The following is a 111,441-nucleotide window of genomic DNA, read 5'->3' as shown; positions in this document are numbered from 1 at the left end:
GAAGATCATCGTTGCCTATGGGCTGTTCGGCTTCGGCTATATCGTGACGGCGACATTTCTGGTCGCCATCGTCCGGCAGGGCGGCGGTGGCCGCGTCTTCGAAGCCATGGTCTGGATGGTCACCGGCCTTGCCGGGATTCCTTCGGTCTGGCTTTGGCAGAAGATCGCCGGAAAGATCGGGCTCTACCAGGCTAATGCCTTCGGGTGCCTCGTCGAGGTCGTCGGCGTCACTGTGAGCGTCGCCGTCGGCGGGCACATTGGGCCGCTGCTCGGCGGGTTTCTGCTTGGCGGGACTTTCATCGCCATCACCGCGCTCGGCCTGCAGACCGGAAGGCAGCTTGCTCCGCAAGCGCCACGCCGGATTTTGGCGTTGATGACGGCTTCCTTCGGCCTCGGTCAGGTCATTGGTCCGATCGTTGCCGGGCTGCTTGCGCAAGCCTCGGGCGACTTCTTCCTCGCATCGATCGTGGCCGCCGCCGTGCTGCTGGTCTCAGGCGCGATCACCTGGTCGGCTGCGCCAAAATCGCCATGATTGTGGTCTTGCTCGGGGCCGGGCACCGCGCACCGGCCATTTTCATTCCGATCGATGTGTGACCTTATGCCCGCTGAACAGCAACGCCGCTGATTTGCGCATCGACCGAGGATTTCCCCACCGTGTTCGTATCCTTCTTCCCGCAGCCGAAGTTGTTCTTCACTTCGGCGGTCGTATGGAGCCTTCTGCTCGTCATCCTGTGGTTTTTCGGCGGCGAACATCTTGGCACGATGCTCGGCATGCCGCCGGTCGACCCGCAGGCCGCCCCTGTCATCAGCCCAGTAAGATTCCTGACGCCAGCTTTCCTCTGGTTTTACGGATATTTCTTCGCCGGTGTGGGCGTATTCTATCTTTTTTGGGCGCTGTATTCCCCCCATCCCTGGCAGAACTGGTCGATCCTTGGCTCTGGTTTGATTATTTTCGTCACCAACTTCATCGTGCAGATCAGCGTGGCGCTCAATGACTGGCGCGGCATGTTTTACACCATGGTGCAAAAGGCGCTGACCACGCCGGGCTCCGTTTCTCCTGCCGAGCTCTACTATGGAGTATGGCAGTTTCTGTCGTTGGCGCTGGTCTATATGAGCATTGCCGTTCTGAACGTCTTTTTTGTCAGGCACTATGTGTTTCGCTGGCGCACGGCGATGAACGATTATTTTACCGCTTACTGGCCGAGGCTGCGCCATATCGAAGGGGCGTCGCAGCGCGTTCAGGACGACACGATGCGCTTCTCCGGCACAATGCAGGGGCTCGGCGTGAACTTCATCGACTCCATCATGACCCTGATTGCATTCCTGCCCTTGCTGGCCTCCCTTTCTCTCCATGTCTCAACGCTTCCAATCGTCGGCGCAATCCCTTATCCGCTGGTCATCGCGGCGATCGCCTGGTCGTTGTTCGGCACTGGCCTGCTGGCAGTCGTCGGCATCAAGCTTCCCGGCCTGGAATTTCGCAACCAGCGTGTCGAAGCCGCTCTGCGCAAGGAACTTGTCCTCGGCGAGGACGATACGGCACGCGCGCAGCCACCAACGCTGGCCGAGCTTTTCAGAAATGTTCGAAAGAACTATTTCACGCTCTATGCGCACTATGTCTATTTCGACATGGTCCGTTATCTCTATCTCCAGGTCGATAACGTTTTCGCCACGCTTATTCTCGTTCCTACCTTGGCTGTCGGCAAGATAACCCTTGGCGTTTTCCAGCAAATCGTTTCGGCTTTCTCCCAAGTCGCCAGTTCGTTCCAATATCTCGTCAATTCCTGGCCGACGATCGTCGAGCTGATATCCATCTACAAGCGCCTGCGCGCCTTCGAAGCGACGCTGGAAGGCGCGCCGCTACCGGAAATCGACCAGGCCTATTTGGAGCGAGAGCGAGCCGGCTTGCGCCCTGAGGATCAGCCGGTAAGGTAGGAGTGGCGGGCGGCGAGCGTTTCTAGTCAGCCGTCCACAGACGCCCGCTTTCGGCCGCGTTGGCGCGAAACATAGTCGCGATAGCTGATGCACTCGACATCGGGCCTGGTGCAGACCTCGCCGGCAAAGCGCTCCAGCGCATTCCAGTAGGCGCCGTCATTCATCAGTGTGAAATGGAAGCCGAGTTCCAGCGGAACGCGTTTGCCCTGGTATTGGGCGTCGAAGGCGGCGCGAAAGGCGTCGTAGGTCCGGTTGGCGAATTCGTCTGCCTTGCTTGGCCGCTCGAAGCCGCCGGAATGCCTGACATAGAGATTGTAGTCCATCGCGATCACCCGTCTTGTGTCAGGGCCTTCCGGAATCTGCGGGAGCGAAAAGCGTGTGATGCCGTTGCTGGTCGGTGGCCGGGCAGGGCCGCGCGACACACCGCTCGCGTCGAACAAATAGCCCGCCTTTGGCAGCGCCTCGTAGAGCGCCTTGTTTGCCGACAGATAGGGCGCGCGAAAGCCGACCGCCTTACGTGCGATTTCGCGCCAGCCTGCGGGTTCGGCGGTAATGGCGTTGATCGAATAGGCGTTTTCGAGAACGCGCTTGAACGAACCGAACTCGCTCAGCCAGTCGGCCTTGCTCCAGTCCTTGCCGTCGAAATGGCCGCAAGCATGGCTGCCGATGTCATGGCCTTCCGAGGCGGCAAGGTTTATCTGCTCGAGCCGGTCAGCGACCTCCTGTTTCGAGGCGGCGAAGCCGATATTGGATTTGCCTGATGTCTTGCCGGGCGCCGTATATTGCTTGCGCGTCTCCGGCGAGAGCAGGAAGACGCAGGACACGAAATAGGTGAAATGGGCGCCGGTGTGCTGGGCCAGCGCCCGGCTGCGCTTCCATTGCGAAATATCGCGGGCGCTGTCGAACGAGATGATGACGGCCTGCTTCGCCTTTACCGGCGCTGGCGCCGCGGGCGGATCGGCAACAGCAGTGCCCGCTGCAGCAAGCGACGCGATGGAAAACGCAACAACGCGGGAGAAACGAGGCATCGACATCTGATCAGGATTTGAGGAGGGTTCGAGCATCGGCTATCGGCGAAATGTGGCGTGGGTGCGGTCGCCTCTTGCGGTCACGTGTCCGGCGATTAGCCGATTTTCCTGTCGAACCCCTTCCATGCCGGCAAAATTTCGCTAAAACGCGGGCTCACGAACCGCCCTGGGGCGGGCAGGATGGTTTTGAGATGTCGGACGACAGTTTTATCCGCGAAGTCAACGAAGAGATGCGTCGCGATCAGGCGCATGCGCTATGGGACCGTTTTGGTCCGGCCTTGCTTGCGCTCGCGGTGTTGGTGGTGGTCGGCACCGCCGCCTTCGTCGGCTATCGCTATTGGGACGAGACCCGCGCCAATCGCTCGGGTGACGCCTTCTCGCAGGCGCTGAAGCTTGCCAATGAGGGCAAGAGCGACGAAGCGCTGACTGCCCTCGCTGCGTTGGAAAAGGATGGCTACGGCGCCTATCCGCTGCTCGCCCGCATGCGCGCGGCAACCGTCAAGGCGGATAAGAGCGATTTCGCCGCCGCCGTCAAGGACTTCGACGAGGTCGCCGCCGACACGGACATTCCATCAGGCCTTCGCGACATGGCGCGCCTCAGGGCAGCACTGCTGCTCGTCGACCACGGTTCCTTCGCCGATGTCTCCAGCCGCGTCGAGGCTCTCACCGCCGATACCAACCCGCTGCGCCACACGGCGCGCGAAGCGCTTGGCCTTGCCGCCTGGAAGGAAGGCAAGGCGACGGACGCACTGAAACTGTTCGACCAGATCGCCTCGGATGACAGCGCCCCGCGCAATGCGCGCGAGCGGGCGACGTTGATGTCCGAGCTGATCCGAGGGTCGGGCGGCGTGTCGTGACGGATGACGTTCAAAGTCGCCATCATCGGCCGGCCTAACGTCGGCAAATCGACCCTTTTCAATCGTCTGGTGGGAAGGAAGCTGGCGCTTGTCGATGACACGCCGGGCGTCACCCGTGACCGTCGCGTCCATGCCGCCAAGCTGTACGATCTGCATTTCGACGTCATCGACACCGCTGGCTTCGAGGATGCTGCAGCTTCGACGCTGCCGGGCCGCATGCGCGCCCAGACCGAGATCGCCATCCGCGAAGCCGACCTGATCTTTTTCACGATAGACGCCAAGTCCGGGCTGATGCCTGACGACAAGACCTTCGCCGAGATCGTGCGCAAATCCGGCAAGCCGGTTGTCGTCGTCGCCAACAAGGCCGAAGCGCGCGGCGCCCAGGGCGGCATGCTGGAGGCCTGGGAACTCGGCCTTGGCGAGCCGGTCCCGGTCTCGGCCGAACACGGCCAGGGCCTGCCCGATTTGCGCGATGCGGTGATCGCCGCACTGGGCGAGGCGCGCGCCTTCGGCGAAGAAGACGAAGATGCGGACGAGGAGACTGCCGCCAGCGAGGTGCTGATCGGCGAGGACATCACTGATCCGGATGCCGAGCCGAGCTATGACGATACCAAACCGATGCGCATCGCCGTCGTCGGTCGCCCAAATGCCGGGAAATCGACACTGATCAATGCGCTGATCGGTGAGGAGCGGCTCTTGACCGGACCGGAAGCCGGCATCACCCGTGACTCCATCTCCGTCGACTGGGACTGGCATGGCCGCCGGCTGAAACTGTTCGACACGGCCGGCATGCGCCGCAAGGCCAGGATTCACGAGAAGCTGGAAGTCATGTCGGTGCAGGACGGCTTGCGCGCCATCCGCTTTGCCGAGATCGTCATCATCGTGCTCGACGCCACCATTCCCTTCGAGAAGCAGGATCTGCAAATCGCCGACCTGATCATCCGCGAGGGCCGCGCGCCGGTGATCGCCTTCAACAAGTGGGACATGATCGACCATCCCCAGGAACTTCTGGCGGAACTGCGCGAGAAGACCGAGCGGCTGTTGCCGCAGGCGCGTGGCATGCAGGCGGTGCCGGTCTCGGCCGAGACCGGGCGCGGGCTCGACAAGCTGATGGATGCCGTCATCAGGACGCACAAGGTGTGGAACAGCCGCGTCTCGACCGGCAAGCTCAACCGCTGGCTGGAAGGCATCCTGGCGCATCATCCGCCGCCTGCCGTCGCCGGTCGCCGGCTGAAGATTAAATATGTCACCCAGGCCAAGACGCGCCCGCCTGGCTTCGTCGTGTCTTGCTCACGGCCGGACGCGATGCCGCAATCCTATGTCCGCTATCTCTCGAACAGTCTGCGTGAGGCCTTCGACATGCCAGGCGTGCCGATCCGCATCGCCTTGCGCACCTCGGAAAATCCATTCGCCAGCAAGGCGAAAAAACGCCGCTGAGCGCCGCGTCTTCTGGGCGCCCGCATCAGGCTACGCTCCGCTAGCCGCTCGCGGGCAGCGCCTGCACACTTTCGGGCAGACGATTCCACCGCCACCTGCAGCAGGATGTCGGCAAGTCGCGCCGCCACCGGGTCTGGCTCGGCCTCCCTTGCGACGCGGGAACAGCGCCATCTCAGGCAGTGCGGGCAGCCCGGCGATCTGCGGCGTCATCACCTTTACAGCAGCCAGCACGAGTGGGGCCAGCCACCGCACCTAATGGGCGGTGTAAGCTCCGTCCACCAGATGATAGCTCCCAGTGATAAAGCTGGCCTGATCGGACAACAGGAAGCATACAAGAGCCGCTACCTCTTCCGGTTTGCCGCGTCTGCCCATCGGCTGAAGGGCTGCCATGCGCCGGGTGGCTAATACCTCCATTTGCTCCGACAAAAGAGGCGTTTCGATCCAGCCGGGGCCGACGACATTGATCCGGATGCCCATCCTCGCATATTCGATCGCCGCGACCTTGGTTAGTCCAACGACCCCGTGTTTCGCTGCCGTGTATGCGGACGCAGTCGGCAAGCCGACGGAACCGAGAATCGAGGACATGTTCACGATAGCGCCTCCGCCTCGATCCAGCATGGCGGCGATTTCGTACTTCATGCTGTAGAAAACGCCATTTAGATTGACGTTTATCAGCTTGTGCCAGTTGTCGAGCGGATAGTCTGCCGTTGCTTTTCGAACGCCGTCGACACCCGCATTGTTTACCGCCATATCCAGTCCGCCGCATTTCTGGACAGTGAACTCGATCAGCTTTTCGACGGCTGCCGCATCCGTGACATCGACCGCAACGTCGTAGGCCCTGCCTCCTTGCGCGTTTATTTCGGCGGCCATGCAGCGCGCGGCCTCGGCATCAAGATCGGCGACAACAACCTCGGCTCCTTCCTGCGCGAGTTGCCGTGAAACAGCCGCTCCTATTCCGGAGCCTCCGCCGGTCACAATCGCGACCTTACCCTGGAAGTCAGGCTTCATCGTCTCTATCCTATGCCATCGTGACATAACCGAACAGAGGCAGACGGTTATCGCAAGAAGTTTCGCTCCAATTCGCTTATCAATCCTGTGAATTCATTTTGCTACCAGTCAGCGAGACTTGGCCCGCCGGCCTTGCAATGGTAGAGACGAGGGTGGGCGGTAGATTGACCAGTTTCCTAGCAGGTAGAAATGGATGAACACCACATTGCGCGCCGGGGGCTCGTGCTGGGTAGTCTGGCTCTGATGCTTTCCGGATGTACGTCGACGTTAGGACAGGTGACGGAGCCGATTTCATCCGCGTTCGGACCAAGGAATGGCCTCAATCCTCGTTTCCGACGGCGGCATGTGCGGTACGACGGCAACGAGCCGCCTGGAACGATCGTCGTCGATACTTCGCAACGTTTTCTCTATGCCGTCGAGACCGACGGGTGGGCGACGCGCTACGGCGTCGGCGTCGGCGAGCAGGGACTTTCGTTCAAGGGTACAGCGACCGTCGCCCGCAAGGCGGACTGGCCGTCGTGGACACCCACCGCCAACATGATGAGGCGCAAGCCGCGCCTGGTGAAGTATGCAGGGGGGGTCCCTGGCGGACCAAATAACCCGCTTGGTGCACGTGCCCTTTATCTCTATCGCAACGGGCGCGACACCCACTTCCGGATACATGGTACAAACGAGCCATGGACGATAGGCACAGCGGTATCGAACGGGTGCATCCGTTTGATCAATGACGACATCATCGACCTCTACGACCGTACTCCTTTGGGCACGACGGTGGTGGTTATTTGATGGTGGGCAGGGCTGATTTCCGTTGGATGGTGAACCCTGCCAGCACGTCACTGCAAAGGTGCCGCCTGCAACCGGGTGCCGACTGTGGCATTTCTGCACTAGGCTTTGGTGCAGATCGCAGCTAACTTGGCGGGGCTGCATATCTTTTTATTTGTGGCGATTCTATAGGCTGTTCCGCCCCTGGGGAAAGGATTGCTTGATGAGCAGGATGTTGATTGTAATGGTTGCTACCCTCGCCGTTACCAGCCTGAGCGGCTGCGCGAACGGGATCGGTAAAGGGAAGGGGAAGGCTCCTCCGCCGGAACCCGTTGCCGTAGAAGAGCCCGTGATTAAATAAGCACCGGCTTTCGGAGATTTGGGGAAGGGCCGCCAGGCCCTTCCCCATCAATATACAGCGGCCAAGGCTGATTCGCAGCCTACCTGCGGTTAGCGGGCATGGCTGGCCCTAGGTCTGCGGTCCTCGGAGTTCTGGATGAGATGACGCTTGTAAGTGGCCGTTCAACAATTGTGGCCCTGCTCGCGCTTGTCGCGGCGTCATGTCAGTCGCAGGACAACAAGCCCCAGCCGACTTTTGTGTCCAATGATCGCGCATTGAAAACCGCGGCGATGCCGGCGCGCGCGGCCCAACGGCACTTCATCGAGTTCCGCTCCCGATACGCCCTTACCTACGGCCATTCCTACGTGATTTTTGGACGATTGAACCAGGCGGAACGGATGGTCAACCCCGAAGTCGCGGGGCTCGCTCCGAAGTCCGATGATCCCAATGTCTATGTTCTCGGCCATGTGGCGCCCGTGCCAGCCTCGACCGGGTGGACGGACGGCGACCTGGAAGATGCCTACCGGTCGGCAAGCTGGCGAGTTTTACTCACCGAAGCCGAATATAGGAAAGTCGTCGCGAGCATACGAAAGCTGCAGGCCAGTTCTCCGCTTTGGCACGCCTCGCTCTACAACTGCAACGCATTCGTAGCGGACATCGCCAGATCGATGGGGTATAAGACCCCCGGTACCTGGCTGCGGCCGCAACAATTCATAACCAAGCTTCGGGAGATGAACGGGGGTTGAAATGCGATCGGCAAAACCCGCTTTCGCTGCATTCGCCCGGTTAAGTCCGAAAGAAACGCGCTCTGAATGTCGATCGGTCGACAACTTCGGATGCTGACATCGTTGCGACGGCTTATCGTGGTCCCAGATCGAGAAAAGGCTCCGGTGACCTGAAGTGACCATTTCTGTAGCTTCACTTGGCGAGATCATATGGGTGATCGGCCTCGTTGCTTGGTACGTGATCCGGTATCCGTTCGAGCGCCGGGCAAGGCGCGTGCGAATTGTAGCTGGCGGCCGCTCAAGTTCCGACACCGTCGGGCTTGCATCGGCTCTCCTTGGCCTCGCGATCTTGCCTGGCTTTTATGTCGTCACCGGCATCCCCGGAGCGGCTGACCATCCGGCCAGCGCGTGGTCGGTGGCGCTCGGAACCATCATCTTCTGCTCCGCGCTGTGGATTTTTCGTCTATCCCACAAGGAACTTGGCCGTAACTGGTCGATTACGCTCGAGATTCGCGAACGGCATGAACTGGTCAGCGCCGGGCCATATGCCTTGGTCCGTCACCCGATGTACACCTCGTTCCTGCTTATGGGGCTCGGCCAGCTCTTTCTGCTGCCGAACTGGGTTGCGGGCATATCCGGTTTGATTGGTTTCGCAGTCCTTTTCCTGCTGAGAGTGGATAAGGAAGAGCGTATGATGCTGGAGAATTTAGGCTCGCAATACCGTGCCTATATGGAAAGGACCAAGCGAATATTCCCTTATCTTTATTAGAGGTCGTTTGATGCGAGGCCGAGCCCTCAAGCTTTCGGCGCCCCGGCGCCTTGTTGGCGATCTGATGAGGTTTTCGATCGGCGTGCCACGGGTCGCGGTGCAGCGTCAGATGAACATCGGCCCACTCGTAAGGGCCAGAATGGCGCAGCAGACCAGGCCCTCGTGGACCGCGATCTTCCTGAAAGGATATGCGCTTCTCGCCCTAGAGATGCCGGAGCTGCGGCGCGCCTATGTCAAGTTGCCCTGGCCGCAGCTTTACGAGTATCCGGCAAGCGTAGCCTCGATTGCCCACGAGCGCGAATATGAGGGCGAGCCGGCCGTTCTGCTGAGCCGTATCAAGTGCCCGGAGCGCTACTCTATCACGGAACTTGAGGGATCGATCCACGCGGCTCGATCACGGCCGATCCTGGAGGTCCCGGAGTTCCGGCGTGCCTTGCGGGTGGCAGGTGCGCCCGCGCCAGTCAGGTGGCTGCTTATGTGGCTAGGATTGAACATCGCCCGGCAAAGGGCAAATTACTTCGGTACCTTCCAATTGTCCGTCTATTCTGGTCTCGGTGCGGAATCACTCAACCCGCTGACCCCATTGACCACGCTTCTAAACTACGGTCCGATCGAAAAAGACGGATCGGTCAATGTCCGCATCCACTACGATCACCGGGTAATGGATGGAGCGAACGTCGCACGAGCACTGGAGAGATTCGAAAAGATTCTGAACGGCACTGTCGCCAATGAAGTGGTGCTGCTCGGTCAAAGTGTTGCCGCTCCTGCAAGACAGAGGAACGCGACATGATTTCGCACCGTGAATTCCGGCCAGCCGTCGTCGTGATTGGCGGCTCGGGCGGAATTGGCCGGGCAATTGCGAGCGTCGCTGCACGGGAGCGCGGTGCGGTTGTGCTGGTTGCCCGCTCGCCCGAGGGATTGGCCGCCGCAGCGTCCGAAGTTCGGGAGGCGGGTGGCGAGGCATTCACGCTTGAGTTGGATCTCGTGGCAGGCGATGCGCCAACGCGCCTGGAGGGCTTTCTGTCCACACACGGCCTGGTCTGTGATGTCCTGGTCAACAGCGCCGGCTATGGCCTACGGGGCGCGACGACGGCGCTGCCTATTGATGGTCAACTCGGCATCATCAATCTCAACATACATTCCCTCACAGAACTGACCCTTCATTTTCTGCCCGGAATGGTGGCGCGCCGACGGGGCGGGGTGCTCAATCTCAGTTCCGTGGCCGGGTTCCTTCCCGGGCCTTACATGGCCCTGTACTTCGCTAGTAAAGGTTTCGTGCGCGTCTTCTCAGAGGCGCTTCACCAGGAATTGCGCCGAACCGGTGTGACGGTCACATGCGTGGCACCAGGCCCGGTGTCGACGGAGTTTCTCGCAAGGTCAGGCGCCAATCAGACGGTGCTCTTCAACATCTTGCCCAAAGTGGATCCGGAGTATGTGGCCGAACGGGCGTGGCGAGGGTTCAAATCCGGACGTCGCCTCGTCGTGCCGGGAATCTCGGCCAAGTTGGCTGCCCTTGCGGCATCGCTCCTGCCTTCCGCAGCGCTGCTGCCCCTGGTTGGCCGGCTGCAACGCGGTGGCAATGATCAATGTCCTTGCGGTTCAGGTATGAAGTTCAAGAAATGCTGCGGTACCCGCCAGTTTCAGCTGCGCCGGGGCCCTCGGGGAATTATCCCCTGACCGGACCAGCACGCCACCGAAAAACCTCATTGAAGCAAGAGACCGCTCACCGATGACGGGCCGTTAAGCATGTTCATGGCATAGAGGAGAATCCCTCCATCTCTGAACAGCGCTCTGCGGAGCGGTCATTGGACCGTTGGAGCCGTTTCCAACAAAGCCTTTGAAATGATTGGCGCTGTCGAACTCCGTTAACGCCCCATCAAGGTTAATGCATCATCGTGCCTCTCCAGTGGGGTCCGTTGCGTTTCTGGAGAGTTCCGTGCATCGACGTGTTTTGAAGCGGCTTGTCGCTTTCGCCGGTGAGAAAAGACGTTCCTTTCTGTCTCCTCTGGTCATTGGACTTGGCATTTGGGTCGGCTTTCCCAATGTCATTGCCTACCAGGACATGACGAGCCTGATTTCGGGCCTCAAGGCGCCGAACGCCCGCTGGAACGCCTATGTCGAGAAATCCGTCGCCGGCTCGGTCCATGCCGCCGAAATGCCTTTCCTCGATTCCGACACCACCGGCTCGATCTCGGGTTCGGGCGTCCGGTTGCCAGGCATCGGCGCGGTGTCATTTCGCGGCAAGGGCAGCGTGGCCAGCACCACGCCCGACGAGGACCGCATCATGCGCGCCGACAAGAAGGGCCGTATCATCATCGTCTCGCCGGTCGCGCCGCCGAAGAACTTCAACGCCGGCTCGGTTTTCGAGCGCACCTCCTCGCTGCTTCGCCCGAGCATGGACAGCGGGCTGAAAATGGCATTCGCCAGGCCCGAGATCAAAGGCAAGGAGATCCAGATTGCCGCCGCGTTTCATAGGCGCGTCGACAAGAAGGCGGATCCTGGCGTGCCGGCCATGCTGGCCGCGCTGGTCAACAACGATCGTCCCGACGTCCTAGCGACCGCCTACGCGGCGGCCGCGCCCGACTATGCCCAGGCTTCGCCCTTCGAGGCCCTGCTTCAGGACGAGAAGCCGAACGATGGCCGTTTCATTCCGCCGGTGGCCAAGGGCGATCATCCGTGGATGCAAACTCCGCTGCCGGCGAGCGTCTTCTCCAAGGCGGAACAGACTTGCCTCGCCAACGGCATCTATTTCGAGGCGCGCGGTGAATCCGTGCGCGGCCAGGCCGCCGTCGCCCAGGTCATCCTCAACCGCGTTCGCAATCCGGCCTATCCGAACTCGATCTGCGGCGTCGTCTACCAGAACGACAAGTGGTTCAACCGTTGCCAGTTTTCCTTCGCTTGCGACGGCAGAAAAAAACGCATCCAAAGCCCAGCCCACTACAAGACCGCGCAGGATATCGCCATGGCAGTCACTGCCGGCAAGATCTTTATCCCGGAAGTCGGATCGTCGACCCATTATTACGCCAACTACGTCAACCCGGGTTGGGCGCGGACGATGAAAAAAATGACGAAGATCGGCCTGCACATCTTCTATCGCACCTATGGCGGCGGCTGGAGCTGAGCGCTCCGGCAAGGCCCGGGCGCGGTCGATCGAAGACCCGTCGCCGCAGGGATTCGGTCACGGTACGCCAGCGGCGGCAGCGGGCACGATGTCGCACCCTAGCAAGCCATTGATTTAATTAGAGAAAATACTTGAGGCTGAAGTCCCGCCCGTGGCTTGACGGGCGCGGACCCTCTAACTATGTTGCCGGCGACTTAAGAGCGGACGGACGGTGACGATCTGATCGGGCAAGGGGGTTGCGATGGCCGACAAGAATGGGCCAGACGGAACCGGAGAAACCGGCCGCGGCAAACAGCGTCAAGCCGACATCCGCGACGACGATCTTGAGCGCCGCCGGCGCGACCTTGAAGCATCGCTTGCGACAAGGCGGCCGGACCGGCTCGAGGGGAAAGACGACGCGAAGGCGGGCAGTGCGGCCGGATATGGCCAGGCGCTCAAGCTGTCCAGCGAGTTCATCGCCGGGATAGTGGTTGGTGCTGGTCTCGGCTGGATCATCGACCGTGTGGCGGGGACATCGCCATGGGGTCTGATCGTTTTTTTGCTGCTGGGGTTTGGCGCCGGCGTGCTCAATGTCCTGCGCTCCGCAGGGCTTATGGCGGAATTCGGACAGGGCGACAAAACCCACGATCCGAAAGAATGAACTTGAGGCGCCGTTTGCCGGCGCAGTGAACAGGACACTAAAGCCGCGTTCGGCTTTGATGGGGATTTAAAGTGGCTGCTGACAAGGTCGATCCGATTCACCAGTTCCATATCAGCAAGCTGATTCCGATCGAGATCGGCGGCTACGACCTGTCGTTCACCAATTCGGCGCTCTTCATGGTCGCGACCGTCGCCGTTGCGTCGGCGTTCCTCTATCTCAGCACCTCGAGCCGCAGTCTCGTCCCCACCCGTCTTCAGTCGGTCTCGGAGATGGCCTACGAATTCGTCGGCAACATGCTGAGGGACGCAGCCGGAACGCAAGGCATGAAGTTCTTCCCCTTGGTATTTTCGCTGTTCATGTTCGTGCTCGTTGCCAATCTGCTCGGCCTTTTCCCGTATTTTTTCACCGTCACCAGCCACATCATCGTCACGTTCGGCCTTGCCGCGCTGGTGATCGGAACCGTCGTCGTCTATGGCTTCATGAAGCACGGCCTCGGTTTCCTGAAACTGTTCGTCCCGCATGGCGTGCCGATTTATCTGCTGCCGCTGGTGGTGCTGATCGAGGTGATTTCCTTCGTCTCGCGCCCGGTCAGCCTCTCGGTTCGTCTGTTTGCCAATATGCTGGCCGGCCACATCACGCTGAAGGTGTTCTCGGGCTTCGTGGTGAGCTTGAGCGCGCTTGGCACGCTCGGCATTGCGGGATCGGTCCTGCCGCTGGCGATGGCCGTGGCGCTGACGGCGCTAGAATTGCTGGTCGCCTTCCTGCAGGCGTACGTCTTTGCCGTGCTGACCTGCATGTATCTGAACGACGCCCTGCATCCCGGGCACTGACGCCCAGGCTGGCCAAGAGTTTCGGCATTGCTGCCGGATGGAATTGCAACGGAATTTTAGATCCAAAGGAGTTGAACACATGGAAGCAGAAGCAGCAAAGTTCATCGGCGCCGGCATCGCATGCCTCGGCATGGGTGGCGCCGGTATTGGCCTCGGCAACATCTTCGGCAGCTATCTGGCGGGCGCGCTGCGCAACCCGTCGGCCGCGGATGGCCAGTTCGGCCGCCTGATCTTCGGCTTCGCCGTGACCGAAGCGCTGGGCATCTTCTCCCTTCTCATCGCGCTTCTGGCCCTGTTCGGCTGAGCCCCTGTTCGGCTAACATTGGGAATTGGACGGGCCGGCCGCAATCAGCGGCAGGCCTGATATCAGGGGATAGTCCATGTTCGTGACATCTGCCTTTGCGCAAGAGTCCGCGCCCGCCGTCGAAGGCGGCCATACCGGCACGGAAGGCGATACGCATTCCGGCACCGGCGTGCCTGCCGAGGCGCACGGCGTGTTCCCGCCATTCGATCCCGCGACATTCCCGTCGCAGCTTCTGTGGCTGGCGATCACCTTCGGGCTGTTCTACCTGTTCCTGAAGAAGGTGGTGATGCCGCGTGTCGGCGGCATCATCGATGTCCGCAACGACCGCATCACGCAGGATCTCGACCATGCCGCCAGGCTGAAGGGCGAGGCCGATGCCGCCGTTGCCGCCTATGAGCAGGAACTGGCGGAGGCCAAGACCAAGGCCAATGCGATCGGCCAGCAGGCCAACGATGCCGCCAAGGCGGAAGCCGAGGCCGCCCGCAAGAAGGTCGAGGCTGCTCTCGACCAGAAGCTTGGCGAAGCCGAGGCTCGCATTTCATCCATCAAGGCCAATGCCATGAAGGAAGTCGGCACGATCGCCGAGGACACCGCTTCGGCCATCGTCGAGGCGCTTGTCGGCGGCAAGGCCAGCAGGGCCGAGATCGCGGCAGCCGTCAAATCCGTGGCCCGGTGAGGAGCGCATCATGGACGCCACATCACTCGCGACACTTTGGGCCACCGTTGCCCTCGTCATTTTCCTGGCCATTGCCGTCTACATCAAGGTGCCTAAGCTGATCGCCAAGGCGCTCGACGCCCGCGCCGACAAGATCAGCAATGAGCTTGAGGAAGCGCGCCGGCTGCGCGAGGAGGCCCAGCAATTGCTCGGCCAATACCAGCGCAAGCGCAAGGAAGCCGAGCAGGAGGCCGCCGACATCGTCGCCGCCGCCAAGCGCGAGGCCGACATGCTGGCTGCCGAGGCGCACAAGAAGACTGAGGACTATGTCGCCCGGCGCACCGCACTTGCCGAACAAAAGATCGGTCAGGCCGAGCGCGAGGCGATCAGCGAGGTGCGCGCCAGCGCCGTCGATATTGCCGTCGAAGCCGCACGCACGTTGCTCGCCGGCAAGATCGACGCAAAGGCCGGAGCCGACCTGTTCAAGGCATCGCTTCAGGACGTGAAGTCAAAGCTGAATTAAGCGATTTTATCGAGAAATTCATCGAAAGCCGCCTGGGAAACCTGGCGGCTTTTTTGCGTGCGATAGTGGAGCTCGCCGAAGCGGCGAAGAAGCTAATCTCCCTCCTTGAGGGGGAGATGGCCGGCAGGCCAGAGGGGGTAGCCGCGCGTGAGGCGTCACCTTCTCTTTCGTCCCAAATCGCCGTCGCCAGCCGAGGCGACCCCCTCTGTCGCCTTCGGCGATATCTCCCCCTCAAGGGGGAAGATTGGCGCTCGCCTCAATCAGGCCCGAAAGGCCCTCTTCATCGAGCACCTCGGTTCCGCCAAGCCGGAACGGTGCGAAGGACGCGCGGTGCAGCCGCGCCACCGGTCCATGCATCTCGATCGCGGTGCGGTGACGGACCGTGGCATACCCCATATGGAGTTCGAACCCGTAATGCGCGTGATGGCTCCCGCAGCCGCACATCATCCGGTCTCGCATCACCTTGGCGATGATCGAGGCGGCGGCGATCGACTGCGAGCGCTGGTCGCCCTTGACCAGCGCTCGGCCTTGGCATGGCAGTCCGGGTGGCACGTCGCGCCCGTCGGCCAGGGCCAGCTTTGGCTGCACCGAGAGCCCGACCAATGCGCGACGCATCGCCTCCAGGCTGGCCTTGAGAATATTGCTGCCATCGATACCTTCCGCGCTGACCGAAGCCATCGACACGCCAAGAGCGGAGCCGAGGATTTTCAGGAACAGCGCCTCGCGCTGCAGGTGGCTGAGGCGCTTGGAATCGTCGAGGCCGTCGGGAATGTTGGCGGGATCGAGCACCACCGCTGCCGCAACGACCGGCCCGGCGAGCGGACCGCGGCCGGCCTCGTCCATTCCCGCCACCGGCCACAGGCCTTCAGCCATCGCCTTCGTCTCGAAGGAGAAATCGGGTCTCTCAACGATTTCGAAGAGAAGCGGAGAATCAGAACGCGCGCGAGCCATGTTGCGGCGAGGTTCGCATCGGCTCCGATTCTCCGCAAGCCCCTCCGGGTCGGGTGAGGCACCGGACCCGGAGGGCACCGTCTGCAAGCCCGGGGACAGGACAGGCCGGACGGGATTTTTCACGTGCCGCCGGCAGCGGCGGCACACGATGTCTTCAAAGCAGCATCAGTTGCTCGGTTGCCTTGGCGGCGACGACGAACTGGTCGGTCCTGAGCGACCGCCGCTCGGCATTGAGGCCAAGCCGTTTGGCGGCGATCTCGAAGCGCCGGCCGATCTGCCAGGCATAGGGGCCAGAGCCTTTCATGCGCTTGCCCCATTCCGAATCGTAATCCTTGCCGTCGCGCATCGAGCGGATCAGCGACATCACGTGACGGTAGCGGTCGGGATAATGGCGCAGCAGCCAATCCTTGAAGATCGGCGCGACCTCCAGCGGCAGGCGCAGCAGGACGTAGCCCGCCTCACGCGCGCCCGCCGCGTAGGCCGAATCGAGGATGCGTTCCATCTCCTGATCAGTCAGGCCGGGGATGATCGGAGCGACCATGACCGAGGCTGGAATGCCGGCATCCGAAAGCTGCCTGATCGCCTCCAGCCGCTTGGCCGGCGTCGACGCGCGCGGTTCCATCGTTCTGGCCAGCATGCGATCGAGCGTCGTCACCGACAGCGCCACCTTGGCCAGCCCTCGTTCGGCCATGCGCGACAGAATGTCGATGTCGCGCGTCACCAGCGCGGATTTGGTGACGATGCCGACCGGATGGCCGCGCGCCTCCAGCACTTCGAGGATCTCGCGCATGATCCGGTACTGCTTCTCGATCGGCTGGTAGGGATCGGTGTTGGTGCCGATGGCAATGGTGCGCGGCTGATAGCCGTCCTTCGACAGTTCCTTGTCGAGCAGCCGCGCCGCATCCGGCTTGGCGAAAAGCTTCGATTCGAAATCCAGCCCCGGCGACAGGCCCATGAAGCTGTGCGTCGGCCGCGCGAAGCAATAGACGCAGCCATGCTCGCAACCGCGATAGGGATTGATCGAACGGTCGAAAGAAATGTCGGGCGATTCGTTGCGGGTGATGATGGTGCGCGGCTTCTCGACCTGCACCTCGGTCTTGAACGACGGCAGCTCCTCCAGCGAATTCCAGCCATCGTCGAACACATGCCGGCTGACCGGTTCAAACCGGCCGGACGGATTGATGCCGGCTGACCGGCCGCGATTGCGCTCCGGACGGATACGGACGCCACTCTGCTCGATCATTGCATTGGCCATCTCGGCTCTTCCAGCCCCGAAGGCAGCAATGTCGGCACGTACGATCTGTTCCATTTTCGCCCTCTCCCAGGGACTGTCGGCTGGCTGTCGAATCGCTCTGGTCATGAAAATAATCCTATTTTATCGACGGGAACAAATCAAGAACATTTTTATGATGCGTCGCAAAAACTGGCGCTGCGCCCGGCTTTCAGCTATTCGGCTAACGATGCTCAGCGTTCTCATCCAGACCCTGAACGACGAAGAGAGACTTGCCCGCACACTCGCCTCGCTGATCGGCGGCGCGGTCGAGGGCGTGGTGCGCGATGTCATCGTCTGCGACACCGGCTCGACGGACCAGACGCACCGCGTTGCCGAACATGCCGGCTGCCTTTATTTGGCGAGCGGCGGCATTGCTGCCGGCATCAGGCAGGCCAAGGGCGACTGGCTGCTGCTGCTGGAGCCGGGCGCGCGATTGGCGGAGGGCTGGATCGACGAGGTCGTCGCCCACACCGCCAGGCAAACCATGCCGGCGCGGTTCTCACGGGCGCACGGCAGCCGCGTGCCGTTCCTGTCGCGGGTCTTTTCGGGAAACCGGGCACTGGCCGAAGGGCTGGTGATCAGCAAGCGTCAGGCCGCGGCCTTAGCGAAAAACGCCCGTAGCGCCGAAGCCATCGCCCGCGGCCTCGCGACCAAGAGGCTCGACGCCGAGATCTGGGTGGCGCCTGTGAAGTGAGGGGCTTCCCTCTACGGTAAGCGGGCGAGGGAAGAGCGCGTCCTCCGCTGGGATGAGGCGGCGCGCAAGTCGCGGGCGGAAAGCGGCTTGGTGGAAGCCGTATTGGCGCGACACTCCTGCGAGGAATGCATATGCTTGTCGTCCTGCGGGAAACTCGCGATACTCGGCGACATTTCGGGGAGATCGCAGATGAATGTATCCAAATTCGTTCGTATCGTCTTGCTCGGAGCCGGTTGGTCAGTGCCGGCGATCGCTTTGGCGCAGGAATCGTCGCTTTGGTCGGTTTATGAGAATACGCTTAAATCGGCCAAGTACATCGATCTGACCCATGCCTTCGAGCCGGTGCAGCCCGTATGGCCGGGCTTCGCCAATGCCAAGTTCAAACCGACGGTCGCTGGGAAGGACATTGAGGGCTACGTCAAGGCCGGCGAAGAGTTCACCTACGACAAGCATGGCTTCGTTGCGAGCGGCTACGAGTTGTCGACGGACCAATATGGCACGCAGCTCGACCCACCCTCCCATTGGAACCCACTCGGTGCAACGATCAGCGACCTGCCGGCCACTTATGCCGTGCGGCCGCTCGTCGTGATTGACGTCAGCGGCAAGGTGCAGACTGACGAAGGCTATCACCTCCAGGTCGCCGACATCGAAGAATGGGAAAAGGAGCACGGCCGCATACCGGAGGGGTCGGTCGTCTTCGTGCGTTCGGATTGGTACAAGAAATGGTCCGATGCCGCCCGCTTCAACCAGAAGCCGTTTCCAGGCGTCAGTTTGGACGCGCTGAAGTTCCTGCATCTGGAGCGGAAGATTCTGTTCCATGGTCATGAGCCGCTCGACACCGACACCACGCCCAATCTCGAGGGCGAACATTGGCTGCTTCACAACGATTTCACGCAGGCAGAAGGGGTTGCAAATCTCGACAAGGTGCCAGAGGCCGGGGCGTTGGTTACAATCGGCTTTGCCAAGCCGCTTGGCGGGTCAGGCGGATATGCACGTTATATCGCTATTGCACCCGCCGATTGGACGGAGGGCGTTTCGGTCACCGAAGCGCCTGGTGTGCCGCTTTCCCGGCAGAAGGCGCCGCTCAAGCGCGACGACAACGGCGTCTTCCGCCCGACGCCCTGATCACTGGCGATGTCGGTCGGGAGGCCAGCATGGCGTGTCCCATCCCACGCAATTTGTTGCGAAAGCCGTGACAGAAGGTCCAGACGATCAGTTTTTCCGCGCTCGCGAAAACGTGACTGTTCCGACGATAGCCATCACGGTTGCTAGCGCTATCGTGCATGAGCGCGCCGATCCTGCCACGGGAGGCAGTCATGCTCCGCCTATCTGCCGCCGTTCTGCTGACCCTGGCTTTCTGGTCATTCGCCGCGTCGGCCCAGGAAGAGCCGCCGCCGTCGAGATGCATTGCGATCGCCCAAGCGCTGCCGTCGGCCACCTATGCCAGCTTCACGGCGCCAAAGGGGCAGACGCCTTTGCTGGCCCAGGCCTTCGTCGACGGCGACGTTACGATCACCTATGCCGGCCATTCGACCTACGTCATAGAGACGCCCGCCGGCGTCAGGATCGCCACCGACTTTTCCGGCGTCTACGGCGCTGACCCGCTGCCGCGCGTGGTGACCATGAACAAGGCCCACCGCACCCATTATTCGAACCATCCGGATCCCGCCATCGAATATGTGCTGCGCGGTTGGAACCCGGATGGCGGTCCGGCGCGCCACGCCCTTGTCGTCGACGATGTCTACATCCGCAACGTGCCCACGGACATCCGAAATGGCGGCGATCTCGGCAAGGACGGCAATTCCATCTTCATCTTCGAAGTGGCGGGGCTCTGCATCGGCCATCTCGGCCATCTGCACCACCGGCTGGAGGACGCGCATTACGGCGCCATCGGCAGGCTCGACATCCTTATGGTGCCTATCGACGGCGGCATGACGCTGTCGCTCGACCGGATGACCGAAATCACCGCGCGGCTCTATTCCTCGATGATCCTGCCGATGCATCGCCATGCCACCGCGATCAGCGAATTCACCGGCAGGATGGGCGACGATTTCGCGGTGGAATTCCTCTCCGGCCGGTCGCTGACGGTTTCGCTGAAGACCCTGCCCGACCGGCCGACGATCATCATTCTCGACGGGGTTTGATCGCTTCGTCGCGATCTTCTCCGCCGCGCGCGGCCTCTTCGTTCCACCTCGCTCGAAACACTCGCTGTCGCGAAATCAACGAGCGTTAATGCTCCGTCAAGCTTGCCAAAAAGTTTGCGACAGCTCCTTTCATTGTGCATTGCACAAAATCTGACCGGGGGTTACCATTCCTTTGATGCGGGCGGGTCGGTTATGGGTAACGCCTGAGCGGTGAGCGGCCGACGCTTCGTCGACGCTGCCCTCATAGCTGAGGATCCTGATGGCCCTTTCAAGCCCTGACAAATCCGGTGCTGCAAGCCTCGAGTCGATCGCTCGAAACGGCAGCCTGCTGCGCCGCATTGCCGTGCGGATTCCAACCTATCTGTCGGATGTTCGCGAGAATCCGGCATGGCTGCCGATGTTCATGCTGGCGCGCACCATGCCGGGGCGGCGGTTGCATTGGCGTGGCGCAAAACCGGTTCGACCGGCACAAAATGCTGAGGAGACGATGTTCACCGGCGTCGATCGTGATGCCGTGGTCGGCGCGCTCCGCTCGGACGGCCTCTTTTCCGGGCTTGCCCTGCCGTCGTCGGTCCACCAGGAGATCGCCAGCTTTGCGCAGCGCACGCCTTGCTTCGGCAATTTCGACCGACGGCTGGAGTTCCTGCCGGCCGAGCACGCAGGAGCCGAGAAGCACTTCGGCCGTCCCTTGCTCAGCGGCCACTTTTTCGAGCGGGTTCTCGACTGCAATGCTGCGCTTACCGTGCAGCGCGATCCGCTGCTTCTCGACATCGCCGCCCATTACCTCGGCAGCCAGGCGAAGCTGATCACCACACGCGTCTGGTGGAGCTTTCCGACGAGCTCCGTCTCCGACGCCGAGAAGAACCTGGCGTCGCTTGGCAAATACCACTTCGATCTCGACGATTGGCGGATGCTGAAATTCTTCTTCTATCTCAATCCGGTCGATGCCGAGACTGGTCCGCATGTCTATGTCCGCGGCAGCCACAACCGCCGCGCCCTCAAGCACCAGTTGACGCTCCTCGTCGGACATCCCGCGGAAGAGGTTCTGAACGTCTACGGCGCGCAGAGCCCGATTACGCTGACTGGTGAGGCAGGTTTGGGCTTTGTCGAGGATCCCTTCGGCTTCCACATGGGCACCGTGCCGACGCGCAAACCGCGGCTGATGATGGAAGTCGGCTTCGGGGTCTCGCTGCCCTCGCGCCGGCGCTTCCACGGCGAGCCGGTTATTCGCTGATTTTTGGCGCTGATTTTTGGCCCGAAACAGCCTTTTGGAACCTGGCCTAACTTGTCTTGGTGCCGCCGCGTCGCAGATGCTCGTCCAGGCGCGGCATGATCTCGACGAAGTTGCAGGGCATGTGCCGATAGTCGAGCTGCGGCTTCAGAATGCCGTCCCAGGCGTCCTTGCAGGCGCCGGGCGAACCCGGCAGCACAAAAACGAAAGTCGCGTTGACGATGCCGCCGGTCGCCCGGCTCTGGATCGTCGAAGTGCCGATCTTGTCGTAGGAAATGCGGTGGAACACTTCGGAAAAGCCATCCATGCGCTTTTCGAAGATCGGCTCCAGCGCCTCCGGCGTCACATCGCGACCGGTAAAGCCGGTGCCGCCGGTGGTGATGACGACATCGATCGCTTCGTCCCTCGACCAGCCCAGAACCTTATCTCGAATTTTCTCGCGGTCGTCGGTGACGATGTCGCGGGCGGCCAGGATATGGCCGGCCTCCACGATGCGGTTGGCCAGCGTCTCGCCGGATTTGTCGTCGGCGAGGCTGCGTGTATCGGAAACGGTCAGCACCGCGATGCGCACGGGAATAAAGGAACGGCTCTCGTCAATCCTGGCCATGCGTGTCAGCCTCCGATGTCATGCTACGCGTTGCGGCGACGAACCAGTCGGGATGGCGGCTGCGGATGTCGACGGCCGCGCGCTTGGCGACATTGCCGGTCTCGAACAGCCCGAAGCAGGTCGCACCGGAACCCGACATCCGCGCGAACCCCGCTCCGGCCTTGTTGAGCACCGAAAGCGCCTTGCCGATAGCGGGTTCGATCGCCCGCGCCGCGGGCTCGAGATCGTTGCGCGTGATCTCCAGCCAGTTGCGGATGCTGTGGAAGTCGAGCGTGCGCGGCAGCGGCGGCAGCCCCTCATTGTCGCGATCAGAAAGCGCATTGAACACCTCGGCCGTGGAGATGGCAGTGCCGGGATTGACGAGAACCAGCCCGAGTGCGGGAAAGCCCGGCACGGCCGACAATTCGTCGCCAACGCCGCGCGCGACCAACGGCTTTGCCGTAAGGCACATGGGAACGTCGGCGCCCAGCGAGAGGCCGATCCGCGCCAGTTCGGCGTCGTCGAGGTCCAGTCTCCATGTCTCAGCCAACCCGCGCAGCACCGTTGCGGCGTCGCTCGACCCGCCGCCGACGCCGGAGGCGACCGGCAGGTTCTTTTCGAGCCTGATGGCGACCGGCGGTGTGTGCCGCTGACCAGCCTGCTTTCGCAACGCGTCGCGTGCTTTCGCGACCAGGTTGCTTTCGTCGAGCGGGACCGCGGAGGCGTATCGGCCCGACACAGAAAACCCGTCGCTGTCCGCAAGCTCGATCTCGACCTTGTCGCCGAAGCGCGTGAACACTGCCAGGCTCTCGATCATGTGATAGCCGTCGGCGCGCCTGGTGGTGACGTGCAGCGCGAGATTTATCTTGGCATGCGCATGCAATGCCCGGACGGGGATGCCGGAATCCACTGTTTCAGTCGCGAGCGGGATGATGTCAGTCCTTGGCCAGACGGTATTCGCCGGTCTTCGGGTCCTTGACCAGCGTGCCCATTGTGCCGTTGGTCGCCTGCTTTTCGGTGCGCCGTATCTTGGCCGTCACGCGCTCGGCTTCCCTGACAAAGGAGCGATAGCCGAAATAGGCGAGCAGGCCGACTGCGATGAAGAAAATGGTCTGTGGCATGTCAAACTCCCTCGCAAGGTCGGCTACGGCGGCCGGTCGGGTCGGTCAAGCTTTTAAGCTAAACGCTTTTACCGGTTTTTCAAAGCCCGAAGCGCGCCCATAGCGCGCGCTCTTCCGCCGCATCGATCACGCCGCTTGCGGCAGCCGCAGCGATCTCAGTCGCCGAAAAACCCCCTCTGCTCGAGCCGAACCAGCCGAACCGGCCGAACAGGCCGCGCGGCGCCGTGATCAGTTTGAGCTGGGTTTTTGGCCCGAAGCGGGTCTTCAGCACGCTGCGCATATCGCCGAGCGCATCGACAAGGCCGAGTTCCAGCCCCTTCTTACCGGTCCAGAACAGGCCGGTGAACAGGTCCGGGTCGTCCTTGAGCTTGGGGCCGCGCCGGTCCTTGACGAGATCGATGAAGGTCTCGTGGACATCGAGCTGCAGCGCCTTCAGCCGCTCGATATCTTCCTTCCTCTCGGGCTTGAACGGATCGAGCACCGCCTTGTTCTGGCCGGCAGTATGGACGCGGCGCTCGACGCCGATCTTCTTCAACAGCTCGGGAAAGCCGAACGAGGCCGACACCACGCCGATCGAACCGACGATGGAGGACGGATCGGCAAAGATCTCGTCGCCGGCGATCGCGATCATGTAGCCGCCCGAAGCCGCCACGTCCTCGACAAAGACCAGAACCTTTTTGTTCTTCTCGGTCGCCAGGTCGCGGATGCGTCTGAAGATCAGCCGCGACTGCACTGGCGAGCCGCCTGGCGAATTGATCGAAATGGCGACCACGGGCGCATCGAAGGAAAACGCCTTCTCGATAGGGCCGGCAGTGGACGCGAGCGACAGGCTCGGCCGGAACTGGCCGCCGCCGGGCATGATCGTGCCGTGCAGCCGGATGACGGGAATGACGACGATGTCGGAGCGCCAGGATTTCGGTAGCAGGCGGTTGAGGAAGCGTTTCACGGGGTCTCCGGTCAAATTGGCTTGAAGGCATGTAGGGATTCGCCGGCCAACGGCAATGCCGCGCCGCCGGCCGATAGAAAAAGGCTCAGTCGCCGAACAGCGAAGCCAGCCCGTTGTTGATCATCTCGGTCCGCTCGGTCGGGGCGTCGCCCGATCGTGCATGCAGCATCAGCGGCGGGCGGATCGACAGCTTTCCGCGTGCGCCGAGTATTGCCCTGACGACAATGCGGATCGCCGCTGCCTCGGGGCGAGGGTGGACGGCCAGCATCTCGGCGTCGCCGAAGCGGCCCGATATCGCATCGAGGATGGCGCCGAGTTGATCGGGCCTGGCAATCACGGCAAGACCGCCGCGCGGCCTGACCACGGCAGCCGCACTTCGGATCCAGCTGTCGAACAGCCCATCTTCCATAACATGCGCCGCCTTCCTGAGCGGGTCGGGCGTGGCGCGATCCTCGGCGGCGTTGAAGGGCGGGTTCATGATGACGAAATCGAAGGAGTTGTCGGCAAGCCCACTGGCTGTTCGCGCTTGACCCGACAGCGCGACGTCGGCCGCGAGCACCGAGGCGCGGTCGTTGAGATGCGCATTGCCGGGGTGGGCAAGCGTCGTCGCGGCGAAGGCAGCCATCTCCGGAGACCGTTCGATGAGCACGGCCTCGGCATCAGGACAGCGCGACAGCACGGCCAGGCCTGCGGCGCCAGCACCCGCGCCGAAATCGGCAAGGCGCCCCGCGAAGGCGGACGGCACGGCAGCGGCCAGCATCATGGCGTCCATGCCGGCGCGATGGCCGGCCTGTTTCGGCTGCACCAGCCAGAACCGCCCGCGATGGAAGGCATCGACCGTATGGGCCGGCGTGTCCTGGACAAAGGTGGCGCGCGCCGCGGACATTATGTCTGGCGCATCTCGTTGGCGATGCCGGCATCCGTCAGGATGCGCCGCGCCGCATCGGCTTGGTCGGCGTCGACCATGATGCGCCGAGGCAGGATGCCGATCGAACCGTCGAGCACGCTCATGTTCTGGTCGGCGACGAAACAGCCGATGCCGGCATCGCGCATCAGCGATTCGACAAAGGAGATGATTACGGCATCGTTGGTGCGGATAAGCTCTATCATCGGACGAAACTCGCAGGTTGCAGCGTCTATGTAAACGTGGGTGGCTTCCGTCGCCACCTCGACCGCGCCAAATCGCCTCTTGCCGTGCCTGTGGGTACCGCCCTAGAGTCTGCAGCGGTATCGGGGTGCCGTCGTGCGCGTGACTTAAGACGGGAGTTTGTCGTGGGTGTCGTTCTCAACATCGAAAACGGGAAGCGGGAAGCCGCATCCATCAAGGATCTCATCGATCTGACTTCGGCCGATATGGGGCGCGTCAACAAATTGATCCTGTCGAAGGCCGGTTCCGACGTCGAGATGATCCCGGAGATTGCCAACCATCTGATCTCTTCGGGTGGCAAGCGGCTGAGGCCGATGCTGACGCTCGCCTCAGCCCAGATGTTCGGCTATTCCGGCGAAGGCCATGTCAAGCTCGCCACATCAGTCGAGTTCATGCATACCGCCACGCTGCTCCACGACGATGTCGTCGACGAGAGCGGCATGCGGCGCGGCAAGAAGACCGCCCGCATGATCTGGGGCAACCAGGCGAGCGTGCTGGTCGGCGATTTCCTGCTCGGCCAGGCTTTCCGCATGATGGTCGATGTCGGTTCGCTGGAAGCGCTCGATATCCTGTCCAGCGCCGCCTCGATCATTGCCGAGGGCGAGGTGATGCAGCTCGCCGCCGCCAAAAACCTCGAAACCACCGAGGATGAACATTTCGCGGTGATCAAGGCCAAGACCGCGGCTCTGTTCTCGGCCGCCGCCGAGGTCGGTCCGGTCATCGCCCAGGCGACGCGAAACGATCGCGCGGCGCTGCGCTCCTATGGCATGAATCTCGGGCTTGCCTTCCAGCTGATCGACGATGCGCTGGATTATGGCGGCACCAGCAAGGATCTGGGCAAGAATGTCGGCGACGACTTCCGCGAAGGCAAGGTGACGCTGCCGGTGATCCTCGCCTACCGGCGCGGCACCAAGGCCGAGCGCACCTTCTGGAAGCGCGCCATCGAGGACAATGTCACCGACGACGCCGCGCTGGAAAAGGCGCTCGGGTTGATGACCCGCCACGGCGCGATCGCCGACACTATCGGGCGCGCCGGCCATTTCGGCGAGATCGCCCGCGACGCGCTGGCGCCGCTCGAAGCGACGCCGCAGAAATCGGCGCTGATCGACGTCATCGATTTCTGCATCAGCCGGGTGAACTGAGCGGCAGCGCCGGCATTCGGCCGGCACGGCGCTCCGATTGGAGTTCCGACTCGTGATTTGAAGCTACCTAAAACGACCTCAAACACCGAACTTCTTGGTTTCTGGCAGCGTTATGGATGATGCCAAGACGAACCACGGTACTCGGTCTTCAAGCGCAAGAGCACTCCACAAGCGTGGCCAGGAAGCTCTTTCGAGGGTGCCAAAAATTTGTCTGCTAGCCCACCGCGCCACTCTCGGCGAAAATCTGCGCGGCATCGGGGCGCCGGTTCTGCAGCAGGACAACGGCAGCGCGCCAGGCCGGCAAAGCGCGGTCGACGGTCGCAGTTGGGCCCTCCTAGCGTGGTTTTTAATCGCGTGACCCGATTGTGAATTCGGGCCGGGTTGAAGCATGACCCCAAAAAGGCCATGCTTTGCCTGGAAAGATCGAGTCTACGGCGATCCCGCTGACGCGGGCATGGCTTTGACTGAAAGGGATACGATGCGGCAAGGATGTGCGCGCTGGCTGACAGGGCTGGCAATTGTGACGGGCATGGCGATCTCCGGTCTGCCTGCCTACGCCAAAGAGACCACCGAGCCAGTCAATATCACATCGTTCTCGGGGGCCTATCTTGCCGCGCGGGTCGCCGAAGGCGACAATGATCTCGACAGCGCCATCGCCTATTACAAGCAGGCGCTCGCCTTCGCTCCCGGTGATACCTCATTGCAGCAGAGCCTGATGCTGTCGCTGATCGCGCAAGGGCGCTTCGAAGAATCCTTGGTCTATGCCGACAAGCTCAAGACGGTTCCCGACGTCGAGCGGTTCTCGCGCCTGGCGCTGGCCGTCGGCTCCTTTCAAAAAAAGGATTTCACCAAGGCCGAATACTGGCTCAAGCTTTCGCTCGAATCCGATCTCGACCGGCTGATCTCCGGCGTTATGACCGGCTGGGCCAAGCAGGGCGCCGGCGACCCCAGCGAGGCCATGGCCTCCATCGACAGGCTGCAGGGTCCGGACTGGTTCGGCCTCTTCAAATCCTTCCATCGCGCGCTGATTGCCGACGCGTCGGGCCTGCCCGAAAAGGCGGACGCGATCTACGCCGCCACCTTGCAGGACACCGCGACCGGCGCCGCCGCGCCCGAAACCTGGATGCGCAATGCGCAGGCCTATGCCTCCTTTCTTGCCCGCAAGGGCGACAAGGACAAGGCGCTGTCCGTGCTCGATCAGGCCGAGGCATTTGCACCCGGCAAGGTCGAGATATCAGCGCTTCGCGACAGGATCACCAAGGGCGAGAAGGTCGAACCCTTCGTTGCCGGCCCGTCCGACGGCGCCTCGGAAATTCTGCTCGATCTCGCCACTGCGCTCAATCGCGGTGGCGGCGAGCCGTTCGTCCGCCTCTATCTGCAATATGCCCTGGCACTGCGGCCCGACAGCGACGCGGCCCTTGTCCAACTCGCCGCCGTTTCCGAGCAGTTGAAGGACGGCGAGGGCGCCATCGCCTTCTATCGCCGTATCCCGGCCAGTTCGCCGCTGAAGCCGCTTTCGGAACTGCAGCTCGGCCTCAACCTTGCCGATCTCGACCGCTATGACGAGGCCATCTCTCATCTGAAGGCCCTCGTCGAAGCGCATCCCGACGATATGCGCGCCTATCAGGCGCTCGGTGGCGTCTATGCCTCGAAGGAGGCTTTCCGCTCCGCGGCCGGCCTCTATGACCAGGCGGTAGCGATGCTGAAGACCCCGACCCGCGCCGACTGGAATATTTTCTACCAGCGCGGCATCGCCTATGAGCGGCTGAAGGAGTGGCCAAAGGCCGAGCCGAATTTCCGCAAGGCGCTGGAATTGTTCCCCGACCAGCCGCAGGTTCTGAACTATCTCGGCTATTCCTGGGTGGACATGAACATCAACCTCGAGGAAGGCCTTCAGATGATCCAGAAGGCCGTCGACCTCAGGCCGAGCGACGGCTACATCGTCGATTCGCTGGGCTGGGCCTATTTCCGCCTGGGCAGGTTTGAAGACGCTGTGCGCGAAATGGAGCGTGCCGTGTCGCTGAAGCCGGAAGATCCGGTGCTGAACGATCACCTCGGCGATGCCTATTGGCGTGTCGGCCGCAGGCTGGAAGCGACCTTCCAGTGGAACCAGGCCCGCGACCTGAAGCCGGACCCCGACGTGCTCGCCGCCTTGCAGCAGAAACTGCTGAAGGGCCTACCGCCGATCGAATCCAACACGGCGCAGGAAACCCCGAAGGTCAAGCCCGAGCCGGCGCCCGCGCCAAAGGGCTGACCCTTCGCCTTGACGCTTGGCGGGCTGCGCTCTAGAGCCTGATCCCGAACCGAAGGTCAGCGCAGCAAAAAGTTGCAGACTTTTCGGGACAAGACCATGCGGCCTGATCCAACAGGTGCCGCATCCCGCCGCTCCGTCGAGGCCGCCGTGACCGTTGATATCCCAGCCCATATGCATCCCAGCCGCTCGTTCCAGGGGCTGATCCTGACCTTGCATAACTACTGGGCGGACTATGGCTGCGTCGTTCTCCAGCCCTATGACATGGAAGTCGGCGCCGGCACATTTCATCCGGCCACGACACTGCGCGCGCTCGGCCCAAAACGCTGGAACGCGGCTTATGTGCAGCCTTCGCGCCGGCCCAAGGACGGGCGCTACGGCGAGAACCCGAACCGGCTGCAGCACTATTACCAGTACCAGGTGATCCTAAAGCCGAACCCGCCCAATCTACAGGAGCTTTACCTCGGCTCGCTGGCGGCGATCGGCATCGACCCGCTTCTGCATGACATCCGCTTCGTCGAGGACGACTGGGAAAGCCCGACGCTCGGCGCGTGGGGGCTGGGCTGGGAGTGCTGGTGCGACGGCATGGAAGTGTCGCAGTTCACTTATTTCCAGCAGGTCTGCGGCATCGAATGCGCGCCGGTGGCGGGCGAGCTCACCTACGGGCTGGAGCGGCTGGCCATGTATGTGCAGGGCGTCGACAATGTCTACGACCTCAACTTCAACGGCCGCGAGGGCGCCGACAAGGTGACCTATGGCGACGTCTTCCTGCAGGCCGAGCAGGAATATTCGCGCCACAATTTCGAATTCGCCAATACGGCGATGCTGCTTCGGCATTTCGAGGACGCCGAAGCCGAGTGCAAGGCGCTGCTCAATGCCGGGCAAAATCACGCGCCCGACGCTTACAAAGACAATCCACTTTATGGCACGTTTGGCTCCCCACAACCGCACAGGATGGTCTTTCCAGCCTACGACCAGTGCATCAAGGCCAGCCATGTCTTCAACCTGCTCGACGCGCGCGGCGTGATCTCGGTAACCGAGCGGCAGAGCTACATCTTGCGGGTGCGCAACCTGGCGAAGGCCTGCGGCGAGGCGTTTTTGCTGACTCAGGCTGGCGGGCTGGCGGCTTAGCTCCAGAGGCCGTTCGCGATTTGGACCGAAGCGCTGATTGGCAATAACCCTTGGCTGCTGGAGCCAGCCATTGTCCGCAGCGCTTGTCTAACGCCAGGCATCGTGAACGTGCCATGAGCCTGCGCCGCGAAACAGGCGCTGAGCGCGAGGATCTGCAGGAATGTCGATGCCGTCTTCATGGTCGTTCAGCCAATAGTTCTCTGCCTGAGCGTGGGTCGCTTCAGCGCTGCGTTCGGTTCAAGGAAATGTTTGACTCAAGGACGGATGACCCCGCTTCGACCCGACAGGCAGCGGAATGTTTTTGGAAATCGTCGGTAGATGCGCCGATTGCATGGGGAAGGGTGACAGCGGCCAGCCGAGTTGCTATGCCCCGCCCGGACCATTATGCCGCGTGAGCACAATCAATGCCCGACCTGCTTTTAGAACTCCGTTCGGAAGAGATTCCCGCGCGCATGCAGCGCAAGGCGGCGGGCGACCTGAAGAAGATGATGACGGACGGTCTGGTCGAGGCCGGGCTGACGTATGAGGCGGCGCGCGAATATTGGACGCCGCGCCGGTTGGCGCTCGACATTCGCGGCGTGACCGCGCGCTCGAAGGACATCAGCGAGGAGATCAAGGGACCCTCGACCAAGGCGCCCGAACAGGCGGTCCAGGGTTTTCTGCGCAAGGCCGGTCTGTCCTCGATCGCCGAGGCGCATGTCCACGCCGATCCGAAGAAGGGCGATTTCTATGTCGCCCATATTGCGAAGCCGGGCAGGGCGGCTGAAGAAATCATCGCCGAGCTGGTGCCGGGCATCATCCGTGGCTTTCCATGGCCGAAATCGATGCGCTGGGGGCCGGCCTCGGCGAAACCCGGATCGTTGCGCTGGGTGCGGCCGCTGCAATCCATCCTCTGCACCTTCGGCCCGGAGACCGAAGAGCCGGTGGTGGTCGATCTCGAGATCGACGGCATCCGCTCGGGCAACGTCACCTACGGCCACCGTTTTCATGCGCCGGGCGCGATCACCGTGCGGCGCTTCGACGACTATGCCGCCAAGCTGGAGGCGGCTAAGGTCGTGCTCGACGCCGACCGGCGCAAGGAGATCATTCTTTCCGACGCAAGGAATCTCGCTTTCGCCAACGGGCTCGATCTGGTCGAGGACGAGGGCCTGCTCGAGGAAGTGTCTGGCCTTGTCGAATGGCCTGTCGTGCTGATGGGCGAATTCGAGCAGGACTTTCTCGCCATTCCGGCCGAGGTGATCCGGCTGACCATCCGCGCCAACCAGAAGTGCTTTGTGACGCGACCGCAGGACGTCGATGAAGCGCTTTCCAACCGCTTCATCCTGACCGCCAACATCGAGGCCAGGGATGGCGGCAAGGAGATCGCCCACGGCAACGGCAAGGTGGTGCGCGCCCGCCTCTCCGACGCGCTCTATTTCTGGAAGACCGACCAGGGCGATCTGCCTGATCTCGACCAGTTGCAGGCATCGGCCGAAAAGTTCAGGCTCGATCTCAAGAAGCCGCTCGACCAGCGCATGGCCCGCCTCGACCATCTCGGCGTCACCTTCCACGCGAAGCTCGGCACGCAGGGTGAGCGGATTGGGCGGATCAAGAGGCTGGCTGGCGAGATCGCTGACACGTTGTCGAAGCAGCCGAATTTCTTCGATGGCAAGCTTCTGTCCGCCGACGATCTGAACGTCGAGCAGAAATATCTCCGCGAGTGCGCCGAGCGTGCCGCCGTCCTGGCCAAGGCCGACCTCACCACCGAGGTGGTCGGCGAGTTCCCGGAATTGCAGGGCGCCATGGGTCGCAAATACGCGCTGCTGCAGGGCGAACATCCTTCGGTCGCCGCGGCGATCGAGGAACACTACAAGCCGCAGGGCCCGTCTGATCGCGTGCCGAGCGATGCGGTATCGGTGGCCATAGCGCTGGCCGACAAACTGGACACGCTGGTAGGGTTCTGGGCGATTGACGAAAAGCCGACTGGGTCAAAGGACCCCTATGCACTGCGCCGGGCAGCGCTGGGAGTGATTAGGATTTTGGTTGAGAATCGTGTCCGGCTTGCGCTGACATCTCTCTTCGACCGCGCTTACCAGATGGCGAATTATCTCGCGTCCGGACGGCCCTTTAGCGTCGATCTCCTCGTCTTCTTCCACGACCGCCTGAAGGTCTATCTCCGCGACCAAGGCGCGCGGCATGATCTGATTGACGCGGTGTTGTCGGCGGGCTCGCGCCCAATCTCCCCCCTAGAGGGGGAGATGTCGGCGAAGCCGACAGACGGGGGCGCTGTCCCGCCGGCGTCTCAAAATTCTGTCGGGGAAGGGCGCTCTACGATGCCCCCCTCTGCCCTGCCGGGCATCTCCTCCTCAAGGGGGGAGATTGGCCAATCGCCGAACGACGATCTCCTGCAAATCGTTCGCCGTGTCCAAGCACTCGGCTCCTTCCTCGACACCGAGGACGGCAAGAACCTGCTTGCCGGCACCAAGCGTGCGGCCAACATCCTGGCCGCCGAAGAGAAGAAGAAAACGACGATCGCCGAACGTGTTGAGCCGGCTCTATTCCGGGAAGAGGCCGAGAAATCACTGTTTGCCGCGGTGAATCAGGCCGAGAAGGAAGCCGGCCAAGCGATTCACAACGAAGACTTTTCCGCCGCCATGCTGGCGCTTAGCGCTTTGCGTGAACCGGTTGATTCATTCTTCGAACGCGTTCTTGTGAATGATGAGGACCAGGCCGTGCGCGCCAACCGCCTGGCGTTGCTGGCGCGCATCCGGGCAGCGACCGACCAGGTTGCGGATTTCTCGAAAATCGCCGGCTGAGGCTTGGCAAATTAGGCGAGCGCCCTCCTGACCTTGAACGGCTATCTGGCCTGTTCGATCTCGGGAATGGGCGTTGGCTGCGGCGTTGCGGGCTCAGGCGGGCTGTTCGTTGCCGTTATCTTTTTGTCGGATTTGGCGGCCGGCCCAGGTGCTGCCGCAGCGGCTGTCGCGGCAGGTGCGGTGCTGGGGGCCGGCTTTGCGAACGCGTCGCCGACGATGCCGCCGCGAATGATCGTCGGACTTTGCATGAAATCATGCTTAGGCTTGGGCTGGCTCGGGATCGCAGAAACTTTTTCATAGGTAACGTCAGGCGCTGGTTCGCCGAGCGCCATGATCGATGGCGTCGAGGAATTCCCAGCCACCTTCACCGGTTCAGGCGCGCCGAGCCTGACGATGGACGGCGTCGAGGATGATGCACCGAGCACAACGAAGGACGAAGCCTGTGCTGTGCCCGCCGCCAGAGTGAGACCAAGCGCTCCCAGGATACGCACCCAGACCATGATAGTTCCCCTTGCCCAACAAGCCGGCACCATAGCGTGCGGGAATTGATGCGGGCTTGCGCGGAAAGCTGGCATTTTAGCGATCTGATGATTCGCCAACGCCCGGACTTGCCCCGTGAACGTCACCGTATTACGCACCCACATCTGTGAGGTCCCGCATCTGTCAGGTGATGAGAGTGGCTGAGATAGTTGCCGCCGGCGAGGCGATGGAGCGGGCGCTGGCGCTGCTCGAAGGCGGCGATGTCGTCGCGATTCCGACGGAAACCGTCTACGGGTTGGCCGCCGACGCCACCAATGGCGTGGGCGTGGCGCGCATCTTCGAGGCCAAGGGCCGGCCGCGCTTCAACCCTCTGATCGCCCATGTCGCTGATCTGGCGATGGCCGCGCGCCTCGCGCTGTTCGATCCGCTGTCGAAAAGACTGGCGCAGACATTCTGGCCGGGGCCACTGACCCTGGTGCTGCCGCAGCGGCCCGGCAACGGCATTCATCCGCTGGTCACCGCCGGGCTGGATACGATCGCGCTGCGCATGCCGAAAGGCTTTGGCGGCGAACTGATCGCCAGGCTCGGACGCCCGCTCGCAGCGCCCAGCGCCAATTCCTCAGGCAAGATCAGTGCAACGACGGCCGAGGCAGTGGCGGCGGATCTCGGTCCAAAAATCAATCTGGTGGTCGATGGCGGCGCAACGTCGGTCGGGCTCGAATCGACAATCGTCAAGATCGAGGGCGGAAAGCTGCGGCTGCTGCGGCCAGGCGGCATTGCCGCCGAGGAGATCGAAGCGGCCGCCGGCATGACGCTGCTGCGCGGTGTGGCGGGCATTGAGGCGCCGGGCATGCTCGCCTCGCATTACGCGCCCGGTGCTGCGGTGCGGGTCAACGCCGCAAAAGTCGCAAAGGGCGAAGCCTTGCTGGCGTTTGGCCCCCGCCGCGCCGAAGGCTGGCAAGGCGCCGCCGCCTTGCGCAACCTGTCCGAGGCCGGCGACCTGCGCGAGGCCGCGGCCAACCTCTTTGCCCACATGCAGGATCTCGATCGCAGCGGCGCCAAGACAATCGCCGTCGAGCCGATCCCTTTCGACGGGCTGGGCGAGGCGATCAACGACCGACTTTCGCGCGCCGCTGCCCCGCGTGACAAGATCGACGCGGGGCCATAGTTTCCAGCTATGAACGACGTATCCCGGGATATCGACCCCGCCCTCATCGACCGCTTTGCGGCCATCGTCGGTGACAAATATGCGCTTCGCGACCAGCAGGACATCGCGCCCTACCTCATAGAAAGGCGCGGCCTTTGGCATGGCCGAACAGCGCTGGTGCTGCGGCCGGGCAGCGTCGACGAGGTTAGCCGCATCATGCGGCTGGCGACAGAGACGGGAACGCCGGTCGTGCCGCAAAGCGGCAACACCGGGCTGGTCGGCGCGCAGGTGCCTGACATGTCCGGTCGCGAGATCGTGCTGTCGCTGTCGCGGCTGAACCGCATCCGCGAGATCGATGTCCTGTCCAACACGGTCACTGTCGAGGCCGGCGTCATCCTGCAGACGCTGCAGGAAGCGGCCGATGCCGCCGATCGGCTGTTTCCGCTGTCGCTTGCCGCGCAAGGCTCCTGCCAGATCGGCGGCAACCTCTCTTCCAATGCCGGTGGCACCGGCGTTCTTGCCTACGGCAATGCGCGTGAGCTCTGCCTCGGCGTCGAAGTGGTGCTGCCGACCGGCGAGGTATTCGACGACCTGCGCAAGCTGAAGAAGGACAACACCGGCTACGATCTGAAGAACCTGTTCATCGGCGCGGAAGGCACGCTCGGCGTCATCACCGCCGCCGTGCTCAAGCTTTTCCCCAAGCCCAAAGGGCGCGAGGTCGCCTTTGCCGGCCTGTCGTCACCTGAGGCGGCACTCTCTCTGTTCAGCCTGGCGATGGATCGCGCCGGTGCCGCGCTCACTGCGTTCGAACTGATCGGCCAGAGGCCCTACGACTTTACGCTTCTGCACGCGCCAGGCGTTGTTCGGCCGCTGTCCGGGGATCGGCCGTGGTATGTGCTGATGCAGATCTCTTCGGGCCGCTCGGCGGAGGATGCGAGGGCCCTGATCGAAGAGGTGCTCTCAGCCGGCCTCGAACAGGAGATCGTCGGCGATGCGGTGATTGCGGCGAGCATCGCGCAGGGCGATGCCTTCTGGAATTTCCGCGAGGTGCTGCCCGAGGCGCAGAAGCCCGAAGGCGCCTCGATCAAGCACGACATCTCGGTGCCGGTGGCGGCCATCCCGCAATTCATCGATAAAGCGGCCGGCGCCGTGCAATCGGTCAGCCCGGGCGCCCGCGAGGTCTGTTTCGGCCATATGGGCGATGGCAATCTCCACTACAATATCTCCCGGCCGGTCGATGGCGATGACGAAGCGTTTCTCGGGCTCTACCACGCCATGAACAAGGCCGTGCACGATGTCGTGCGCAGCTTTCACGGCTCGATCTCGGCCGAGCACGGCATTGGCCAGCTGAAGCGGGATGAATTGATCGCGACAGCGCCGCCGATGGCGATCGATTTGATGCGCAGGGTGAAGACGGCCATCGACCCGGCCGGCATCATGAATCCCGGTAAGGTTATCTGATCCTTTCGATGTCTTGTGAATGGTCGCATTCCGATAACCATCCCCTTGAGATCAGCAAAATTTAACCGACTTTCTTAAGCGCTGCGACAAGAAGCCCGCGCTAATCTTTCCCCACAACGAGGCTGGAAAAACCGGCCCGGAGAACCGGAAGACCGGCTCTCAGGAGAGACAGGAAAGGCGCAATATGAACACTGGACTGAAGCCAGTCTGGGCCGGGCGCAACATGCGCCTCGACCCATTCCGCTTGCCGCAGGTGGTGAGCTACGCCACGCGCGACGATTATGGCGACGTTACCTTCACCATCGATCACCGTGGCGCCGTCATTCGCCGCATGCTGGAGATGAGTGGCGTGCCGGCGTTCATCGCTCTGCCCGCCAACGCGTTTCGTGGCGTGGCCGCCCGCGCGATGGAGGATCCGGATGGCAATGTCACGGTGACGCTGGAGCTTCTGCACAATGATCCGATGCTGTCGGTGCCGCTGCTGGTGGCCGACGATCTCGAGGATGTCGCCGCCGACTGGCGCGCCTGGGCCGATGCCTACCGTCTGCCGATGCTTCTGATCGAATCGGACGGCGTCGCCCGCACGCTGGAGGAATCGCTTGGCGCTGCCATCAAGACATTGCCGGCGCAGAACCGCCGCAAGGGTAGGGTTTCGACGACGCGCCGCCCGCGCTTCCTCGCCCGTCGCAGGGCCGGCGATCTCGGCCTGAGGCTGGTGATTGGCGGCCAGGAAATTATTTCGCGGGACGAAATAGAGTAAGCGCTTTCCCTTCTCCCTTGTGGGAGAAGGTGGCCGAGCGAAGCTCGGTCGGATGAGGGGTGTTCCAGGGAACGCGAACGCCTCATTTCTTCCAACACCCCTCAACCGTCTTGGCGCTGCGCGCCAATCCACCTCTCCCACAACAAGGGGAGAAGGAAAAAAGCCGCTACACCAGCGGCTTGAGCGCCACCCACAGCGCACCGCCGATCAGGCCAAGGAAGATCAGCCAGCCGACCTGGTTGTTCGATCTGAACAAGAGCATGCACTGGTCCGGATCGTCGATGTCCAGCAATGCGATTTGCCGCGCCATATGGGCGCCGGCGGCGATCAGCCCAGCCAGCGCCGGTACCGGCGCTTGCGCCGACGCGAAGGCGATGGCGAAGCAGACCAGCGCCCCGCCATAAAGCCCGACGAGCCAAATCTTGGTGTTGTCGCCGAACAGGCGTGCGGTCGAGCGCACGCCGACGATGGCGTCGTCCTCCTTGTCCTGATGCGCATAAATCGTATCATAGCCGATCACCCACAGGATCGAGCCGATATAGAGCATGACTGGCGGGCCATCCAGATCGCCGAACTCGACCGCCCATCCCATCAGCGCACCCCAGGAAAAAGCAAGGCCGAGAACCAGTTGCGGCCAGTTGGTGTACCGCTTCATGAATGGGTAGATGGCAACGACGGCGAGCGAGCAGATCCCGAGCAGGATGGCAAAGCCGTTGAACTGCAGAAGCACAGCGAGTCCAATCAGTGCCTGGATAACGAGAAACGCCCAGGCCTGCCGGCGCGTGATCTTTCCCGCCGGCAGCGGCCGCGAGCGCGTACGTTCCACCCGGTTGTCGATGTCCTGGTCGACCAGATCGTTATAGGTGCAGCCGGCGCCGCGCATCGCGATGGCGCCAATCAGGAACAGCAGCAGATACAAAGGCGTCGGCAGCAGCGTGAGCAGCGGATCAGTCGGGCGTGGATAGGCACACGCGGCAAGGGCTGCCGACCACCAGCACGGCCACAACAACAACTGCCAGCCGATCGGCCGGTCCCACCGGGCAAGCTGCGCATAGGGCCACAGCCAGCGCGGCAGAATGCGGTAGACCCAGTGGCCGCTCGGCGCATCGGCGACGCGGCCCTGGGCAGCTTTCGATTGGATGGGTTCCATTGTGCTGGAGTGGCAGCAGAGGCGCAAAGCGTCAAGCCTCGTCCGCGACCTAGATCTTTTCGATGAGGGTCACGACTGGCAGGCTCTCGAAATGCTTGTCACAAGTCAGGAGTGTCGCGTCATGCGCCCGAGCGGTCGCGAAAATGATCGCATCTGCGGTCGCCAATTTGTGCTTCCGGCAGGCTTCGGCGGCTGCTAGGGCGATCTCCGTGTCAAGCGGGACCACCCAACAGACCTGCGTAAAGGCTATGGTCTGATCGGCTTTGTTTTCGCCTACTTCGCGAGTGAGCCATTTTGCGAGTTCCAACTGCACCATGGTCGGAACGAGCCAGTCGGCTCGCTCGGGCAGATGCTCGGCCACCTGCTCTCCAGTCGTGGAGCCTATCAGCCATTCGATCCAAGCCGAGGTATCGACGAGCACCATCAGACACGGTCCGACCGGTCGCGATATTCCGTCGCCGAAGCGCCCTTCGCCAGTCCCTTCAGCGCTTCCCGCTTCGGCACAGGGACGAGTAGCACGCCCGTTCCCTTCGGGATGAAGGCAAAGGTCAAACCCGCTTCCCAATGCTGGGCGGTCCGGATCGCCTTGGGAATCGATATCTGAAACTTCGAGGACAGGGTTGCAGTCTCCGACATTATCATACCCTCACTTTATCGATACACAAAACGTAAGACGCAATTGGGGCCAATGCAAGGTGCAGTTGGAGCCCACGTTCCCGTGCGCAATTGCCGTCGAAGCACCCAAATGTCTTGACCCATCGTCCGGGGCGCAATAGCGCAGTCCTGATCGTGGAATGGCAAGGGATCTGGGCATGCGTGTTTTGTTGATCGGCTCCGGCGGCCGCGAACATGCCCTGGCCTGGAAGATCGCGGCCTCGCCGCTACTGACGAAGCTTTACGCAGCCCCCGGCAATCCGGGCATCGGCCGCGAAGCCGAACTGGTGACGCTCGACATTGCCGATCATGCGGCGGTGGCCCGGTTCTGCACGGAGAAAAAGATCGACCTCGTCGTCGTCGGGCCGGAAGGGCCCTTGGTCGCCGGCATTGCAGACGACCTCCGCGCTGAAAACATTCGCGTCTTTGGCCCGTCCGGGGCGGCGGCGCGGCTCGAAGGCTCGAAGGGTTTCACCAAGGATCTTTGCGCGAAATACAACATTCCAACCGCCGCCTATGGCCGTTTCGGCGACCTGGCGTCGGCCAGGGCCTATGTCGAAAAGACGGGCGCGCCGATCGTCATCAAGGCCGACGGCCTCGCCGCCGGCAAGGGCGTTACCGTCGCTATGACATTGGCCGAGGCGCTGGCAGCACTCGATGCCTGTTTCGACGGGTCCTTCGGGCAGGCCGGTGCGGAGGTGGTAGTCGAGGAGTTTCTGGTAGGCGAGGAGGCGAGCTTCTTTTGCCTGTGCGACGGCGTCACCGCACTGCCATTCGGCACCGCACAGGACCACAAGCGCCTCAGTGATGGCGACGTCGGCCCGAACACCGGCGGCATGGGCGCTTATTCGCCGGCCCCGGTGATGACGCCGGAGATGATCGACCGCACCATGCGCGAGATCGTCGAGCCGACCATGCGCGGCATGGCCGAGCTTGGCGCGCCGTTTTCGGGCGTGCTGTTTGCCGGGCTGATGATATCAGACAACGGGCCGAAGCTGATCGAATACAACACCCGTTTCGGCGACCCGGAATGCCAGGTGCTGATGATGCGGCTGAAGGATGATCTCCTGGTCCTGCTCAACGCTTCCGCCGACGGCCAGCTTGCGCATACCTCAGTGCGCTGGCGCGACGAGGCGGCGCTCACCGTGGTGATGGCGGCCAAGGGTTACCCCGGCACGCCGGAAAAGGGCTCGGTCATCCGCGGCGTCGAAGAGGCCGCGGGCGATGGCGTCGAGATCTTTCATGCCGGCACCGCCATCAGTAGCGGCGCGCTGGTCGCCAATGGCGGCCGTGTGCTCGACGTCACGGCCGTCGGCGGCACGGTCGGCGAGGCGCAGAGACGAGCCTATGCGGCGCTCGACCGGATCGATTGGCCGCAAGGTTTTTGCCGTCGCGACATCGGCTGGCAGGCCGTGGCCCGCGAGCAGGCGCGCTGACCTACAACTGTTAGCGCGGGCTACGGTCTAACTCGGTCGACGCGGTGCTGACCGGATCGGTGGGCGCGACTTCAACGGCCGATGCGGAGGGCTTATCCTTTCGCAGCCACGCCACATAGTCCGCGATCCGGCGCGGAAGACGCAGCGCTGTCCCTACGGCAGGCATTTGCAAGCTGCCGCGGAACTTGGACCAGCCCGCGCTGAACGCGGCGACCAGCTCGGCGAAGCTCGGCGGCGGCGCAACGGTGGCGTAGGTAAGGGCGCCGTTGCCGGCCAGCCCGGCTTCACGCGAGAGAGGCACCGGTATCGAGGCGAGGTAATCCGGCTGCGCGTCGATCAGGCCGCCGAAGGGCCAATGCGCGCGCAATGTGGCGGCATCCATCGGTGCGACATTAACGTCGATGTCGTTGGGTGTGCCAGCCACCCGGTAGGGGCAGCGGAATCGGCCGCAATTGGCTTTTGCCGAAAACTGCCAGAGTGCGTAGCCTTGCCAGTTGCCCATCGGAAAATGCACGCCGATGTCCGGCTTGTAGCGCGCATACCAGAGCGGCAGCCGCGACAGCAGCCGGTATTTGTACTTGTTGTCGGCGATGTGCCTGGCGGTCTTGCCGTTGGTGTAGAGCACCGGAAAACGGCCAATCCGCCGATGCACATGGCGGACGAATTCCTCTGCATCCTCGAGCGACATCCATTTCGTCGGGTCGTCATCCTCGATGTCGAGGGCAAGCAGGTCATCCGGACCAGGTTTCGCGAAATTGATGAAGTTATTGGCCTGTCCGACGGGGTTGCCGGGGCGGGCGAGATGGTAAGCACCCCATTTCAGGCCGAGCGCCTTGGCCACCACCTTGCGCGTCTGGAATAGTTCCTGTGCCACCGCATGGCGCTTCCACAGCGCCTTGCAGAGCCGCGTCGCGGTCTCGTCGCCGAAACAGAAATAGGCTGGCGGCATCCCGTCGGACGCCTTGTTGATGAAGCCGACGATGCGCTTGTCGGTCGCAAGTTCAGCCCAATCAATGGAATTGTATTCGTAGGCGTCGATCACCAGCGCCCGGTCGGCAGCCTTCCACGGCGCGGAGAAATCCGAGGCTTGTGTGGGCTCCAACGCCATTGTCATCGCGGTCGCGACGACGAGGAGTCCTAGGCGGCGAAGAGGGTGCGCCGGCGGCTTCAAACAGCAGATCCTTGCTGGCCAAAGCCTGATCCTGAACCGCCATGGTTAAGGAAATCCTTTCGGCGGTCCGTGGCGAATGCCGCAATTCGGCCGGTTATGGTTTTGCTGGCCATCAACGAGGCGAGAGCGGCTGGATCTGGAACAGGTCGGGCGCCGGCGCCTGCGGCAGCGTTCCCTCAGCCTCGCGTTTGCGATGATGGGCCAGCGAGCATGTCGGCGAACACAGAACGCCGCGATCCGACCAATAGGCGGAGCCGTCCTCGATCTTGTCCCGATGGTGCCAAAAACCTGCCGCTTGATAGGGCAGGCCGCATTCGATGCAGTGATCGGCGTCAGGTCTGGCGAGCACGGGCGGTCCCAGTATTTTGATCTGTCGCCGGTCGACTTGTCCGGCTTTCTGATTTTAGCGTGAACAGCTCCAATTGCAAAATCCGCGTGACAAAATTTGACGTTTACGTAAAAAGAAGGTGGGAGGGGCGACCCAAAAGCGAATGGTTTTGTGTCAGCACGGATATTAAGTTGCCCTGCCGGACAGAGGAGGAGCGAGCGGCATGTATCGGGCACCGGTCGAGGAAATCGCCTTCACGCTGAAGCATGTGGCCGGCCTGAAGCCAGCGCTTGACGCCGGCACCTTTGGCGATCTTGGCGAAGACATCGTCGACGCCATTCTGGCGGAAGCCGGCCGCTTCGCCACAGAGGAGGTCGCGCCGCTCTACAAGATCGGCGATGAACAAGGCGCGATCCTGAACGGCGCCGCCGTTACCATGCCGCCTGGCTGGAAGGCGCTTTATCGCCGCTGGATTGACGGCGGCTGGAATGCACTGTCCGCACCGGAGGAATTCGGCGGCCAGGCGCTGCCGACCATGCTGGGCGTCGCCGCGCTCGAAATGTGGAACTCCGCCGCCATGGCCTTCGGCATCGGCCCGACGCTGACCATGGGAGCGGTCGAAGCACTCGACAAGCACGCCTCACCGGCGCTGAAGGTCAAATACCTGGAAAAACTCGTCTCCGGCGAATGGATGGGCACGATGAACCTGACTGAGCCGCAGGCGGGCTCGGATCTGAATGCATTGCGCGCCCGCGCCGAGCCGGCCGGCGACGGCACCTACCGCATCTTCGGCCAGAAGATTTTCATCACCTATGGCGAGCACGATTTCACCGACAACATCATCCATCTGGTGCTGGCGCGGCTGCCGGACGCGCCGGCCGGCACGCGTGGCCTTTCGCTGTTCCTGGTGCCGAAATTCCTTGTCGGCGACGATGGCGCGCTGGGCGCACGCAACGACGTCTTCTGCTCCGGGCTGGAGCACAAATTGGGTATCCACGCCTCGCCGACCTGCACCATGATCTATGGCGATGGTTTCGAAGGGATCACTGCTGGCGCGATCGGCTGGCTGATCGGCGAGGAAAACAAGGGCCTCGCCTGCATGTTCACCATGATGAATAATGCGCGGCTCGCCGTCGGCATGCAGGGCGTGGCGGTCGCCGAAACGGCCACGCAGAAGGCGCTCGCCTATGCCAATGACCGCCGGCAAGGCAAGGCTGCAAGCTATGGTGGCAACGGCATGGCGCCGATCGTCCATCACCCAGACGTGCAGCGCAATCTCCTGACCATGGAGGCGCTGACCCAGATTGCGCGCGCCATCAGCTATTCCTGTGCGCATGCCATTGACCACGCGCGGGTATCCGTCGGCGATGAAGCCACCCATTGGCAGGAACGTGCCAATCTCTTGACCCCGCTGGCCAAGGCCTTTTCCACCGATGTCGGTGTTGAGGTCGCCTCGCTCGGGCTGCAGGTTCATGGTGGCATGGGTTTCATCGAGGAGACGGGTGCGGCAGCACTTTATCGCGACGCGCGCATCGCGCCGATCTACGAAGGCACCAACGGCATCCAGGCGATCGACCTGGTGGCGCGCAAGCTGCCGCTTGGCGGTGGCGAGCATGTGCATGGTTACATCACCGAATTGAAAGCAGTCGCCAATCAGGTGCGGACCTCAAATCCCGGGGGTTTTGGCCGCACTGCCGATGGTCTCGACCAGGCGCTCGACGACCTCGGCCAGGCGACGCGTTTTCTGCAAGGGCTGCTTGCCGACGGGCGCTCGGACGAGGCGCTGGCCGGTGCGACGCCGTATCTGCGGCTGATTTCGCTTGCGGCGGGCGGCACCTATCTGGCACGCGGCGCGCTTGCCGACCAAAGCCGCATCGCCCTTTGCCGTTTCTTCGCCGAAAACCTGCTTGGCGAGGCGGGCGCGCTGAAGGAGCGCGTCATCGGCGGCGCCGAAAGCCTTGCCGCCGCCGGCAAGACACTGATTTCTGCCTGACAGCCACAAGCTTGCCGTTTCACAAAAGCCTGACGTTTCACAAAGGATCACCCGTGACAGATCATATCCTCGTCGAGCGCCAGGGCGCGATCCAGATCATCCGCATGAACCGTCCGGACAAGAGGAACGCCTTGACGCGCGCCATGTATGCGAAAATGTCCAAAACCCTTGCCGAGGGCGACGCCGATCCGGCGATCCGCGTCCATGTCTTTTTCGGTGTTTCAGGCGCCTTCTCGTCCGGTAACGACCTTGCCGATTTCATGGTCGTCGCCACAGGCGGCGAGGGCGGCACAGAGGTCTGGGATTTCCTGATGGCGCTGGCCAGGACGGAAAAACCCATGATCTCCGGCGTCGACGGCATCGCGGTCGGCATCGGCACCACGCTCAACCTGCATTGCGACCTGACTTTCGCCACGCCGCGCACAATGTTCCGCACGCCCTTCGTCGATCTCGGCTTGGTCCCCGAGGCGGGATCGAGCCTGCTTGCGCCGCAGATCCTGGGCCGCCAAGGCGCTTTCGCGCTGCTTGGCCTCGGCGAAGGTTTTTCGGCCGAGCGGGCGAAAGCCGCCGGGCTGATCTACGCGGTGGTCGAGGAAAACGAGCTCGAAGCCTCCGTCCTGGCAGCGGCCAGCCAAATCGCGGCCAAGCCGCCGCAAGCGCTGAAGATCGCGCGTGACCTAATGCGCGGCTCTCGTGAAGATCTTGTTGCCCGCATCGGCCAGGAAAGCTCGCATTTCCGCGAGCGGCTCAAATCCGACGAGGCCCGCGCTGCCTTGATGGCCTTCATGGCCAGGCCAGGAAGAAGGTAGGCTGAAGGCGGTGTGTTCTGATAACGCAGGCCGTGAGGTTGGGCGATTTTAGAGGGCCTGCGGTCATCGTTGGGCAGCATGCATGACGGTGAGGATTTCAACAGTGTCGCCGTGGACGCGATAGGGCACGATATACGGATTATCGACCAAAACGAGCTCTCGCGTCGCCTTGATGCGCCCGACGCGCCCCATAGCCGGTTGCTCGGCGAGATGTTCTGCCGCCGTCACGATGCGCGCAATGACTCGGGCGGCCGCCTCGGGGTTGTCCCTCTCGATGTATGCGCCGATTTCGTCAAGCCGATTCAGCGCCCGCTTGGTCCAGCGGATTGTTTTGCGGCTCATCCTTGGCGGGCGGACTTGACGTATTTTCCGACAACAGCAGCTACATCACGGTCACTGGCAAAATCGCCGCGCTCGGCTTCGGCCAACCCGGCCTCTATCTCGGCGAGTTGCCATTCCTCACGGGCTACAAAGTCCTCAATGGCCTGCGCAGCCATATAGGAACGCGAGCGGTCGAGCTTTTCGGCAAGCTGATCAAGCCTGTTTGCGGTTTCGTCCGGGACACGCACGGTAAAAGCTGTCATGCTCATAACTTTCCTTGGTTCACTATGAATATTGGTGAACCAAGGTGGTTCGTCAAGGATTGCCCAGGAGTATTCCTGGGGCATCCCCTGACCTCAGTTACTCAAACGCCCGCGTGTCCAGTTCTCCCCTTGGCTAGCTGCTTAAGGGACCATCCCATCAGGGGTAAAGCCTCGTCTTGTCCCAACTGCCCTTTGCGTTGCGGGAAAAGACGACGCGGTCGTGCAGCCGGAAAGGCCGGTCGTGCCAGAACTCGATCGTCTGCGGCACGATACGGAAGCCCGACCAGTGTTTCGGCCGTGGGATCTCGCCGATCGCGTAGCGCGCTGTGTATTCGGCAACGGCTTTTTCCAGGGCGAAGCGGCTCTCCAGCGGCCGCGATTGCTTCGACGCCCAGGCGCCGATGCGGCTGCCGCGCGGGCGCGTCGCATAATAGGCGTCCGCTTCCGCCTCGGTGACGATCTCCACCCGCCCGCGCACGCGAACCTGCCGGCGCAGCGATTTCCAGTGGAAGCACATCGCCGCCTTCATGCTGCCAAGAATCTCACGGCTCTTGGCGCTCTCAAAATTCGTGTAGAAGACAAATCCGCATTCATCGAACCCCTTGAGTAGCACCATCCGCACATTCGGCATGCCCTCGGCATCGACGGTCGCCAGCGCCACGCTGTTGGGATCGTTGATCTCACTCTTCGTCGCGTCGTCAAGCCATGCGGCAAAGAGGCGGAATGGCTCAGCAGCCTCGGTAAAGTCACCGCTTGTTAACTCAGTTTCGCTCATAGTTTTCCCAAATTCTATTGCCACCCGGGGGAGATTGCCGATTGTCGCGCAGCGCGCAACCTTTTCACAGCAGGCAATGGAGCCTTATTGCTTCGGCCAGCGCCCAGGCTACGGTGAAGGCCGCCGCGATCGTGCTGGTGGCCTTGCCGCTTGCCGGCTGCGGTGCTGGCGGCTTCAGTTTGGAGCAGGCGGAGGTCGACCGTACGATCCTGACCAGCAGCATGCCTGTCGCTGCCTCGCCGATCGATCAGGATCGCGCCTCGGACCAGGCGACGATCCGCAACGCGGTGTCTTCCGCCGATATCCAGGAACTTGGCGGGCAGGCCGTTCCCTGGGCGAATTCCGATACCGGGTCGCGCGGCTCGATCACCGAACTGGCGGAGTCCAGGGACAACGGCCAGCTTTGCCGCCACTTCACCGCGTCGCGCGAAAGCTTCGACGGCGTAGCCCTGTTCAAGGGCGAGGTGTGCCTGGCCGGCGCCGGCGCCTGGCGGATGCAGGACTTCAAAGCGCTCTGATTTTCCGCCATCATATAACCGCGCGCCTCTGGAATTTCTTCCTATGCGAGCGCATATAGGTGGCAATCGTGGACTCACTCCTTCTCCAGGGCAGGAAGCATGCGCGACCCCTATGAGGTGCTGGGCGTTGCCAAGAACGCATCGGCCAAGGACATAAAATCGGCATACCGCAAACTCGCCAAGGAGTATCATCCGGACCAGAATCCGGATCCCAAGGCGAAGGAGCGGTTTGCCGCAGCCAACCAGGCATACGAGATCGTCGGCGACGAGAAGAACCGTGCGGCTTTCGATCGCGGCGAGATTGACGCCGAGGGCAAGCCGCGCTTTCAAGGCTTCGAGGGTGCCGCCGGCGGCGCCGATCCGTTCGCCGGTTTTCGCCGGCAGCAGGGGCCGGGCGGCTCACGCTTCGAGTTTCGCTCAAGCCGTCCGAGCGGCGATCCGTTCGACGGCAGCAGCGACATCTTCAGCCAGATTTTCGGCGAGACCTTCTCTAGCGGTGCCGGCATGGGCGCCGGCCGGCAGGCGCCGTCCGGCGCCGACCTGAACGTGACGCTTGACATCACCATCGAGGAAGCGGCGACCGCGGAGAAGGTGACGGCGATGTTCCCCGACGGACGCAAGGTCGCCGTCAAGCTGCCAGCCTATGTCGAGGACGGCCAGACGATCCGGCTGAAAGGCCAGGGCGAGCAAGGGCCGGGGCAGCCGGGCGACGCGCTGGTCAAGATCCGCTTCCGGCGGCACCCGCGCTATCGTGTCGAAGGCCGCGACCTCCACGCCGACCTGCCGGTTGCGCTGGCGGATGCCGTGCTGGGTGCCAAGGTGGCGGTCGAAACGCCGACCGGCAAGCTTGCGGTCAATGTTCCCGCCTGGTCGAGCTCGGACAAGGTCCTGCGGCTGAAGGGCAGGGGCCTGCCGGAAAAAGTTGGCGGACACGGTGATCTCTACGCGCATGTGCGGCTGATGCTTCCCGAAGGGGGCGACAGCGATCTCGAAGCGCTGATGCGCAACCGGAAACGCTAGCGGATCCCCTAAATCGAAGGTCGGCGTCGCAAAAATCGGATTCGATTTTCGCTGGGGGTCAGGCGCAAGATTAGGTGTTTCAGTGCCGTTTGCGCGTCCAAAAGGACGCGCGGCGCTGTGGGACGATGCTTTTGTCCCCTGGACTGTCCGTGTTGAGCGCTTGAAGGGGCTCTGTGGCTGTGCGATAGCCACTCCACAAAGCAGAAGATCTTGCGGAGAGCGCTCACATGGCGGGTGGACAAGGCATTATGGCCGGCAAGCGCGGGCTTGTCCTTGGCGTCGCGAACAATCGGTCGATCGCCTATGGCATAGCCAAAGCTTGCGTCGACCACGGCGCCGAGATTGCGCTGACCTATCAGGGTGAGGCGTTCAAGAAGCGCGTCGAGCCGCTGGCGGCGGAACTCAACGCCCATGTCGCCGGCCATTGCGATGTGACCGATCCGGCAACGCTCGATGCGGTGTTCGACGACATCGCCAAGCATTGGGGCAAGCTCGATTTCCTCGTCCACGCCATCGCCTTTTCCGACAAGGACGAGCTGACAGGCCGCTATGTCGAGACGACGCGCGACAATTTCTTGCGCACGATGGACATTTCGGTGTTTTCCTTCACCACTATCGCCAAGCGCGCCGAGGCGCTGATGACCGATGGCGGCTCGCTGCTGACGCTGACCTATTACGGTGCCGAAAAAGTGATGCCGCACTACAACGTCATGGGTGTCGCCAAGGCGGCGCTCGAAGCCAGCGTGCGCTATCTGGCCGTCGACCTTGGCGCCAAGAAAATCCGCGTCAACGCCATCTCCGCCGGTCCAATCAAGACGCTGGCAGCCTCGGGCATTGGCGATTTTCGCTACATCTTGAAGTGGAACGAATACAATTCGCCGCTGAAGCAGACGGTGACGCAAGAGGAAGTCGGCGATTCAGCTGTCTATTTCCTGTCCAACCTTTCACGCGGCGTCACCGGCGAGATCCACCATGTCGATTCCGGCTACCATGTCGTCGGCATGAAGGCGGTCGACGCGCCTGATATTTCGACCGTCAAGGAATAACCCCTCGAACTCTCCCCGCCTCCAGCCTGCTCTCGACCGCTCTCCGGATGACCTGATGTATCCGCTCGTCTACATCGCCCGCCATGGCCAGACGGTGTGGAACGCCGAGTCCCGGCTGCAGGGACAGGCCGACACCGATCTCAACCCGCTTGGCTGCGAGCAGGCGACCCGCAACGGCCATCGGCTTGCCGAATTCGTTGATAACCCCGAGGATTTCGACTTTGTCGCCAGTCCGATGCGGCGGACGCGCCAGACCATGGAGCGCATTCGCATGGCGATGGGGCTTGATCCCCAAGCTTACCGCACCGATCCGCGCCTTGTCGAAATGAGTTTCGGCGACTGGCAGGGTTTCACCTTTCCCGAACTCGAGGCCCGGCATCTGGGCTCGGGCAGGGAGAGGCGCCTCGACAAATGGAATTTCCTGCCGCCCGGCGAGGGCGCCGAAAGCTATCAAATGCTGTTCGAGCGGGTAAAGCCGTGGTTCGACGCGCTGGTCCGCCCGACGGTCTGCGTGACCCATGGCGGCGTCGTGCGCGCCCTGTTCCGCATGGTGCTGGGAATGCCCGAGAAAGAAGCCGCAAACCTGAATGTGCCGCAGGATCGCTTGCTAAGGCTAGAAGGGCGACGCCTGGAGTGGCTCTAAGTGGCGAAAATCCAATCACTCGAAACGACCTTGTTCAGCCCTTCTCGCCGTCGCTTCACACCGGCCGGCAAAGCCGTCTGACGTGCCGACATTGAAGACACCTGCCGATCTTGACGCCGTGGCGACGATCGTCGCGGCCCGATCCGGTCGAGGGCTGCGAACAAGCTCCGGCTCTGGAGCTCCGGGCATGAGTCAGGCCGAGATCTAGCCGGAACTCTTCACCGGCCATTTCGAAATGGAGCCGGCCATCTGCCGAGCAGGCGTGGTGCACTGCCCGACGGAGTGTGTCGTAAACGAAGGCCTGAAGTTGGCTGAATGAGTTTTGACCAAGACCGTGATCCCGAACCGGCAGTTCGGACAAGATTGTAGGTCACACGACCTTTATCCCGGCTTTCGGGCAGGTCAGCCGGAAGCCTCTATTCGCTTGAATCCGGCAATTGCATGTCGGTGATGACGTTCTCGCCGTTTGTCTCGTCATAGGCGATCACGATATCCATGCCGGGTTTTAGCGCTTCAAGGTCGGTTTCGGCATTCAGCTTGTAGGATTTGCCGTCGTCGAGTGTCAGCGTTAACGTGTCCTTATCGACCTCTTTGATCAGGCCCTCGGTTTGGCCGGCGAAGGCGGCAGTGGAAATCAGCAACATGGCGGCAACGGCGCCGATCAGGATACGCATCATCGTCCTCTTATCATTGCGCCGGCACAGTGGCGGCGGGTGTTCAACAGACGGATCGAGGAAGCAGAAACCAACCGAATGTGTCAAAACTAAATCCGCCGGATCACAGTTTGACCACTGCCGAAAACGCCAATAGAACGCAGGCTAGGGCGCCGCGCGTCCTGTTGGACGCGCACAGGACGCTGTAGCACTTTGATTTTGCGCATGACCCCGAAAATCGCTCCGGTTTTCGGGGTCATGCGCTAAGCCGGCTCCGATGCCGGCAGGGCTGGTTTTCATGTCTCACAATACGTTTGGCCATCTTTTCCGCGTCACCACCTGGGGCGAAAGCCACGGTGCAGCGCTCGGCTGCGTGGTTGACGGCTGTCCGCCCGGCATCCGCTTCACGCGCGCGGAGGTTCAGGCCGAACTCGACAAGCGCCGCCCGGGTCAATCGCGTTTTGTGACGCAGCGTCGTGAACCCGACGAGGTCAAGATCCTGTCCGGCTTCATTCTGGATGAGGACGGCGAGACCATGATCACCACCGGCACGCCGGTGTCGATGCTGATCGAGAATGTCGATCAGCGCTCCAAGGACTATGGCGAGATCGCCCGTCAGTACCGGCCAGGTCATGCCGACTATACCTACGACGCTAAGTACGGCCTGCGCGATTATCGCGGTGGCGGCCGCTCTTCGGCCCGCGAGACGGCGGCGCGGGTGGCGGCCGGAGCCTTGGCCCGCAAGGTCGTGCCCGGCATGATCGTGCGCGGCGCGCTGGTGTCGATGGGGGAAAAATCGATCGATCGCGCCAACTGGAACTGGAATTTCGTTGGTGACGCCGAGAATCCATTCTTCACGCCCGATCCGGCATCGGTGGCCGTCTTCACCGCCTATCTTGACGGCATCCGCAAGTCGGGTTCGTCGGTCGGCGCGGTAATCGAGATCGTCGCCGACGGCGTTCCGGCAGGCCTGGGCGCGCCGATCTACGCCAAGCTCGACCAGGACATTGCCTCGGGCTTGATGTCGATCAATGCCGTCAAGGGTGTCGAGATCGGTAACGGCTTCGAGGCCGCCCGCATCACCGGCGAAGAAAATGCCGATGAGATGCGTATGGGCAATGACGGCAAACCGGTCTTCCTGTCCAACAATGCGGGCGGCATCCTCGGCGGCATCTCGACCGGCCAGGCGATTGTCGCCCGCTTCGCCGTCAAGCCGACCTCGTCGATCCTGACCCCGAGAAAGTCGATCGACAAGGACGGTAACGACGTTGAGATCATGACCAAGGGCCGGCACGATCCGTGCGTCGGGATCCGCGCCGTGCCGATCGGCGAGGCGATGGTTGCCTGCGCGATCGCCGATCACTATCTGCGTCATCGGGGACAAACGGGGAAGGGAGTAGGGGAGTAAGGCACTAGAGGAGTACGTTACGCAGCTCCCGCGACAGCATTTTCCTTTTCCCTACTCCCTTACTGCCCTACTCCCCTATTCCCGCGAGCAAAGCGAGCACTCATGCCTTACGACCAGAAGAAAATCGTCGAAGCCTTGCGCGCCTTCGAACGCGGCGAGATCGTCGTCGTCATGGACGATGACGGGCGCGAGAACGAGGGTGACCTGATCGTCGCCGCCGTCCATTGCACGCCGGAAAAGATGGCATTCATCGTCCGCAACACATCCGGCATCGTCTGCACGCCGATGCCGCGCGAGGAAGCCAAGCGCCTGAATCTTTCGCCGATGGTCGCCGACAATGATTCGGCCCACACCACCGCCTTCACCGTCAGCGTCGATTTCAAGCACGGCACCACAACAGGCATTTCGGCCGACGATCGCACGTTGACCGTGCGCAATCTTGCCAACGGCAATGTCGGCGCCTCCGATTTCGTCCGCCCCGGCCACATCTTTCCGCTGATTGCGCGCGAAGGCGGCGTGCTGATGCGTTCGGGCCATACCGAAGCCGCGGTCGATTTGTGCAAGCTTGCCGGCCTGCCGCCGGTCGGCGTCATTTCCGAGCTGGTCAATGATGATGGCACCGTGATGCGCGGCCCGCAGGTACAGGCCTTCGCCGAAAAGAACGGTTTGAAGCAGATTTCGGTCGCTGACCTCATCGCCTATCGCCAGCGCAAGGAAACGCTGGTCGAGCGTGTCGCGTGTTCGGACATCGATACGCCTGGCGGCAAGGCGCAGGTCTTCACCTACACGCTGCCCTGGGACTCGATGCACCATGTGGCGATCGTCTTCGGCGACATCCGTGACGGCGAGGAAGTGCCGGTGCGGCTGCATTCCGAGGACGTGGTGAGCGATGTGTTCGGTACCACCCACAGGCTGGACGGCATCATGAAATCGATGGGCGAGCGCCGGCGCGGCGTCATCGTCTATCTGCGCGAAGGCTCCGTCGGCGTCGCCCATCAGGAGCGCAACCGGCCAGCTGCCGGCGACCGCGAGGACCATGAAGAGGCGCGCCGCCGCGAGAACGAATGGCGCGAGATCGGCCTCGGCGCGCAAATCCTCAAAGACCTAGGCATTTCGTCGATCAACCTGATCGCCTCGCGCGAACGCCACTATGTCGGCCTTGAAGGCTTCGGCATCCACATCGCCAAGACCGAGATTCTTTAGACCACTGAGGCAATCGGGATGAGCTTCAAGGCATATCTCAGTTGTTTTGGAAACGGCGAGCGGAGCCATTTCCCCACGTCGACGGTGAGCGAAGCCTTCGCGTCGTTCATCACCAGCCGCGATCCTGAATTCTCGCGCTGGACCGTTCAGGACTCTTCGTCGGCATTGGACCAAACCGGTGTTCTGGGTTCACGGTGGCGCGCCCGACTTCCGATGGTCGCCTGTTCGATTCGCTCCTGAGAATTCTCCAGACAACCAACTCGACCATCTATTGTTCCGGCGAGTGTCCGCCAATGGTCGGACAGGCCGAAGCAATTGCCCATTTGAACTCTGAATTGGTCGAGGCACTGGGAACCCCGGTCGTCGTCCTGAACGGAAACGAGATTAGGGATCGGTTGGAAAGATCGTAAATTCCAGCTCCGGCATTCGATGCCCATTTATCTTTCGAACCTGATTGCTTGAAATGCGGTGTCAAGGCGCATGCCGAGGACGCCTTGAGCCGCCTTGGCTAGTTGTGATTGTGACGCCGCGAGCTTGGCTGCAGCGCGCGTAAGACCGTGCCTCCGAATGGGCTGCGCATCGGCATTCATGAAGCTCACGCATAAGAGCATGCGGAATTGAGCCTCTAATCGCAAGCGCTGCTCAAACTATCTTCCCCTTGGGACACCTCTGTCCCGATCGCGACGACCAACGGGACGTTGCCGTAAATCGGCACGCCTTCAGCAGCCATTGATGTGCTCGCTCTGACAGAGAAGAGGATCAAAAGCGACATGACGACCTCCGCAGACTTTAGTATCACCAGACGGGATCTGTTGATGGCAGGAGCCGCTTCCGCGGCAATGACCGCAGCGCCACCGGTAGCGAACGCTCAAGCTCGCGATGTGCGTTCCGCCGTCGGCGAGCCTGCCATGTCCAAAGTGGCCATCACTGTGAACGGCCAGGCCCGCGAACTGGACCTCGATACGCGCACCACGCTGCTCGATGCGTTGCGCGAGCACCTGCATCTCACCGGCACCAAGAAGGGCTGCGATCATGGCCAGTGCGGCGCCTGCACGGTGATGGTCGACGGCCAACGGATCAATTCATGCCTGACGCTCGCGGTGATGCACGAAGGCGACATCATCACCACCATCGAAGGGCTCGGCACGCCGGAGAACCTGCACGCGATGCAGGCCGCCTTCGTCAAGCATGACGGTTATCAGTGCGGCTATTGCACGCCCGGGCAGATCTGCTCCGCCGTGGCGGTGCTCGCCGAGATAGAGGCCGGCATTCCGAGCCATTTGAGCGAAGATCTGACCGCGGCACCGCAGGCAACTGCCAGCGAACTGCGCGAGCGGATGAGCGGCAACATCTGCCGTTGCGGCGCCTATTCCAACATAGTTGAGGCGATAACCGAAGTCGCCGGGAGGCCGGCATGAGATCCTTCACCTATGAGCGCGCGAGTTCTCCTGCGGAAGCAGCTGCTGCGGCGCGTGCCGAAGGCGCCAAGTTCATCGCCGGCGGCACCAACCTGCTCGATCTGATGAAGCTCGAAATCGAAACGCCGACCCACCTGATTGATGTGAACGGCCTGGCGCTCGACAAGATCGAAACGACGACTGAGGGTGGGCTGCGCATCGGCGCCCTGGTGCGCAACACCGATCTCGCCGCGGAGGAGCGCGTGCGACGCGACTACGGCCTGCTCTCTCGCGCGCTGCTCGCCGGCGCCTCGGGCCAGCTGCGCAATAAGGCGACCACCGCGGGCAACCTGCTGCAGCGCACGCGCTGCCCCTATTTCTACGACACCAACCAGCCATGCAACAAACGCCAGCCCGGCAGCGGATGCGCGGCGATTGGCGGATCCAGCCGTCAGCATGCCGTGGTCGGCGCAAGCGAGGGGTGCATCGCAACCCATCCGAGCGATATGGCCGTGGCGATGCGGGCGCTCGACGCGACCGTGGAGACGCTGCGCCCCGACGGCGCGGCGCGGAGCATCCCCATCGCCGAATTCCACCGGCTGCCCGGCGACACGCCGCATGTCGAGAACGTACTCGTACCCGGCGAGCTGATCACCGCGGTCACGCTGCCCAGACCGGTGGGCGGAACGCATATCTATCACAAGGTGCGCGACCGGGCTTCCTACGCCTTCGCCCTGGTCTCGATCGGCGCAATCGTGCAGCGCGACGGCACCGGACGCATCGCTGTCGGCGGCGTGGCGCACAAGCCGTGGCGTGTCGAGGCAGCTGAGACCGAGATGCCGCGCGGCGCCAGGGCCGTGACTGCGCACCTGCTCGCCGATGCCAGGCCGACGAATGAGAATGCATTCAAGCTGCCGCTGATCGAGCGCACGCTCGCTGCGGTTCTGGCGGAAGCAAGGAGCTGACTCATGAAATTCGATACCCCCGCTACGATCAACCCGATCGACCGCCTCAAGGTCGTCGGCAAGCCTACCGACCGGATCGACGGTCCGCTCAAGACCACAGGCACTGCGCCCTATGCCTATGAGTGGCACGATGTCGTACCCAACCAGGCCTATGGCTATGTGGTCGGCTCGGCCATCGCCAAGGGCCGGATCGCCTCGATCGATCTGACCGATGCCAAGACCGCGCCAGGCGTGCTGGCCATCGTCACAGCTGAAAACGCCGGCAAACTCGGCAAGGGTGACTGGAACACAGCCAAGCTGCTCGGCGGTCCCGACGTCCAGCATTATCATCAGGCGATTGCGCTCGTCGTCGCCGAGACGTTCGAACAGGCGCGCGCCGCGGCGCAGTCGCTCCGCGTCGACTATATCCGGGCTCAGGGCGCGTTCGATCTCGCGAGCGCCAAGGGTTTCGCGGTCGTGCCGGAGGCAACGCCTGATACCGCGGTCGGCGACTTCGCCGGTGCCTTTGCCAGTGCGCCGGTCCAGCTTGATGCGACCTACACCACACCCGATCAAGGGCACGCGATGATGGAGCCGCATGCATCGATGGCCGCCTGGGACGGGGACAAGCTCACGCTTTGGACGTCGAACCAGATGATCGCCTGGAGTACGGGGGACATGGCCAAGACCCTCGGCATCCCCAAGGAGAATATCCGGCTTATCTCGCCGTTCATCGGCGGCGGCTTTGGCGGCAAGCTGTTCGTGCGATCCGATGCGGCGCTTGCAGCCCTTGGCGCACGCGCCGCCCGCCGGCCGGTGAAGGTGGCGCTTGCGCGACCTTTCATGTTCAACAACACCACGCATCGACCAGCAACGATCCAGCGTATCCGCATTGGCGCGACCCCGGACGGCAAGATCACCGCGATCGGCCACGAAAGCTGGTCTGGCGACCTGCCCGGCGGCGGGCCAGAGAATGCGGTTCAGCAGACCAGCTTGCTCTATGCCGGCGCCAACCGCATGACCGCCACGCGGCTTGCCGTGCTCGATCTGCCTGAAGGCAATGCGATGCGGGCGCCGGGCGAAGCGCCGGGCTTGATGGCGCTGGAGATCGCGATGGACGAGATGGCGGAAAAGCTCGACATCGATCCGATCGAATTCCGCATTCTCAACGACACCCAGGTCGATCCTTCGAACCCGGATCGCCGGTTCTCGCGACGCCAGCTGGTCGAGTGCCTGCGCGTCGGCGCCGAACGCTTCGGCTGGAAGACGCGCGACGTCCAGACCGGCAGGGTCCGCGTGGGGCGCTGGCTGATTGGGGTGGGTGTCGCCGCGGGTTTTCGCAACAACCTTCTGACGACGTCTGCGGCGCGCGTTCGTCTCGACAACAGCGGCATCGTGACGGTCGAGACCGACATGACTGACATCGGCACCGGCAGCTACACGATCATCGCCCAGACGGCGGCGGAGATGATGGGCGTGCCGCTCGACAAGGTGGTGGTGCGGCTTGGCGACTCGAGCTTCCCGGTTTCGGCCGGCTCGGGTGGGCAATGGGGCGCCAACAACTCGACATCAGGCGTTTACGCAGCGTGTGTCAAGCTACGCGAGGCGGTGACGCAAAAGCTTGGATTTAGCTCCGCCGACGCCGTTTTTGAGGATGGCAATGTCCGCTTCGGCAATCGCAGCGTTTCGCTCGCCGAGGCTGCAGGCGAAGCAGGCCTCGTCGCCGAGGACGCGATAGAATATGGCGACCTCGCCAAACAGTACCAGCAATCGACCTTTGCTGGTCACTTCGTTGAAGTAGGTGTCGACGCTGCAACCGGGGAGATCCGCGTGAGGCGGATGCTCGCTGTTTGCGCGGCCGGTCGCATCCTCAATCCCAAATCGGCGCGCAGCCAAGTCATCGGCGCCATGACCATGGGCGTCGGCGCGGCGCTGATGGAGGAGCTTGCAGTCGACAAGCGTCGCGGCTTCTTCGTTAACCATGATCTCGCCGGCTATGAGGTGCCGGTCCATGGGGACATCCCGCACCAGGAGGTGATCTTTCTCGACGAGACCGATCCGATTTCGTCGCCAATGAAGGCCAAAGGCGTCGGCGAGCTCGGCCTCTGCGGGGTCGGCGCGGCGATCGCCAATGCGATCTACAACGCCACGGGCGTGCGCGTGCGCGACTATCCGATCACACTCGACAAGCTGCTTCCGGGTTTGCCCGAGATATGAGCGTGGCTGTCGTTCTCGGGGAGCGATCGTCCCCTTCGCTGCCGCGCCTCGCAGGCATTCTGTTCCTTGCGATGCCTCTCTTGCGCTGTGCGCTACTGTCCCCCACTGGTATAGCGCCTCGAAGGGGCCCTCCATGACCCACGTGGCCGTGGCGGAGTCCCTCAATGGTAGTGCCGTCACCTGGATGGAGCAGGTGACGGACGACCAGTATGCCCGCGGCCCCGAAGCCGCCGATCAGTGCCGCGGCTGATTTGCTGGGCCGTGTCGGCCTTCAGGGCGTCGCGCCAGAGGCGGGCAGCCGTATACGCCTTCGAAAGAAGGGCGTCCGGCCCTGCTCAGGACCGGACGCGTAGGAGCCTATTCGGCAGGAACCGCGGCTGTGTCGCATGCGGAGGTGTCGCAATCCGCCGTGGCAAGGCTGCGCTGGCCGGTGAGCACGATGACCAGCGCGATTGCGCCCGCCACCACTGACACCAGGAACCCGCTCTGTGCGCCGAAGGCGTCCACCACCCATCCGGCGGCGAAGGAGCCGAGCGCCATGCCGATGCCTATGCCGGTCATGACCCAGGTGACGCCCTCGGTCAGCATCGCCTCCGGCACGCGCCGCTCGATCAGGCCGAATGCCGTGATGAAGGTCGGCGAGATCGCCACGCCGCTGACGAAGACGGCCAGTGCCAGAAGAGGCACCGTGTCGGCGACGAGCAACGGCAGCGTGGTGAGCGCGATGATGGCGATCGCGATGGCAAGCTGAATTTGCAGCGGTGTTTTCAGGTTCAGGGCGCCGATGATGATGCCGACGACGAACGATCCGAGGGCGTAGACGCCGATAACGAGGCTGGCAGCGCCCGGCTGGCCGAGCTCCTTGGTGATTGCCACGGTGCTCACCTCCGTGGTTGCGAAGGTCGCGCCAATGAAGATCAGGGCCAAGGTGATGATTTGGACCGGCCGCAGTCGGATTGCCGAACCGCCCGAGCCCTGGTCGACCGGTCGCACTCGCGGCTCGGTCGAGCGCTGCAGGATGAAGGCTGTCGAGCCGAGGGCGAGGAACAACGTGCTCGCCAACATTCCCGCTTCCGGGAAAAGGGCGACGCTCAGGCCCACCGATAGCGATGCCCCGGCGATGTAGACCAGCTCGTCGGCCGCCGACTCGAAGGCGAACGCGGTGTTCATCTCGGGGCGATCCCGGAACAGCTCTGTCCAGCGCGCGCGCACCATTGCGGGGATACTGGGCATTGCGGCGGCCAGCAGCGCCGACACGAACAGTGTCCATATCGGCCAGTCCTGATTGGCCGCCGCAATCAGCACTACGAAAGCGAGCACGGAAATGACGGTGGTAGGCACCACAATCCGCGCCTGGCCGAGGCGGTCCACCAGCCGCGATATCTGCGGCGCGACAAAAGCGTTGGCCAGCGCATATGTCGCGGAGACGGCGCCGGCCAGCCAGTACTCGCCGTGCGTCTGCGACAGCATCGCGACGATCCCGATCGGAGCCATGGCCATCGGCATCCGGGCAACGAAGCCGGCTGCGGCGAAGCCCTTGGCTCCCCTTGCCTTGAAGATTTCGCGATAGGGATTGGGCATGAGAACACTCCTGGATTTTTGAGGCCGAGCCACTTATATACGTGGCGTATGCAATCAGATAATGACATACGACACGTATGTCAATTTAATATACGAGACGTATGTGAAGGGACGAGCGAATGGGGCACAAACCACGCAAGGAGATGATCGCGGAGACCCGCGCCAAACTAGTCGCTGCGGCGCGCCATGCTTTTGGCACTGTTGGCTATGCCGAGGCGTCGATGGACGACTTCACCGCATCGGCCGGGCTGACGCGCGGCGCGCTCTATCATCACTTCGGCGACAAGAAGGGCCTTCTCCAGGCGGTCATCACCGAGATCGACGCGGAAATGTTGGCCCGGCTGAAGATCGTTTCGGCCAGGGCGGACAATCTCTGGCAGGGCTTTGTCGACGAATGCACCGCTTATATCGAGATGGCGCTGGAGCCGGAGATCCAGCGCATTGTTCTTCGCGATGGACCGGCGGTGCTCGGCGATCCTTCGCAATGGCCGAGCCAGAATGAGTGCATCCGCTCGATGAGCGAGAACCTTCAAAAGCTGAGGGACGAGGCAACCATCGTTGCCGTTGATCCCGAAGCCGCAGCAAGGTTGATCAGCGGCGCCTCGCTACATGCCGCGCAGTGGATCGCAAATTCGGAGAATCCCGAAGCGACGTCGAAAAAGGCGGTGAAAGCCTTCAACGTGCTTCTCGAGGGATTGCTCAAGCAAGGCCGCAGGATTGGCAGTCCGCACGCACCGGCTGAGATTGACAAATCGCTGGCCTGAGTTTGTTCAAGACCATCGAAGGCCAGGTGCCCGACCCCGACTGGGACTGGCGGCTGGTCGAGCCTCGGTCGGTGGCTCGCGCCGGACCCAACCAGCGCCCAACACCCAAACCCTGTTGAACGTCTGCCTTTGGCCATGCCAAAACATGGTCAAAGCCGCCGGGCGCGCCTATATCGGGGGCATGGTCACAAGGCTTTATACCCACCCGGTCTTTCTCGAGCACATAACGCCGCCCGGTCATCCGGAGCGGCCGGACCGCCTGCGCGCCATCGAACGGGTGCTCGACGACGAGGCCTTTGCGGCCCTTGATCGTGCCGAGGCGCCGGAAGGCGACGAGGCCACCATCCTCTACGCACATCCGCAGGAATTCGTCGAACGGGTCCGCGCTACAATACCGGACACCGGTATCGCTCGCGTCGACGCCGACACCACCGCCAGCCCGAAAAGCTGGCAGGCGGCCGTGACGGCGATCGGCGCTGCCAACGCCGCCGTCGACGATGTCTTTCGGGGCAACGTCGCCAATGTCTTTGTCGCCGCCCGGCCGCCCGGCCACCACGCGGAAAAGACGACGTCCATGGGCTTCTGCCTGTTCAACACCGCGGCGATCGCGGCGCGCTACGCGCAAAGGCAGCACCAGGCGGAGCGCGTTGCCATCGTCGACTGGGACGTGCATCACGGCAATGGCACGCAGGATATTTTCTGGGACGATCCGTCGGTGCTCTATTGCTCGACGCACCAGATGCCGCTTTATCCCGGAACTGGAGCCGTGAGCGAAACGGGCGCCGGCAACATCGTAAACGCGCCGCTGGCGCCGCAGACCGGCAGCGAGGTTTTCCGCGACGCTTTCCTGTCGCGTATCCTGCCGGCGCTCGACAATTTCGCGCCCGACCTCATCATAATTTCCGCCGGCTTCGACGCGCACCACCGCGATCCGCTGGCCGAGATCAACTTGACCGAGGACGATTTCGACTGGGCAACCGGCCAGCTGATGCAGCGCGCCAGTCGCCACAGCGACAACCGGCTCGTCAGCCTGCTTGAGGGCGGCTACGATCTGCAGGGATTGGCATTTTCAGTCGCCGCCCATGTCGGGCGACTGATGAAAGGATAGATGATGGCTGGTGAGACCAACGAAGACGTCAAGGCAATGAGCTTCGAGCAGGCGCTCGACGCGCTGGAGAAAATCGTCGATGATCTGGAGCGCGGCGACGTGCCGCTCGACCAGTCGATCCGCATCTATGAGCGCGGCGAGGCGCTGAAGGTGCATTGCGATCGGCTGCTCAAAGCGGCCGAGGACAAGGTCGAGAAGATCAGACTTTCGCGCGACGGCAAGCCGGTGGGTACAGAGCCGCTGGACGCGGAGTAAGGCACGGTCTCGAACGACAATTTCGCCTTGCGGCTTTTGGACATGATCGTGATTGCGGATCAAATTCATCCCGTTTGAAAACGGCTCCAGGACGAGAGGAGATTGCGAACGATGTGCAGAAACATCAAGACCCTGTTCAATTTCGATCCGCCGGCAACCAATGACGAGGTCCGCGACGCCGCACTCCAGTTTGTCCGCAAGCTGAGCGGAACGACGCGGCCGTCGAAACAGAACCAGCATGCGTTCGACCACGCCGTCGAGGCCATAGCCGCGTCAGCGCGCGAATTGCTAGACAGCCTCGAGACGACACAGCATCCGCGCAATCGCGAAGAGGTGGCGGCTAAGGCGAAAGCCAAGTCTGCACTCCGCTTCGCCTGAGAAAGACCGCATGAGCTTCTTTCCCGGAAACGACCCCCTGCCCGGTGACGCCTTCGCCAGCGGCCAGATCGAACTGATGGTTATTCCGAACGCCAAGGACATTGGCGGCTTCCAGGTTCGCCGGGCCTTGCCGACCGCCAGGCGTCGGCTGGTCGGTCCCTTCATCTTCTTCGATCGCATGGGCCCGGCGATTTTGCGGGCCGGCCAGGCGCTCGACGTCCGTCCGCATCCCCATATCGGCCTGTCGACGGTCACATATCTGTTCGACGGCAAGATCAGGCATCGCGATTCGCTCGGCACCGAAATGGTCATCCAGCCCGGTGACGTGAACTTGATGACCGCCGGCCGCGGTATCGTCCATTCCGAGCGTACGCCACAGGAGCTGCGCGGCGCGCCGATGTCGGTTTCCGGCCTGCAGACATGGCTGGCGTTGCCCGACGATAAGGAGGAGGTCGCCCCGATTTTCGAGAATACGGCGGCCATGCGTCTGCCCGAGATCGACGCCGAAGGCGTCAGCGGACGCGTGGTCATCGGCGCCTTTTCCGGGCTGCGGTCTCCCGTCATGACCGCTTCCGACACGCTCTATGCAGACCTCAGCCTGGCGCCCGGCGCCAGCGTGAAAATCCCTGCCGATGCCGAGGAGCGCGCCATCTATACATTAGAAGGCGAGGTATCGATCACCGGCGATCGCTTTCCGGCAGAGCGACTGCTGGTGTTCCGGCCCGGCGACGACATCGTCGTGTCGTCTGAGGGAGGCGCCCATTTCATGCTGTTCGGGGGCGCCTCACTCGGCTCCAAGCGCTACATCTGGTGGAACTTCGTGTCGTCGTCGAAGGAACGCATCGAACAGGCGAAAGAAGAGTGGAAGACAGGCCGCTTCGATATCGTTCCCGGAGATGAAGAAGAGTTCATTCCTCTGCCGGACAATTAGAGCGCGGCGCGCGGTTTTGGACACGCAAAGGAAACCTTAACACTTTGAATCTGGCCCGCGTCACTCACACGCATTTACATTCGCCGGCCAGCGGCCTATTTCGCACGTGAATAAAAAGCAGGCCCTACCACCAGTGAACGCAAAGCTCCATACGCCCCTTCTCGACAAGGTCCGCATACCGGCCGACCTCAGGACGCTTGACGAACGTGATCTGCCGCAGTTGGCATTGGAGCTTCGCACCGAGTTAATCGACGCCGTGTCCCACACCGGCGGACATCTCGGTGCTGGCCTTGGCGTGGTCGAACTGACGGTCGCATTGCACTATGTCTTCAACACGCCAGACGACCGGCTGATCTGGGATGTCGGTCACCAGGCCTATCCGCACAAAATCCTGACCGGCCGCCGCGACCGTATCCGCACCCTGCGGCAAGAGGGCGGCCTGTCCGGTTTCACCCAGCGCGCCGAGAGCGAATACGATCCATTCGGCGCCGCCCACTCCTCGACCTCCATTTCCGCCGGCCTCGGCATGGCAATGGCACGCGATCTCTCCGGGGGCCGCAACAATGTCATCGCCGTTATCGGCGACGGTGCTATGTCGGCCGGCATGGCCTATGAGGCGATGAACAATGCCGGCGCGCTCGATGCCCGTCTGATCGTCATCCTCAACGACAACGACATGTCGATCGCTCCGCCGACCGGGGCGATGAGCGCCTATCTGGCCCGCCTGGCATCGGGCAAGGCCTATCTGGGCTTGCGCGATTTCGGCAAGAAGCTGACTTCTTATCTGGGCGAGCGCGCCGATCGCGCCATCAAGCGGGCGGTCGAACATGCGCGCGGCTACGTCACTGGTGGTACGCTGTTCGAGGAAATGGGTTTCTATCACATCGGCCCGATCGACGGTCACAATCTCGAGCACCTGATCCCGGTGCTGAAGAACGTCCGCGACAATGCCGACGGCCCGGTGCTGATCCACGTCGTGACCCAGAAGGGCAAGGGCTATGGACCGGCCGAGGCGGCCGCCGACAAATATCACGGCGTCAACAAGTTCGACGTCATCACCGGCGCCCAGGCCAAGGCGCCGGCCAACGCGCCGAGCTACACGAAGGTCTTTGCCGAAAGCCTGGTCCAGGAGGCCAGAGAGGACGACCGCATCGTCGCCATCACCGCCGCCATGCCGAACGGCACCGGCCTCGACCTCTTCGGCGAGGCGTTCCCGTCGAGGACCTTCGACGTCGGTATCGCCGAGCAACATGCGGTGACCTTTGCCGCGGGCCTTGCCACGGAAGGCTTCAAACCTTTCGCTGCGATCTATTCGACCTTCCTGCAGCGCGCCTACGACCAGGTCGTCCATGACGTCGCCATCCAAAAACTGCCGGTCCGCTTTCCGATCGATCGCGCCGGCTTCGTCGGTGCCGACGGGGCGACCCATTGCGGCGCCTTTGACACGACTTTTTTGGCGACGCTGCCCGGTTTCGTCGTGATGGCCGCCGCGGACGAGGCGGAACTGCGCCACATGGTGCGCACGGCGGCAAGCTATGATGAAGGCCCCATTGCCTTCCGCTACCCGCGGGGCAACGGTGTCGGCGTCGACCTGCCGGAGCGTGGCTCGATTCTCGAAATCGGCAAGGGCCGTATCGTCAGGGAGGGCACCAAGGTCGCGCTGCTTTCCTTCGGCACGCGGCTGCAGGATTGCCTGACTGCGGCCGAGGAGCTCGGCGCGGCAGGGCTTTCCACCACGGTCGCCGATGCTCGTTTCGCCAAGCCGCTCGACGAGGACCTAATCCGGCGGCTGGCGCGCTCGCACGAGGTGCTGGTAACCGTGGAAGAGGGCGCAGTCGGCGGCTTCGCCAGCCACGTGCTGCAATTCCTGGCCCATGAAGGGCTGCTGGAAAACGGCCTCAAGCTACGCCCGCTTGTGTTGCCCGACACCTTCGTCGATCACGCCAAGCCCGAAAAGATGTATGCCGACGCCGGGCTGGATGCCGCCGGTATCGTGCGCACCGTCTTCGTGGCGCTGGGACGCACCGCCAGCGCGCAAAGCGCCTGAATCAAAATCTCAACGGCTTGCATCAGCTTGTCGACAGGCGGTCGTAACTGACTGTTTTGCTGTCTGTTTTGCTTTCGCCTATGGTGTATCATGAGGCCGCGATGACACCGTTGATGCAAGCGCTTCATCGTTTCCGCTATCACCTCCGTGACATGCCTCGTCCGCACCTCAGTTCAAGGTCAATGCCTTCTCCTACCGATACTACGAGGACCTGATTTAGTGTGATGTCGCTGCTATGAGAACCTGCTACCCTGACTCGTCATAAAACGGGCCAGTCGCGCATGGAACGGAGACTTAGCGCAATACTTGCTGCCGATGTGGTTGGTTACAGCCGGCTCATGGGTCTCGACGAGGGGGGTACGCTTTCGGCGCTCAAGACGCATCGGAGCGAGCTGGTCGATAGCAAGATTGCCGAGCACCAGGGCCGGATCGTGAAACTCACCGGCGATGGCATGCTGGTGGAGTTCCAGAGCGTAGTGAACGCGGTCGCCTGCGCGACTGACATCCAGCGCAGGATGCGCGAGCGCAACGCCGACGTGCAAGAGGAGCGCCGCATCGAATTTCGCATCGGCATCAATCTTGGCGACATTATCTTCGATGACAACGACATCTATGGCGACGGCGTCAACGTGGCGGCGCGAATTGAAACTATTGCTCGGCCCGGCGGCGTCGCAATCTCGGGCACGGTTCGCGATCATCTCGGCAAGAATCTTGACCTCGACTTCGAGGACACGGGGGAACATGAACTCAAGAACATCGACCGGCCGGTCAGAGTCTACCATGTCGCACTCGCCGCGCCTTTTCGCTTCGAGGATAGCGCCGTGACAGCAGCGCCTGAAACGCGCGTGAAGGAAAAACCTTCAATCGCCGTCTTGCCGTTCACAAATATGAGCGGCGACCCCGAGCAGGAGTATTTCTCCGACGGAATTACCGAAGACATCATCACCGACCTGTCGAAAATCTCTGGCCTGCACGTCCTCGCCCGCAACACGGTATTCACCTACAAGGGCAAGCCGGTGAAGGTGCAGCAAGTTGCGCGGGAACTCGGCGTCAAATTCGTGCTCGAGGGGAGTGTACGCAAGGCCGGTCAGCGCGTCCGCATCACGGGACAGCTTATCGACGGGGCGGATGGTGGCCACGTGTGGGCCGATCGCTATGACCGTGAACTCACAGACATCTTCGCTATCCAGGACGAGATCACTCAAACCATTGTCGATCAGCTCAAGGTCAAGCTGCTGCCGGCCGAAAAAAAGGCGATCAAGGCGGCTCCCACTGATAACGTCGAGGCTTATACGTACTATCTAAGGGGAAGAGAGTTTTTCCACCGGACGTCCAAAACCTACTATGTGCTGGCGAAGCGGATGTTCGGCAAGGCAATCGAGCTCGATCCGCTTTATGCGCGCGCCTATGCGGGCATCGCTGACTGCGACTCCTTTCTATTCCTCTATTACGACGAGAAGGTCTCCCTCGAGAGCATTCTCGCCAACAGCGGCAAGGCGCTCGATATCGAAAGTGGGCTGGCCGAAGCACACGCGTCGCGTGGTCTCGCTTTCTCGGTTAGCCAAAAATATGAGGAGGCGGAAAATGAGTTCGAACAGGCTATCGCAAGTGATCCCAATTTGTTCGAAGCGCACTATTTCTACGCGCGCGCCTGCTATGCGCAAGGCGAGTTCAAGCGGGCTGCCCACCATTACGAACGGGCCGCCGAGATCAAGCCTGATGACTACCAGTCAGTTCTCCTGCTTATGCAGGTTTATCATTCTCTGGGGCGGCAGGAAGACGAAAGGGATGCAGCCCGCAAAGGCCTCGAACGCGCCGAGCGCGAATTGGCAAAGTATCCTGAGAACCCCCGGCCAGCCTATCTTGGCGCATCTGCCCTCGCCTTCCTTGGAGAAATCGAGCGTGCGAAGGAATGGTCCGCACGTGCTCTGGCCATCGATCCAGACGATATCCTGACCCAATACAACGTCGCCTGCTTCTACTGCATTTTAGGCGAATTTGATCGTGCGCTCGATCTGCTGGAACGCCTGCTACCTGATGCCAACCACGAAACCAAGGCGTGGGTGAAGCAGGATTCTGACTTCACGCCGCTGCACGGGCATCCGCGCTGGCAGCGCGTATTGGGGTTGGCAGCTTAGCCATTGAACCCTGCCTCATAGCGATGAGCGGCCACTGCACTTTGCGGCACAATCGTGTCTCTCAGGGAGGATGAAATAGCCACTAAGCATACCTTTGGCGACGTTTGTGCCAGTGGCGGTCAGGGACCGCTCAGGGTCATGGGCGTGAATTCGGCCGGTCGCGAAACGAACCACCGCCAAGGGGTCATCTTCCGCCCTTCCGCACCGGTACTGAGTGTCAGATTTTTCCACTAGAACCACATATCGCGCACGCAGCGACCATCGCGCGGCAGGTCCTCGAACTTATGGAGACCATCGAAATGGTCGATTGGAAGGTCGGCGACAGTGTCTGGCGGCGCAAGCCTCACATTGACGGCGATCCGAATGCGACCGGCGGCACTGGCGCGCAAGCCACGCCAGGCCAGCACACAGGCGCATGTCGGACAGAACAGAATCTCGAGCGACGGGGCATCCTTTCCGAAGCGCGTATAAGCACTTGTCGGTCCCGCAAGACGGATGCGTTCGTCAACATAATCGTAAGCCCATAACGCGCCATAGCGGCGGCAAAGCGTGCAATTGCAGGCTGTGATCGAGCCGGGATCGCCCTCCAACGTCCAGTGGGCCGCGCCACAATGGCAGCTTCCGGTCAGCATCCGTCCTCCTTCACGTTCTGGCAGCAGAACGACATATCCTTCCCAACATTGTGCCGGACCTAGTGCGATATTCAACAAAGTTGTGGCGCGGCCTGATGCACTCGCCGCTTTCCAAGATGTTCGTTGTCTTCCCAATATCCTTGCCTTCGTGACGGGCATTCGCCATGAAGGCCAATGAACTCCCCGTTGCCAGCCAGCACACGCCAGCGGCTCGACGAACTTCTCGTCGCGCGCGGCTTGTTCCCCAGCCGCTCTCGCGCCCGCGACGCGATCGAGCGCGGTACCGTGACGGTCGATGGCGTCATTGCCCGCAAACCCGGCCAGACCGTCCTGGCTGATTGCCTCATAGCCGTTGATGATCCAGCGCAGGGTTACGTATCACGTGCTGCGCTGAAGCTGATCGCCGGGCTCGATCATTTCGGTCTCGATCCAGCTGGCAGCGAAGCGCTCGACGTCGGCGCCTCGACCGGAGGCTTCACTCAGGTCTTGCTCGAACGAGGCGTGGACCATGTCACGGCGATCGATGTCGGGCATGGCCAGATACATCCGGATATCGCTGCCGATCCGCGTGTGACGGTGATCGAGGGATTGAACGCCCGTCATCTTTCCGCCGCCGATCTTGCCGATCGCATTCCGGATTTTATCGTCTCCGATGTCAGCTTCATCTCGTTGAAACTGGCGCTGCCGCCGGCGCTCTCCATTGCCGGGAGCGGCGCAAGAGCAATATTCCTGGTCAAGCCGCAATTCGAGGCTGGCCGCGAGGCGATCGGCAAGGGCGGCTTGCTGAAAGACCCATACGATGCCGCGCGGGTTGCCGGCCTGCTGCAGGATTGGCTCGATGGCGTCCCCGGCTGGCGCTCGCTCGGACTGCATCTATCGCCGATCGAAGGTGGCGATGGCAACCGCGAGTTCCTGCTCGCCGGGATCAAGGATGCCGGAGTGAAGAAGGGCGGGATTGGAAGCCGATGAACGCGCGCTTCACGATCACGAGACTGGGATCCCAGGGCGACGGTGTCGCCGAGAGCGAAACCGGCGAGGTTTTCATACCGTTCACGCTGCCCGGTGAAACCGTGACCGCCGCGCGCGAAAAGGACCGCGCCACGCTGATGTCGGTGCTGGAGGCTTCGCCGCTTCGTATCGACCCTGCGTGTCGGCATTTCACCGAATGCGGCGGCTGCGCCATCCAGCATCTCGAGGCTGAAGCTTACCATCGGTGGAAGCGCGACAAGGTTGTACATGCGCTCAACAGCAAGGGCATCACTTGCGACATTGACGCGCTGGTGCCGTGCGCGCCGCAGACGCGCCGGCGCGTCGTGTTCACCGCCCGACGGAGCGAGGCCGGCATGCTGCTCGGATTCGTTCGGGCGCTGTCGTCCGAAATCATTTCCATCGAGGAATGCCCGATCTCGCTGCCCGAGATCGTCGCAAAGCTCGACAGTCTGAGAGCACTCGCCGAATTGATTTGCGCAACGACGAAATCGTTCCACATGACGGTCACGGCGACCGGTTCCGGCCTCGATGTCGCGGTTAACGAGTCCGGCAAGCTCGGCGAGAACCAGCGACGCGTCGCCTCCAACTTTGTCATCGCTCAGGGATTGGCCAGGCTTTCGATCGATGGCGAGATCATCATCGAGCCCAAGAAGCCGGTTGTCACGTTCGGCAGCGTCGCTGTCGCGGTGCCGCCGGGTGCCTTCCTGCAGGCCACCGAGGCCGCCGAGCAGGCGATGGCGGACATCGTCGGCCGGCACCTCGAGCGCGCCAAAAAGGTTGCCGATCTCTTCGCCGGCTGCGGCAGCTTTGCGCTACGCCTCGCAGCGAAGTCGGAAATCCATGCGGTGGAGGGCGACGCGGCAGCGCTTTCGGCGCTCGACCGGGCGTTCCGTTTCGCCAGCGGTCTCAAGCGGGTGACCAGCGAGCGCCGCGACCTGTTCCGGCGGCCGCTCACTTTCAAGGAGCTGAATGCCTTCGATGGCGTCGTCTTCGATCCGCCCCGCGCCGGCGCCGAGGACCAGTCGAAGCAGATCGCCCGCTCCGACGTGCCGTTTGTCGCTGCGGTTTCCTGCAATCCGGTGACGCTCGCGCGCGACCTGCGCATCCTCATCGATGGTGGCTATGCGCTGAAAAGCGTGACGCCGATCGACCAGTTCCTGTGGTCGTCGCACGTCGAGGCCGTCGCGCTTCTGGAGAAGCCGAAGCGAAGGCGGTGACCGGCTTTACATCTGTTGCGCTTGAATTGTGCGCAAAATGACCATATTTTGATTGCGGGCAGTCAAAATGCGCTAGGAAATTGTCATGAACACCGCAGCCCTCGAAATTCGAGCATCGCGCTTTGGCGAGGAACGGACGCCATTTCTTTCGGCAAGACGGGTGGCTGAACTGCTGGGCGTTACTCTGACCGAACTGGCGGGCCTGATCGGCGTCGCGCGCAACACGCTTGCCGCCAAGACCGGCGCGCGCAAGGTCGACGCCGCATTGAGTCCGATTGTCCGCATCCTGGCAATGGCAGGCGAGATGGCCGGCGATGAACAGCGTGCGGCGATCTGGTTCAAGCATCAGCCGATCCCCGGCTGGGCGGGAAAGACCGCCTACGATCTCGTTCGAGAGGGCAAGACGGACAAGGTGCTTGCCTATCTGGAGGCAGTCCGCTCCGGCGTCTATGCCTGAAAACAGACTGAGCCTATGGCGTGCCTTCGTGCCGCGTTGGGCGCATCTGCCGCTTTCCGGCGAAGGAGCGGCCCGCTTTGGCGGTCGCTGGAATCCGCTGGGCACCCCGGCGATCTATGCCGCGCGGGAATTGTCCACTGCCTGGGCGGAGTACAATCAGGGCTTTGTCCAGCATCCGGCGCTGATTGCGCAGCTCGAACTTTCAGGCGCGCGGCTGGCCGACCTGACGGACGAGGATGTACTGATCATGTTCGGCGTCACGGCAGATATTCACCGATGTGAATGGCGCGACATCATGGATCAAGGTCTGGTGCCTGAGACGCATACGCTGAGAGATCGCATGATTGCCGATGGGCAGCACGGTGTAATCTACCCGTCCTTCATGTCGCCGGGAGGCACATGTGTTGCGCTGTGGCGATGGAACGAGAGCAACGCACCCCGTCTGAAGGTCATCGATCCCGACCATCGCTTGCCGAAAACCCCGGCTTCGTGGCTGTAGGGCAGTTCGAACCTGGCCGGGAGACGGCTATGCTTCTTGCACGTCCTCATATCCGGCCGCCTTCGCGGCCTTGACGAACTTAGGGTCAAAAGTCGCGAAGCCGGCGCAGTGAACGGACTTGCCCAGATGCAGAGCATCAGCGAAGTCGAATCCCTTTTCCAAGAGGTCGAGCGCGGACGACACGACCGCTCCGTCCTCCATCTCCACCGTGGGGAGCCCACTAAATGCCCGTAACGTGCGGGCGATTTCGAGCGGCGCAAAACCATAGGTGCTGCGCAACACCCACTCGACCTCCAAGATCACCGTGACGCCGACAAAGACCGGTTGGCCATCAATCAGCGCCCGGGCGCGGGGAGACTGCTTGGGATGATCGCCCGTCAGATAACGGACGATGAGGTTGGTATCAATCGCGAGCATGCCGTCGCCGCGCTTCGGCGAGCACACCCGCGTCCATTTCCTCCAACGTCTTCGGCCTGCCGCTATGGGACAGGGATCCAAACACGTCTTCTGGCCGTGTCTCGGCGAAGACTGGCGCAGGCTTGAGTAGCACGCCCTCCGGAGTATCTTCGACCAGAAGACGTGTCCCAGCGTCCCATTCCCTCCGTTTCCGGATTGCGCTGGGCAAAATGACCTGTCCCTTGGTCGAGACAGTGGTTATGAGCTTTTCCGTAGCAGCCACCTCGGCACGCCCCTTAGATGTAAGACAAACGTAAGATAACCGGAGGTCACGCCAAATTCAAGGCGCAAGCTACCCCATTTGACACTATGGAGCAGCAGTGGCGGCCGAGATGGGTATTCGGGACAACAATGGCGCTGCCTGTCTCCATCAAACCCTTGTGCCGCCGACCGTCATCTGGTTCATCCTGAGATGCGGCTGGCCCACTCCGACTGGCACGCCCTGGCCGGCCTTGCCGCACATGCCGATGCCCGTGTCGAGCTTCATGTCGTTGCCGATCATCGAAACTCGATGCATGGCATCGGGCCCATTGCCGATTAGCATGGCGCCTTTGATCGGCTGTGTCACCTTGCCGTTCTCGATCATGTAGGCCTCCGTGCAGCCGAACACGAATTTGCCCGAGGTGATGTCGACCTGGCCGCCGCCGAAGGAGACGGCATAGATGCCGTTCTTGACCGAGGCGATGATTTCGTCCGGCTCCATGTCGCCTGATGTCATGTAGGTGTTGGTCATACGCGGCATCGGCTGGTGCGCATAGCCTTCGCGCCGTCCGTTGCCGGTGGCGTTCATGCCCATCAGCCGGGCGTTCTGGCGATCCTGCATGTAGCCGACAAGCTTGCCGTCGTCGATCAGCACGTTGCGGGCCGACGGCGTGCCTTCGTCATCCACGGTCAGCGAGCCGCGCCGTTCGGCGATTGTGCCGTCGTCAACGACGGTGACACCCTTCGCTGCCACCTGCTGGCCCATCAGCCCGGCGAAGGCTGATGTCTTCTTGCGGTTGAAGTCGCCTTCCAGCCCATGGCCAACGGCCTCGTGCAGCATCACGCCCGGCCAGCCGCTGAACAGTACGATGTCGAACGTGCCGGCCGGCGCCGGAATGGCCTCCAAATTGACCAGCGCTTGCCGCAGCGCTTCCTTAGCGGCGTGCTTCCAGCTCTCCTCGACCAGGAATTCGCCAAAGCCTTTGCGTCCGCCCAGGCCGTAGGAGCCGCTCTCCTGGCGGTCGCCGGTACCGACCACCACCGACACGTTGATCCTGACTAGCGGGCGAATGTCGCCCACCATCTGGCCGTCGGCCCGCACGATCTCGACATGCTGCCAGGAGGCGGCGAGCGATGCCGTCACCTGTCGCACACGCGGATCCTCGGCTCGCAGCCACGCATCGATTTCCTGAAGGAGCTTGGCCTTGGCCTCGAAGGAGGGCGAGGGGATCGGGTTCTCGTCGCCATAGAGATGGCGGTTTGTGCGGGCGGGAGCCGCAGCAAGCGTGCCGGAATAGCCGCTCTTGACCGTCGAGACGGCGTCGGCCGCCCGCAGCAGCGATGCTTCTGAAAGATCGCTGGAATGCGCGTAGCCGGTCGCTTCGCCGGCGACGGCGCGCAGGCCAAAGCCTTGGTCCGTGTTGAAATTGGCGGTCTTCAGCCGGCCATTGTCGAACATCAGCGCTTCGCTTTCGCTGTATTCGAGGAACAGCTCGCCGTCGTCGGCGCCGTTGATGGTCTCGGCGACGATCTGCTTGATGCGATCGTCGGAAATGTCGAATTGGCCGATGAGGCTGTCCATGGCAGGTCCGTCCGTGGAAAGAGATTGTCCTCACGATGTAGGCGCGAAGGTGCGCCCAGACAATCGGCAATGACCATTGTCATCGCTAAGGCCGGTCACAATCTCTTTTCGTTGGTAGGATTTTAGATTCTGACCGGATCAAGGCAGGGCGGCGAAACCGTCGGCGAAACCCTTGAGCTCGACCGGAATGCCGATGCCTTCCTCCGGCGTCTGGAAGACGATGAAGGTGGCTGACGTTCCGGTCTTCAGCGTGTCGAGCAGCGGCTTTTCGAGAATGACCTCGGCATAGCAGCCGTCCTGGAAGCAGCGCACGAAATAGGCGCGGCCGATGTCCTTGCCATCGACATTGAGGCCGAGCCCGTTGGGCAGCAGCACGCCGAGCGGCGCCAGCACGCGCAGGATTTCGGCCTTGTTGTCGGCGGTGCGCAGCACGACGACGGAAAGCCCCATCTCGGGACGGTCCTCGGCGACGACGTTCTGCATCATCACGCATTGTTCTGATGTGGCGCCGGCCGGCGTGTCGCAGATGATCGACCATGCGCCATGCGTCGACCGCACCTTGCCGCTTGGCTGCGCGGCATTGGCCTCGCCGATGCCAGGCAGGCCAGCGCCAGACAGGCCAACGCCAGACACGGCAGCGAGAAGGACGACCTTCGCCAAGCTTCTCGAAAGCGCGAGTCTCAAAAGCCCAAGTTTCGAAAGCCCAAGTCCCCAAACCCAAGAGTTCATGACGGCTCCATTGCGAATCACGGCACTTTAAGCCGCGCCAAGGGCAAGTAAAGGATGAGACCACTGCCGGCCTGCCTCGACCAAGGCAATTGTGCGCTTTTCCGTGCCAAATTCGCCCGAATTGCGACCGGCCGGCGCATTTTGCCAGGGCAGTCCGCCGCTCGGGCGTCCGGGATCCGCCACCGTCGCGGCCGCCGCCAAAATGCGCAGCCGCGCTTGCGCGCAAAAATGCCGCACGGTTTCCTCCGCTCCTTTCTTGCAGAGGCAAATAGAGTATGGTTTGAACCAGCCTCGGGACTATCCGGGATTCCCGTCCCGGCGTTGTTCGATATTCTTGCGGTCCGATCGCGAGGAACTGGGAGATAATGACGGCAATGAGAAAATTCCTAGCAGGCGCCAACTTCCTAGCAAGCGCTTGGGCCGCCACACTGTTCACTGGTGCATCCGCCCATGCGGCCCAGCCTGCGCCATGGGAAATGACCTTCCAGCCCGCCGCCACCGACATGATGCGGCAGATCGCCTGGTTCGAGCACTACACGCTGTGGTTCATCGTGCCGATCACCCTCTTCGTGCTCGCCCTTATCGCCTATTGCATCTTGAAATTCCGTGCCAGCGTCAACTCGATCCCGTCGCGTACCAGCCATAATACGCTGATCGAGGTGATCTGGACGGTTGGGCCGGTCGTCGTCCTGCTCTGTCTCGCCATCCCTTCGTTCCAGCTCCTGACCGCGCAATACACACCGCCGGAAGAAGCCAAGCTGACCATTAAAGCGACCGGCAACCAGTGGAACTGGGACTACGAATACCAGACCGAAAACACGCTTTCCTTCAACTCCGCGATCCTGGTGGATTCTGACCGCGCGGCGGCCGGCAAGGAGGATCGCGGCGTTTATCCGCGCCTGCTCGCCGTCGACAACGAGATGGTGGTGCCGGTCAACACCATGACCCGGGTGCTGGTGACGGCGGCGGACGTGATCCACGCCTTTGCCATGCCGTCCTTCGGCATCAAGACCGACGCGGTTCCGGGCCGTATCAACGAGGTCTGGTTCAAGGCGGAAAAGGAAGGCCTCTATTACGGCCAGTGTTCGGAACTCTGCGGCAAGGACCACGCCTTCATGCCGATCGCGATCCGCGTCGTCTCCGACGCCCAGTACAAGACCTGGCTGGCGGCAGCCAGCACCGACCTTCCTGGCGCCAACAAGGCGCTGATGGCCGAGGTCGACGGCAAAGACAAGGTAGCGGCCGCCGGCAACTGATGCCGCGACCAGAAAAGATCAGGGAACGGAGCCGAACATGGCAGACGCTGCAGCTCACGACCACGACCACAAGCCGTATCATGGCTGGGTCCGGTGGGTGTATTCGACCAACCACAAGGACATCGGTACACTCTATCTGATCTTCGCGATCATGGCGGGCTGCGTCGGCGGTGCCCTTTCGGTCGTCATGCGCATGGAACTGCAGGAGCCGGGGATCCAGATTTTCACCGGCCTGGCGCAGATGGTCTACGGCTTGAACGCCGACGCCGCGCTCGACGGCGGCAAGAGCATGTACAACGCCTTCACCACCGCGCATGCGCTGATCATGATCTTCTTCATGGTCATGCCGGCGCTGATCGGCGGCTTTGCCAACTGGATGGTGCCGATCATGATCGGCGCGCCCGACATGGCTTTCCCGCGCATGAACAACGTATCGTTCTGGTTGCTGCCACCGGCCTTCATCCTGCTGATCATCTCGGCTTTCGTGCCGAGCGCGCCTGGCGCCTACGGGGTCGGCGGCGGCTGGACGATCTATCCGCCGCTATCGACATCGGGCCAGCCGGGACCGGCGATGGATCTTGCGATCCTGTCACTGCACATCGCCGGCGCTTCATCGATCCTCGGCGCGATCAATTTCATCACCACCATCTTCAACATGCGCGCACCCGGGATGACGCTGCACAAGATGCCCCTGTTCGCCTGGTCGGTGCTGATTACCGCTTTCCTGCTGCTGTTGTCGCTTCCGGTTCTGGCCGGCGGCATCACCATGCTTTTGACCGATCGCAACTTCGGCACGACCTTCTTCGCGCCGGACGGCGGCGGCGACCCGATCCTGTTCCAGCACCTGTTCTGGTTCTTCGGGCACCCGGAAGTCTACATCCTGATCCTGCCGGGCTTCGGCATCGTCAGCCACATCGTCTCGACTTTCTCGAAGAAGCCCATCTTCGGCTATCTCGGCATGGCCTATGCGATGGTCGCGATCGGTGCGGTCGGCTTCATCGTCTGGGCGCATCACATGTACACGACCGGCCTGTCGCTCGACACGCAGCGCTATTTCGTCTTCGCCACTATGGTTATCGCGGTGCCGACGGGCGTGAAGATATTCTCTTGGATCGCCACCATGTGGGGCGGGTCGATTTCGCTCAAGACCCCGATGCTGTGGGCGATTGGCTTCATCTTCCTGTTTACCGTCGGCGGCGTTACCGGCGTCCAGCTTGCCAATGCCGGTCTCGACCGCCCGCTGCACGACACCTATTACGTGGTCGCGCATTTCCACTATGTGCTGTCGCTGGGCGCGGTCTTTGCCATCTTCGCCGGCTGGTACTACTGGTTCCCGAAGATGACCGGCTACATGTATTCGCCTGTCATCGCCAACACCCACTTCTGGGTCACCTTCGTCGGCGTCAACCTCGTCTTCTTCCCGCAGCATTTCCTCGGCCTCTCCGGCATGCCGCGCCGCTACATCGACTATCCGGATGCGTTTGCCGGCTGGAACATGGTTTCGTCCTACGGCTCGTATATTTCCGCCGTCGGCGTGGTCATCTTCCTCTACGGCGTGTTCGAGGCGTTCCAGAAGAAGCGGGTGGCCGGCGCCAACCCATGGGGCGAGGGTGCAACGACGCTCGAATGGCAGCTCCCTTCGCCGCCGCCCTTCCACCAGTGGGAACAGCTGCCGAAGATCAAATAGGCGGCTGCTGGGCGAATACCGAACCGCCGGTCCGCCCGGCGGTTTTGGCCAACGGAATGATGGACTTTAAGTACGCATGGCCCTTGTCGACGACACATTGACTGACGAACCGGGCTTTCGCATGTCGGAAGCGACGGCGGGCGATTTCTTCGCCCTGTTGAAGCCGCGAGTCATGTCGCTGGTGGTGTTCACCGCCTTTATCGGCTTGGTCGCGGCACCCGTGACCATCAATCCGCTGCTGGCGGCGATCGCTATCCTGACTATCGCCATTGGTGCTGGCGCGTCCGGCGCGCTCAACATGTGGTATGACGCCGATATCGATGCGGTGATGACCAGGACCGCTGGCCGTCCGGTGCCGGCCGGCCGCATCCGGCCCGGCGAGGCGCTGAGTTTCGGCCTGGTGCTGTCGGTGCTGTCGGTGATGACGCTCGGCGTGCTGGTCAACTGGCTGTCGGCGACGCTGCTGGCCTTCACCATCTTCTTCTATGCGGTCGTCTACACGATGTGGCTGAAGCGCTGGACGCCGCAGAACATTGTCATCGGCGGTGCTGCCGGTGCCATTCCGCCGGTGATCGGCTGGGCCGCAGTGACCGGAACGGTCAGCCTGGAAAGCGTCGTCCTGTTCCTGATCATCTTCCTTTGGACGCCGCCGCACTTCTGGGCGCTCGCCCTCTTCAAGTCGCAGGACTATGCCAGGGCCGGCATCCCGATGATGCCGAATGTCGCCGGCCAGGCTTCGACCCGACGCCAGATCTTTGCCTACGCGCTGATCCTCGCGCCGGTTGGCGTGCTGCCATGGCTGCTCGGTTTCACCACGCCCGCCTATGGCCTCCTTGCAGTGCTGCTTGGCGCCGGTTTCGTCTGGTATGCGTGGAAGGTGCTGCAGATGGCCGACGACGACCATGTGATGAAGCCGGCCAAGGCACTGTTCGGCTACTCGCTGCTCTACCTCTTCGCCATCTTCGCCGTCTACCTTGCCGACTGCGTCGTCGGGCGGATGCTGGCCATGGCGGGAGCATGACCATGGCCAACAAGAAGCTTGAACTCGTCACGCTGACCGAGCGTCAACAGAAGGCCCGGCGCAACCGCTCGGTAGCCATCGGCTTGGCGCTGGCGGTGCTTGTCGTCATCTTCTATATCGCGACCGTCGTGAAATTCGGTCACAACCTCACCGGAACGATGTGAGGCTTAAGATGAACCGCCAAACAGTGACCCATCCTCAAAAGAAGAACACCAACCGCATCGTCGCCGGCGTCTGCATCGCCTTTTTCGGCGGCATGATCGGCATGGCTTACGCCGCGGTGCCGCTCTACGCGATGTTCTGTCAGGCGACCGGTTACGGCGGCACCGTGAAACGCGCAACGCAGCAATATGCCGACCGCGTGCTCGACCGCGACATCACCATCCGTTTCGATGCCAACACTGCCGGCGTGCCCTGGCAGTTCGAGCCTGTCGCCCGCTCGATCACCATCAAGATCGGCGAGACGGCGCAGGCGCATTATAGCGCGACCAACAAATTCGTCCGTGCCACCACCGCCCGCGCGACTTTCAACGTGCAGCCGGAACTGGCGGGATCTTATTTCAACAAGGTCGAGTGCTTCTGCTTCACCGACACGACGCTGAAGCCTGGCGAGACGCTGGACATGCCGGTCGTGTTCTATGTAGATCCCGACATCGTCAATGCGCCGGAGCTGAAGGACCTGAAGACGATTACCCTGTCCTACACGATGTTCCCGGTCGAGAAGAACGAGAACAACAAGCCGGTGGCGTCGTCGGCGCCGGCCGAAGGCACAAGCAACAAAGTTTCACATACCGAACGAAGCCTCGGGGGTTGATATGGCAGACGCGCACGCAAAACCACAACATGACTACCATCTCGTCGACCCGAGCCCGTGGCCGTTCCTAGGATCGGTCGGCGCGCTGGTCACCGCGATCGGCGGCGTCTGTTACATGCAGTATCTCAAGGGCGGCGATTTCCCGATTTTCGGCTTCAATATCGCCAATCCATGGCTGTTCTACATCGGCCTCTTGATCGTCATCTACACCATGTACGCCTGGTGGTCGGACACCATCAAGGAAGGGCATGAAGGCCACCACACGCGTGTCGTGTCGCTGCATCTGCGCTACGGCATGATCATGTTCATCGCTTCCGAGGTGATGTTTTTCGTCGCCTGGTTCTGGGCTTTCTTCGACGCCAGCCTGTTTCCCGGCGAGGCACAGCAATACGCCCGCGCCGCCTTCACCGGCGGTGTCTGGCCGCCCAAGGGCCTCGAGGTCCTCGATCCCTTCCACCTGCCGCTCTACAACACCGTCATCCTGCTTCTGTCGGGCACTACGGTGACCTGGGCGCACCACGCGCTCATTCATGGCGACCGCAAGGGGCTGATCAACGGCCTGGTGCTGACCGTTGGCCTCGGCATGCTGTTCACCATGGTGCAGGCTTACGAGTACATGCACGCGCCGTTCGGCTTCAGGGATTCGATCTACGGCGCCACCTTCTTCATGGCGACCGGCTTCCATGGCTTCCACGTCATCATCGGCACCATCTTCCTATTGGTCTGTCTGGTCCGCGCGATGAAGGGCGATTTCACGCCCAAGCAGCATTTCGGCTTCGAGGCTGCCGCCTGGTACTGGCACTTCGTCGACGTGGTCTGGCTGTTCCTGTTCGCGTCGATCTATGTCTGGGCCTCGAGCGGTGCGGTGATCGAAGGTCACTGAAATCTTCTTGAGGAAATCGATGAGGCGGCTGCGGCGACGTGGCCGCCTTATCTTTTGGGGTGAAGAGCATTAAAGTATCGGAATGAGTGACGACAAGGCGATCTGGCCAGCAATCGATCCGATTTCGGCTGGCCTGCACGGCCGCTGCCCGCGCTGCGGCGCGGGACGGCTGTTTTCCGGCTTCCTCACCGTCGGCAAACGCTGCGCCAATTGCGGCCTCGACTATTCCTACGCCGATGCCGGCGACGGTCCGGCGGTGTTCGTCATCCTGATCATCGGCTTCATCGTCGTCGGACTAGCGCTGTGGATGGAGGTGACGCTGAATCCGCCGCTCTGGCTGCATTTCCTGCTGTGGATACCGCTGACGCTGGTGCTTTGCCTGGGCGCGCTCAGGCTGATCAAGGGTGTGCTCCTCACGCTGCAATACCGCAATAAGGCGGCAGAGGGCAGGCTGGACCTCGGCGAATGAGCACGACATCCGCTTCGATTGCAGGCCGTTCGCGGCCGAAGACGGCATTGCTGCTTGGCCTCGGCCTCATGCTGTTCTTCATCCTGCTGGCGCTCGGCACCTGGCAGGTCCAGCGCCTGTACTGGAAAGACGGTCTTCTCCAGACAATCGATCGGCGCACGCATTCAGCGCCCGTGCCGTTGGCCGAGGTCGAAAAGCGGTTTGCCGCCAGCGGCGATGTGGATTACACGCCGGTGACGGCGTCAGGCACGTTCCTGCATCAAGGCGAGCGACATTTCTTCGCGACCTGGGAAGGCCAGTCCGGTTTCGATGTCTTCACGCCCTTGCATCTGGAGGACGGCCGCTTCGTTCTGATCAATCGCGGCTTCGTGCCGTACGATCTCAAAGACGCTGCCAAGCGCCCGCAAAGCCAGGGTGCGGGCCAAGTGACGGTGACGGGGCTCGCCCGCAATCCGCTGCCGGCAAAGCCCTCGATGATGCTTCCCGACAATGATCCGCAGAAAAACATCTTCTACTGGAAGGATCGCGACGCCATGGCGGCGAGCGCCGGTCTGCCGGCCGGCGCGGGGCTGGTGCCATTCTTTATCGACGCGGACGCCACGCCGAACCCGGGCGGGTTGCCGATCGGCGGCGTGACACTCATCGACCTGCCTAACAGCCATTTGCAATATGCCGTAACCTGGTACGGCCTTGCGGTTGCCCTTGCCGGCGTCCTCATCTTCAGGCTTCGCCGCCCGGCGAAAGACGCATCGGCCCGAAAATCGGAATCGATTTTCGGAAAGCACGATGCGTAGATTGAAAGTGTCAGAGCAATTCCAGGAAAAGTGTGAAACGGTTTTCCGTCCGGAATTGCGTTAAAACAAAGAGGTAGAGCCGTTCTACGAACGGCTCTACAGCGTACTTTGTGCGTCCAAATGGACGCACGTCCCTCTAATGATCGCAACCGGCACCCTTGACAGGGCAGGGGTGCGCACCTCATTTCGCGCCTTGAGTTCAAGACTTGAGTTCACGCTGCGACCAACCGGCCGGGAATCATGCTTCACACGACCACAAAGCCACCGCTGACGATAAGGCTCTGCCAGCCGCGCGGCTTCTGCGCCGGCGTCGACCGCGCCATCCAGATCGTCGTGCTGGCGCTGAAGAAATATGGCGCGCCGGTGTATGTTCGCCACGAGATCGTGCACAATCGCTACGTCGTCGAGGGGCTGCAAAGCCTCGGTGCGGTGTTCATCGAGGAGCTCTCCGAGATACCGGCTGAGCATCGTGAGAGCCCGGTCGTCTTTTCGGCGCATGGCGTGCCGAAGTCGGTGCCGGCGGACGCCCAGGCGCGCAATCTCTTCTATCTCGACGCGACCTGCCCGCTGGTGTCGAAGGTCCACAAGCAGGCGATGCGCCATCAGCGACTCGGCCGCCATGTGCTTCTGATCGGCCATGCCGGCCATCCGGAAGTGATCGGCACGATGGGGCAGTTGCCGGACGGCGCCGTCACCTTGATCGAGACCGAAGCCGACGCCGCGAATTTGGTGCCCGCCGACCCGCAGGCGCTCGGGTTCGTCACCCAGACGACTCTGTCGGTCGAGGACACCGCCGGCATCATTCGGGTGCTTAAGGATCGTTTTCCCGATTTGCATGCGGCGGCAGCGGAATCGATCTGCTACGCCACCACCAATCGCCAGGAAGCGGTAAAGGAGACCGCCGCGGGTGCCGATCTCTTCCTGATCGTCGGCGCTCCCAACTCCTCAAATTCGCGGCGTCTTGTCGAAGTGGCCGAACGCGCCGGCGCCTCGATGTCGCTTCTTGTACAGCGCGCCTCCGAAATTCCGTGGACCGAGATCGCCGGCATCTCGACGCTCGGTCTGTCGGCTGGCGCGTCGGCGCCGGAAATCATCGTCGGCGAGATCATCGACGCCTTCCGGCAGCGCTTCAACGTGACGATCGAGCTGGCGGTGACGGCGACGGAGACCGAGGATTTTCCGGTGATGCGGGTGCTGCGCGACGTCGAACTGACGGCGGCCGACATGGCTTTCGTCAACGGAGCCGCGTGAAGAGCCCATGGCGGTCTACACCGACGTCAACGAAGGCGAGCTCGGCGCGTTCCTGAAGGCCTATCCAGTCGGCGATCTCCTGTCCTACAAGGGCATCGCCGAAGGCACCGAGAACTCGAATTTCCTGCTGCACACGACCAGCGGCTCCTACATCCTGACGCTCTACGAAAAGCGCGTCGACAAGGCCGACCTGCCGTTCTTCCTCGGCCTCATGAGCCATCTCGCCAGGAAGGGCATTTCCTGCCCGCTTCCGGTGACCGCGCACGATGGCGACGTCATCGGAACGCTTGCCGGCCGACCAGCGGTCATCATCACCTTCCTCGAAGGCGTTTCGCTGCGGCGGCCGACATCAGCGCATTGCGGCGAGGTCGGCAAGGCGCTGGCGGCGCTGCATCTGGCCGGCGCCGACTTTCCGATGACCCGTCCGAATGCCCTTGCCATCGATGGCTGGCGCAAGCTGTGGAGCGCCTCTCGTCTTCGCGCCGACGAGGTCGAGCCGGGACTGGCGGCCGAGGTCGATGCCGACTTCGCCGATTTCGAGCGGAACTGGCCGAACGGCCTGCCGGAAGGCATCATCCATGCCGATCTTTTCCCGGACAATGTCTTTTTCCTCGGCGAGAAACTGTCGGGGCTGATCGACTTCTATTTCGCCTGCAACGATCTCTACGCCTATGATGTCGCTACCTGCCTCAATGCCTGGTGCTTCGAGAAGGATTTTTCCTTCAACCTGACCAAGGGCACGGCGCTGCTTGCCGGCTACCAAAGCGTGCGGCCGTTGAGCGGCGAAGAGAAAGCTGCGTTGCCGATGCTGGCGCGCGGCTCGGCATTGCGTTTCATGCTGACCCGGCTTTACGACTGGCTGACCATTGCCAACGGCGGGCTGGTCGTGAAACGCGACCCGACCGAATATATCAGACGCATGCGTTTCCACCGGGCGATCAAATCCCCTTTTGAATACGGGCTGACATGACCAAGCGCGTCGAGATCTTCACCGATGGTGCCTGTTCGGGCAATCCGGGGCCTGGCGGCTGGGGCGCTGTCCTGCGCTACAACGGCGTCACGAAAGAACTGTCGGGCGGCGAGGCTGCAACCACCAACAACCGCATGGAGCTTTTGGCCGCGATCTCGGCGCTCAATGCGCTGAAAGAACCCTGTTCAGTCGATCTTTATACCGACAGCAACTACGTCAAGGACGGCATTTTCAGCTGGATCGACGGCTGGAAGCGCAACGGCTGGAAGACCGCCGCCAGGCAACCGGTGAAGAATGCCGAGCTGTGGCAGGCACTCGACGAGGCGCGCAACCGTCATCAGGTCGTCTGGCACTGGGTCAAGGGCCATGCCGGCCATCGGGAGAACGAGCGTGCCGACGAGCTGGCACGGCTCGGCATGGCGCCGTTCAAAAAAGGCCCCATCAAGACTGCGACGCCGAAGCCAGGTCCCCAGTCGAAGCAGCCGGCGATCGCAAAGCCACGGCGCTCGACCCAGAGTTATTGAATTCCCGCTGTGGGTCCGCTGTCTGGCAGGAAGACCTATCATGCCGATCGCATACTACATCACGCATCCCCAGGTTCGGATCGATGCCAATGTTCCAGTGCCAGACTGGGGGCTATCCGACATCGGGCGAGCGAGAACGTCTGCAATGCTCGATCAGCCGTGGGTTCGGTCGATCCGGCGTATCGTGTCATCGGGTGAACGCAAGGCGATAGAAACCGCCGAGATACTCGGAAGGCATCTCCGTCTTGAGGTCGAGGTGAGGGAACGGATGCATGAGAATGACCGGTCGGCAACCGGTTTCCTACCGCCTGCGGAGTTCGAAGCGGTCGCGGACCAATTCTTCGCCAATCCATACAGCAGCATTCGCGGATGGGAGCGGGCAATCGATGCTCAGCATCGGATTCTGAGCGAGGTAGACACTGTGCTCGGCACAGATGACGCCGCCGACGTTGCTTTCGTGGGCCACGGAGGTGTCGGGACGCTTCTGCTGCTTTCTCTCGGCGGGCGGGAGATCAGCCGCGAGGCGGATCAGCCAGCGGGCGGCGGGAACTATTTCGCGTACGATATCCGCGCGCGTCGCGTTGTCCACGGATGGCGGCCGATCGACAGGCTGGCGCAGCTCCGCGACGATTAATTGCTAACGGATTAGCAGCGCCGTGCCGAAAAGTCCGAGCGCGAACACAGTATGCGACACGAGGTTGAGGGCGCGGATCTGCATCGGGTTGGGGCGCTTTGACGCGGCCCAGCCGGCGCCCATGCCGGGCGCCAGCAGGAACCAGCCGGCACCTACGGTGACGATGCCGAGGATGAAGGCCGGCAGGAAGGTCGGCGCGGCCAGCCACGCCGCTCCTGCCAAAACGGCCAGAATGATGCCGTAGACGATGCCGACAAAATAGTGGAAGGCCCAGCCCAGCGCTGCTTCATGCGCATAGGGTGCTGCCGCGCCGATATCGTCATGGAAGACCTTGCCGTCCCTCAGATGCCAGACCCAGCGACCAACCAGTCCCCAGTTCGGCCGCGGCTGAGCAAACACCGTGTTCAGGAAAATCGCCCAGAGGTCCATGAGCGCCGTGGCGCCGATCCTAATCGTGACAGCGCGCCAGCAGTAGTCAAACATCATTGAGGTCCCCCAAAAGCGGGCAACTCCGAACAGCTAGCCCGAAACCGGAACCAGTTTTGTTGGGATCATGCGGCTCAGAAGTTTTGGATCGTTCTTTGCACGCCCAATTGGACGCGCAGCTGCCCAAACAAGCGTGATCGTCAGGCCAAAGGAGCTTGAGAACCTTGGCCTATGCTGTCGCCAAGTCCGAAAGTTGTCCGAGAATGTGAGCCGCACCGGATTCATCGACACCAGGTTTTGTCTCGACATTGAGCGCGGCGACCTTGCCGTCGTCGACGATCATCGAAAACCGCTTCGAGCGCAGCCCCATGCCACCGCCGGAAAGGTCGGCGTCGAGACCGATCGACTTGACGAAATCGCCATTGCCGTCGGCAAGATAGAGGATCTTGCCCTCACCGCCGCTGAAGCGCGCCCAGGCGCCCATCACGTGAACATCGTTGACGGCGACGACGGCGATGGTGTCGACGCCGCGCGCCAGGATGGCGTCGTAATTGTCCAGAAAGCCGGGCAGATGGTTGTTGGAGCAGGTCGGCGTGAAAGCGCCGGGAACAGCGAACAGCACCACCTTCTTGCCCGAAAAAATCTCGGCCGTCGTGATCGCTTTTGCGCCGTCGGCAGTCATCGTCTTGAAGGTTGCTTGGGGCAGCTTGTCGCCAACGGCAATCATCATCGTGGTCCTCGTTTGACAAATGGATGGGAGTGTCCTTGCGATAGCGAATTCAGCCGTTCCCCGCAACTGTCGGGGTGGCTGGAGCAAAGGATGTTCGACCTGAACATCCTTGGCAGGGGATCAAGGGAACGGCAGCAGGCCTTCGACGGCGCCGGCCGCAGTTGTCAGCGTGTAGTAAAGTCCGCCATCCGTCGGCGTCGCCGTCGGCCTGTCGAGGATCGGCACGGTAAACACCAGCTTGCCGTCCTTCTCGCTGCGGGCCGGCACGCCGAACATGTAGTCCCGCTCGCCGGCGACGAAGAGATCCGCTCCGTTGGGATTGCCCGGAAAGCTCGCCTCGACAATCAGTGTCTCGCGGTCTCCCGGCAGGATATTGACGCCGAAATCGGGTCTTGCGGGAGCAGGCAGCGTTGCAAGGGCCGCCTTCACCAAAGCGGCGTCTTCGACATTGTCCGGATCGGAGCCCGGATCGATGGTCAGCTTCGTTTGCACCGGGATGCAGATCGTCTCACAAATTCCGAGAAAGATATCGGCATCGATGACGGCCGGCTCGTTCGGCGCCGACAGCGTGAACGTTACCGGCAGCGAAACCGGATGGTCGTAGCCGGCCCATTTGCCAGAGCCGTCGTCGTGGCGCTGGGGTGGTGGAAACGAAAACGTCGCGCTGGCAATGTTGGTGCTGGCCGAGATATCGATTTGCGGCGGCACGCCCGCGTCGCCCGGATCGCGCCAGTAGGTTTTCCAGCCAGGCTTGAGCGAAATATCGAGGACGCCATGGATGCGCCCGGCTGTGTCGGGCTTGCCGCTGGTCACAAGGCGTACTTTGCCGCCTTCGCTATCGTACCAGATCGACGAGGTGGCTGCGGCGGGAAGACCGGTTCCACATCCAACAGCGGCGCTGAGCAGCAGGACTTTAAAGCTTTGCATGGCGGTGATTTGAGCGTCCGTTCATGGCTGCGCAATGACTTCATGGCGTCGCTGCTATCATATTTGCGTGACCTCGGGCACAGCTTTGCGTGCCTTGGATGCACATCTGCGGCCAAATCGCGCGCGGCGCATCTTTTCGGCGCTCCAGAAACGCGTTACGCTCCCCCTCATGGACTTGTTGCGCCACAAGAAGATGGCCGCGGGACGCGGCTTTCTCGACGACCAGTTCCTGATTGCCATGCCCGGCATGAAGGACGACCGCTTCACGCGCTCCGTCATCTATATTTGCGCACACAGCGACGAAGGCGCGATGGGCCTGGTCATCAACCAGACACAGCAGATGCTGTTTCCGGATCTGCTCGTGCAACTCGGCATCATGAACGAACAGGAAGCGATCCGCTTGCCCGCGCAGGCCCGCGACTTCGTCGTCCGCAACGGCGGACCGGTGGACCGCAGCCGGGGCTTCGTCCTGCATTCGGGCGACTACCGCGTGGAATCGTCGCTGGCCGTCTCCGACGACATTTGCCTGACCGCGACCGTCGACATATTGCGCGCCATTTCGTCGGGCCGTGGGCCTCGGCACGCGCTGATGGCGCTCGGCTATTCGGGCTGGGGCGCCGGTCAGCTGGAAAGCGAAATCGCCGAGAACGGTTGGCTGACCTGTCCGGCAAATGCGGAGCTTCTGTTCGATACCGACATCGAGCGCAAATACGACCGGATACTCGCTTCGATCGGTATCGACCTCGCGCATCTCAGCCTGGCCGCTGGTCACGCCTAACGCATGTCGCGCAAAAGTGTGGAGCGGTTTTGCGCGACATGCATAAAACAACAACCTAAAGCGCGTCGCGTGAGGCCGATCAAACGCGACGCGCATTAGAGGTGAAAACCGATACCTGGCTGGTTACCGTCGCACTGCCGTCGCCAGCTGTTTGCCCAGATCGTAGACGAGATTCTCGAAACCCGACGTCCAGGACAGGTCAGCCTCCTTCACGCGCGTTTCGACATCGCTGTATTTGCCGATGCGGGCTTCCAGGAAGGAGCGCAGGCGCTGGTGAAACTGGCCGACGGTGAGCTGTTTTCCCTCGGCTTTGAAGACCGCAGTATTGAAGCGTGCTGCCTGGGGGAAGATTTTGCTGGCCGTGGCATTGGGCTTCTCATCGGCATTCGACAGGAGCGCTGCTGCCCCGTTGGTGCCAAGGAAATGGGGTAGGTAGAGATCCTTTTCATCCATGGCTTTCTCAAGACGAGCTTCTATGCGTTGCTTGGCTGCGAGAAGGTTCTTGGCCGCAAGTGCCGCCGACAGATAGGGATCGCGCCTGAATTCAAGGATGCGCTGTTCTTCGGCCTTGTCCTCGACGAAATGGTATTCGCGTTTGCCCTCGGGGCGGGTCCGGATCAGTTCCGCTTCGTCGCCCAAGCCGAATTCTGCACCGTACTTCTTCACCGCCTCGAGCCATGTCTGGTCGAGGAATTGCATAAGACCAAGCGCCGACCCTTTGGACGGGCGATTGTTGATGTCGAAGGAGGATTCCTTCTCGGCGATCGCAAAAAGCGTATCGGCAGGAAATTGGGTGTCCTTGGCTGCACGAAGGATTTCGCTGGCGATGTGCTGCGACACCTTGTACTCGCCGAACTCGTGCATCGACATGCCCATGACGATCTGTTCCGCGCCTTCGGAAAGGATGGAGACGGTGCCCTTCAATGCCTGGGCCAGCGTGCGTTCCCACTCGTGTTCAGAGGTCGATATGGTGTCTGGATCGATGATGTCGAACTCGGGCGCGGCCGAGGGGAAACTCAGAGCCGAGAACGGAACAGCAGTGGCAACCGCGGCTTCGGTCACGCCGTTGACCAGGACTCCCGAATAGACCGGCCATGGCATGGCTGCCACTGTCGCCGCCAGGCCAAGCCCCGCGACCCTTTTCGACAAAGGCCGGCCAACCGAAAGGATTACGGCTCCGCAAGCAAAGAATTCAAATGTTCTTTGGAGTGACGCCAGGTCCCCCTCCGTTCCTTGTCTAGCCGCCCAGATACTTTGGGGCAGGTCTATTTCCAACGTTGAGCCGTCAACGTCGAAAAAGACAAGAAGAACGGTCAGTGCTTCATTCAACTAGTCATGGATAATGGCGGCACAATGGCCACAGTGCGGCAAAATAATTCGACTGTAAAACAAACTGGTTTTAATCGACGGCGGCGTAGCGATACGTTGCTTGTGAAGCCTCTCGATTGCGACCAGGGATTCCCTGAGGTGGTCTGCCCTCGACCGCAGCGGGGCAATCCTTTCGGTTCTCGAACGGCAGATTGTGAATGAGCAGCCATTCTCGGCACAATACTCGAGCGAACGAGTTCTCCGCTGGTGAGAGATCATTTAGCCTTTGGCTGTCGCCAGATTGGTGCTGAGCTCGAAGGCCAGTCCCGACCCGATGGTGTATGGCTGCAGCACGGGCGCACTCTCGCTCACGATCGCCTCCACGACGCGCTTGCGTTCCTGATCACCCAATTCCTTGGCTAAGGAACTCATCCCGACCAGCGCCATCGTATTCAAATGCAGGAAAGGTACGCCTTCCCCGAAATGGATGGTGCGCGAAATAATCCTTGATCGGACCTCGCGGAAGCCGGCGTCTCGCAGCAGCGCCTCAAGTGGAGCCGCTTCCCCGAAGCTGTACCGTTGATCGGCGATGGCGCCCAGATGGCGCTCTGCTACGCGGCGCAGTTCGCGAAAGAACGGGATTTCGTCGTCCGGGCGCCACGTGGCGATCGCCAGCCTGCCACCCTTCGCCAGCGCGCGACGCATCTGCGCCGCCGCCGCGGGTTTGTCAGGAAAGAACTGCAGTCCTTGCTGGCAGATGACCACGTCGAACGTCTCACCATTACGCAGAGGCAGCTCGCCGGCATTGCCCTGGCGCCAGTCAATGGCTGGTTCTACGGCGCGCGCCACGGCGAGCATGTCCGGGCTGATGTCGACGCCGACGATATGTCCGGCTTCACCGAGCCGCTGTCTTGCAACGCGCGCCACTATTCCTGTTCCGCAAGCGATATCGAGCACGCGATCGCCCGAAGACAACTCCAACTCGTCAAGAGCCATCTCGGCCCATGGACGGAAGAGAGGGCCGACGAGCCACCGCTCGTACATCTCCGGGAAACTTGCCTGGTTCATTGCGTAGCTGGGCAAGGTCATGATCGTCCTCCCTCAAATTTCCATCCGGCCATCGCGAGCCTTTCTCCGCGCTCCTTGGCCGAGCGCGATTCCAACGAAGCAAGAAAGTTGCAGTCGTTTCGCAGAAAAAGAGAAGGCATCTCAAATCAGCAGTAGCTCCAGTTTCAGCAATAAACGCCTAGCCCGGCCAATCGAACGTTTGGGCAGCTCGGACCATTGCCGCCGTCGCCGGGCTATAGGGCCGGCCCGGAACGCTAGCCAGGGACACCGTGCGTGCCACCGCGGGTTCGATCAGCGGACGCTGCAGAAGTTCAGGCGATGTCACCGAATATTCAGGCATGAAGGCGAAGCCGATCCGCGCCAGCACCATTGATTGGACCCAATCCTCGCGCTCGGAACGAAAGCGGGCATAAAGGCTAACGTTTCTTTCCCGGCACACACCCATCACCAGGTCCCGCATTTCGCAGGACAGACGATCGACATAGGGTTCTTGAGAGAGATCGACCAACTTGATTGCATTGAGGCTCGCAAGTCGGTGATCCGGCGCGAATACGACGACGTAGCGCTCACTGTAGAGATCATGGACGCGGAAAGCCGCTCCCAATCCCTCCAGCGGATTGAGAACGGCCAGATCGAGATCGCCTTGCTCAAGCCTGTTTTTCAGTTCCTGAACGCTCGCCTCGCTAATTTCAAGCTCGACGCCATGATAGTCGCGCTGGAACTTTGCCAGGAACCGGGCGAGCTTCACATGGCCGATGGTCGACATGACGCCGAGGCGGATCGGCACCTGGTTGAGCAGCCTGAAATTATCGGCAAGCGTTCTGGTTGCGTGGGCCTCCTGCATGATCTGCTGAAGATGCGGCAGAATGGAGCGCCCGAACTCACTCAGGAGGATGCGTTTTCCCTCGCGGTGGAACAACGGCGCGCCAAGCTCATCCTCGAGCGTCTTGACCGCTTTGGTGAGCGCCGGTTGAGACACATTGCAATCGGTGGCGGCCTTGGTGAAGTTCAACATCTTCGCGGCGGCAAGCACGTAGCGAACCTGAAACATCTCCATGGCGAGCCCTCCCGAGGCGGTTCCACGAAACGGCATTGTAATCCTTTCATCGATAACTGTCGGCTATCGATCGATAGAAAAAATGTCGTTCTCTTTCGCCCGCCGCTGTATTCAACTCCTGTGGTCACTGTTCACAGGAGGAGATCTGGAAATGACTGTTTACATGGTGGAACGCGACCTCAAGGGCATCAGCATGGAAGCGCTGGGAGATGCGCAGAAGGCGGCGATCAGCAAGGCCGCCGAGATGTCGTCCAAGGGCACCGACATCAGCTATCTGCGCTCGACCTTCGCACCGGAGGACGGGCGCTGCATGTGCCTGTTTGACGCTGCCTCCGATACCGACGTGAAGCGTCTAAACGACGATGCGGGGCTGCCCTATCACAGAATCGTGCCGGCGCTCGATCTTACCCCATAAGGCAGCACGACCGGGCTCGTGATGACCATCCGGGCCCGGTGTTCTGGCGGATCATGCGCAGCGCCAGACTGATATTTGGAACGACGGAAAGGCCAAGACGTTCGTGCATGCAGCATCCGCTAGCCACGGGTTCAACGCTTGTTGTTGCCAGGGGACGGAGGCGTACCATGTTTGGCAATTCGGGCATCATTCCTCTGCCTCGCCCCCTTGAGCGCCGTGTGGATACTCTTGCGCAGTCGTTCATGCGCCAGCGGCTCGGATCGCAGATGGACTTCTCGACCCCGGAAGGCGAGCCGGCGCTGTTACCGCCCAACTCGGTGTCCTGGCGTATTTTCAAGAACCCTGTTGCGCTGTTCATCGGCGGGGTTACGGCGGTACTGCTCGAATTGGCAGAGCCGCGGGTTCGCGACGCCATTTGGCAGCACAGCACATTCCGCTCGCAGGCGCTCCGACGATTGCAGCGTACTGGCCTCGCTGCCTTGGTTACGGTCTATGGCCCTCGAACCAAGGCTACGGCCATGATTGAAGGTGTAGTCAGGACGCATGGGCGCGTTTCGGGTCGAACCAGCGAAGGTGAGCCATACCACGCCACCGACCCGGAGTTGCTGAATTGGGTGCAAGCGACGGCCGGGTTTGGTTTCATGGAGGCGTATCACGTCTATGTGCATCGTCTGCGTTTTTTCGAACGGGACGCGATGTCTGCTGAGGCTCGCCCCGTCGCGCTTCTCTATGGTGCGGCCGGCGCGCCCAAGTCGCAGGCCGAGCTTTACGCGCTGTTCGATGTGATGCGGCAAAGACTCGTCCCGTCGCCGATCGTCTCGGAGTTCCTGGAGATCATGGTAGACGTTCCCGCCTTGCCGGGAGTGGCTCGACCGCTTCAGCGGCCATTTCTGAAGGCGGCAGTCGAGATCCTACCCCGCTGGGTTCGCACGCGCTTGGCACTCGGCGACCGCTGGACGTTGAAGCCGTGGGAGCGTGCTTTTGTGAAGACAACGGCTGCAATCTGCGAGAGCATCGTCCTCCCTTCATCCCCCGCCGTTCAATCGTGCCGTCGCCTCGGCCTTTCCGAGAGCTATCTCTATCGCCGACGTTAATTCAGGCTTTCCAACATTGATGGAGCCGCGCCGCGGATAGCAAATTTAGTTTTCGATACCGCGTGACCAAAACGGGTTACTCGCAACCTCCGAGCACCGGAAGCAGACCCCTGGCACGCCCAAAGTGCGCAGCGGTTTTGGGACAACCGACTTGCACAAAATCAAGCCCGAGTCAGCGGATACTGTTCCTTCAGCGTCTTCAGCACCTGATCGCCGGGCATCGGCGCGCCGAACATGAAACTCTGCACATATTCGCAGCCCATCTGGCGCAGTTCGAGCGCATCACTTTCGTCCGAAATGCCCTCGGCCACGACCGAAAGGCCGAGTTCATGCGCCATGTTGACCATGGATTTGAGCAGCACCGCGCGTTTCGGTGTCGCGTCGTCGACAAAGCTCTTGTCGATCTTGATCGTGTCGAAGGGGAAGCGCGTCAGATAGGCCAGCGATGAGTAGCCGGTGCCGAAATCGTCCAGCGACAGGCCAATGCCAAGCTTCTTCAGCTTGTTCAGTACATGGGCTGTCTGCTCGGGATTATCCATCACCAGCGATTCGGTGAGTTCGAGCCGGAAGCAGCGCGGCTTCAGATTGGCCCGCGCGATCACCGAGCGGACGTCGCTGACCAGATCGCGGCGGATGAGCTGACGGCTGGACAGGTTGACCGAAACCGAGAGCGGCGCGTCGCCGATCTGCTTTTGCCATCCGGCCAGATCTTCGGCGGCCTGTTGCATGGCGAACAAGCCAAGCTGCACGATCAGGCCGCAGCTCTCGGCGACCGGGATGAAATCGCCCGGCGGGATCATGCCGCGGCGCGGATGGTCCCAGCGCAAAAGCGCCTCGAAGCCGGCAACGCTGCCGTCTTCGAGCCGCACGATGGGCTGGTAAGCGAGTGTGAATTCGCGCCGTTCGATGGCGCGGCGCAGATCGGACTCGAACTGCAGCCGGTCGGTGCCCACGGTCCGGAAGGCGGGGCGGAACGGCTCGATCCTGTCGCCGCCGAAACGCTTGGCCTGGTGCATGGCAAGCTCGGCGTCCTTGACCATATCCTCGGCCGAACTCTGCGCCGAGGTCCAGGTGACCAGCCCGATCGAGGCGGTCAGCACGATCTCGCGCTTGGCAAAGGTGATCGGATTGTTGATCGCATGCTTGATGGCGTCGGCAACGGCTGCGATGCGGGCCGGGTCCTGTTCGGAAAGCAGCATCAGTGCGAACTGGTCGCCGGCAAAGCGCGACAGCGAATCCTTCGGCTTAAGCAGCCGGTGCAGCCGGCGCGCAATGGTCAGCAGGATGGTATCGCCGGCCGAGATGCCGAGCCCGTCATTGACCTGCTTGAACCGGTCGATATCGATGACGAAGACGGTCGGACGCACCTTCTCTTCCGTGCGCGCAATCGAGATGATCGCCTCCAGCCGGTTCATCAGCAATTCCCGGTTCGGCAGGCCGGTCAGATTGTCGTGCACGGCATCGTGCAGCAACCTCTCCTCGGACTTCTTCTGCTCCGTTACATCGACCATGGTGCCGACGCAGCGGATGACCTCGCCGTCCGATCCGATCACCGGCCGGGCGCGCAGCGAAAACCAGTGATAGTGCCCATCGGCACCGCGCAGGCGGAAATTCTGCGACACACGGCCGCGCCGGTGTTCGAGCACCACGTCGAGCGTTGTGCGGAACGTGTCCCGATCATCGGCATGCAGCACCGGCAGCCAGTTGCGGGCGGCTCCGCCCAGACTGTCAGGCGCAAGGCCAAGCTGGATGCTGACATCCGGCCTGGTGACGACGCGGTCGCGCATGACGTCCCAGTCCCACACCGTGTCGCCCGATCCGGCGACGGCCAGCGCCTGCCGTTCGAGATCGGAGAACAGGCCCTGATGCAGTGCGCCGCCGGCAAAGGCGTGCTGCATGACGGTGAAGCCGATCAGCAGGATGATGAGGATCAGCCCGCCGCCTAATGCCGGCTGGGCGATGTCGTTGTCGAGCATGCCGGTGATCGCCATCCACGACCCGCATAGCCACAACAGGACCATGACCCAACTGGGCACCAGCATGATGGCACGGTCGTAGCCGCGTATGCCGAGGAAGATGATCAGGCCGAGGCCGGTCAGCGCGGTGGCGGCGAAGGACAGCCTGGCGATGCCAGCGGCGACCGCCGGATCGACGATTGCAACGCCTGCGATCAGTACCAGCCCCAGAATCCAGACCAGCGCGCCGTAGCTGAAATGGCCGTGCCATCGGTTGAGGTTGAGATAGGCGAACAGGAACACCACGAAGGTCGCCGCAAGCGCCACCTCCGTTCCGGCTCGCCACATCTGCTCGTTGCCGGGCGATATTTCCAAAACCTTGTTGAGAAAGCCGAAATCGATGCAGATATAGGCGAGCACCGCCCAGGCGAGTGCTGCGGTTGCCGGGAACATCGAGGTCCCCTTGACGACGAAAAGGATGGTCAGGAACAGCGCCAGGAGGCCGGCGATGCCGATGACGATACCGCGAAACAGCGTGTAAGAGTTGACGGAGTCCTTGTAGGATTCCGGATCCCATAGATAGACCTGCGGCAGTTTGGGCGAGGCAAGTTCGGCAATGAAGGTGATCACCGTTCCGGGGTTCAGCGTCACCCGGAACACATCGGCGTCGGGGCTGGTCTGGCGGTCGAGCGCGAAGCCCTCGCTGGGCGTGATCGCGGCAATGCGGGTCGAGCCGAGATCCGGCCAGAAAATGCCGGAATTCACCAGCCGGAAATGCGGTGCGACGATCAGCCTGTCGAGCTGCTGGTCGGTGGTGTTGGCAAGCGCGAACACCGCCCAGTCGCCGGTCGAGCGCGCATCATTGGCCTCGACCTCGATGCGCCGCACGATGCCGTCCGGACCCGGCGCGGTCGACACCTGGAAGTTCTCGCCCTGGTTGCGGTAGATTTCGACGGCGCCCGAAAGGTCCAGCGCCACATCGTCGCGGGCGATCTTGATCGGCTCGACGGCGAAGGCCGAGGACGCCGCGCAGAGCACGACGATAGCCGTCAGCACAAAGGCGAACAACGACCCGATTCGCAGGAAATTCGTCAAAAATCAGTCCTTCGTTCCCGCGCCCGGCGGATCGTCCTCGATCCGGGCGTAGAGGTAATGGTCCTGCCAGATGCCATTGATCCTGAGATAGGATCGCAGAAGTCCTTCGCGCCGGAATCCGGCTTTTTCAAGCACGCGGATCGACCGGGCGTTGTCGGGAATACAGGCAGCTTCGATCCGGTGCAACCTCAGCGTATCGAAGGCGAAGCGCGTCACCACCTTGACCGCGTCGGTCATCAGGCCACGGCCGCTGTAGCGTTCGCCGATCCAGTAGCCGATATGGCCGCTTTGCGCGACGCCGTGGCGGATATTGCCGAGGGTGATTCCACCGACAAGCTTGCCATTGCCTTTCTCGAAGATAAAGAAGGCTATGGCGGTTCCCTGCGCATAGTCTTCGCGATAGCGGCTGAGGCGATGCCGCCATGCCGTGCGGTCGAGCTCGTCGGGGTTCCACCGCGGCTCCCACGGCTCCAGGAAGGCGCGGCTTTCCCCGCGCAGCACCGACCATTCGCGATAGTCGTTGGTCAGCGGCACGCGCAGCGTGACCCGGTCACCCTTCAGTGCCGGCAGGTCACGGCGAAAGAAAGGGAGCGCGAACATGACGCTTTGATGGACTTAGCCGGCGAGCTTTCGGGCCGTGGTCTGCGTGCCCGATAGCGATTCGAGAACCGCCTCATAGGGAGCGAGCGTACCCACTGGTCCGACGGCAGTCAGCGTCGGCTTAGTCGAAAACAGCCGTGACGACAGGTCCGTCAGCCGCTCGACCGTCAGCGCCGACAGCCGTTCCATCAGCTCTTCCTTGGCGATCGGCCGGCCGAACAGAAGCATTTGCCGGGCGATCTGCGAGGCACGGCTGGCCGGGCTTTCGGCGGACATGATCAGGCCCGCGCGGTACTGGGCGCGTGCCCGGTCGAGTTCCTCCTGCAGGATGCTCTCGCCAACCTTCTGCAACTCGTCGATAACCACCGGCACCAGTTCGGCGATGTCGCTCTGCCCGGTCGCGGCATGGACGCCGAATATGCCGGTGTCGGAAAAGCCCCAGTGGAAGGCATAGACCGAATAGCACAGCCCGCGCTTTTCGCGGACCTCCTGGAAAAGACGCGACGACATGCCGCCGCCAAGGATCATCGACAGGACCTGCGAGGCGTAGAAGTCGCGTACATGATAGGCGCGGCCCTCGAACCCCAGCACGATCTGCGCGTCCATCAGGTCGCGGTCCTCGCGGAAATCGCCGCCGACATATTGCGCAAATTGCGGCATCGTCTTGTCGGACTTGCTGCGGAAACCGCCGAGATGCTTCTCGACCTCGCGCACGAAATTGTCGTGCTTGATGTCGCCGGCTGCGACCACCACCATGCGCTCGGCGCCATATTGCCGTTCGATGAATTTGTGCAATTGCTTCGAGGTGAAGGATTTGACGGTTTCCGGCGTGCCGAGGATGGAGCGGCCGATTGTCTGGTGGCGGAAGGCCGTCTCGGTGAAGTGGTCGAAGACGACGTCGTCGGGCGTATCGTGCGCGGCGCCGATCTCCTGCAGGATCACATGCTGCTCGCGCTCCAGTTCCTGCGGGTCGAACTCGGATTCCTGCAAGATGTCGGAGAGGATATCGACGGCCAGGGGCACGTCGTCGCTCAGCACCCTGGCATAATAGGAGGTGGTCTCGACACTGGTAGCGGCATTGATCTCGCCGCCGACATCCTCGATTTCCGAGGCGATTTCGAAGGCGCTGCGCCTTCTGGTTCCCTTGAACGCCATGTGTTCAAGCAGGTGGGCCATTCCGTGCTCTTCGTTACGCTCATTGCGGGCGCCTGATTTGATCCAGGCACCAAGAGCGACGGATTCGAGGCTTGGAAGGGTTTCGGTGGCGACTGTCAGGCCGTTCGACAGACGGCTTACCTCAACACCCATATAGCAAATACTCCCTAACTTGCCGCCCGCGTGTGGCGGCTAACATAATCTTCCACCATTTTCAGGTCGGATGGAAGTACCGTGTATTTTTCCTCTGATGTCATCAACCCGCGTAGCCATGCGGGCAGGGCAGGCGACACGCCGCTGGCGGCTTCGACGGCGGCAGGGAATTTTGCCGGATGGGCAGTGCCCAGCACGACCATCGGCACGGCATTGGTGGCCTTCGCAGCCGCAACATGCATGGCCGCGGCCGTGTGCGGGTCAAGCAGATAGTCGCTGGCTGCGAGCGTTGAGCGGATCGTTGCGGCGACTTCGTCCATGGTCGAACGGCCGGCATCGAATTCGGAGCGGATCTTGGCGATCTCGCCGGCTTCAATGGTGAAGGCGCCGGACTGCTTGAGGCCGCCCATGTAGCGCCGCACGGTCGAGGCGTCGCGGCCGGCCGCCTCGAACAGCAAGCGCTCGAAATTCGAAGAAACCTGGATGTCCATCGACGGCGACGTGGTCGAAAAGACGCCTTTCGTGCGATAGTCGCCGCTCGACAGCGTGCGCGCCAGAATGTCATTGTCGTTGGTCGCGATGATCAGCCGCTCGATCGGCAGCCCCATCTTCTTGGCGGCGTAGCCGGCGAAGATGTCGCCGAAATTGCCGGTCGGCACCGTGAAGGAAACCGGCCGGTCGGGCGCGCCGAGCGACAGCGCCGATGAGAAATAATAGACGATCTGGGCCATGATGCGGGCCCAGTTGATCGAATTGACCCCGGACAGCGACACCCGGTCGCGAAAACCGTGATCGTTGAACATGTCCTTCACCAGGCCTTGGCAATCGTCGAAATTGCCTTCGACCGCCAGCGCATGGACATTGGGGGCGATGGACGTCGTCATCTGCCGCTGCTGCACCGGCGAGACCCGGCCGTGCGGGAAAAGAACGAAGATGTCGGTGCGATTGCGCCCGGCGAAGGCATCGATTGCAGCCCCGCCGGTGTCGCCGGACGTGGCGCCGACAATGGTGGCGCGCTGGTCGCATTCGGCAAGCACATGGTCCATCAGCCGGGCGAGAAGCTGCATTGCCACGTCCTTGAAGGCAAGCGTCGGGCCATGGAAGAGTTCCAGAACGAACATGTTCGAGCCGGTCTGCACCAGCGGACAGACCGCCTCGTGACGGAAGGTCGCATAGGCTTCGCGCACCAGGCGTTCGAAAACCGGCATCGCGATCTCGTCGCCGAGAAACGGCGACAGCACGCGGATGGCGAGGTCGGGATAGGCGAGGCCGCGCATGGCGCGAATCTCTGCCGCCGAAAACTGCGGCCAGGTGTCAGGCACATAGAGACCGCCATCGCGCGCCAAGCCCGCCAGCACCGCGTCGGAAAATCCAAGCACGGGCGCTTCCCCGCGGGTACTCACATATTGCATCATCATCTTCCATTGCTGCCGGGCGGTTTCGTCCGCGGCAAAGTGGTTAATTTCCGCACTTGATCAGTCGCATTTTTGCCGCGCGGTTGATATACGTCACCCGCTTTGCGAGAGGGAAGTCCAGTTCATGGCGTTTCATACACTCAACGGTCGTTTTGTCGCGAGTCTGGCGCTCACTGGCTTTATGCTTACCGTCGCCGGCTGCCAATCAGGCGGCAATGGCATCCTGGGCTTCGGAAAGACGGACACGACACCGCCACCACCGCCGGACCCCAAGGTTCTCGCCAGCCAATTGCAGGCCTACTGTCCGAAAGTGACGCTGCGCGACGGCACTGCCTACTTCAACACCTATGCCAAGGGCAGCCAAAAGCCCAAGAAAAAAGCCGCCGAAGACGCCGAAGCTGCCGCGCTTGAAGCGGGCAGCGATCAGCAGGAGGATTCCGCCAAGATTATCTATCAGGCCTCGATCACCGACGTGACCCGCGACTGCGCCCGTGCCAACGGCTCGCTGACGATGAAGATCGCCGTTGCCGGCAAGGTCGTTCCGGGACCGATGTTCAGCCCGGGCACCATCACGATGCCGATCCGTATCGCTGTGATGCATGGCACCGAGGTCCTTTACTCGCAGCTTCACCAACATCAGGTCCAGGTCACCAATCCCTCGAGTGCCACCCAGTTCGTGTTCACCGATTCGAACGTTGTCGTTCCCGAGCCCACCGCGCGGGACTATCAGGCGTACGCCGGCTATGACGAAGGCCCGGCGAAGAAGGCCGACAAAAAGATTGCCGCGGCCGAATAGCGGCGGCATTTGAGCCGCCTCCGGCCGGAGGCGCATGCATCACGCATCCGCGGACCATTCCGACAGGGCGGCAATCACGCTTTTCAGCTCCGCCCAGCGGCGGATGACCGTTTCGGCGCCGGCCTCCGTCAACGCGTCGGCATGCCCGGGATAGCTGTGCGCGGCTCCGGTGAAGCCGATCACGCGCATGCCGGCTGTCCTGGCGCCGGTCACCCCATGCACGGAATCTTCGATGACGAAGGTGTTCGCCGGATCGGCCTTGAGCTTTTCTGCGGCAAAGAGAAACACGTCGGGCGCCGGCTTGGATTTTCCGCTCGGCGTTTCCAGTGACGAAAAAATGTGCCCCGTGAAAAACGGCAGCAGCCGCACCTTTTCCAACATGAATTCGATCCGCTCGGTGCGTGAATTCGAGCAGATGCAGCGGGGCGCCGTCACCGCGGCGACCGCCTCGTGCACGCCGTCGATGGCGCGCACCTCGCTGCGCAGCCGGCGGTCGACCAGGTCCTCGGCGCGATCGATCAGCGAGGCCTGGAACGGGACGCGGGATTTTTCCTCGACCCGCATCATGATGTCCTTGAAGGTCAGCCCGGCATAGGTTTTTGAAAGCTCCTCAGCCGATATCTCGTAACCGGCCGACGTCAAAAGCTCGGCTTCGATGCGCGCGGCAATGATTTCGGAATCGACGAGAACGCCGTCGCAATCGAAGATGACAAGGTCTGGCTGGGGCATAGCGGTCCGGAAAGCGGGAGGGGGGCTGAGGCGGTTCAGGCGGCGCGGCATACACCAACAGGCCGGGCTTCGCAAATTACCTGCGCTCTGAACCCTCAGCCTTCACCGAATGTTTACGCTGATCGGTAACCATAACAGGGAGTAAAAAGTAACGCGTGCTTTGGGTGTAACAATGTCTGCCGTGCGTCGTCTCGACGAGCTTTCCCATGCTCCCCAGCAATCTGAATGGCTGGATACGATCCTGAAGGGCGATTGCGTCGCCGCGCTCGACCGGCTGCCGGAAAAATCCATCGACGTGATCTTTGCCGATCCGCCCTACAATCTGCAACTCGACGGCGATCTGCACCGGCCCGACCAGTCCAAGGTCGATGCCGTCGACGACGACTGGGACCAGTTCGCGAGCTTTGAGGTTTACGACGCCTTCACCCGGGCCTGGCTGCTGGCGGCGCGCCGCGTGCTGAAACCCAACGGCACCATCTGGGTCATCGGCTCCTACCACAACATTTTCAGGGTCGGCGCCAAGATGCAGGACCTGGGATACTGGATCCTCAACGATGTCGTGTGGCGCAAGACCAATCCGATGCCGAATTTCCGGGGTCGCCGTTTCCAGAACGCCCATGAGACGATGATCTGGGCCTCGCGCGATCAGAAGGGCAAGGGCTACACCTTCAACTACGAAGCGCTGAAGGCGTCGAACGATGACATCCAGATGCGTTCCGACTGGCTGTTTCCGATCTGCACCGGCAGCGAGCGCCTCAAGAACGAAAATGGCGACAAGCTGCATCCGACACAGAAGCCCGAGGCGCTGCTGGCCCGCATCATGATGGCCTCGACGAAGCCCGGCGATATCGTGCTCGATCCTTTCTTCGGCTCCGGCACCACCGGCGCCGTGGCCAAGCGCCTCGGCCGCCATTTCGTCGGCATCGAGCGCGAGCAGACCTATATCGACGCCGCCAACGAGCGCATCGATGCAGTCCGGCCGCTGGACGGCGCTGATCTTACCGTGCTTACCGGCAAGCGCGCCGAGCCGCGCGTTGCTTTCGTCAGCCTCATCGACACCGGGCTGATGCTGCCGGGTGCCACGCTCTATGACGCCAAGAAGCGCTGGGCGGCCAGGGTGCGCGCCGACGGCACGGTGGCGGTCGGCGACAGCGCCGGATCGATCCACAAGATCGGCGCGGAAGTTCAGGGGCTGGATGCCTGCAACGGTTGGACCTTCTGGCATTATGAGCGCAGCGGCGGCCTGACCCCGATCGACGAGCTTCGCCGCATCGCCCGCCTCGGCATGGAGCGGGCAGGGGCCTGACAATAACCGCTATGGCGGTCTCGTTGCACATTGTTCCCGAAGGAAGCAGGATCGCGCTTTCTCGACTGAGGGGCCGTGACGCGCTCGCCAATGCCGTCGTCGGGTCTTCCTTCTTCGCTCGTCGCATCACCTCGATCGGTTGGTTTTCGTATCGCTGTAAAGATCGATGAACGGGCCGTCAGGCATCTTGGCTTGCCTTTTCGCCGGGTTACACCTTGATGCCGCGCACACGCCCGTGGAGGGAAGACCAGCGCTCGCCGGTTGGAATCTCATGATCATGCGAGCCGGAGACCGAGGTAACGAACCATCGGGTCGAAGTCTCGGTCATCATGCAACAGGGCATGTCCGCCCTGGATGCAGAATGTGCCGATAATCATATCGATTGTCTTGCGGATGGTGATGCCCCGCTGCCGGAGCATGCGGTAGTTTCGGGCAGCTTCGACTGCCGTCGCCGGATCCAGCATCGGCACAATGGCGAACTGTCGGAGGTTCCGCTCAATCAGTTGGGCATGCGGTTCGTTGAGCGCGCCTTGTAGCACTTCCAGCAGGATCAAGTCTCCGACCAGAATCTCCTGAGTGTCATCGAGATGCCTGAGCTTACTGACCGAGACGCTGTCCGTATTGCGGAGATGGGCGATCCACACGGAACTGTCGACGACGATCATTGATGCTGATCGGGCGAACGGCCTTCCCGCATGGCGTCAAGATCGCCCTCCCAACCGGCGCCAGCAAGGGCGGCGATGGCCATATCCTGCCGGTGCCGGCGCACCAGAGTGCGCAGGGCCGCCTCAATCGTTGCTTTCTTGGTCTTGAGACCGGAGGCCGCCATGGCCTCCGCGATCAGTTTGTCGTCGAGTTCGATGTTGGTTCTCATGGGCGGTTCTCAATGTGTATGAATTGGACAAAATATACACATTCTGCTCCTGACCAACAAGCCGTCACAACCGAAGAGGGGACAAGGCCTACGTCGACCAGTGGCTGCATCTTGCTAAAGCGACGGGTGAGTTCGACCGCATCTACGATTCTCACGTCAAGTAGCGCCCGACGACGCGATACAATGGTAGCGCCGTGGAGCGCGCGTCTCAGCGACTGCACCACCACCATCACACGCCGTCTTGTCCATCAGCTTGAGAGGACAAACACTGGTTCCGCCGTTATGCGCGCTTTGCCGCCTATTGACCCGACTGATTGCCCTGGGCTGACCACGGATCCTATTGCAATCGGCCGTGCTGGAGCGGGTTATTAGTCAGACCCGTCGCAGTCATCACACTCTGATCCCCAGTCGATCGAGGTCCGCCTCGAGCGTCTTGGCGTCGGTGAACAGCACCGACTGCCAGCCGGCGGCCTTGGCGCCGTCGACATTTTTCTGGCTGTCGTCGATGAATAGCGTGGCCGATGGTTCGAGGCCGAAAGCAGTGACGTGATGGTCGTAAATGCCGCGATCCGGCTTGATCATGCCGATCTCGCCCGAAATGGTCACACCGCGCGGACGGTTGAGAAAGTCGAAACGCTGCCGGGCTTCAGCCAGCGTGTCGGCGGCAAAATTGGTCAGCATGGTGACGTCGTGGCCGCTCTCGATCAGCTTCACCATGATCTGGACGCTGTCGTCATAAGCGTGCGGCACCATCTCGTGCCAGAGGCGGCGAAAGTTGCGGATGTTGTCGGCGTGGTCCGGGTGTTCGGCGATCAGCAGCGCTTCGGCCTCTTCCCAGGTCCGGCCGCGGTCCTGCTCGATGTTCCAGTCATGCGTGCAGACATTGTCGAAGAACCATTTCCGCTCTTCGGCATCGGGGATCAATCGGCTGAAGGGCAAGTTCGGATCGTAGTGAATCAGCACTCTGCCGATGTCGAAAACGATGTGGCGGATTTCGGTCATTCTTGTCCTCGTTCAACGCAATTCAATGTAGGGCGATATGGACGATTCAGTGTGCGCGCTGCTTCTTCATCGCGCCCGGTATCGCCGCTTCGATTACCTTTTTCATGACGGTGGGCAGCGCTTCGCCGGAAATTTCATGGGCCAGCGACCAGAAATGCCCCGCAGGGGCGGCGCCATCGGTCACCGCTTTGAAGACGTCGAGTTCGAGCGCGAAATGGGTGAAGACATGGCCAATCCGCCCCGCTAGCCGCCAGTTGCCGGGGAAGGGCGCTGCCGCGTCTGTGGTGGCGCCGTCGATCCGCGCGGTCCAGCCGGTCGTCGGTACCTCGGTCATACCGCCGAGCAGGCCTTTATCCGCACGTTTGCGCAAAAGAATGGCGCCATCGCCACGTACGGCAACGAAGGCAGCCCCGCGCCGCAATGGTTTCTCGCCCTTCGGCAGGCGGACAGGGAAGCGTTCGGGATCGCTTGAAACGGTGGCGCTGCAATCCTCTCGCAGCGGGCACAGCATGCAGCGCGGCCGGCGCGGCGTGCAGATCGTCGCGCCGAGATCCATCATCGCCTGGGCGAAATCGCCTGGTCTGGTGGCTGGAACCATGCGCGCGACATAGGTGCGTATGTCGCCCTTGGCTTCGCTCAGCGGCGTGGCGATCGAAAACAGCCGGGAAACGACCCGCTCGACATTGCCGTCGACGACCGCGGCGGGCTGGTCGAAGGCGATCGCCGCGATCGCCGCCGCCGTGTAGGCGCCGATGCCGGGCAGATCTCTCAAGCCAGCTTGCGTATCCGGAAACCTGCCGCCTTGCCGTGCGACGAGATCGGCGCAGGCCTTGAGATTGCGCGCGCGGGAATAATAGCCGAGCCCGGCCCAAGCCTTCATGACATCTTCGGTCGGCGAGGCGGCCAACGCCTCGACATCAGGCCACTTCTGGACAAAGGCCCGGAAATAGGATTTTACCGCTTCGACCGTGGTCTGCTGCAGCATGACTTCGGAAAGCCAGACGCGGTATGGATCGGGCCGTATGCCGCTTGCCAACTCGCGCGGCGCAATGCGCCACGGCAAGTCGCGGTGATGCGCGTCGTACCAGGCGAGCAGGCGGGACGCGATATGGTCGCTGTCTCCAGACGCGGCTCTGCCGCTGTCTCCGGATGCGGTCTTGCGGGTCTGGTCGTACAGTGCCATTGATCGAGGACTGGCTAAACCGATGCGAGGTGAAGGTCGTGACTGGAGAACGCACATGGCAGGGAAAAGGCCCTTCGGCAATCCCGTTCCGGTGAGTGATCTCGCAACCCAGATTCTCGATCCGGTGTTGCGCAAGCGAGCCGGGATGTCGATCGGGCTCGTCCAGTCATGGGAGGAGATTGCCGGGCCGCGGCTTGCCAGCCGTTCGCGCCCTGAAAAGATCCAGTGGCCGCGCCGCATGCATGAAGATGATCCGTTCGAGCCGGCGGTGCTGGTCATCGCCTGCGAAGGGATGGCCGCGCTCCATCTGCAGCACGAGACCGGCGAGATCATCAACAGGGTCAATGCCTTCCTCGGCTTCAACGCTATCGGCCGGATCAGAATCGTGCAAAAGCCGGTGACCGCGGACAAAGGGCGGCCTAAACCAAGCTTTCGGCCGCTGACCGCGGCCGAGAAGGTGAAGTTGTCAGGCACTGTCGGAATGATCGAGGATGACGGGCTGCGCGCTTCGCTGGAACGGCTCGGCACCACCATTCTCGGTCAAAAGAAAGTATAATCTCGCGCTTTCGTGATCGCGTACACAAGATTTGGCGATTGGAATGGGAACGGCGATGCCTTAATTCGCGCCAACTCTCGCCTTTTCTAGCCTTTGCATTGCAAAATCCAACCATTGTCAGGTGATTCGTATGACCCATCTTTTGTCCCGCAGAAACCTCCTGTCGTCGCTGGCCGCCATTCCGGCGGTGGCTCTGCTCGCCGCCTGCAGCGACTCGGGTGAGAAAGACGTGGCGGAGGATGTGAAGCCTGCGGCGCCTGCAGATGCGATGAAGCCGGCCGACCCGGCGAAGCCGGCCGCTCCTGCCGCGGCAAAGGCGCCCGAGGCCCAGGGGACGGTGGATATGGCCGCCTTAATGAAGCCCGGCGCACTGCCCGACATGCAACTCGGCAAGGACGACGCGAAGGTCACCATCGTCGAGTATGCTTCGATGACCTGCCCGCACTGCGCGCACTTCCACGAAACCACCCTCCCGGCGCTGAAGACGAAATATATCGATACCGGCAAAGCCAGCCTTATCCTGCGCGAATTTCCCTTCGACCCGAGCGCCGAGGCTGGTTTCATGCTGGCGCGGTGCTCCAAAGACAATTATTTCCCGATGGTGGACGTTCTGTTCCGGCAGCAGGCGAACTGGGCAGGTGTCGCCAATACCAAGGACGCCCTGCTGCAAATCTCCAAGATGGCCGGTTTTACACAGGAGTCCTTCGAGGCCTGCTTGACGGACCAGAAACTTCTGGACGATGTGAGATCGGTCCAAAAGCGCGGCGCCGATGAATTCAAGGTCGACTCGACGCCGACCTTCTTTATCAACGGGAAGACCTACAAGGGGGCGCTGTCGATTGAGGAAATCTCGGCCATTATCGACCCTCTGCTCTGATGTTTCGGCAGCGCCGAAGCGGCTGCGCTTCGGCGTGCGCGACCTTTCGTTGTGCCGCGGGTTCTTGCCGCAAAACCGCGGAACACTTTTGCTGAACTTGGCTATGGGGCGGCACGAATGAAGTTTTCGCGCCTCCGCCTGCTCGGTTTCAAGTCCTTCGTCGAACCCGGCGAGTTCGTCATCGAACGCGGCCTGACCGGCATCGTCGGACCGAACGGCTGCGGCAAGTCGAATCTTGTCGAGGCGCTGCGCTGGGTGATGGGCGAAAGCTCGTACAAGAACATGCGTGCTTCCGGCATGGACGACGTCATCTTTTCCGGTTCGGGAACGCGTCCTGCCCGCAACACCGCCGAAGTCACCCTTTTCCTCGACAACAGCGACCGTAGCGCGCCCTCGGCCTTCAACGACGCAGACGAGTTGCAGGTTTCGCGCCGCATCGAACGCGAGGCGGGTTCGCTCTACCGCATCAACGGCAAGGAAGCCCGCGCCAAGGACGTGCAGCTGCTTTTCGCCGACCAGTCGACCGGCGCGCGCTCGCCCTCGATGGTCGGGCAAGGCCGCATCGGCGAGTTGATCCAGGCAAAGCCGCAGGCGCGCCGCGCGCTGCTGGAAGAGGCGGCCGGGATTTCGGGTCTGCACACACGCCGCCACGAGGCCGAACTGCGTCTGAAAGCGGCCGAACAAAATCTGGAACGGCTGGACGACGTCGTCGGCGAGCTGGAAAGCCAGATCGAAAGCCTGAAGCGCCAGGCCCGCCAAGCCTCGCGCTTCAAGAACCTGTCGGCCGACATCCGCAAGGCTGAAGCCACGCTGCTGCATCTGCGGTGGACACTGGCCAAGACGCAGGAAGGGGAGGCGCGCTCGGCGCTGGCGATTGCTACGGCACTGGTCGGCGACCGCGCCGCTGCCCAGATGGCTGCCGCCAGAGAGCAAGGGATCGGCGCCCACCGGTTGCCGGAGCTGCGCGACGCGGAAGCCGCCGCCGCTGCCGCCTTCCAGCGCCTGTCGATCGCCAAGACGCAGATCGAAGAGGAAGCGGGCCGCATCCGCGCCCGCCATGCGGAACTCGACCGTCGGCTCCAGCAGCTCGACGGCGACATCAGCCGCGAAGAGCGGATGGTCCGCGACAATGCGGATATTCTCGAACGCCTCGCCGCGGAAGAAGCCGCCCTCAATTCCGAGAACGCCGGTGCCGCCGAGCGCGAGGCCAGCACCCGCGCGGCGGTCGACCAGGCGGCGTCGACGCTTGCCGCGAGTGAAGCCAAACTCGCCGGGCTGACCGCCGAACGGGCGGAGGCCGCCGCCTCCCGCAACCAGATCGAACGAACGCTGCGCGACACCGCTGAGCGCCGCGATCGTTTCGCCCGCCAGCTCGCCGATGTCGACCGGGAATTATCCGATATTGCCTCGAGGGTCGCCGGCCTGCCCGATCCCGTTGAGAAGCAGCTTCTGGTCGAACAGGCCGTGGCGCTGCTCGACGACACCGAAGCCGCGGCGATCGCCGCCGAACAGGCTGTCGCCGAGGCGCGCACGGCGGAAAGTGCCGCCCGCCCGCCGGTTCAGGATGCAAAGGCCGAGCTGGCGCGGATCGAAACCGAGGCCCGCACGCTGGCCAAAATCCTGAATGCCGCGAGCGGCGACCTGTTCCCCTCCGTCCTGGAGCAGATCAGCGTCGAGCGCGGCTATGAGACGGCGTTGGGCGCGGCCCTTGGCGAGGATCTCGACGTGCCGCTCGACCGCAGCGCGCCGGTGCATTGGGGCCAGAGCGAGGTTCAGCCCGGCGACGCTGCTCTGCCCGAGGGCATCACGAGCCTTGCCGGTGTGGTGCGCGCGCCGGCGCAACTGGCCCGCCGATTGGCGCAGATCGGCATCGTCGAGGCTGGCGATGGAAAGCGGCTGCAGGCGCTGCTTGCTCCCGGGCAGCGGCTGGTCAGCCGCGAAGGGGCGCTGTGGCGTTGGGATGGATTCACCGCCAGCGCCGATGCGCCGACCGCGGCTGCGCAGCGGCTGGCGCAGAAAAACCGGCTGGCCGAACTCGACGCCGAGGCGGTCCACGCAACGCGCATCCTTCGCCAGGCCGAAGAGGCTCTTGCCCATGCCGAGCAGGCGCTTGCCCGGGCGAGCGAGGCCGAGCGCAACGCCCGTCAGGCCGGGCGTGATGCCCAGCATGGGCTGGACGCCGCCCGCAACGTGCTGGCCGAGGCCGAGAAGGCCGGCGGTGAGCTGTCGAGCCGACGCGCCGCACTTGACGAGGCGCGCACGCGCATCGTCGACAGCCATGAAGAGACGGCAGCGGCTTTCGTCGAGGCGGAGATGCTGCTGCAAACCGCTCCCGATCTCGGTGATCTGCAGTTGCAGCTCGAACAGTCGGCCGCTAACGTCGCGCGCGACCGCGCCACCCTTGCCGATGCACGCGCCGTCCATGAAGGCTTGAGGCGGGAAGCCGAAGCGCGCACGCGTCGCCTCGACGCCATCGGTCAGGAACGCCGCAACTGGTTGGAGCGCGCCGAAAACGCCTCGACGCAGATCGCGTCCCTCGGCGAACGCAAGGCCGAGGCCGAGGCCGAGCGCGAAAGACTAGCCGATGCGCCCGAGGAGATCGACGCCAAGCGGCGCGCTTTGCTGTCGCAGCTTGCCGAAGCCGAACGCCTGCGCCAGGCAGCCGGCGACCGATTGCAGGAAGCGGAGAACAAGCAGTCTGAACTCGACAAGGCCGCGACATCAGCGATCCAGTCGCTGGCCGAGGCGCGCGAAACGCGCGTCCGCGCCGAAGAGCGGCTGACCGCTGCCGACGAAAGGCGGCTGGAGATCGAGGCGCGCATTCAGGAAACCCTGAACACGCCGCCGCATCTGGTCATGCGCCACACCGGCCTGGAGGCCGACACCCCGATGCCAGAGATGACCGAGATCGAGCGTCAGCTCGACCGGCTGAAGATCGAGCGCGAGCGGCTGGGCGCCGTCAATCTGCGCGCCGAGGAAGAGCAGAAGGAACTGTCCGACCGACTGGAGACAATCGTTACCGAACGTGAGGACATCATCGAGGCCATCCGTAAGCTGCGGCAGGCGATCCAGAGCCTGAACCGCGAAGGCCGCGAACGGCTGCTGGCTGCCTTCGACGTGGTCAATGGCCATTTCCAGCGGCTGTTTTCGCATCTCTTCGGCGGCGGCACGGCGGAACTGCAACTGATCGAGTCCGACGATCCGCTCGAGGCCGGTCTCGAAATCCTTGCGCGGCCGCCCGGCAAGAAGCCGCAGACGATGACACTGCTTTCCGGCGGCGAGCAGGCGTTGACGGCGATGTCGCTGATCTTCGCCGTGTTCCTGACCAACCCCGCGCCGATCTGCGTGCTCGACGAAGTCGACGCGCCGCTCGACGATCACAATGTCGAGCGTTTCTGCAATCTGATGGACGAAATGGCCGCCACCACTGAGACGCGCTTCGTCATTATCACTCACAACCCGATTACCATGGCCCGCATGGACCGGCTGTTCGGGGTGACCATGGCCGAGCAGGGCGTCAGCCAGCTCGTGTCGGTCGACCTGCAGGCGGCCGAGGCCCTGCGCGAGGCAAGCTGATGCGTCGACAGCACAGCTTGTCGGTAGCCGCCTATCGGCTGTAGCACGAACTGAGACGGTCCTTCATTCGGATGTAGCATTTTGATGTTACGCATGATCGTTTCGCAATCGATCTCTATTTCGCGATCACGTGCCAGCATATATGGAGAACCTTGTTGCCTATACTTGTCACTGGAGCTGCGGGATTCATCGGCAGCCATGTTTGCCACCATCTCCTTGGCAGGGGAGAGGCGGTCGTCGGCGTTGACAATATGAACGACTATTACGACCTGGCGCTTAAAAAAGGACGGCTCGCCCGCCTTCAGCCCCACAAGGATTTTTCATTTCATCAGATAGATATCGCCGAACAGGGCGCGCTCGCTACCGCGATGGCCGGGCAAGGCGTAACCAGGATTATCCATCTCGCCGCTCAGGCGGGCGTGCGCCATTCACTCGACAATCCGAGGCTCTATGTCCGTTCCAATGTCGTCGGCCATCTCGAAGTGCTCGAATTCTGTCGTGCGCAGCCAGCATTCGAGCATCTGGTCTATGCCTCGTCGAGCTCGGTCTATGGCGGCAATCGCAAGGTTCCGTTCAGTGAGACCGATCAGGTCGACAGGCCTGTTTCGCTCTACGCTGCCACCAAGAAATCCGATGAATTGATGAGCCACACCTATGCCCATCTCTTCGGGGTGCCGCAGACGGGATTGCGGTTTTTCACCGTCTACGGTCCCTGGGGCCGGCCCGACATGGCCTATTGGATGTTCACCAAGGCGATGCTCGAGGGCAAGCCGATCCGGGTGTTCAACGATGGCGAGATGTGGCGGGATTTCACTTATGTAGACGATGTGGTGCGGGCGGTCGTCGCCGTGCTCGACAAGCCGCCATCGGCTGAAGTTCCGCCGAGCAGGCTTTACAATGTCGGCAACAACCGGCCGGTGCGGCTGGGCGATTTTATCGACACTCTGGAAAAACTGCTCGGTGTAAAGGCGATCCGCCACAGCGAGCCGATGCAAAGCAGCGACGTCGAGCGGACCTATGCCGACATGGCCGCGCTGGAGCGCGATTTCGGCTTCAAGCCGAGCGTTTCAATCGAAGATGGACTGAAGAAATTTGTCGACTGGTACCGGTCGGAATGGGCTGCGGGATCAACGACAAGGTGACTGCGGCGTGAGTGTCGTCGTTGCCGCGCCTCAATTGCCTGCAATGTAAGGCATTTGAGACCACCATCGCAGACCAATCGCATCCCGTCGGCCTCGACCGCACAAGGTTCTTCACCGCTGAAGGGAATGGTGCCGAAGTACCTGCTGATGAGCGCCTTTCACTCGGCGTCCTGGCTAAGGTTTGCCGCTGGCCGGCGCGATGGGGCCGGTGGGCCTTCCTGTTGAGTATCAGCGCCGGGAATGAGCTGCATTGCGTTCTGCAAGCGCTCGCTGGATAGTCCTGGCGATGTTGCAGATCTTAATGACTCATTGGCCCCAGATCCTCGCGATCATTTCGGTGGTGATGGCGACCATCGGCATCGTCCACGCCATAATGACGAAGGAAGACGTCCGCGCCGCCACAGGTTGGGTCGGCGTAATGTTCCTGTCGCCGTTCCTTGGCGCGATCATCTACGCCGTTGCCGGCATAAACCGTATCCGTCGTGCAACGATCAGCGCCATGCGGCCCCTTTCCAGCGAGGCGGCTTCCGCAAAACATGAGCGCAACACTGCCGCCGAGGAATTGATTGCCGAGCGGTACGGCCAACGCTTCACCGGCCTGAAGACATTGGGCGACAGGGTGGCGCGGCGTGCCCTGACCTCGGGAAACGCAATTGCGATATTGGAGACAGGTGACGAGGCCTATGCCGCAATGTGCCGCGCGATTGATGGCGCTCAACGCAGTATCCTTCTCGAGACCTACATCTTCGACAATGATGATGTCGGGCGGCTTTTCGTGAAATCTCTCGCCGGTGCCGTCCAGCGGGGTGTCAGCGTTCGCGTGCTGATCGATGCCGTGGGCGCGCGTTACTCCGTCCCCAGCATTCTTGGGCATCTGCGAGAGGCAAAAATCACAGCCGACCTCTTCAACGGCAACATTGTCATGGGCCTGCGTCTTCCCTACGCCAATCTCAGAACGCACCGGAAAATCCTGGTCGTCGATGGCACGATTGCGTTCACCGGAGGGATGAACATCCGAAAGGGATTCTCAGCCGAGTTCGCCGGCTCCTCCAGCGCGAGGGACACGCATTTTCAGGTCACCGGGCCGGTGGTGGCCGACCTTTTTTCGGTTGGCGCCGAGGATTGGCGCTTCGTAAGCGGCGAGATCTTGCAAGGCGACACCTGGCAAGTGGCCACGCTTCCCGCGGCTCCCGGTCAGCCGATGCTGGCGCGGGCGGTTGCGTCCGGGCCGGATGCCAGCATCGAAACGAACCACAAATTGCTGATCGGGGCATTTTCCGTCGCCCGCAAATCGATCCGCATCATGTCGCCCTATTTCCTGCCGGATCGGGAACTGATCAGCGCGCTGACGACCGCGGCCAGGCGAGGCGTCGAGATCGACATCGTGGTACCGGCGGTGAACAATCTCTTCCTTGTCGACCGCGCGATGACAGCGCAATTCGATCAGGTCCTGAAGCACTATTGCCGCGTATGGCGCACGGAGGGCTCGTTCGATCATTCGAAGCTGCTGTCGGTCGATGGGGTTTGGGCTTATATAGGATCCTCCAATCTTGATGCCCGGTCCCTGCGGCTGAATTTTGAGATTGATATGGAGGTTGTTGATGCAGGCTTTGCCGCCGAGATTGAAGCGCGGATCGGATCGGCAATCGCCTCCGCAGCGCCCGTAACGATCGAAACCTTGAGAGCCCGGCCATTCATCGTTCGCCTGTTCGACCGAGTGTTGTGGTTGGGATCGCCCTACCTTTAGAGGCTTTCTCGTTCCGCCGGAGGGAATTCGGGCGACGCAGCAATCATTCGATCTCCTTTTGAGGGCCGCATCTCGTCAGGGCAGGGAAGCAGCGATTGCAGATCCAATTTGAGTGAGACAAAGCTAAGTCTTGAAGGAAGCGAGGACGAGCAGCAGACTCATGCAAAGAACTGGACATAGCTTTCCTGCAAGTGTGCTCAAATCCATTCGCGACAGAAGAAAGCAGAAGGCGAAGGCTGCGCCGTCCGAAGGGACACGCCCCGCCGGGACTCTGGTCGCATCTTACAACATTCACAAATGCGTGGGCGTCGACAGAAAGTTCGATCCCGAACGAATCGGTCGCGTCATCCGGGAAATCGGCCCGGATGTCATTGCATTGCAGGAAGCGGACAATCGCTTTGGAGATCGTGCCGGCCTTCTGGATCTGCTGCGTCTCGAATTGGAAACAGGCCTGGTGCCGGTGCCGGTGTCCGGAAACGGCAAAGGGCACGGCTGGCACGGCAACGTTCTGCTATTCAAACGGGGCATCGTTCGCAATGTCCATCAGATAAAGCTCCCGGGGCTGGAGCCGCGCGGAGCCCTGGTTGCCGAAATCGATCTGGACGAGAAACGAACTCTGCGCATTATCGCAGCCCATCTCGGCTTGCTGCGCCGATCGCGCTCCGAACAGGCCCGTGTCGTGCTCGAAATCATGAACAGACCGGACGAAAAACCAACACTGCTGCTCGGCGATTTGAACGAATGGCGACTCGGAAACCGTTCCGCGCTGAACACGCTGCACACGACTTTCGGTCCCGCGCCGCCGGCGGTCCCCACCTTTCCATCGAGTCTGCCGCTGCTGTCGCTCGACCGGATCATGGCAAATCGACGCGGAATGATCTCAACCGTCGAAGCCCATGACACGCCGCTTTCGCGGGTCGCCTCCGATCATCTGCCCCTTACAGCATTCGTTCGCCTGTGATGTAGCTGCCCAGCGGGTTCAAAGGGAAGCTCTAGAGCGTTCTGTCATTTGATTGAATCGTAGGGATTCCCGAATCACGACAATTTTGATTCAACCTGCTGGCTGGGA

115 protein-coding genes (1 of these 115 only partly in view) are annotated in these 111,441 nt (G+C 62.2%); 74 read left to right on the top strand and 41 right to left on the bottom strand.

All coding sequences use genetic code 11. The annotated features are described in order from the left end of the window. Both AC0L25_RS12975 and sbmA read left to right on the top strand, forming a co-directional pair. Positions 1–532: the final stretch of a YbfB/YjiJ family MFS transporter gene (locus tag AC0L25_RS12975; protein WP_473595836.1), read on the top strand. Its footprint begins 629 nt before the window's first position; the window shows 532 of its 1,161 coding nt (coding positions 630–1,161); the start codon falls outside the window, past its left edge; it ends in the stop codon at positions 530–532. Positions 533–654: 122 nt separating this feature from the next. Beyond that, entirely contained in the window at positions 655–1,932 is a 1,278-nt protein-coding gene (sbmA, locus tag AC0L25_RS12970; protein WP_473595835.1) for a peptide antibiotic transporter SbmA, read from the top strand. A gap of 26 nt (positions 1,933–1,958) precedes the next feature. Here sbmA and AC0L25_RS12965 read toward each other — a convergent pair whose 3' ends face one another. Further along, entirely contained in the window at positions 1,959–2,960 is a 1,002-nt protein-coding gene (locus AC0L25_RS12965) for a polysaccharide deacetylase family protein (protein ID WP_473595834.1), read from the bottom strand. A 191-nt stretch (positions 2,961–3,151) separates the two neighbouring features. Between AC0L25_RS12965 and AC0L25_RS12960 the strand changes: the two genes are divergently transcribed. After that, entirely contained in the window at positions 3,152–3,817 is a 666-nt protein-coding gene (locus tag AC0L25_RS12960; protein ID WP_473595833.1) for a tetratricopeptide repeat protein, read from the top strand. Positions 3,818–3,820: 3 nt separating this feature from the next. After that, the gene (gene der, locus AC0L25_RS12955; protein ID WP_473595832.1) at positions 3,821–5,254 is read left to right on the top strand and encodes a ribosome biogenesis GTPase Der; all 1,434 of its coding nucleotides are present in this window, start codon (positions 3,821–3,823) and stop codon (positions 5,252–5,254) included. A 252-nt stretch (positions 5,255–5,506) separates the two neighbouring features. Here the strand turns inward: der and AC0L25_RS12950 are convergent, their stop codons facing one another. Next, complete coding sequence (locus tag AC0L25_RS12950; RefSeq protein WP_473595831.1) at positions 5,507–6,262, bottom strand: SDR family NAD(P)-dependent oxidoreductase; 756 nt, start codon at positions 6,260–6,262, stop codon at positions 5,507–5,509. A 189-nt stretch (positions 6,263–6,451) separates the two neighbouring features. Between AC0L25_RS12950 and AC0L25_RS12945 the strand changes: the two genes are divergently transcribed. From AC0L25_RS12945 to AC0L25_RS12890, 12 genes are all read left to right on the top strand, one after another. Beyond that, positions 6,452–7,048: a L,D-transpeptidase gene (locus AC0L25_RS12945; protein ID WP_473595830.1), complete on the top strand. Its 597-nt coding sequence runs from the start codon at positions 6,452–6,454 to the stop codon at positions 7,046–7,048. Between the two features lie 199 nt (positions 7,049–7,247). Further along, positions 7,248–7,385 carry an ABC transporter gene (locus AC0L25_RS12940; RefSeq protein WP_084646669.1) on the top strand — a complete coding sequence of 46 codons (138 nt, stop codon included), beginning with the start codon at positions 7,248–7,250 and terminating at the stop codon, positions 7,383–7,385. Between the two features lie 140 nt (positions 7,386–7,525). After that, a complete protein-coding gene (locus AC0L25_RS12935; RefSeq protein ID WP_473595829.1) occupies positions 7,526–8,110 on the top strand; it encodes a hypothetical protein in 585 nt (194 codons plus the stop codon). A 160-nt stretch (positions 8,111–8,270) separates the two neighbouring features. After that, positions 8,271–8,858 (top strand): protein-S-isoprenylcysteine O-methyltransferase, encoded by a 588-nt coding sequence (locus tag AC0L25_RS12930; RefSeq protein ID WP_473595849.1) that lies wholly within the window; start codon positions 8,271–8,273, stop codon positions 8,856–8,858. A 10-nt stretch (positions 8,859–8,868) separates the two neighbouring features. Beyond that, complete coding sequence (locus tag AC0L25_RS12925) at positions 8,869–9,648, top strand: hypothetical protein (protein WP_473595828.1); 780 nt, start codon at positions 8,869–8,871, stop codon at positions 9,646–9,648. Beyond that, entirely contained in the window at positions 9,645–10,535 is an 891-nt protein-coding gene (locus AC0L25_RS12920; protein WP_473595827.1) for an SDR family NAD(P)-dependent oxidoreductase, read from the top strand. Before AC0L25_RS12925 ends, AC0L25_RS12920 begins: the two co-directional genes overlap by 4 nt. A gap of 259 nt (positions 10,536–10,794) precedes the next feature. Beyond that, positions 10,795–11,979, top strand: coding sequence for a cell wall hydrolase (locus tag AC0L25_RS12915; protein ID WP_473595826.1), 1,185 nt, complete (start codon positions 10,795–10,797; stop codon positions 11,977–11,979). 241 nt (positions 11,980–12,220) lie between these two features. After that, positions 12,221–12,619 carry an AtpZ/AtpI family protein gene (locus AC0L25_RS12910; protein ID WP_095491924.1) on the top strand — a complete coding sequence of 133 codons (399 nt, stop codon included), beginning with the start codon at positions 12,221–12,223 and terminating at the stop codon, positions 12,617–12,619. Between the two features lie 71 nt (positions 12,620–12,690). After that, complete coding sequence (locus tag AC0L25_RS12905) at positions 12,691–13,449, top strand: F0F1 ATP synthase subunit A (RefSeq protein ID WP_352952983.1); 759 nt, start codon at positions 12,691–12,693, stop codon at positions 13,447–13,449. A gap of 79 nt (positions 13,450–13,528) precedes the next feature. Next, the gene (locus AC0L25_RS12900; RefSeq protein ID WP_023799397.1) at positions 13,529–13,753 is read left to right on the top strand and encodes a F0F1 ATP synthase subunit C; all 225 of its coding nucleotides are present in this window, start codon (positions 13,529–13,531) and stop codon (positions 13,751–13,753) included. Between the two features lie 76 nt (positions 13,754–13,829). Continuing rightward, positions 13,830–14,429: a F0F1 ATP synthase subunit B gene (locus AC0L25_RS12895; RefSeq protein ID WP_473595825.1), complete on the top strand. Its 600-nt coding sequence runs from the start codon at positions 13,830–13,832 to the stop codon at positions 14,427–14,429. A gap of 10 nt (positions 14,430–14,439) precedes the next feature. Further along, complete coding sequence (locus AC0L25_RS12890; protein WP_095491921.1) at positions 14,440–14,931, top strand: F0F1 ATP synthase subunit B; 492 nt, start codon at positions 14,440–14,442, stop codon at positions 14,929–14,931. A gap of 231 nt (positions 14,932–15,162) precedes the next feature. Here AC0L25_RS12890 and AC0L25_RS12885 read toward each other — a convergent pair whose 3' ends face one another. Both AC0L25_RS12885 and AC0L25_RS12880 read right to left on the bottom strand, forming a co-directional pair. Continuing rightward, positions 15,163–15,882, bottom strand: coding sequence for a ribonuclease HII (locus AC0L25_RS12885; protein ID WP_473595824.1), 720 nt, complete (start codon positions 15,880–15,882; stop codon positions 15,163–15,165). Positions 15,883–16,036: 154 nt separating this feature from the next. Beyond that, positions 16,037–17,191 carry a PA0069 family radical SAM protein gene (locus AC0L25_RS12880; protein ID WP_473595823.1) on the bottom strand — a complete coding sequence of 385 codons (1,155 nt, stop codon included), beginning with the start codon at positions 17,189–17,191 and terminating at the stop codon, positions 16,037–16,039. A 151-nt stretch (positions 17,192–17,342) separates the two neighbouring features. Between AC0L25_RS12880 and AC0L25_RS12875 the strand changes: the two genes are divergently transcribed. The 4 genes from AC0L25_RS12875 to AC0L25_RS12860 all read left to right on the top strand — a co-directional run bounded on the left by AC0L25_RS12875 (position 17,343) and on the right by AC0L25_RS12860 (position 21,227). Next, positions 17,343–17,849: a glycosyltransferase gene (locus AC0L25_RS12875; protein WP_473595848.1), complete on the top strand. Its 507-nt coding sequence runs from the start codon at positions 17,343–17,345 to the stop codon at positions 17,847–17,849. Positions 17,850–18,038: 189 nt separating this feature from the next. Then, on the top strand, positions 18,039–18,974 hold the full coding sequence (locus AC0L25_RS12870) for a cyclase family protein (RefSeq protein WP_473595822.1): 936 nt from the start codon (positions 18,039–18,041) through the stop codon (positions 18,972–18,974). 191 nt (positions 18,975–19,165) lie between these two features. Then, on the top strand, positions 19,166–19,993 hold the full coding sequence (locus tag AC0L25_RS12865) for an MBL fold metallo-hydrolase (protein WP_473595821.1): 828 nt from the start codon (positions 19,166–19,168) through the stop codon (positions 19,991–19,993). Positions 19,994–20,252: 259 nt separating this feature from the next. Continuing rightward, the gene (locus AC0L25_RS12860) at positions 20,253–21,227 is read left to right on the top strand and encodes a phytanoyl-CoA dioxygenase family protein (protein WP_473595820.1); all 975 of its coding nucleotides are present in this window, start codon (positions 20,253–20,255) and stop codon (positions 21,225–21,227) included. A gap of 46 nt (positions 21,228–21,273) precedes the next feature. Here the strand turns inward: AC0L25_RS12860 and moaB are convergent, their stop codons facing one another. From moaB to AC0L25_RS12830, 6 genes are all read right to left on the bottom strand, one after another. Continuing rightward, the gene (gene moaB, locus AC0L25_RS12855) at positions 21,274–21,831 is read right to left on the bottom strand and encodes a molybdenum cofactor biosynthesis protein B (RefSeq protein ID WP_473595819.1); all 558 of its coding nucleotides are present in this window, start codon (positions 21,829–21,831) and stop codon (positions 21,274–21,276) included. Beyond that, positions 21,818–22,720, bottom strand: a complete 903-nt coding sequence (locus AC0L25_RS12850) for a 4-(cytidine 5'-diphospho)-2-C-methyl-D-erythritol kinase (protein WP_473595818.1) — start codon at positions 22,718–22,720, stop codon at positions 21,818–21,820. Before AC0L25_RS12850 ends, moaB begins: the two co-directional genes overlap by 14 nt. Positions 22,721–22,745: 25 nt before the next feature. Then, on the bottom strand, positions 22,746–22,931 hold the full coding sequence (locus tag AC0L25_RS12845; protein ID WP_473595817.1) for a hypothetical protein: 186 nt from the start codon (positions 22,929–22,931) through the stop codon (positions 22,746–22,748). Between the two features lie 79 nt (positions 22,932–23,010). After that, positions 23,011–23,877: a S49 family peptidase gene (locus tag AC0L25_RS12840; RefSeq protein WP_473595816.1), complete on the bottom strand. Its 867-nt coding sequence runs from the start codon at positions 23,875–23,877 to the stop codon at positions 23,011–23,013. Positions 23,878–23,962: 85 nt separating this feature from the next. Beyond that, complete coding sequence (locus AC0L25_RS12835; RefSeq protein ID WP_473595815.1) at positions 23,963–24,763, bottom strand: tRNA1(Val) (adenine(37)-N6)-methyltransferase; 801 nt, start codon at positions 24,761–24,763, stop codon at positions 23,963–23,965. Then, positions 24,763–24,987, bottom strand: coding sequence for a putative signal transducing protein (locus tag AC0L25_RS12830; RefSeq protein ID WP_095491081.1), 225 nt, complete (start codon positions 24,985–24,987; stop codon positions 24,763–24,765). The genes AC0L25_RS12835 and AC0L25_RS12830 overlap by 1 nt, the downstream gene beginning before the upstream one ends. A 162-nt stretch (positions 24,988–25,149) precedes the next feature. On the opposite strand from AC0L25_RS12830, the gene AC0L25_RS12825 reads away from it, so the two are divergent. The 4 genes from AC0L25_RS12825 to glyS all read left to right on the top strand — a co-directional run bounded on the left by AC0L25_RS12825 (position 25,150) and on the right by glyS (position 32,343). Continuing rightward, positions 25,150–26,166, top strand: coding sequence for a polyprenyl synthetase family protein (locus tag AC0L25_RS12825; RefSeq protein WP_473595814.1), 1,017 nt, complete (start codon positions 25,150–25,152; stop codon positions 26,164–26,166). Between the two features lie 478 nt (positions 26,167–26,644). Further along, on the top strand, positions 26,645–28,420 hold the full coding sequence (locus AC0L25_RS12820; protein WP_473595847.1) for a tetratricopeptide repeat protein: 1,776 nt from the start codon (positions 26,645–26,647) through the stop codon (positions 28,418–28,420). A 171-nt stretch (positions 28,421–28,591) separates the two neighbouring features. Continuing rightward, positions 28,592–29,548 carry a glycine--tRNA ligase subunit alpha gene (locus AC0L25_RS12815; protein WP_473595846.1) on the top strand — a complete coding sequence of 319 codons (957 nt, stop codon included), beginning with the start codon at positions 28,592–28,594 and terminating at the stop codon, positions 29,546–29,548. A 404-nt stretch (positions 29,549–29,952) separates the two neighbouring features. After that, positions 29,953–32,343, top strand: a complete 2,391-nt coding sequence (glyS, locus tag AC0L25_RS12810) for a glycine--tRNA ligase subunit beta (protein ID WP_473595813.1) — start codon at positions 29,953–29,955, stop codon at positions 32,341–32,343. Positions 32,344–32,384: 41 nt separating this feature from the next. On the opposite strand, the gene AC0L25_RS12805 is transcribed toward glyS, so the two are convergent. Beyond that, entirely contained in the window at positions 32,385–32,843 is a 459-nt protein-coding gene (locus AC0L25_RS12805) for a hypothetical protein (protein ID WP_473595812.1), read from the bottom strand. Positions 32,844–33,019: 176 nt separating this feature from the next. Between AC0L25_RS12805 and AC0L25_RS12800 the strand changes: the two genes are divergently transcribed. From AC0L25_RS12800 to AC0L25_RS12790, 3 genes are all read left to right on the top strand, one after another. Further along, positions 33,020–33,991 carry an L-threonylcarbamoyladenylate synthase gene (locus tag AC0L25_RS12800; protein ID WP_473595811.1) on the top strand — a complete coding sequence of 324 codons (972 nt, stop codon included), beginning with the start codon at positions 33,020–33,022 and terminating at the stop codon, positions 33,989–33,991. Positions 33,992–34,000: 9 nt separating this feature from the next. Next, a complete protein-coding gene (locus tag AC0L25_RS12795; protein WP_473595810.1) occupies positions 34,001–35,431 on the top strand; it encodes an FAD-binding oxidoreductase in 1,431 nt (476 codons plus the stop codon). 184 nt (positions 35,432–35,615) lie between these two features. Continuing rightward, positions 35,616–36,191, top strand: coding sequence for a DUF6101 family protein (locus tag AC0L25_RS12790; RefSeq protein ID WP_473595809.1), 576 nt, complete (start codon positions 35,616–35,618; stop codon positions 36,189–36,191). Positions 36,192–36,357: 166 nt separating this feature from the next. Here AC0L25_RS12790 and ubiA read toward each other — a convergent pair whose 3' ends face one another. The 3 genes from ubiA to AC0L25_RS12775 are packed head-to-tail and all read right to left on the bottom strand — an operon-like array spanning position 36,358 to position 37,983. Continuing rightward, positions 36,358–37,341, bottom strand: a complete 984-nt coding sequence (gene ubiA, locus AC0L25_RS12785) for a 4-hydroxybenzoate octaprenyltransferase (protein WP_473595808.1) — start codon at positions 37,339–37,341, stop codon at positions 36,358–36,360. Positions 37,342–37,390: 49 nt separating this feature from the next. Beyond that, positions 37,391–37,765, bottom strand: coding sequence for a PIN domain-containing protein (locus AC0L25_RS12780; protein ID WP_473595807.1), 375 nt, complete (start codon positions 37,763–37,765; stop codon positions 37,391–37,393). Beyond that, complete coding sequence (locus AC0L25_RS12775) at positions 37,765–37,983, bottom strand: AbrB/MazE/SpoVT family DNA-binding domain-containing protein (protein ID WP_274609405.1); 219 nt, start codon at positions 37,981–37,983, stop codon at positions 37,765–37,767. Before AC0L25_RS12775 ends, AC0L25_RS12780 begins: the two co-directional genes overlap by 1 nt. Before the next feature lie 170 nt (positions 37,984–38,153). On the opposite strand from AC0L25_RS12775, the gene purD reads away from it, so the two are divergent. Then, positions 38,154–39,431 (top strand): phosphoribosylamine--glycine ligase, encoded by a 1,278-nt coding sequence (purD, locus tag AC0L25_RS12770; protein ID WP_473595806.1) that lies wholly within the window; start codon positions 38,154–38,156, stop codon positions 39,429–39,431. Positions 39,432–39,441: 10 nt separating this feature from the next. Here purD and AC0L25_RS12765 read toward each other — a convergent pair whose 3' ends face one another. Together AC0L25_RS12765 and AC0L25_RS12760 are read right to left on the bottom strand one after the other, a co-directional pair. Further along, a complete protein-coding gene (locus AC0L25_RS12765; protein WP_473595845.1) occupies positions 39,442–40,545 on the bottom strand; it encodes a glycoside hydrolase family 25 protein in 1,104 nt (367 codons plus the stop codon). Between the two features lie 169 nt (positions 40,546–40,714). After that, positions 40,715–40,951, bottom strand: a complete 237-nt coding sequence (locus AC0L25_RS12760; RefSeq protein ID WP_473595805.1) for a hypothetical protein — start codon at positions 40,949–40,951, stop codon at positions 40,715–40,717. Between the two features lie 202 nt (positions 40,952–41,153). On the opposite strand from AC0L25_RS12760, the gene AC0L25_RS12755 reads away from it, so the two are divergent. Then, positions 41,154–42,923 (top strand): acyl-CoA dehydrogenase, encoded by a 1,770-nt coding sequence (locus AC0L25_RS12755; protein ID WP_473595804.1) that lies wholly within the window; start codon positions 41,154–41,156, stop codon positions 42,921–42,923. Positions 42,924–42,976: 53 nt separating this feature from the next. Next, positions 42,977–43,732, top strand: a complete 756-nt coding sequence (locus AC0L25_RS12750) for a crotonase/enoyl-CoA hydratase family protein (RefSeq protein WP_473595803.1) — start codon at positions 42,977–42,979, stop codon at positions 43,730–43,732. Between the two features lie 63 nt (positions 43,733–43,795). Here AC0L25_RS12750 and AC0L25_RS12745 read toward each other — a convergent pair whose 3' ends face one another. From AC0L25_RS12745 to pdxH, 3 genes are all read right to left on the bottom strand, one after another. Next, positions 43,796–44,074: a type II toxin-antitoxin system RelE/ParE family toxin gene (locus tag AC0L25_RS12745; protein ID WP_473595802.1), complete on the bottom strand. Its 279-nt coding sequence runs from the start codon at positions 44,072–44,074 to the stop codon at positions 43,796–43,798. Beyond that, positions 44,071–44,316, bottom strand: a complete 246-nt coding sequence (locus AC0L25_RS12740) for a CopG family ribbon-helix-helix protein (RefSeq protein WP_473595801.1) — start codon at positions 44,314–44,316, stop codon at positions 44,071–44,073. The genes AC0L25_RS12745 and AC0L25_RS12740 overlap by 4 nt, the downstream gene beginning before the upstream one ends. 157 nt (positions 44,317–44,473) lie before the next feature. Further along, positions 44,474–45,091, bottom strand: a complete 618-nt coding sequence (pdxH, locus tag AC0L25_RS12735; RefSeq protein ID WP_473595800.1) for a pyridoxamine 5'-phosphate oxidase — start codon at positions 45,089–45,091, stop codon at positions 44,474–44,476. Positions 45,092–45,132: 41 nt separating this feature from the next. Between pdxH and AC0L25_RS12730 the strand changes: the two genes are divergently transcribed. The 4 genes from AC0L25_RS12730 (at position 45,133) to AC0L25_RS12715 (ending at position 48,318) form a co-directional block, all read left to right on the top strand. Next, positions 45,133–45,609, top strand: a complete 477-nt coding sequence (locus AC0L25_RS12730; RefSeq protein WP_473595799.1) for an RT0821/Lpp0805 family surface protein — start codon at positions 45,133–45,135, stop codon at positions 45,607–45,609. Positions 45,610–45,708: 99 nt separating this feature from the next. Beyond that, complete coding sequence (locus tag AC0L25_RS12725) at positions 45,709–46,629, top strand: DnaJ C-terminal domain-containing protein (protein ID WP_473595798.1); 921 nt, start codon at positions 45,709–45,711, stop codon at positions 46,627–46,629. 227 nt (positions 46,630–46,856) lie between these two features. Next, complete coding sequence (gene fabI, locus AC0L25_RS12720) at positions 46,857–47,675, top strand: enoyl-ACP reductase FabI (RefSeq protein ID WP_352965565.1); 819 nt, start codon at positions 46,857–46,859, stop codon at positions 47,673–47,675. A 55-nt stretch (positions 47,676–47,730) separates the two neighbouring features. Beyond that, on the top strand, positions 47,731–48,318 hold the full coding sequence (locus AC0L25_RS12715; RefSeq protein ID WP_473595797.1) for a histidine phosphatase family protein: 588 nt from the start codon (positions 47,731–47,733) through the stop codon (positions 48,316–48,318). Positions 48,319–48,734: 416 nt separating this feature from the next. Here AC0L25_RS12715 and AC0L25_RS12710 read toward each other — a convergent pair whose 3' ends face one another. Beyond that, positions 48,735–48,992 (bottom strand): DUF1344 domain-containing protein, encoded by a 258-nt coding sequence (locus AC0L25_RS12710; RefSeq protein ID WP_473595844.1) that lies wholly within the window; start codon positions 48,990–48,992, stop codon positions 48,735–48,737. Between the two features lie 277 nt (positions 48,993–49,269). Between AC0L25_RS12710 and aroC the strand changes: the two genes are divergently transcribed. The 6 genes from aroC (at position 49,270) to paoC (ending at position 56,140) form a co-directional block, all read left to right on the top strand. Then, a complete protein-coding gene (aroC, locus tag AC0L25_RS12705; protein ID WP_473595796.1) occupies positions 49,270–50,379 on the top strand; it encodes a chorismate synthase in 1,110 nt (369 codons plus the stop codon). A gap of 102 nt (positions 50,380–50,481) precedes the next feature. Further along, entirely contained in the window at positions 50,482–51,582 is a 1,101-nt protein-coding gene (gene ribB / locus AC0L25_RS12700; RefSeq protein ID WP_473595795.1) for a 3,4-dihydroxy-2-butanone-4-phosphate synthase, read from the top strand. Between the two features lie 18 nt (positions 51,583–51,600). Continuing rightward, entirely contained in the window at positions 51,601–51,822 is a 222-nt protein-coding gene (locus tag AC0L25_RS12695; RefSeq protein ID WP_473595794.1) for a hypothetical protein, read from the top strand. A gap of 530 nt (positions 51,823–52,352) precedes the next feature. Continuing rightward, the gene (gene paoA, locus AC0L25_RS12690; protein WP_473595793.1) at positions 52,353–53,000 is read left to right on the top strand and encodes an aldehyde dehydrogenase iron-sulfur subunit PaoA; all 648 of its coding nucleotides are present in this window, start codon (positions 52,353–52,355) and stop codon (positions 52,998–53,000) included. Beyond that, positions 52,997–53,944 (top strand): FAD binding domain-containing protein, encoded by a 948-nt coding sequence (locus AC0L25_RS12685; protein ID WP_473595792.1) that lies wholly within the window; start codon positions 52,997–52,999, stop codon positions 53,942–53,944. The genes paoA and AC0L25_RS12685 overlap by 4 nt, the downstream gene beginning before the upstream one ends. Positions 53,945–53,947: 3 nt before the next feature. Further along, complete coding sequence (gene paoC / locus AC0L25_RS12680) at positions 53,948–56,140, top strand: aldehyde oxidoreductase molybdenum-binding subunit PaoC (RefSeq protein ID WP_473595791.1); 2,193 nt, start codon at positions 53,948–53,950, stop codon at positions 56,138–56,140. Positions 56,141–56,497: 357 nt separating this feature from the next. On the opposite strand, the gene AC0L25_RS12675 is transcribed toward paoC, so the two are convergent. After that, the gene (locus tag AC0L25_RS12675) at positions 56,498–57,721 is read right to left on the bottom strand and encodes an MFS transporter (RefSeq protein ID WP_473595790.1); all 1,224 of its coding nucleotides are present in this window, start codon (positions 57,719–57,721) and stop codon (positions 56,498–56,500) included. Positions 57,722–57,840: 119 nt separating this feature from the next. Here AC0L25_RS12675 and AC0L25_RS12670 point away from each other — a divergent pair, with 119 nt between their 5' ends. The 7 genes from AC0L25_RS12670 to AC0L25_RS12640 all read left to right on the top strand — a co-directional run bounded on the left by AC0L25_RS12670 (position 57,841) and on the right by AC0L25_RS12640 (position 65,342). Continuing rightward, entirely contained in the window at positions 57,841–58,485 is a 645-nt protein-coding gene (locus AC0L25_RS12670) for a TetR/AcrR family transcriptional regulator (RefSeq protein WP_473595789.1), read from the top strand. Between the two features lie 181 nt (positions 58,486–58,666). Beyond that, complete coding sequence (locus tag AC0L25_RS12665; protein WP_473595843.1) at positions 58,667–59,593, top strand: histone deacetylase family protein; 927 nt, start codon at positions 58,667–58,669, stop codon at positions 59,591–59,593. A 3-nt stretch (positions 59,594–59,596) separates the two neighbouring features. Then, positions 59,597–59,848, top strand: a complete 252-nt coding sequence (locus AC0L25_RS12660; protein ID WP_029355594.1) for an exodeoxyribonuclease VII small subunit — start codon at positions 59,597–59,599, stop codon at positions 59,846–59,848. Positions 59,849–59,959: 111 nt separating this feature from the next. Next, entirely contained in the window at positions 59,960–60,226 is a 267-nt protein-coding gene (locus tag AC0L25_RS12655) for a DUF2277 domain-containing protein (RefSeq protein WP_023716908.1), read from the top strand. 10 nt (positions 60,227–60,236) lie between these two features. Next, the gene (locus tag AC0L25_RS12650; RefSeq protein WP_473595788.1) at positions 60,237–61,157 is read left to right on the top strand and encodes a pirin family protein; all 921 of its coding nucleotides are present in this window, start codon (positions 60,237–60,239) and stop codon (positions 61,155–61,157) included. 133 nt (positions 61,158–61,290) lie between these two features. Beyond that, positions 61,291–63,204 (top strand): 1-deoxy-D-xylulose-5-phosphate synthase, encoded by a 1,914-nt coding sequence (gene dxs, locus AC0L25_RS12645; protein WP_473595787.1) that lies wholly within the window; start codon positions 61,291–61,293, stop codon positions 63,202–63,204. A 281-nt stretch (positions 63,205–63,485) separates the two neighbouring features. Next, the gene (locus tag AC0L25_RS12640) at positions 63,486–65,342 is read left to right on the top strand and encodes an adenylate/guanylate cyclase domain-containing protein (protein WP_473595786.1); all 1,857 of its coding nucleotides are present in this window, start codon (positions 63,486–63,488) and stop codon (positions 65,340–65,342) included. Positions 65,343–65,572: 230 nt separating this feature from the next. Here the strand turns inward: AC0L25_RS12640 and AC0L25_RS12635 are convergent, their stop codons facing one another. Continuing rightward, positions 65,573–65,974 carry a GFA family protein gene (locus tag AC0L25_RS12635; protein WP_473595785.1) on the bottom strand — a complete coding sequence of 134 codons (402 nt, stop codon included), beginning with the start codon at positions 65,972–65,974 and terminating at the stop codon, positions 65,573–65,575. A 174-nt stretch (positions 65,975–66,148) separates the two neighbouring features. Here AC0L25_RS12635 and AC0L25_RS12630 point away from each other — a divergent pair, with 174 nt between their 5' ends. The 4 genes from AC0L25_RS12630 (at position 66,149) to AC0L25_RS12615 (ending at position 69,137) form a co-directional block, all read left to right on the top strand. Next, on the top strand, positions 66,149–66,943 hold the full coding sequence (locus tag AC0L25_RS12630) for a TlyA family RNA methyltransferase (RefSeq protein WP_473595784.1): 795 nt from the start codon (positions 66,149–66,151) through the stop codon (positions 66,941–66,943). Further along, positions 66,940–68,181, top strand: a complete 1,242-nt coding sequence (locus AC0L25_RS12625) for a class I SAM-dependent RNA methyltransferase (RefSeq protein ID WP_473595783.1) — start codon at positions 66,940–66,942, stop codon at positions 68,179–68,181. The genes AC0L25_RS12630 and AC0L25_RS12625 overlap by 4 nt, the downstream gene beginning before the upstream one ends. A gap of 85 nt (positions 68,182–68,266) precedes the next feature. Next, a complete protein-coding gene (locus tag AC0L25_RS12620; RefSeq protein WP_473595782.1) occupies positions 68,267–68,638 on the top strand; it encodes an antitoxin Xre/MbcA/ParS toxin-binding domain-containing protein in 372 nt (123 codons plus the stop codon). Continuing rightward, positions 68,604–69,137: an RES family NAD+ phosphorylase gene (locus AC0L25_RS12615; protein ID WP_473595842.1), complete on the top strand. Its 534-nt coding sequence runs from the start codon at positions 68,604–68,606 to the stop codon at positions 69,135–69,137. The genes AC0L25_RS12620 and AC0L25_RS12615 overlap by 35 nt, the downstream gene beginning before the upstream one ends. Positions 69,138–69,164: 27 nt before the next feature. Here AC0L25_RS12615 and AC0L25_RS12610 read toward each other — a convergent pair whose 3' ends face one another. The 4 genes from AC0L25_RS12610 to AC0L25_RS12595 form a co-directional block, all read right to left on the bottom strand. After that, positions 69,165–69,554, bottom strand: coding sequence for a type II toxin-antitoxin system VapC family toxin (locus tag AC0L25_RS12610; RefSeq protein WP_473595781.1), 390 nt, complete (start codon positions 69,552–69,554; stop codon positions 69,165–69,167). After that, positions 69,541–69,816 carry an AbrB/MazE/SpoVT family DNA-binding domain-containing protein gene (locus AC0L25_RS12605; RefSeq protein WP_473595780.1) on the bottom strand — a complete coding sequence of 92 codons (276 nt, stop codon included), beginning with the start codon at positions 69,814–69,816 and terminating at the stop codon, positions 69,541–69,543. The genes AC0L25_RS12610 and AC0L25_RS12605 overlap by 14 nt, the downstream gene beginning before the upstream one ends. 147 nt (positions 69,817–69,963) lie before the next feature. Beyond that, positions 69,964–71,376 carry a metalloprotease TldD gene (gene tldD, locus AC0L25_RS12600; protein WP_473595779.1) on the bottom strand — a complete coding sequence of 471 codons (1,413 nt, stop codon included), beginning with the start codon at positions 71,374–71,376 and terminating at the stop codon, positions 69,964–69,966. Positions 71,377–71,514: 138 nt separating this feature from the next. Then, positions 71,515–72,105 (bottom strand): invasion associated locus B family protein, encoded by a 591-nt coding sequence (locus AC0L25_RS12595; protein WP_473595778.1) that lies wholly within the window; start codon positions 72,103–72,105, stop codon positions 71,515–71,517. A 374-nt stretch (positions 72,106–72,479) separates the two neighbouring features. Between AC0L25_RS12595 and coxB the strand changes: the two genes are divergently transcribed. The 12 genes from coxB (at position 72,480) to AC0L25_RS12535 (ending at position 82,408) form a co-directional block, all read left to right on the top strand. Further along, entirely contained in the window at positions 72,480–73,361 is an 882-nt protein-coding gene (coxB, locus tag AC0L25_RS12590; protein ID WP_473595777.1) for a cytochrome c oxidase subunit II, read from the top strand. A 37-nt stretch (positions 73,362–73,398) separates the two neighbouring features. Continuing rightward, positions 73,399–75,048: a cytochrome c oxidase subunit I gene (ctaD, locus tag AC0L25_RS12585; protein ID WP_254018901.1), complete on the top strand. Its 1,650-nt coding sequence runs from the start codon at positions 73,399–73,401 to the stop codon at positions 75,046–75,048. 76 nt (positions 75,049–75,124) lie between these two features. Beyond that, positions 75,125–76,069 carry a heme o synthase gene (locus AC0L25_RS12580; protein ID WP_473595776.1) on the top strand — a complete coding sequence of 315 codons (945 nt, stop codon included), beginning with the start codon at positions 75,125–75,127 and terminating at the stop codon, positions 76,067–76,069. A gap of 2 nt (positions 76,070–76,071) precedes the next feature. Beyond that, entirely contained in the window at positions 76,072–76,233 is a 162-nt protein-coding gene (locus AC0L25_RS12575; RefSeq protein WP_473595850.1) for a hypothetical protein, read from the top strand. A gap of 8 nt (positions 76,234–76,241) precedes the next feature. Further along, on the top strand, positions 76,242–76,883 hold the full coding sequence (locus AC0L25_RS12570; RefSeq protein WP_473595775.1) for a cytochrome c oxidase assembly protein: 642 nt from the start codon (positions 76,242–76,244) through the stop codon (positions 76,881–76,883). A gap of 1 nt (position 76,884) precedes the next feature. Next, the gene (locus AC0L25_RS12565; protein WP_352953937.1) at positions 76,885–77,766 is read left to right on the top strand and encodes a cytochrome c oxidase subunit 3; all 882 of its coding nucleotides are present in this window, start codon (positions 76,885–76,887) and stop codon (positions 77,764–77,766) included. A gap of 82 nt (positions 77,767–77,848) precedes the next feature. Next, complete coding sequence (locus tag AC0L25_RS12560; protein WP_473595774.1) at positions 77,849–78,235, top strand: DUF983 domain-containing protein; 387 nt, start codon at positions 77,849–77,851, stop codon at positions 78,233–78,235. After that, entirely contained in the window at positions 78,232–79,029 is a 798-nt protein-coding gene (locus AC0L25_RS12555) for an SURF1 family protein (protein ID WP_473595773.1), read from the top strand. Before AC0L25_RS12560 ends, AC0L25_RS12555 begins: the two co-directional genes overlap by 4 nt. Positions 79,030–79,269: 240 nt before the next feature. Further along, positions 79,270–80,280 carry a 4-hydroxy-3-methylbut-2-enyl diphosphate reductase gene (ispH, locus tag AC0L25_RS12550; protein WP_473595772.1) on the top strand — a complete coding sequence of 337 codons (1,011 nt, stop codon included), beginning with the start codon at positions 79,270–79,272 and terminating at the stop codon, positions 80,278–80,280. A gap of 7 nt (positions 80,281–80,287) precedes the next feature. Next, positions 80,288–81,250 carry a homoserine kinase gene (locus tag AC0L25_RS12545; RefSeq protein ID WP_473595771.1) on the top strand — a complete coding sequence of 321 codons (963 nt, stop codon included), beginning with the start codon at positions 80,288–80,290 and terminating at the stop codon, positions 81,248–81,250. Beyond that, positions 81,247–81,774 carry a ribonuclease HI gene (gene rnhA, locus AC0L25_RS12540; RefSeq protein ID WP_473595770.1) on the top strand — a complete coding sequence of 176 codons (528 nt, stop codon included), beginning with the start codon at positions 81,247–81,249 and terminating at the stop codon, positions 81,772–81,774. Before AC0L25_RS12545 ends, rnhA begins: the two co-directional genes overlap by 4 nt. A gap of 40 nt (positions 81,775–81,814) precedes the next feature. Next, positions 81,815–82,408 (top strand): histidine phosphatase family protein, encoded by a 594-nt coding sequence (locus tag AC0L25_RS12535; protein ID WP_473595769.1) that lies wholly within the window; start codon positions 81,815–81,817, stop codon positions 82,406–82,408. 3 nt (positions 82,409–82,411) lie between these two features. Here the strand turns inward: AC0L25_RS12535 and AC0L25_RS12530 are convergent, their stop codons facing one another. From AC0L25_RS12530 to AC0L25_RS12520, 3 genes are all read right to left on the bottom strand, one after another. Further along, on the bottom strand, positions 82,412–82,891 hold the full coding sequence (locus AC0L25_RS12530) for a DUF2938 domain-containing protein (protein WP_473595841.1): 480 nt from the start codon (positions 82,889–82,891) through the stop codon (positions 82,412–82,414). A 172-nt stretch (positions 82,892–83,063) separates the two neighbouring features. Continuing rightward, complete coding sequence (locus tag AC0L25_RS12525) at positions 83,064–83,564, bottom strand: redoxin family protein (RefSeq protein ID WP_473595768.1); 501 nt, start codon at positions 83,562–83,564, stop codon at positions 83,064–83,066. A 120-nt stretch (positions 83,565–83,684) separates the two neighbouring features. Continuing rightward, positions 83,685–84,491: a protein-disulfide reductase DsbD domain-containing protein gene (locus tag AC0L25_RS12520; protein ID WP_473595767.1), complete on the bottom strand. Its 807-nt coding sequence runs from the start codon at positions 84,489–84,491 to the stop codon at positions 83,685–83,687. 169 nt (positions 84,492–84,660) lie between these two features. Between AC0L25_RS12520 and AC0L25_RS12515 the strand changes: the two genes are divergently transcribed. Further along, positions 84,661–85,269 carry a YqgE/AlgH family protein gene (locus AC0L25_RS12515; RefSeq protein ID WP_023799312.1) on the top strand — a complete coding sequence of 203 codons (609 nt, stop codon included), beginning with the start codon at positions 84,661–84,663 and terminating at the stop codon, positions 85,267–85,269. A 123-nt stretch (positions 85,270–85,392) separates the two neighbouring features. Here AC0L25_RS12515 and AC0L25_RS12510 read toward each other — a convergent pair whose 3' ends face one another. The 3 genes from AC0L25_RS12510 to AC0L25_RS12500 all read right to left on the bottom strand — a co-directional run bounded on the left by AC0L25_RS12510 (position 85,393) and on the right by AC0L25_RS12500 (position 88,702). After that, entirely contained in the window at positions 85,393–86,370 is a 978-nt protein-coding gene (locus AC0L25_RS12510) for a transglycosylase SLT domain-containing protein (RefSeq protein WP_473595840.1), read from the bottom strand. A gap of 486 nt (positions 86,371–86,856) precedes the next feature. Further along, positions 86,857–87,666 carry a class I SAM-dependent methyltransferase gene (locus tag AC0L25_RS12505; RefSeq protein WP_473595766.1) on the bottom strand — a complete coding sequence of 270 codons (810 nt, stop codon included), beginning with the start codon at positions 87,664–87,666 and terminating at the stop codon, positions 86,857–86,859. Between the two features lie 157 nt (positions 87,667–87,823). Continuing rightward, entirely contained in the window at positions 87,824–88,702 is an 879-nt protein-coding gene (locus AC0L25_RS12500) for a LysR family transcriptional regulator (protein WP_473595765.1), read from the bottom strand. Positions 88,703–88,853: 151 nt separating this feature from the next. On the opposite strand from AC0L25_RS12500, the gene AC0L25_RS12495 reads away from it, so the two are divergent. Continuing rightward, positions 88,854–89,117, top strand: a complete 264-nt coding sequence (locus tag AC0L25_RS12495) for a DUF4242 domain-containing protein (protein WP_473595764.1) — start codon at positions 88,854–88,856, stop codon at positions 89,115–89,117. A gap of 167 nt (positions 89,118–89,284) precedes the next feature. Beyond that, positions 89,285–90,211, top strand: coding sequence for an oxygenase MpaB family protein (locus tag AC0L25_RS12490; RefSeq protein WP_473595763.1), 927 nt, complete (start codon positions 89,285–89,287; stop codon positions 90,209–90,211). 161 nt (positions 90,212–90,372) lie between these two features. On the opposite strand, the gene AC0L25_RS12485 is transcribed toward AC0L25_RS12490, so the two are convergent. From AC0L25_RS12485 to thrC, 4 genes are read right to left on the bottom strand one after another with little or no spacing between them, the layout of a single operon-like run. Further along, the gene (locus AC0L25_RS12485; protein WP_473595762.1) at positions 90,373–93,261 is read right to left on the bottom strand and encodes an EAL domain-containing protein; all 2,889 of its coding nucleotides are present in this window, start codon (positions 93,259–93,261) and stop codon (positions 90,373–90,375) included. A gap of 3 nt (positions 93,262–93,264) precedes the next feature. Next, positions 93,265–93,861, bottom strand: coding sequence for a GNAT family N-acetyltransferase (locus AC0L25_RS12480; protein WP_123147085.1), 597 nt, complete (start codon positions 93,859–93,861; stop codon positions 93,265–93,267). 15 nt (positions 93,862–93,876) lie between these two features. Next, positions 93,877–95,169, bottom strand: a complete 1,293-nt coding sequence (locus tag AC0L25_RS12475; protein ID WP_473595761.1) for a M16 family metallopeptidase — start codon at positions 95,167–95,169, stop codon at positions 93,877–93,879. Positions 95,170–95,183: 14 nt separating this feature from the next. Beyond that, positions 95,184–96,581, bottom strand: coding sequence for a threonine synthase (gene thrC, locus AC0L25_RS12470; RefSeq protein WP_473595760.1), 1,398 nt, complete (start codon positions 96,579–96,581; stop codon positions 95,184–95,186). A gap of 127 nt (positions 96,582–96,708) precedes the next feature. On the opposite strand from thrC, the gene AC0L25_RS12465 reads away from it, so the two are divergent. After that, the gene (locus AC0L25_RS12465) at positions 96,709–97,380 is read left to right on the top strand and encodes a hypothetical protein (protein ID WP_473595759.1); all 672 of its coding nucleotides are present in this window, start codon (positions 96,709–96,711) and stop codon (positions 97,378–97,380) included. A 39-nt stretch (positions 97,381–97,419) separates the two neighbouring features. Here the strand turns inward: AC0L25_RS12465 and AC0L25_RS12460 are convergent, their stop codons facing one another. After that, positions 97,420–98,109 (bottom strand): HAD family hydrolase, encoded by a 690-nt coding sequence (locus AC0L25_RS12460; RefSeq protein ID WP_473595758.1) that lies wholly within the window; start codon positions 98,107–98,109, stop codon positions 97,420–97,422. 172 nt (positions 98,110–98,281) lie between these two features. Between AC0L25_RS12460 and AC0L25_RS12455 the strand changes: the two genes are divergently transcribed. Next, positions 98,282–99,415 (top strand): DNA methyltransferase, encoded by a 1,134-nt coding sequence (locus tag AC0L25_RS12455; protein WP_473595757.1) that lies wholly within the window; start codon positions 98,282–98,284, stop codon positions 99,413–99,415. 275 nt (positions 99,416–99,690) lie between these two features. On the opposite strand, the gene vapC is transcribed toward AC0L25_RS12455, so the two are convergent. The 4 genes from vapC to mutY form a co-directional block, all read right to left on the bottom strand. Beyond that, complete coding sequence (vapC, locus tag AC0L25_RS12450) at positions 99,691–100,080, bottom strand: type II toxin-antitoxin system VapC family toxin (RefSeq protein ID WP_473595756.1); 390 nt, start codon at positions 100,078–100,080, stop codon at positions 99,691–99,693. Further along, complete coding sequence (locus AC0L25_RS12445; protein ID WP_473595755.1) at positions 100,077–100,289, bottom strand: type II toxin-antitoxin system VapB family antitoxin; 213 nt, start codon at positions 100,287–100,289, stop codon at positions 100,077–100,079. The genes vapC and AC0L25_RS12445 overlap by 4 nt, the downstream gene beginning before the upstream one ends. A gap of 390 nt (positions 100,290–100,679) precedes the next feature. After that, a complete protein-coding gene (locus tag AC0L25_RS12440) occupies positions 100,680–101,291 on the bottom strand; it encodes an HAD family hydrolase (protein WP_473595754.1) in 612 nt (203 codons plus the stop codon). Between the two features lie 46 nt (positions 101,292–101,337). Further along, positions 101,338–102,474, bottom strand: a complete 1,137-nt coding sequence (gene mutY, locus AC0L25_RS12435; RefSeq protein WP_473595753.1) for an A/G-specific adenine glycosylase — start codon at positions 102,472–102,474, stop codon at positions 101,338–101,340. 55 nt (positions 102,475–102,529) lie between these two features. On the opposite strand from mutY, the gene AC0L25_RS12430 reads away from it, so the two are divergent. The 6 genes from AC0L25_RS12430 to AC0L25_RS12405 all read left to right on the top strand — a co-directional run bounded on the left by AC0L25_RS12430 (position 102,530) and on the right by AC0L25_RS12405 (position 111,333). Beyond that, a complete protein-coding gene (locus AC0L25_RS12430) occupies positions 102,530–103,030 on the top strand; it encodes a DUF721 domain-containing protein (protein ID WP_292312794.1) in 501 nt (166 codons plus the stop codon). Between the two features lie 130 nt (positions 103,031–103,160). Next, positions 103,161–103,907: a DsbA family protein gene (locus tag AC0L25_RS12425; RefSeq protein ID WP_473595752.1), complete on the top strand. Its 747-nt coding sequence runs from the start codon at positions 103,161–103,163 to the stop codon at positions 103,905–103,907. A 117-nt stretch (positions 103,908–104,024) separates the two neighbouring features. Continuing rightward, on the top strand, positions 104,025–107,483 hold the full coding sequence (gene smc, locus AC0L25_RS12420) for a chromosome segregation protein SMC (protein WP_473595751.1): 3,459 nt from the start codon (positions 104,025–104,027) through the stop codon (positions 107,481–107,483). Between the two features lie 155 nt (positions 107,484–107,638). Then, the gene (locus AC0L25_RS12415) at positions 107,639–108,625 is read left to right on the top strand and encodes an NAD-dependent epimerase/dehydratase family protein (RefSeq protein ID WP_473595750.1); all 987 of its coding nucleotides are present in this window, start codon (positions 107,639–107,641) and stop codon (positions 108,623–108,625) included. Positions 108,626–108,911: 286 nt separating this feature from the next. Beyond that, positions 108,912–110,372 carry a phospholipase D-like domain-containing protein gene (locus tag AC0L25_RS12410; RefSeq protein WP_473595749.1) on the top strand — a complete coding sequence of 487 codons (1,461 nt, stop codon included), beginning with the start codon at positions 108,912–108,914 and terminating at the stop codon, positions 110,370–110,372. Between the two features lie 160 nt (positions 110,373–110,532). After that, on the top strand, positions 110,533–111,333 hold the full coding sequence (locus AC0L25_RS12405; protein WP_473595748.1) for an endonuclease/exonuclease/phosphatase family protein: 801 nt from the start codon (positions 110,533–110,535) through the stop codon (positions 111,331–111,333). Positions 111,334–111,441 lie beyond the last annotated feature (108 nt).

This window comes from Mesorhizobium sp. WSM4813, assembly GCF_055811555.1.
This window is presented reverse-complemented; position numbering and strand designations above follow the sequence as displayed.

Bases quoted from the DNA above. Each gene is read 5' to 3' on its own strand.
- AC0L25_RS12965 (WP_473595834.1), bottom strand. From the start codon at position 2,960: ATGCCTCGTTTCTCCCGCGTTGTTGCGTTTTCCATCGCGTCGCTTGCT.
- AC0L25_RS12960 (WP_473595833.1), top strand. From the start codon at position 3,152: ATGTCGGACGACAGTTTTATCCGCGAAGTCAACGAAGAGATGCGTCGC.
- der (WP_473595832.1), top strand. From the start codon at position 3,821: ATGACGTTCAAAGTCGCCATCATCGGCCGGCCTAACGTCGGCAAATCG.
- AC0L25_RS12950 (WP_473595831.1), bottom strand. From the start codon at position 6,262: ATGAAGCCTGACTTCCAGGGTAAGGTCGCGATTGTGACCGGCGGAGGC.
- AC0L25_RS12945 (WP_473595830.1), top strand. From the start codon at position 6,452: ATGGATGAACACCACATTGCGCGCCGGGGGCTCGTGCTGGGTAGTCTG.
- AC0L25_RS12940 (WP_084646669.1), top strand. From the start codon at position 7,248: ATGAGCAGGATGTTGATTGTAATGGTTGCTACCCTCGCCGTTACCAGC.
- AC0L25_RS12935 (WP_473595829.1), top strand. From the start codon at position 7,526: ATGACGCTTGTAAGTGGCCGTTCAACAATTGTGGCCCTGCTCGCGCTT.
- AC0L25_RS12925 (WP_473595828.1), top strand. From the start codon at position 8,869: ATGCGAGGCCGAGCCCTCAAGCTTTCGGCGCCCCGGCGCCTTGTTGGC.
- AC0L25_RS12920 (WP_473595827.1), top strand. From the start codon at position 9,645: ATGATTTCGCACCGTGAATTCCGGCCAGCCGTCGTCGTGATTGGCGGC.
- AC0L25_RS12910 (WP_095491924.1), top strand. From the start codon at position 12,221: ATGGCCGACAAGAATGGGCCAGACGGAACCGGAGAAACCGGCCGCGGC.
- AC0L25_RS12900 (WP_023799397.1), top strand. From the start codon at position 13,529: ATGGAAGCAGAAGCAGCAAAGTTCATCGGCGCCGGCATCGCATGCCTC.
- AC0L25_RS12895 (WP_473595825.1), top strand. From the start codon at position 13,830: ATGTTCGTGACATCTGCCTTTGCGCAAGAGTCCGCGCCCGCCGTCGAA.
- AC0L25_RS12890 (WP_095491921.1), top strand. From the start codon at position 14,440: ATGGACGCCACATCACTCGCGACACTTTGGGCCACCGTTGCCCTCGTC.
- AC0L25_RS12885 (WP_473595824.1), bottom strand. From the start codon at position 15,882: ATGGCTCGCGCGCGTTCTGATTCTCCGCTTCTCTTCGAAATCGTTGAG.
- AC0L25_RS12880 (WP_473595823.1), bottom strand. From the start codon at position 17,191: ATGGAACAGATCGTACGTGCCGACATTGCTGCCTTCGGGGCTGGAAGA.
- AC0L25_RS12875 (WP_473595848.1), top strand. From the start codon at position 17,343: ATGCTCAGCGTTCTCATCCAGACCCTGAACGACGAAGAGAGACTTGCC.
- AC0L25_RS12870 (WP_473595822.1), top strand. From the start codon at position 18,039: ATGAATGTATCCAAATTCGTTCGTATCGTCTTGCTCGGAGCCGGTTGG.
- AC0L25_RS12865 (WP_473595821.1), top strand. From the start codon at position 19,166: ATGCTCCGCCTATCTGCCGCCGTTCTGCTGACCCTGGCTTTCTGGTCA.
- AC0L25_RS12860 (WP_473595820.1), top strand. From the start codon at position 20,253: ATGGCCCTTTCAAGCCCTGACAAATCCGGTGCTGCAAGCCTCGAGTCG.
- moaB (WP_473595819.1), bottom strand. From the start codon at position 21,831: ATGGCCAGGATTGACGAGAGCCGTTCCTTTATTCCCGTGCGCATCGCG.
- AC0L25_RS12845 (WP_473595817.1), bottom strand. From the start codon at position 22,931: ATGCCACAGACCATTTTCTTCATCGCAGTCGGCCTGCTCGCCTATTTC.
- AC0L25_RS12835 (WP_473595815.1), bottom strand. From the start codon at position 24,763: ATGTCCGCGGCGCGCGCCACCTTTGTCCAGGACACGCCGGCCCATACG.
- AC0L25_RS12830 (WP_095491081.1), bottom strand. From the start codon at position 24,987: ATGATAGAGCTTATCCGCACCAACGATGCCGTAATCATCTCCTTTGTC.
- AC0L25_RS12820 (WP_473595847.1), top strand. From the start codon at position 26,645: ATGCGGCAAGGATGTGCGCGCTGGCTGACAGGGCTGGCAATTGTGACG.
- AC0L25_RS12815 (WP_473595846.1), top strand. From the start codon at position 28,592: ATGCATCCCAGCCGCTCGTTCCAGGGGCTGATCCTGACCTTGCATAAC.
- glyS (WP_473595813.1), top strand. From the start codon at position 29,953: ATGCCCGACCTGCTTTTAGAACTCCGTTCGGAAGAGATTCCCGCGCGC.
- AC0L25_RS12805 (WP_473595812.1), bottom strand. From the start codon at position 32,843: ATGGTCTGGGTGCGTATCCTGGGAGCGCTTGGTCTCACTCTGGCGGCG.
- AC0L25_RS12795 (WP_473595810.1), top strand. From the start codon at position 34,001: ATGAACGACGTATCCCGGGATATCGACCCCGCCCTCATCGACCGCTTT.
- AC0L25_RS12790 (WP_473595809.1), top strand. From the start codon at position 35,616: ATGAACACTGGACTGAAGCCAGTCTGGGCCGGGCGCAACATGCGCCTC.
- ubiA (WP_473595808.1), bottom strand. From the start codon at position 37,341: ATGGAACCCATCCAATCGAAAGCTGCCCAGGGCCGCGTCGCCGATGCG.
- AC0L25_RS12780 (WP_473595807.1), bottom strand. From the start codon at position 37,765: ATGGTGCTCGTCGATACCTCGGCTTGGATCGAATGGCTGATAGGCTCC.
- AC0L25_RS12775 (WP_274609405.1), bottom strand. From the start codon at position 37,983: ATGATAATGTCGGAGACTGCAACCCTGTCCTCGAAGTTTCAGATATCG.
- purD (WP_473595806.1), top strand. From the start codon at position 38,154: ATGCGTGTTTTGTTGATCGGCTCCGGCGGCCGCGAACATGCCCTGGCC.
- AC0L25_RS12765 (WP_473595845.1), bottom strand. From the start codon at position 40,545: ATGACAATGGCGTTGGAGCCCACACAAGCCTCGGATTTCTCCGCGCCG.
- AC0L25_RS12755 (WP_473595804.1), top strand. From the start codon at position 41,154: ATGTATCGGGCACCGGTCGAGGAAATCGCCTTCACGCTGAAGCATGTG.
- AC0L25_RS12745 (WP_473595802.1), bottom strand. From the start codon at position 44,074: ATGAGCCGCAAAACAATCCGCTGGACCAAGCGGGCGCTGAATCGGCTT.
- AC0L25_RS12740 (WP_473595801.1), bottom strand. From the start codon at position 44,316: ATGACAGCTTTTACCGTGCGTGTCCCGGACGAAACCGCAAACAGGCTT.
- pdxH (WP_473595800.1), bottom strand. From the start codon at position 45,091: ATGAGCGAAACTGAGTTAACAAGCGGTGACTTTACCGAGGCTGCTGAG.
- AC0L25_RS12725 (WP_473595798.1), top strand. From the start codon at position 45,709: ATGCGCGACCCCTATGAGGTGCTGGGCGTTGCCAAGAACGCATCGGCC.
- fabI (WP_352965565.1), top strand. From the start codon at position 46,857: ATGGCGGGTGGACAAGGCATTATGGCCGGCAAGCGCGGGCTTGTCCTT.
- AC0L25_RS12715 (WP_473595797.1), top strand. From the start codon at position 47,731: ATGTATCCGCTCGTCTACATCGCCCGCCATGGCCAGACGGTGTGGAAC.
- AC0L25_RS12710 (WP_473595844.1), bottom strand. From the start codon at position 48,992: ATGCGTATCCTGATCGGCGCCGTTGCCGCCATGTTGCTGATTTCCACT.
- aroC (WP_473595796.1), top strand. From the start codon at position 49,270: ATGTCTCACAATACGTTTGGCCATCTTTTCCGCGTCACCACCTGGGGC.
- ribB (WP_473595795.1), top strand. From the start codon at position 50,482: ATGCCTTACGACCAGAAGAAAATCGTCGAAGCCTTGCGCGCCTTCGAA.
- AC0L25_RS12695 (WP_473595794.1), top strand. From the start codon at position 51,601: ATGAGCTTCAAGGCATATCTCAGTTGTTTTGGAAACGGCGAGCGGAGC.
- paoA (WP_473595793.1), top strand. From the start codon at position 52,353: ATGACGACCTCCGCAGACTTTAGTATCACCAGACGGGATCTGTTGATG.
- AC0L25_RS12685 (WP_473595792.1), top strand. From the start codon at position 52,997: ATGAGATCCTTCACCTATGAGCGCGCGAGTTCTCCTGCGGAAGCAGCT.
- paoC (WP_473595791.1), top strand. From the start codon at position 53,948: ATGAAATTCGATACCCCCGCTACGATCAACCCGATCGACCGCCTCAAG.
- AC0L25_RS12675 (WP_473595790.1), bottom strand. From the start codon at position 57,721: ATGCCCAATCCCTATCGCGAAATCTTCAAGGCAAGGGGAGCCAAGGGC.
- AC0L25_RS12670 (WP_473595789.1), top strand. From the start codon at position 57,841: ATGGGGCACAAACCACGCAAGGAGATGATCGCGGAGACCCGCGCCAAA.
- AC0L25_RS12665 (WP_473595843.1), top strand. From the start codon at position 58,667: ATGGTCACAAGGCTTTATACCCACCCGGTCTTTCTCGAGCACATAACG.
- AC0L25_RS12660 (WP_029355594.1), top strand. From the start codon at position 59,597: ATGGCTGGTGAGACCAACGAAGACGTCAAGGCAATGAGCTTCGAGCAG.
- AC0L25_RS12655 (WP_023716908.1), top strand. From the start codon at position 59,960: ATGTGCAGAAACATCAAGACCCTGTTCAATTTCGATCCGCCGGCAACC.
- AC0L25_RS12650 (WP_473595788.1), top strand. From the start codon at position 60,237: ATGAGCTTCTTTCCCGGAAACGACCCCCTGCCCGGTGACGCCTTCGCC.
- AC0L25_RS12640 (WP_473595786.1), top strand. From the start codon at position 63,486: ATGGAACGGAGACTTAGCGCAATACTTGCTGCCGATGTGGTTGGTTAC.
- AC0L25_RS12635 (WP_473595785.1), bottom strand. From the start codon at position 65,974: ATGCTGACCGGAAGCTGCCATTGTGGCGCGGCCCACTGGACGTTGGAG.
- AC0L25_RS12630 (WP_473595784.1), top strand. From the start codon at position 66,149: ATGAACTCCCCGTTGCCAGCCAGCACACGCCAGCGGCTCGACGAACTT.
- AC0L25_RS12625 (WP_473595783.1), top strand. From the start codon at position 66,940: ATGAACGCGCGCTTCACGATCACGAGACTGGGATCCCAGGGCGACGGT.
- AC0L25_RS12620 (WP_473595782.1), top strand. From the start codon at position 68,267: ATGAACACCGCAGCCCTCGAAATTCGAGCATCGCGCTTTGGCGAGGAA.
- AC0L25_RS12610 (WP_473595781.1), bottom strand. From the start codon at position 69,554: ATGCTCGCGATTGATACCAACCTCATCGTCCGTTATCTGACGGGCGAT.
- tldD (WP_473595779.1), bottom strand. From the start codon at position 71,376: ATGGACAGCCTCATCGGCCAATTCGACATTTCCGACGATCGCATCAAG.
- AC0L25_RS12595 (WP_473595778.1), bottom strand. From the start codon at position 72,105: ATGAACTCTTGGGTTTGGGGACTTGGGCTTTCGAAACTTGGGCTTTTG.
- coxB (WP_473595777.1), top strand. From the start codon at position 72,480: ATGAGAAAATTCCTAGCAGGCGCCAACTTCCTAGCAAGCGCTTGGGCC.
- ctaD (WP_254018901.1), top strand. From the start codon at position 73,399: ATGGCAGACGCTGCAGCTCACGACCACGACCACAAGCCGTATCATGGC.
- AC0L25_RS12580 (WP_473595776.1), top strand. From the start codon at position 75,125: ATGGCCCTTGTCGACGACACATTGACTGACGAACCGGGCTTTCGCATG.
- AC0L25_RS12575 (WP_473595850.1), top strand. From the start codon at position 76,072: ATGGCCAACAAGAAGCTTGAACTCGTCACGCTGACCGAGCGTCAACAG.
- AC0L25_RS12570 (WP_473595775.1), top strand. From the start codon at position 76,242: ATGAACCGCCAAACAGTGACCCATCCTCAAAAGAAGAACACCAACCGC.
- AC0L25_RS12565 (WP_352953937.1), top strand. From the start codon at position 76,885: ATGGCAGACGCGCACGCAAAACCACAACATGACTACCATCTCGTCGAC.
- AC0L25_RS12560 (WP_473595774.1), top strand. From the start codon at position 77,849: ATGAGTGACGACAAGGCGATCTGGCCAGCAATCGATCCGATTTCGGCT.
- AC0L25_RS12555 (WP_473595773.1), top strand. From the start codon at position 78,232: ATGAGCACGACATCCGCTTCGATTGCAGGCCGTTCGCGGCCGAAGACG.
- ispH (WP_473595772.1), top strand. From the start codon at position 79,270: ATGCTTCACACGACCACAAAGCCACCGCTGACGATAAGGCTCTGCCAG.
- AC0L25_RS12545 (WP_473595771.1), top strand. From the start codon at position 80,288: ATGGCGGTCTACACCGACGTCAACGAAGGCGAGCTCGGCGCGTTCCTG.
- rnhA (WP_473595770.1), top strand. From the start codon at position 81,247: ATGACCAAGCGCGTCGAGATCTTCACCGATGGTGCCTGTTCGGGCAAT.
- AC0L25_RS12535 (WP_473595769.1), top strand. From the start codon at position 81,815: ATGCCGATCGCATACTACATCACGCATCCCCAGGTTCGGATCGATGCC.
- AC0L25_RS12530 (WP_473595841.1), bottom strand. From the start codon at position 82,891: ATGTTTGACTACTGCTGGCGCGCTGTCACGATTAGGATCGGCGCCACG.
- AC0L25_RS12525 (WP_473595768.1), bottom strand. From the start codon at position 83,564: ATGATGATTGCCGTTGGCGACAAGCTGCCCCAAGCAACCTTCAAGACG.
- AC0L25_RS12520 (WP_473595767.1), bottom strand. From the start codon at position 84,491: ATGCAAAGCTTTAAAGTCCTGCTGCTCAGCGCCGCTGTTGGATGTGGA.
- AC0L25_RS12515 (WP_023799312.1), top strand. From the start codon at position 84,661: ATGGACTTGTTGCGCCACAAGAAGATGGCCGCGGGACGCGGCTTTCTC.
- AC0L25_RS12510 (WP_473595840.1), bottom strand. From the start codon at position 86,370: ATGCCATGGCCGGTCTATTCGGGAGTCCTGGTCAACGGCGTGACCGAA.
- AC0L25_RS12505 (WP_473595766.1), bottom strand. From the start codon at position 87,666: ATGACCTTGCCCAGCTACGCAATGAACCAGGCAAGTTTCCCGGAGATG.
- AC0L25_RS12500 (WP_473595765.1), bottom strand. From the start codon at position 88,702: ATGGAGATGTTTCAGGTTCGCTACGTGCTTGCCGCCGCGAAGATGTTG.
- AC0L25_RS12495 (WP_473595764.1), top strand. From the start codon at position 88,854: ATGACTGTTTACATGGTGGAACGCGACCTCAAGGGCATCAGCATGGAA.
- AC0L25_RS12490 (WP_473595763.1), top strand. From the start codon at position 89,285: ATGTTTGGCAATTCGGGCATCATTCCTCTGCCTCGCCCCCTTGAGCGC.
- AC0L25_RS12480 (WP_123147085.1), bottom strand. From the start codon at position 93,861: ATGTTCGCGCTCCCTTTCTTTCGCCGTGACCTGCCGGCACTGAAGGGT.
- AC0L25_RS12475 (WP_473595761.1), bottom strand. From the start codon at position 95,169: ATGGGTGTTGAGGTAAGCCGTCTGTCGAACGGCCTGACAGTCGCCACC.
- thrC (WP_473595760.1), bottom strand. From the start codon at position 96,581: ATGCAATATGTGAGTACCCGCGGGGAAGCGCCCGTGCTTGGATTTTCC.
- AC0L25_RS12465 (WP_473595759.1), top strand. From the start codon at position 96,709: ATGGCGTTTCATACACTCAACGGTCGTTTTGTCGCGAGTCTGGCGCTC.
- AC0L25_RS12460 (WP_473595758.1), bottom strand. From the start codon at position 98,109: ATGCCCCAGCCAGACCTTGTCATCTTCGATTGCGACGGCGTTCTCGTC.
- AC0L25_RS12455 (WP_473595757.1), top strand. From the start codon at position 98,282: ATGTCTGCCGTGCGTCGTCTCGACGAGCTTTCCCATGCTCCCCAGCAA.
- vapC (WP_473595756.1), bottom strand. From the start codon at position 100,080: ATGATCGTCGTCGACAGTTCCGTGTGGATCGCCCATCTCCGCAATACG.
- AC0L25_RS12445 (WP_473595755.1), bottom strand. From the start codon at position 100,289: ATGAGAACCAACATCGAACTCGACGACAAACTGATCGCGGAGGCCATG.
- AC0L25_RS12440 (WP_473595754.1), bottom strand. From the start codon at position 101,291: ATGACCGAAATCCGCCACATCGTTTTCGACATCGGCAGAGTGCTGATT.
- mutY (WP_473595753.1), bottom strand. From the start codon at position 102,474: ATGGCACTGTACGACCAGACCCGCAAGACCGCATCCGGAGACAGCGGC.
- AC0L25_RS12430 (WP_292312794.1), top strand. From the start codon at position 102,530: ATGGCAGGGAAAAGGCCCTTCGGCAATCCCGTTCCGGTGAGTGATCTC.
- AC0L25_RS12425 (WP_473595752.1), top strand. From the start codon at position 103,161: ATGACCCATCTTTTGTCCCGCAGAAACCTCCTGTCGTCGCTGGCCGCC.
- smc (WP_473595751.1), top strand. From the start codon at position 104,025: ATGAAGTTTTCGCGCCTCCGCCTGCTCGGTTTCAAGTCCTTCGTCGAA.
- AC0L25_RS12410 (WP_473595749.1), top strand. From the start codon at position 108,912: ATGTTGCAGATCTTAATGACTCATTGGCCCCAGATCCTCGCGATCATT.
- AC0L25_RS12405 (WP_473595748.1), top strand. From the start codon at position 110,533: ATGCAAAGAACTGGACATAGCTTTCCTGCAAGTGTGCTCAAATCCATT.